The sequence below is a fragment of the Maribacter aquivivus genome, from assembly GCF_900142175.1.
Taxonomy (GTDB): Bacteria; Bacteroidota; Bacteroidia; order Flavobacteriales; family Flavobacteriaceae; genus Maribacter; species Maribacter aquivivus.
In genome coordinates, this window is sequence record NZ_FQZX01000001.1 from 1,959,569 (window position 1) to 2,074,911 (window position 115,343).

Annotated in this window: 87 protein-coding genes (2 of these 87 running past the window's edge); 30 read left to right on the forward strand and 57 right to left on the reverse strand. The window is 33.8% G+C overall.

Going from position 1 to position 115,343, the window contains the following annotated elements:
* The 6 genes from BUC31_RS08280 to BUC31_RS08300 form a co-directional block, all read right to left on the reverse strand.
* Positions 1-24: the 5' end (the start) of a family 16 glycosylhydrolase gene (locus BUC31_RS08280; protein ID WP_073242957.1), read on the reverse strand. Its footprint begins 867 nt before the window's first position; the window shows 24 of its 891 coding nt (coding positions 1-24); the start codon lies at positions 22-24; its stop codon lies off the left edge, out of view.
* A gap of 31 nt (positions 25-55) precedes the next feature.
* Entirely contained in the window at positions 56-1,894 is a 1,839-nt protein-coding gene (locus BUC31_RS08285) for a sulfatase family protein (RefSeq protein ID WP_073242959.1), read from the reverse strand.
* A 2-nt stretch (positions 1,895-1,896) separates the two neighbouring features.
* Positions 1,897-2,433, reverse strand: coding sequence for a glycoside hydrolase family protein (locus BUC31_RS20515; protein ID WP_244534020.1), 537 nt, complete (start codon positions 2,431-2,433; stop codon positions 1,897-1,899).
* Positions 2,430-3,284: a glycoside hydrolase family 28 protein gene (locus BUC31_RS20520; RefSeq protein WP_244534021.1), complete on the reverse strand. Its 855-nt coding sequence runs from the start codon at positions 3,282-3,284 to the stop codon at positions 2,430-2,432. Before BUC31_RS20520 ends, BUC31_RS20515 begins: the two co-directional genes overlap by 4 nt.
* Before the next feature lies 1 nt (position 3,285).
* Entirely contained in the window at positions 3,286-4,590 is a 1,305-nt protein-coding gene (locus tag BUC31_RS08295; RefSeq protein WP_073242961.1) for a sulfatase-like hydrolase/transferase, read from the reverse strand.
* Between the two features lie 213 nt (positions 4,591-4,803).
* Positions 4,804-5,814, reverse strand: coding sequence for a LacI family DNA-binding transcriptional regulator (locus BUC31_RS08300; protein ID WP_073242963.1), 1,011 nt, complete (start codon positions 5,812-5,814; stop codon positions 4,804-4,806).
* Positions 5,815-6,057: 243 nt separating this feature from the next.
* Here BUC31_RS08300 and BUC31_RS08305 point away from each other — a divergent pair, with 243 nt between their 5' ends.
* The 6 genes from BUC31_RS08305 to BUC31_RS08330 are packed head-to-tail and all read left to right on the forward strand — an operon-like array spanning position 6,058 to position 17,114.
* Positions 6,058-7,623: a sodium:solute symporter family protein gene (locus tag BUC31_RS08305; protein WP_244534022.1), complete on the forward strand. Its 1,566-nt coding sequence runs from the start codon at positions 6,058-6,060 to the stop codon at positions 7,621-7,623.
* 3 nt (positions 7,624-7,626) lie between these two features.
* Positions 7,627-9,906 (forward strand): FAD-dependent oxidoreductase, encoded by a 2,280-nt coding sequence (locus BUC31_RS08310; protein WP_073242967.1) that lies wholly within the window; start codon positions 7,627-7,629, stop codon positions 9,904-9,906.
* 2 nt (positions 9,907-9,908) lie between these two features.
* A complete protein-coding gene (locus BUC31_RS08315) occupies positions 9,909-12,908 on the forward strand; it encodes a glycoside hydrolase family 2 TIM barrel-domain containing protein (RefSeq protein ID WP_170861936.1) in 3,000 nt (999 codons plus the stop codon).
* 7 nt (positions 12,909-12,915) lie between these two features.
* Positions 12,916-14,028 carry a glycoside hydrolase family protein gene (locus BUC31_RS08320; RefSeq protein WP_073242969.1) on the forward strand — a complete coding sequence of 371 codons (1,113 nt, stop codon included), beginning with the start codon at positions 12,916-12,918 and terminating at the stop codon, positions 14,026-14,028.
* A gap of 3 nt (positions 14,029-14,031) precedes the next feature.
* Complete coding sequence (locus tag BUC31_RS08325) at positions 14,032-15,768, forward strand: glycoside hydrolase family 2 protein (RefSeq protein WP_073242971.1); 1,737 nt, start codon at positions 14,032-14,034, stop codon at positions 15,766-15,768.
* A 38-nt stretch (positions 15,769-15,806) separates the two neighbouring features.
* Positions 15,807-17,114, forward strand: a complete 1,308-nt coding sequence (locus BUC31_RS08330; RefSeq protein WP_073242973.1) for a glycoside hydrolase family 117 protein — start codon at positions 15,807-15,809, stop codon at positions 17,112-17,114.
* Positions 17,115-17,773: 659 nt separating this feature from the next.
* Here BUC31_RS08330 and BUC31_RS08335 read toward each other — a convergent pair.
* The 13 genes from BUC31_RS08335 to BUC31_RS08395 all read right to left on the reverse strand — a co-directional run bounded on the left by BUC31_RS08335 (position 17,774) and on the right by BUC31_RS08395 (position 40,226).
* The gene (locus tag BUC31_RS08335; RefSeq protein WP_139251911.1) at positions 17,774-19,417 is read right to left on the reverse strand and encodes a sulfatase-like hydrolase/transferase; all 1,644 of its coding nucleotides are present in this window, start codon (positions 19,415-19,417) and stop codon (positions 17,774-17,776) included.
* Between the two features lie 87 nt (positions 19,418-19,504).
* Positions 19,505-20,224: a 3-ketoacyl-ACP reductase gene (locus BUC31_RS08340; protein WP_073242977.1), complete on the reverse strand. Its 720-nt coding sequence runs from the start codon at positions 20,222-20,224 to the stop codon at positions 19,505-19,507.
* Between the two features lie 13 nt (positions 20,225-20,237).
* Positions 20,238-21,764, reverse strand: a complete 1,527-nt coding sequence (locus BUC31_RS08345) for a Dabb family protein (RefSeq protein WP_073242979.1) — start codon at positions 21,762-21,764, stop codon at positions 20,238-20,240.
* 4 nt (positions 21,765-21,768) lie between these two features.
* Positions 21,769-22,269 carry a GlcG/HbpS family heme-binding protein gene (locus tag BUC31_RS08350; RefSeq protein ID WP_073242981.1) on the reverse strand — a complete coding sequence of 167 codons (501 nt, stop codon included), beginning with the start codon at positions 22,267-22,269 and terminating at the stop codon, positions 21,769-21,771.
* An 88-nt stretch (positions 22,270-22,357) separates the two neighbouring features.
* Entirely contained in the window at positions 22,358-22,930 is a 573-nt protein-coding gene (locus BUC31_RS08355; protein WP_073242983.1) for a Crp/Fnr family transcriptional regulator, read from the reverse strand.
* 42 nt (positions 22,931-22,972) lie between these two features.
* The gene (locus tag BUC31_RS08360) at positions 22,973-24,802 is read right to left on the reverse strand and encodes an arylsulfatase (protein WP_073242985.1); all 1,830 of its coding nucleotides are present in this window, start codon (positions 24,800-24,802) and stop codon (positions 22,973-22,975) included.
* 22 nt (positions 24,803-24,824) lie between these two features.
* The gene (locus tag BUC31_RS08365) at positions 24,825-27,698 is read right to left on the reverse strand and encodes a glycoside hydrolase family 2 protein (protein ID WP_073243831.1); all 2,874 of its coding nucleotides are present in this window, start codon (positions 27,696-27,698) and stop codon (positions 24,825-24,827) included.
* Between the two features lie 11 nt (positions 27,699-27,709).
* Positions 27,710-28,573 (reverse strand): family 16 glycosylhydrolase, encoded by an 864-nt coding sequence (locus BUC31_RS08370; RefSeq protein WP_073242987.1) that lies wholly within the window; start codon positions 28,571-28,573, stop codon positions 27,710-27,712.
* A gap of 215 nt (positions 28,574-28,788) precedes the next feature.
* Entirely contained in the window at positions 28,789-30,378 is a 1,590-nt protein-coding gene (locus tag BUC31_RS08375) for a sulfatase family protein (RefSeq protein WP_073242989.1), read from the reverse strand.
* A gap of 12 nt (positions 30,379-30,390) precedes the next feature.
* Complete coding sequence (locus BUC31_RS08380) at positions 30,391-31,779, reverse strand: sulfatase-like hydrolase/transferase (RefSeq protein WP_073242991.1); 1,389 nt, start codon at positions 31,777-31,779, stop codon at positions 30,391-30,393.
* Complete coding sequence (locus tag BUC31_RS08385) at positions 31,779-34,277, reverse strand: glycoside hydrolase family 2 TIM barrel-domain containing protein (RefSeq protein ID WP_073242993.1); 2,499 nt, start codon at positions 34,275-34,277, stop codon at positions 31,779-31,781. Before BUC31_RS08385 ends, BUC31_RS08380 begins: the two co-directional genes overlap by 1 nt.
* A 17-nt stretch (positions 34,278-34,294) precedes the next feature.
* Entirely contained in the window at positions 34,295-35,815 is a 1,521-nt protein-coding gene (locus tag BUC31_RS08390; RefSeq protein WP_073242995.1) for a sulfatase family protein, read from the reverse strand.
* Positions 35,816-35,969: 154 nt separating this feature from the next.
* Positions 35,970-40,226, reverse strand: coding sequence for a two-component regulator propeller domain-containing protein (locus BUC31_RS08395; RefSeq protein WP_244534023.1), 4,257 nt, complete (start codon positions 40,224-40,226; stop codon positions 35,970-35,972).
* Positions 40,227-40,528: 302 nt separating this feature from the next.
* Between BUC31_RS08395 and BUC31_RS08400 the strand changes: the two genes are divergently transcribed.
* The 7 genes from BUC31_RS08400 (at position 40,529) to BUC31_RS08430 (ending at position 48,099) form a co-directional block, all read left to right on the forward strand.
* A complete protein-coding gene (locus tag BUC31_RS08400) occupies positions 40,529-41,539 on the forward strand; it encodes a zinc-binding alcohol dehydrogenase family protein (RefSeq protein WP_073242999.1) in 1,011 nt (336 codons plus the stop codon).
* A 4-nt stretch (positions 41,540-41,543) separates the two neighbouring features.
* Complete coding sequence (locus BUC31_RS08405; RefSeq protein WP_073243001.1) at positions 41,544-43,190, forward strand: UxaA family hydrolase; 1,647 nt, start codon at positions 41,544-41,546, stop codon at positions 43,188-43,190.
* A 32-nt stretch (positions 43,191-43,222) separates the two neighbouring features.
* Positions 43,223-44,701, forward strand: a complete 1,479-nt coding sequence (locus BUC31_RS08410; protein ID WP_073243003.1) for a tagaturonate reductase — start codon at positions 43,223-43,225, stop codon at positions 44,699-44,701.
* A gap of 8 nt (positions 44,702-44,709) precedes the next feature.
* On the forward strand, positions 44,710-45,537 hold the full coding sequence (locus BUC31_RS08415; RefSeq protein WP_073243833.1) for an amidohydrolase family protein: 828 nt from the start codon (positions 44,710-44,712) through the stop codon (positions 45,535-45,537).
* Between the two features lie 10 nt (positions 45,538-45,547).
* Positions 45,548-46,339, forward strand: coding sequence for an SDR family oxidoreductase (locus BUC31_RS08420; RefSeq protein ID WP_073243005.1), 792 nt, complete (start codon positions 45,548-45,550; stop codon positions 46,337-46,339).
* A gap of 81 nt (positions 46,340-46,420) precedes the next feature.
* Positions 46,421-47,740: an L-fucose:H+ symporter permease gene (gene fucP, locus BUC31_RS08425; protein WP_073243835.1), complete on the forward strand. Its 1,320-nt coding sequence runs from the start codon at positions 46,421-46,423 to the stop codon at positions 47,738-47,740.
* Positions 47,741-47,757: 17 nt separating this feature from the next.
* Entirely contained in the window at positions 47,758-48,099 is a 342-nt protein-coding gene (locus BUC31_RS08430; protein ID WP_139251912.1) for an L-rhamnose mutarotase, read from the forward strand.
* Positions 48,100-48,332: 233 nt separating this feature from the next.
* On the opposite strand, the gene BUC31_RS08435 is transcribed toward BUC31_RS08430, so the two are convergent.
* Positions 48,333-50,864, reverse strand: coding sequence for a glycoside hydrolase family 2 TIM barrel-domain containing protein (locus BUC31_RS08435; protein WP_073243009.1), 2,532 nt, complete (start codon positions 50,862-50,864; stop codon positions 48,333-48,335).
* Positions 50,865-51,282: 418 nt separating this feature from the next.
* Here BUC31_RS08435 and BUC31_RS08440 point away from each other — a divergent pair, with 418 nt between their 5' ends.
* From BUC31_RS08440 to BUC31_RS08460, 5 genes are all read left to right on the forward strand, one after another.
* Entirely contained in the window at positions 51,283-52,914 is a 1,632-nt protein-coding gene (locus BUC31_RS08440; RefSeq protein ID WP_139251913.1) for a transcriptional regulator, read from the forward strand.
* A gap of 395 nt (positions 52,915-53,309) precedes the next feature.
* A complete protein-coding gene (locus tag BUC31_RS08445; protein ID WP_244534024.1) occupies positions 53,310-56,339 on the forward strand; it encodes a SusC/RagA family TonB-linked outer membrane protein in 3,030 nt (1,009 codons plus the stop codon).
* 18 nt (positions 56,340-56,357) lie between these two features.
* Positions 56,358-58,097: a RagB/SusD family nutrient uptake outer membrane protein gene (locus tag BUC31_RS08450; protein ID WP_073243014.1), complete on the forward strand. Its 1,740-nt coding sequence runs from the start codon at positions 56,358-56,360 to the stop codon at positions 58,095-58,097.
* A 10-nt stretch (positions 58,098-58,107) separates the two neighbouring features.
* A complete protein-coding gene (locus tag BUC31_RS08455) occupies positions 58,108-59,670 on the forward strand; it encodes a hypothetical protein (protein ID WP_073243016.1) in 1,563 nt (520 codons plus the stop codon).
* Positions 59,671-59,940: 270 nt separating this feature from the next.
* On the forward strand, positions 59,941-60,885 hold the full coding sequence (locus BUC31_RS08460) for a family 16 glycosylhydrolase (protein WP_073243018.1): 945 nt from the start codon (positions 59,941-59,943) through the stop codon (positions 60,883-60,885).
* Between the two features lie 64 nt (positions 60,886-60,949).
* Here BUC31_RS08460 and BUC31_RS08465 read toward each other — a convergent pair whose 3' ends face one another.
* From BUC31_RS08465 to BUC31_RS08540, 16 genes are all read right to left on the reverse strand, one after another.
* Positions 60,950-61,963 carry an L-rhamnose/proton symporter RhaT gene (locus tag BUC31_RS08465; protein ID WP_073243020.1) on the reverse strand — a complete coding sequence of 338 codons (1,014 nt, stop codon included), beginning with the start codon at positions 61,961-61,963 and terminating at the stop codon, positions 60,950-60,952.
* A 32-nt stretch (positions 61,964-61,995) separates the two neighbouring features.
* Positions 61,996-63,039 (reverse strand): aldose epimerase family protein, encoded by a 1,044-nt coding sequence (locus BUC31_RS08470; protein ID WP_073243022.1) that lies wholly within the window; start codon positions 63,037-63,039, stop codon positions 61,996-61,998.
* Between the two features lie 9 nt (positions 63,040-63,048).
* A complete protein-coding gene (locus BUC31_RS08475) occupies positions 63,049-64,140 on the reverse strand; it encodes a mandelate racemase/muconate lactonizing enzyme family protein (protein WP_073243023.1) in 1,092 nt (363 codons plus the stop codon).
* A 42-nt stretch (positions 64,141-64,182) separates the two neighbouring features.
* Entirely contained in the window at positions 64,183-65,637 is a 1,455-nt protein-coding gene (aldA, locus tag BUC31_RS08480; RefSeq protein ID WP_073243025.1) for an aldehyde dehydrogenase, read from the reverse strand.
* 11 nt (positions 65,638-65,648) lie between these two features.
* Positions 65,649-67,052 carry a sulfatase gene (locus tag BUC31_RS08485; protein WP_073243027.1) on the reverse strand — a complete coding sequence of 468 codons (1,404 nt, stop codon included), beginning with the start codon at positions 67,050-67,052 and terminating at the stop codon, positions 65,649-65,651.
* Between the two features lie 23 nt (positions 67,053-67,075).
* Complete coding sequence (locus BUC31_RS08490) at positions 67,076-67,840, reverse strand: SDR family NAD(P)-dependent oxidoreductase (protein ID WP_170861951.1); 765 nt, start codon at positions 67,838-67,840, stop codon at positions 67,076-67,078.
* An 18-nt stretch (positions 67,841-67,858) separates the two neighbouring features.
* Positions 67,859-68,875 carry a zinc-dependent alcohol dehydrogenase gene (locus tag BUC31_RS08495; RefSeq protein WP_073243031.1) on the reverse strand — a complete coding sequence of 339 codons (1,017 nt, stop codon included), beginning with the start codon at positions 68,873-68,875 and terminating at the stop codon, positions 67,859-67,861.
* Positions 68,876-69,070: 195 nt separating this feature from the next.
* Complete coding sequence (locus BUC31_RS08500; RefSeq protein WP_073243033.1) at positions 69,071-69,862, reverse strand: IclR family transcriptional regulator; 792 nt, start codon at positions 69,860-69,862, stop codon at positions 69,071-69,073.
* A gap of 107 nt (positions 69,863-69,969) precedes the next feature.
* Complete coding sequence (locus tag BUC31_RS08505; protein WP_073243035.1) at positions 69,970-71,196, reverse strand: glycoside hydrolase family 117 protein; 1,227 nt, start codon at positions 71,194-71,196, stop codon at positions 69,970-69,972.
* 110 nt (positions 71,197-71,306) lie between these two features.
* Positions 71,307-72,455, reverse strand: a complete 1,149-nt coding sequence (galK, locus tag BUC31_RS08510) for a galactokinase (RefSeq protein ID WP_073243037.1) — start codon at positions 72,453-72,455, stop codon at positions 71,307-71,309.
* On the reverse strand, positions 72,456-73,472 hold the full coding sequence (locus BUC31_RS08515) for a UDP-glucose--hexose-1-phosphate uridylyltransferase (RefSeq protein WP_073243039.1): 1,017 nt from the start codon (positions 73,470-73,472) through the stop codon (positions 72,456-72,458).
* 174 nt (positions 73,473-73,646) lie between these two features.
* Positions 73,647-74,444, reverse strand: a complete 798-nt coding sequence (locus tag BUC31_RS08520) for an alpha/beta hydrolase (protein ID WP_073243041.1) — start codon at positions 74,442-74,444, stop codon at positions 73,647-73,649.
* Positions 74,445-74,450: 6 nt separating this feature from the next.
* A complete protein-coding gene (locus BUC31_RS08525) occupies positions 74,451-75,566 on the reverse strand; it encodes a Zn-dependent alcohol dehydrogenase (RefSeq protein ID WP_073243043.1) in 1,116 nt (371 codons plus the stop codon).
* 22 nt (positions 75,567-75,588) lie between these two features.
* Positions 75,589-76,833, reverse strand: coding sequence for an NAD(P)/FAD-dependent oxidoreductase (locus BUC31_RS08530; protein ID WP_170861937.1), 1,245 nt, complete (start codon positions 76,831-76,833; stop codon positions 75,589-75,591).
* Entirely contained in the window at positions 76,833-77,141 is a 309-nt protein-coding gene (locus BUC31_RS08535; RefSeq protein WP_073243047.1) for a 2Fe-2S iron-sulfur cluster-binding protein, read from the reverse strand. Before BUC31_RS08535 ends, BUC31_RS08530 begins: the two co-directional genes overlap by 1 nt.
* A 22-nt stretch (positions 77,142-77,163) precedes the next feature.
* A complete protein-coding gene (locus BUC31_RS08540) occupies positions 77,164-78,318 on the reverse strand; it encodes a cytochrome P450 (protein WP_073243049.1) in 1,155 nt (384 codons plus the stop codon).
* Positions 78,319-78,476: 158 nt separating this feature from the next.
* Between BUC31_RS08540 and BUC31_RS08545 the strand changes: the two genes are divergently transcribed.
* The 5 genes from BUC31_RS08545 (at position 78,477) to BUC31_RS08565 (ending at position 90,244) form a co-directional block, all read left to right on the forward strand.
* On the forward strand, positions 78,477-79,334 hold the full coding sequence (locus tag BUC31_RS08545) for an AraC family transcriptional regulator (protein WP_073243051.1): 858 nt from the start codon (positions 78,477-78,479) through the stop codon (positions 79,332-79,334).
* Positions 79,335-79,484: 150 nt separating this feature from the next.
* The gene (locus tag BUC31_RS08550) at positions 79,485-81,119 is read left to right on the forward strand and encodes a hypothetical protein (protein WP_073243053.1); all 1,635 of its coding nucleotides are present in this window, start codon (positions 79,485-79,487) and stop codon (positions 81,117-81,119) included.
* A gap of 1,097 nt (positions 81,120-82,216) precedes the next feature.
* Positions 82,217-85,225: a SusC/RagA family TonB-linked outer membrane protein gene (locus tag BUC31_RS08555; RefSeq protein ID WP_073243055.1), complete on the forward strand. Its 3,009-nt coding sequence runs from the start codon at positions 82,217-82,219 to the stop codon at positions 85,223-85,225.
* An 11-nt stretch (positions 85,226-85,236) separates the two neighbouring features.
* Positions 85,237-86,754, forward strand: a complete 1,518-nt coding sequence (locus tag BUC31_RS08560; RefSeq protein ID WP_073243057.1) for a RagB/SusD family nutrient uptake outer membrane protein — start codon at positions 85,237-85,239, stop codon at positions 86,752-86,754.
* 154 nt (positions 86,755-86,908) lie between these two features.
* Positions 86,909-90,244, forward strand: coding sequence for a VCBS repeat-containing protein (locus BUC31_RS08565; protein ID WP_073243059.1), 3,336 nt, complete (start codon positions 86,909-86,911; stop codon positions 90,242-90,244).
* Positions 90,245-90,490: 246 nt separating this feature from the next.
* Here BUC31_RS08565 and BUC31_RS08570 read toward each other — a convergent pair whose 3' ends face one another.
* Positions 90,491-91,561, reverse strand: coding sequence for a LamG domain-containing protein (locus BUC31_RS08570; RefSeq protein ID WP_073243061.1), 1,071 nt, complete (start codon positions 91,559-91,561; stop codon positions 90,491-90,493).
* A gap of 482 nt (positions 91,562-92,043) precedes the next feature.
* Here BUC31_RS08570 and BUC31_RS08575 point away from each other — a divergent pair, with 482 nt between their 5' ends.
* Positions 92,044-93,228 (forward strand): glycoside hydrolase family 88 protein, encoded by a 1,185-nt coding sequence (locus tag BUC31_RS08575; protein ID WP_073243063.1) that lies wholly within the window; start codon positions 92,044-92,046, stop codon positions 93,226-93,228.
* Positions 93,229-93,546: 318 nt separating this feature from the next.
* Here BUC31_RS08575 and BUC31_RS08580 read toward each other — a convergent pair whose 3' ends face one another.
* From BUC31_RS08580 to BUC31_RS08635, 12 genes are all read right to left on the reverse strand, one after another.
* Positions 93,547-94,554, reverse strand: coding sequence for a 2-hydroxyacid dehydrogenase (locus BUC31_RS08580; RefSeq protein WP_073243065.1), 1,008 nt, complete (start codon positions 94,552-94,554; stop codon positions 93,547-93,549).
* Positions 94,555-94,691: 137 nt separating this feature from the next.
* The gene (locus BUC31_RS08585) at positions 94,692-95,135 is read right to left on the reverse strand and encodes a hypothetical protein (RefSeq protein ID WP_073243067.1); all 444 of its coding nucleotides are present in this window, start codon (positions 95,133-95,135) and stop codon (positions 94,692-94,694) included.
* A 98-nt stretch (positions 95,136-95,233) separates the two neighbouring features.
* Positions 95,234-95,644 (reverse strand): hypothetical protein, encoded by a 411-nt coding sequence (locus BUC31_RS08590; protein WP_073243069.1) that lies wholly within the window; start codon positions 95,642-95,644, stop codon positions 95,234-95,236.
* Positions 95,645-95,752: 108 nt separating this feature from the next.
* The gene (locus BUC31_RS08595) at positions 95,753-96,604 is read right to left on the reverse strand and encodes an ATPase (RefSeq protein ID WP_073243071.1); all 852 of its coding nucleotides are present in this window, start codon (positions 96,602-96,604) and stop codon (positions 95,753-95,755) included.
* Between the two features lie 148 nt (positions 96,605-96,752).
* Entirely contained in the window at positions 96,753-97,592 is an 840-nt protein-coding gene (locus tag BUC31_RS08600) for a universal stress protein (RefSeq protein WP_073243073.1), read from the reverse strand.
* 62 nt (positions 97,593-97,654) lie between these two features.
* Positions 97,655-98,503 (reverse strand): universal stress protein, encoded by an 849-nt coding sequence (locus tag BUC31_RS08605; protein ID WP_073243074.1) that lies wholly within the window; start codon positions 98,501-98,503, stop codon positions 97,655-97,657.
* 4 nt (positions 98,504-98,507) lie between these two features.
* Positions 98,508-99,344 (reverse strand): universal stress protein, encoded by an 837-nt coding sequence (locus BUC31_RS08610; RefSeq protein ID WP_073243075.1) that lies wholly within the window; start codon positions 99,342-99,344, stop codon positions 98,508-98,510.
* Positions 99,345-99,614: 270 nt separating this feature from the next.
* On the reverse strand, positions 99,615-100,454 hold the full coding sequence (locus tag BUC31_RS08615; RefSeq protein WP_073243076.1) for a universal stress protein: 840 nt from the start codon (positions 100,452-100,454) through the stop codon (positions 99,615-99,617).
* A 55-nt stretch (positions 100,455-100,509) separates the two neighbouring features.
* Positions 100,510-101,481 (reverse strand): ROK family protein, encoded by a 972-nt coding sequence (locus BUC31_RS08620; RefSeq protein ID WP_073243078.1) that lies wholly within the window; start codon positions 101,479-101,481, stop codon positions 100,510-100,512.
* A gap of 79 nt (positions 101,482-101,560) precedes the next feature.
* A complete protein-coding gene (locus BUC31_RS08625) occupies positions 101,561-102,451 on the reverse strand; it encodes a universal stress protein (RefSeq protein ID WP_073243080.1) in 891 nt (296 codons plus the stop codon).
* Positions 102,452-102,468: 17 nt separating this feature from the next.
* Positions 102,469-103,314: a universal stress protein gene (locus tag BUC31_RS08630; protein WP_073243082.1), complete on the reverse strand. Its 846-nt coding sequence runs from the start codon at positions 103,312-103,314 to the stop codon at positions 102,469-102,471.
* 92 nt (positions 103,315-103,406) lie between these two features.
* The gene (locus tag BUC31_RS08635; RefSeq protein ID WP_073243084.1) at positions 103,407-104,258 is read right to left on the reverse strand and encodes a universal stress protein; all 852 of its coding nucleotides are present in this window, start codon (positions 104,256-104,258) and stop codon (positions 103,407-103,409) included.
* Between the two features lie 127 nt (positions 104,259-104,385).
* Here BUC31_RS08635 and BUC31_RS08640 point away from each other — a divergent pair, with 127 nt between their 5' ends.
* A complete protein-coding gene (locus BUC31_RS08640) occupies positions 104,386-104,787 on the forward strand; it encodes a hypothetical protein (RefSeq protein WP_073243086.1) in 402 nt (133 codons plus the stop codon).
* 42 nt (positions 104,788-104,829) lie between these two features.
* Here the strand turns inward: BUC31_RS08640 and BUC31_RS08645 are convergent, their stop codons facing one another.
* Positions 104,830-105,663: a universal stress protein gene (locus BUC31_RS08645; protein WP_073243088.1), complete on the reverse strand. Its 834-nt coding sequence runs from the start codon at positions 105,661-105,663 to the stop codon at positions 104,830-104,832.
* Between the two features lies 1 nt (position 105,664).
* Positions 105,665-105,976 carry an HPF/RaiA family ribosome-associated protein gene (locus BUC31_RS08650; protein WP_073243090.1) on the reverse strand — a complete coding sequence of 104 codons (312 nt, stop codon included), beginning with the start codon at positions 105,974-105,976 and terminating at the stop codon, positions 105,665-105,667.
* A gap of 121 nt (positions 105,977-106,097) precedes the next feature.
* Between BUC31_RS08650 and BUC31_RS08655 the strand changes: the two genes are divergently transcribed.
* Complete coding sequence (locus BUC31_RS08655) at positions 106,098-106,550, forward strand: DUF2267 domain-containing protein (RefSeq protein WP_073243092.1); 453 nt, start codon at positions 106,098-106,100, stop codon at positions 106,548-106,550.
* A 182-nt stretch (positions 106,551-106,732) separates the two neighbouring features.
* On the opposite strand, the gene BUC31_RS08660 is transcribed toward BUC31_RS08655, so the two are convergent.
* Positions 106,733-107,359 (reverse strand): hypothetical protein, encoded by a 627-nt coding sequence (locus BUC31_RS08660; RefSeq protein WP_073243094.1) that lies wholly within the window; start codon positions 107,357-107,359, stop codon positions 106,733-106,735.
* Positions 107,360-107,541: 182 nt separating this feature from the next.
* Between BUC31_RS08660 and BUC31_RS08665 the strand changes: the two genes are divergently transcribed.
* Positions 107,542-108,180, forward strand: a complete 639-nt coding sequence (locus tag BUC31_RS08665) for a WG repeat-containing protein (protein ID WP_073243096.1) — start codon at positions 107,542-107,544, stop codon at positions 108,178-108,180.
* A gap of 109 nt (positions 108,181-108,289) precedes the next feature.
* Entirely contained in the window at positions 108,290-108,961 is a 672-nt protein-coding gene (locus BUC31_RS08670; RefSeq protein ID WP_170861938.1) for an FMN-binding protein, read from the forward strand.
* A 110-nt stretch (positions 108,962-109,071) separates the two neighbouring features.
* Here the strand turns inward: BUC31_RS08670 and BUC31_RS08675 are convergent, their stop codons facing one another.
* The 5 genes from BUC31_RS08675 to BUC31_RS08695 form a co-directional block, all read right to left on the reverse strand.
* Positions 109,072-109,350: a zinc ribbon domain-containing protein gene (locus tag BUC31_RS08675; protein WP_084134973.1), complete on the reverse strand. Its 279-nt coding sequence runs from the start codon at positions 109,348-109,350 to the stop codon at positions 109,072-109,074.
* An 82-nt stretch (positions 109,351-109,432) separates the two neighbouring features.
* Positions 109,433-110,077, reverse strand: a complete 645-nt coding sequence (locus BUC31_RS08680; RefSeq protein ID WP_073243100.1) for an acyloxyacyl hydrolase — start codon at positions 110,075-110,077, stop codon at positions 109,433-109,435.
* Complete coding sequence (locus tag BUC31_RS08685; protein ID WP_073243102.1) at positions 110,068-111,780, reverse strand: adenosylcobalamin-dependent ribonucleoside-diphosphate reductase; 1,713 nt, start codon at positions 111,778-111,780, stop codon at positions 110,068-110,070. Before BUC31_RS08685 ends, BUC31_RS08680 begins: the two co-directional genes overlap by 10 nt.
* A complete protein-coding gene (locus BUC31_RS08690) occupies positions 111,777-112,172 on the reverse strand; it encodes a DUF302 domain-containing protein (protein ID WP_073243839.1) in 396 nt (131 codons plus the stop codon). Before BUC31_RS08690 ends, BUC31_RS08685 begins: the two co-directional genes overlap by 4 nt.
* A gap of 28 nt (positions 112,173-112,200) precedes the next feature.
* Positions 112,201-113,166 (reverse strand): 1-phosphofructokinase family hexose kinase, encoded by a 966-nt coding sequence (locus tag BUC31_RS08695; protein ID WP_073243104.1) that lies wholly within the window; start codon positions 113,164-113,166, stop codon positions 112,201-112,203.
* Between the two features lie 117 nt (positions 113,167-113,283).
* On the opposite strand from BUC31_RS08695, the gene BUC31_RS08700 reads away from it, so the two are divergent.
* Positions 113,284-114,363, forward strand: a complete 1,080-nt coding sequence (locus BUC31_RS08700; RefSeq protein ID WP_073243106.1) for a site-2 protease family protein — start codon at positions 113,284-113,286, stop codon at positions 114,361-114,363.
* A 314-nt stretch (positions 114,364-114,677) separates the two neighbouring features.
* Positions 114,678-115,343 carry the beginning of an MBL fold metallo-hydrolase gene (locus tag BUC31_RS08705; protein ID WP_073243108.1) on the forward strand. 756 nt of this gene lie beyond the right edge of the window, so 666 of the gene's 1,422 nt are visible here — the first part of the coding sequence; its start codon is at positions 114,678-114,680; the stop codon falls past the right edge of the window.

Below are 115,343 nucleotides of genomic sequence, written 5' to 3' on the forward strand. Positions count from 1 at the left end.
TAATGTGATATATTTTGATTTCATTCGTATAGGTTTTAAAGGTTTTTATAAGGGTCTAATTGTTTAAATAGGTGATTCTTTCTTGAATAAGTTCGTTTTCAAATACAGCCTGATCTAATTTTTTGCTATCAATATTGAATTCGTATTTCTGATAATAATCTTTTAGTAGCACAATGGTATTTAGAATTAATAGCGCCTGTTTTTTATTAGTAGATGCATACAAAATATCTTTTAAATAATTCGAGCTATCTAATGCCCCGGTAATGCCTAAAAATTCTGCAGCGCGCATTCTATTGATCAACAAAGGGTCAGATTTCATTATTTGCTGTATTTGATTCGAAAATGCACCTGCTTGTGTACCAAAACTAGAACAGGTTATCAATGCCCAATAGCGATCTAATTCATCTGTAGATTTTAAATACTTTTTCAATTTAGGTAGAGCTTTATGAAAAGGTATTACCTGTAGATTAGCAATCTTCAAGTATCTTGAAATTTCTGTTTTATGTGCTTGTCCAAATTCAATAGGATTATTGAAAGCCTTATCAATAATATAATTTTCAGGATATAGTGACAGGTCGGGCATAGATGTCATCCAAGAATTCAGATTGTTTCTAAGCTGTTTTAAGCTTTTTTGATATTCAGGATTGTTCGCAAGATTGATTGTTTCATATGGATCATTTTCAACATCATATAATTCTTCTGGAGTTTTAGGTTTAAAAAATTGTGATTGTATTTCGTTCAGTTTTCCATTGTCGAAAAGGTTTTTCCATTCCTTGTACGCCAATTGTCTATATCTATATTCATTCATTAAGGCATTTACAGTAAAAGGTTGAAAATTCCGTATGTATTTTAAGTTGTCTATACGCAGGCTTCTAACCATATCATACTTTTCGTCAAACCTATCTGCATAGCCATAGGTTTCATTATTCTGGAGGGTAGATTTTGAGATATTTGCACCTAAAAAAGGAGTTCCATCTATAGTTTTAGGAATATTTATACCAGCTAAGTGTAATACGGTAGCACTAAAATCGATAAAACTAACAAAAGTGTTTGTTGAGGTTCCGGCACTAAAAGGAGATAAATTTTTGAACTTTTTCGGAACATACACTACTAGGGGAACATGTAGTCCTGTTTCTTTTAAATACCCTTTACTATTTGGTAAAACTCCACCGTGATCTCCATAATAGAAAATAACGGTGTTCTCTAGCAGATGATCATTTTTTAATTGGCTGATGAGTTCACCAACTTGCCCATCCATTTTTACGATTAGATCACGATAAAAGGCATTGGTGTATTTAAAGATTTTTGTTTGAGGATGATTGGGCTGTACAAAGACTGTCTCTACATCGGTTTCCGTTTTAATAGAATTTATATCCATTTCAGAAAAATGTAGTTGTCCTTCATGTGTAGTTCCTATGTTGTATACATGAAAAAATGGTTGTCCATTTTTACGATTTCGCCAACTTGCCTTATTAGAAGAATCATCCCATACATTATCATTTTTTATGATATTGTAATCTTCCTTCGCATTGTTGGTGGTGTAATATCCGGCATCACGTAGATATTCAGGGAACATTTTTATATTTTTAGGTAGCGATATTTTTTGCTCCGATCTATGGTAATGTGTTGCTAGTTTCGGACCAAAAACACCTGTAATAATACTAGACCTTGCAGCACTGCAAACAGCGGCATTTGAAAATGCTCTGTTAAATTGAACCCCTTTTTCAGCTAGTTTTTCGATGTTGGGTGTTGGTACACCGTTTTCATCAAAAAGCTTCATGTAGTGTTTGGAGTTATCTTCTGATACGATCCAAACTATATTGGGTTTTTCTTGAGCTTTTAAATATGTGGAAAGTCCAATAATTATGATTAAAACAATAGATTTAAACTTCATAACTAGTGCTGTATTATTTTGGTTGAGGTAATTTCTTTTTTATTTAGAAATGTAGATTTTTGATTAAAATGTAAAACATCATCTAAAACTATTGGTTTGCGTTTATCACTAGAAATAGTGGTAAGTTGAAAGTTGTTGATATATAAACCATCAATATGTCTGGCATAAATACCTGAAGCGGGCAATGTGCCTACCTTACTAAATTCGGGCCACCAACCATCAAGCGTCTTTAAAGTGTATTCTTTAATGTTTTTGTTATCTGAATTTTCTTGGGTACCGCCACCTGCTACTGTCATTTGAATATTGTTCAATTGAATATCTGTTATATAGTGTTCTGGCATTCCTGTTAAAAAGATGACTGAATTTTCATCTAGTTCACGATTGTCTATAATCATATTGTTAAATGAAAAACCATGCATTGCTTTCATAGGTAGCATTTCTATGGGCGAATCTACGCCCGCGCGTTGTTGACAAAAGGTCATGAAAATAGGTCTAGGTACATTCTTCATAATGATATTGGAGAAAATCATATTTTTCATTTCCCACCTTCATTCATCTGTATTTTTAAACCCGAATCTTGAATGTCATGAAAGGTGCAATTACTGACCGTTATCGACTCAAAATCTCCTCTAGATGCCAAGCCAATACGCATGGCAGCCCATTTACTGGTAAATACACAGTTGGTTATAACAATATCTTTACACGGTCTGTCTGGTCTTGATGTTTGTAGGCATATAGAGTCATCACTAGTATCAAATGAAGAATTGGAAACACGTACATTGGTACATCCATCAAAATCTAATCCATCTCCGTTATGGTTGACACGGCTAGTTATTTTAATACCGTCTACAACAATTTCATTGCAATACAACCAAGCAGAGGTCCATGCCGCAGGATTTATCAAAGTAATATCTTTCAAATGAATGTCATTGCAATTAAGAAAGCGCATCATCATAGGTCTTCCTCCTTTTGCTTTGGTAAAGTTTTCTTGGTGACCGTTAGCATCGATTGTTCCTTTCCCTTCGATAGAGAATGACTTTGCATCGTTTGCGAAAATTAAACAACGATCCATATGTGGTTCGTTTTTATAGGTGTTTTTGTGGGTGTCGGTGGTATAATCTTCGTAGTTAGGGCTTCCTAATAAAATAGCTCCATTTTCAATATAAAGTGTTACGAAGTCTTTCAGATAAATGGTGCCGATCAATACTGTTTTACCAGAAGGTATAATTACTTTTCCGCCACCTTCTTTAGTACATAGGTCGATAGCTTTTTGTACCGCCTTGGTATCTAAAGTTATACCATCAGCCTTTGCTCCATAGTCTAAAACATTATAGTCCTTGGCATTTATGGTAATGGTAAAAAATAATAATAGCAGTAATATGTGTTTCATTCTATATGCTGAATTTTAAATAGATGTCGCTTAAATCTGTTTTGTCTAAAGTTTTCAATTGCCATTCTTTAAGTTGAGTCAAAAGATAGGTTATGGTAGATTTTGATATCTTTTTAGTACTTAAGTTCTTTGTTTCCCAAGGATCATCGGTCAAATCATATAATTCTAGATTTCCTGTTTTTGGATAAACAATCAGTTTTTTATTTTTTGAAATGATGCCTCGTTGATCATCGAACATCGCCAAATAAATAGATGATCTGGTTTCTTTATCTTCAGCTAAGAGTGGAACTAAACTTTCAAAATCTATAGTGTCGGTTGTTTCTAAATCAATTAAATCAAATAGGGTAGGTACTACATCTTGTAAATACACACGAGATGTAATTTTGGTGTTTGGCTTTGCCGAGGGAGCTTTAATAATTAATGGAGCGGTAACACTGGGTTCATAGAGACAAACCTTACCTGCGACTCCGTTTTCGCCAAAATTAATACCGTGGTCAGAAGTAAAAACAATAATCGTATTGTCATAAATGTTTTTATCTTTTAGGGCCTGTATAATGTCGCCAATGTGTGCATCCATATGTGTTACCATTGCATTGTTTTGCTGTACACGTTGCTGCATTTTTTTAATTCTTAACGGGTCTGGCGCATATTGGTATTTTACATTTTTGTTTAGAGGCATTTTATCAGAAAAACTAGCTGGTAATTTTATGTTATCTGCAGGATACAAATCATAATATTTTTGCTTGGTCTGTCTTGGTACATGTGGTGCATTAAAAGCTACATAAGCAAAAAATGGCTTGTCGTTCTTGTAAGTCTTCACAAAGGAAACTGCTTCACTTGCCGTAATATCGGTAATGTGACCTGCAGGCGAATTATAGGTTTTTAACTGACCAGGCTGTATGCTTCCGGTTTCATCGAAAATTTCTTTTACATTTTTTCCCATGGCATGCCACTTACCTGTCATAAAAGTATAATAGCCACTATCATGTAATTTCTCTGGCAATGACTTTGGGGCATTTTGCTTATTTATTTCTTGAGATTCCCATAGATATTTGCCGTAGATAAGCATTGTTCTACTTGGAATACAAACTGCAGGAGACCAGCACCCCATGTTGTATGCAGCCGTAAATGACGAACCTTCTTTTGCCAGTCTATCAATATTAGGCGTGATCATTGCTGGGTTACCATACGCACCTAAGGCTTGATTGCTCTGATCATCAGATTCTATGAACAGAATATTCATTTGCGCATAGGAGCTTATTGTAAAACCAAAAAAAAGTATAGTAAGAAGAAATGTTTTTTTCATTTATCGTATTCTTTTAACCGACCAAAAACATATAGTTCTCAAAACATGTAATTGGCTATTCTTTAAAAAAATAAATATATCAATTGATAAATGGGAAGAGGGTAATGGATTAGTAGAATACTACCATATATGATTTATTTTTAAATTCTGAGGAATTTGGTTTGAATGTAAGTAATTGAAAATCAGAACGTAACTAGAAGTGTTATGATTTTTCTATTTTATGATAACTGAAGATTCTCTAATATTCAATCGTCCATTAAGTATGATAGTTTGTGGTACAAATATTCCTTTATTATTAATTTGATCTAATAATAATTTAGCTGCTGTTTGCCCAATATCATGTGTAGGCTGCTCAACAGATGTTAATGAAGGTGCTGTATGCTTTGCAAGAGATGATTCTGTAAAACCAACAATGGCAATATCATTGGGAATTTGATAACCATGCTTTTTAAAAACTGTCATGGCGCCAATAGCACAAGAATCATTTGCTGCAAAAATAGCCCTAGGTATGGTATTATTATCAATCATTTTTTGAGCTATTCGTTCACCATCTTCCATTTTAAAACCACATGAAATTATTTTACCTACTGGGCGTTTGTGTTTTTTATGGGCATCTTCAAAACCTCTTTGTCTGTTTTTTGTTAGGGTCAAATTTATGGTGCCCGTTAAGTGAACAATATCATTGTACCCTTGTACAATTAAATGCTCGGTAGCAAAAAGTGCCCATTTATAATCATCAAAAAGCACTTTTGATGCTTTGATTTCGTCCACAGCTCTATTAAAGAAAACAATAGGTATATCAGATTTTAATAAACTGGTGTAGTATTCATTATTATCTATTTCTGATGTTAACGAAACAATTAGTCCATCGACCATGTTATCTACCAAAGTTTCAACATTTTTTCTCTCAATTTCCCATGAATAGTTAGACTGCATTATCAGTACTTGATACCCCTTTTCGTGCAATATTTGTTGGGCTCCGAGCATTACTTCAGGAAAAAAATTGGTACTAAATTCAGGTACAACAATACCAATATTGAAAGAACGCTGCTGACTTAATTTTCTAGCGATTGGGTTTGGTCTGTAGCCTAATTCTTTTGCGGTTTTGAGAATTAATTTTTTGGTTTCTTCATTAATATCGTACTTATCGTTGAAAGCTCTGGATACTGTAGAAATAGAAACGTTTAATTTTTTTGCGACGTCTTTTATGGTAACGTGTTTCATGTGGTAATGTTACCAAAATATTAATGTTTCGGCAAATTTCGGAAACGTTTCCGGAAATAAAATGTGTTTCGGTAACGTTTCCGAAGGCTTATTTCTCAAGATGGATTAAAAAATATAAAGTTTTAATCTACTTTAACAATCAATCTATTTCTAGTTATGGGGAATATCGATATTTCGGTAATATTAATTTTTGTTGCTCTTATTTTTGTCTGCGGAATCAGTTTTTCCAAATCAGGTAAGAACATGAAGTCTTATTTTTCTGCCGGGGGCGCATTGCCTTGGTGGATGAGCGGACTGTCATTATTCATGAGTTTCTTCTCTGCCGGTACTTTCGTGGTCTGGGGAGCAATTGCCTACCAAAGTGGGTGGGTGGCAATATCCATTCAATGGACCATGTGCATATCTGGAATTATTATTGGTTTTGTTATTGCACCAAAATGGCAAAAAACAAAAGCCATGACGGCTGCTGAGTTTATAACAGATCGGCTTGGGTATAAAACACAAAGAAACTATACCTACCTATTTTTGTTGATTTCTATTTTCACCATGGGAGCATTTTTATATCCTGTGGCAAAAATTGTAGAGGTTTCTACTTCAATACCTATTACAACAAGTATAATTGGTTTGGGTATTTTAATTCTTATCTATACTTCTGTAGGCGGCTTATGGGCTGTTATAGTTACAGATGTGCTTCAATTTGTTGTTTTAACCGCTGTGGTATTAATTGTAGTACCCCTTTCTTTTGATAAAATTGGAGGTATCGATAATTTCATTGACAAAGCTCCAGATAATTTTTTTCAGTTCGTAAATGAAGAGTATTCGCCTTTGTTTTTAGTTGCTTTCGGCTTGTATAATTTATTTTTCATAGCAGGTAATTGGGCTTATGTACAACGTTACACTAGTGTAGCTACACCAAAAGATGCCAAAAAAGTAGGATGGCTTTTTGCTGCCCTGTATGCGGTTAGCCCTTTAGTTTGGATGTTACCACCAATGATATATCGCATTCTAAATCCGGAATTAAGTGGCTTAGCCAATGAGGGTGCTTATCTATTAATGTGCAAAGAGGTATTGCCTGTTGGTATGCTGGGCTTAATGCTTGGGGGAATGATTTTTGCAACATCAAGTTCTGTAAATACCACTTTGAATATTTCTGCAGGCGTTTTGGCTAATGATGTTTACAAACATTTTAGACCTAAAACAAGTGATGAAAGTTTGGTGAAGGTAGGTAAACTGGCAACTATTATACTAGGTGTTATTACCATTCTCATTGCTTTAATGGTACCTTATTTTGGGGGAATAGTAGAGGTGGTGATGACATTGGCCGCACTTACTGGTGGTGCTATGTTCTTGCCACCAATTTGGGCATTGTTCTCTCAAAAACAAACTGGTGCAAGTATACTTTCTGTTACCCTGATTTCTCTTTCTATTAATGCGTTTTTTAAATTTTTAAGTCCGGCGGTATTTTATTTAAAATTAGATAGAGCTACTGAAATGGGTCTTGGGGTTGGTGTACCTATAGTTTTACTGGTCATTTTTGAACTCTATTTTTCTTATCAACAAAAAGGCAATAATCAGTACACGGTTTACTTAGAGAAAATGAAGCATAAGTCTGGTGTCGTTATTGACGATACTAGTGAAGACAATAAAAAAGGTGCCCGTGTTATTGGCATTGGAGTAGCAGCTACAGGATTAATAATATTGGTGCTTTCGTTCATTGCAGAATCAGGTGCGCTATTGGTAGGTTCAATGGGTTTACTTGTGAGTATTCTTGGTTGTTTTATTATTTATAAAAGTTTAAATAATCGGTAGTAAATGTTAGTAGAAAAATACAGCACTAAAGAAAGAAGAAATAAGACCCTTGAAATTTCTACTGATTTTGTCATCATTGGTGGTGGAATAGCGGGAGTATGTGCGGCAATAACTGCTGCGAGAGAAGGCATAAAAACGGTACTTATTCAAGATCGACCAGTATTGGGGGGTAATGCTTCTTCTGAAGTTAGACTATGGATTTTAGGCGCTACTTCGCATATGGGCAACAATAATCGTTGGGCTCGTGAAGGAGGCGTTATTGATGAAATTCTAGTTGAGAATATGTATCGTAATAAAGAAGGTAACGCGGTAATTTTTGATACGGTTTTATTAGAAAAAATTTTGAACGAAACCAACATCACATTATTACTTAACACTAGTGTCTATGATGTTGAGAAATCTAATGATAGCAACATCAAATCTGTAACAGCATTTAATTCTCAAAATTCAACTACCTATATTGTTAATGCACCCTTATTTTGTGATGCTTCTGGCGATGGTATTGTTGCTTTTAAAGCAGGTGCGTCTTTTAGAATGGGTGCTGAAACTAAAGAAGAATTTGGCGAGTTATTTGCTCCAGATACAGCATATGGAGAGTTACTTGGGCACTCTATGTACTTTTATAGTAAACGAGAGAATCATCCTGTAACCTATAGACCTCCTGCTTTTGCACTTAAAGATATTACCGAAATACCAAGGTATAAATCAATTGGTAAAGATGATAAAGGGTGTAGGTTTTGGTGGTTTGAATATGGAGGTAGAAAAGATACCATTCACGATTCCGAAGAAATAAAATATGAACTGTGGAAAGTCATATATGGTGTATGGGATTATATTAAAAATTCTGGTGAATTTGATGATGTAGATAACCATACACTTGAATGGGTAGGTACAGTACCGGGCAAACGTGAAAGTAGGCGTTTTGATGGGTTGTATATGATAAAGCAACAAGATGTAATTGAACAAAAAACGTTTTATGATGCCATTGCTTTTGGGGGCTGGGCAATAGATTTACACCCTGCAGATGGTGTTTATAGTAAGCTTTCTGGGTGTACGCAATGGCACTCTAAAGGCATTTATCAAATTCCGTATCGTTCTTTTGTAAGTAAGGATATTGATAATCTTTTTTATGCAGGTAGAATTATTAGCGCAACACATGTAGCATTTGGCTCTACCAGAGTAATGGCTACAACGGGTTTCTGTGCGCAGGCAGTAGGTATGGCCGCAGCTGTATGTTCCAAAAACAATATACTACCAAAAGAGGTTCTTGATGAAAAGTATTTAGAATTATTACAGAATAAGTTGAATATTAACGGACAGAGTATTCCTGATATTCCCATTAAATTATCATCAAATTTGATTACTTCTGGTGCCGTTTCTGCATCTTCAGAGTTGAATTTAAGTAAAATCCCGTTTGACGGTGGGTGGACAAATTTAGGCACTGCCGCTGCTCAATTGCTCCCGTTAACAGCACATACAAAATATGAATTTACCGTATGTGTCAATGCTGATGAAGATACCAATTTAGATGTGCAGCTACGAAGCTCAGCAAATGCTAAAAGTTATACACCAGATGTACTTTTAGAAACTTCGATGATTAAATTAAAAAAAGGAGAACAACATGTTTCTTTTTCATTTAATGAAAGTGTGAATGAAATGCAGTATGCTTTTGTAACCTTTTTGAAAAATGAAAAGATAAATTTAAAGAATTCTACCAAGCGCTATTCCGGGGTGCTATCCGTTTTTAATGGGGTGAATAAGGCAGTTTCTAATAACGGAAAACAAACTCCGCCTGAAGGTTTAGGAGTTGACACTTTTGAGTTTTGGATACCCCAGCGTAGACCAGAAGGGCATAATATTGCTATGGAAATTTCCCCTGCAATAGCAGCATTTGACGCTGCCAATATTGGTAATGGGTATGTACGACCTTGGGGAGCAACAAATGCTTGGGTTGCAGATTTGGAAGATGAAAACCCGAAGCTTACCATATCTTGGAAAGAGGAAGTAGCACTGCAAGAAATTAAAATTTTCTTTGATACGGATTATGATCATCCTATGGAATCTACGTTAATGGGACATCCAGAAGATGTTACTCCGTTTTGTGTACGCAATTATACTATAAAGGATAGTCACGGGAATGTATTGGCAGAAAAAGAAGATAACTATCAAACTATCAATTCTTACAGATTTGATACTCCTATTAAAACAAAGGAATTGGTTATAGAAGTATCTCATCCATCTAAAAATGTACCTGCTTCCATATTTGAAATTTTATGTGTGTAATTATGAAAAACAGCTATCTATTATTGTTTTTTCTTGTTGGTGTATTTGGCTATGCACAGAAAAATACAGGCTTGAAAGCTGGGGAAGAAAGACTGGATTTAAATGGCAATTGGAAATTTAATGCTATTTATGGCGATGGATCAAACTACAATAATATCAAGGCTGAGGAAGAAGACATAGTTATTGATAATACTGATAAAAATCAAATTGAAATTAAAGGAGATTGGGTTGTTTCTACAGTAGGAGAGAGGGAGTCTCGGTTTTATGGAGCATCATATTTAAAACATCACTTTAGTAGTTTACAAGATGATGCCAGTGTATCATATGTACCCAAATTGCCTGCATCCGGATATTATGAGGCTTTTGTGCGGTTTCCTTTTGCTATAAATTTAAATACAAAAATAAATATACATCATACTGATGGAACAGATGTACAGTTTTTTAATCAGCGTACACGTTGCGACGAATGGTTGAGTTTAGGCATTTTTACTTTTGAAAAAGATAAACGCTCTGCTATAGAAATTACTTCAGATATAGCCGGTGTGGGTGTATCTGCGGATGCTGTATTATTTAGACCTGTATCCAACGAAAAGATAGCGCAAGCTAATTTGGAGAAAAAGACTATTTTTTTAAGTGATTTTGATGATTCGCAATGGGATAACTTGAAAGTTCCTGGGCATTACGGAATGATTAATGAATTCTCTAATTACACTGGTAAGGCATGGTATAGAAGAACATTTGAAACTCCTGCAGCTTGGCAAACTTCTCCTCAAAAAAGAATTCGATTAAAATTTGATGGCGTTTGCCATATAGCTAAAGTGTATTTAAATGGAGCGTTTGTCGGCACACATCAAGGCGGGTTTACGCCTTTCGAAATAGATGTTACGGAAAATATAAGTTTAGACAACCATAACGTATTGGCTGTTGAAACTGACAATAATGCTTTGGTAGGTGCTACGTGGAATTGGGGTGGTATTATTAGAGATGTTAACCTTGTAAGAAATAATCAGGTACGCATTAAGCATCAATACATACATGCAGATCCAGATTTAAAAACAGGTACAGCAGGGTTACATTTAAAAATTAAGATAGAGAATAGTGGTACTACGGCTAGAACATTAACGGTGAGTAGTCAAATTTTAAATGAAACTAAGGTAAAACAGTTTATTCAAAAAGTAACAGTACCAGCAAATTCTATGAGTGAAGTTGTTTTCACTGGTGAGTTGTCTTCAGCTGATGTTGAGCTTTGGCATTTTGATAATCCGCACTTATACCAAATAGCAAGTACTATTTCAGAAAACGAGAAAGTAGTACATGAATTGAAAGATAGATTCGGGATTAGGAAAGTAACATTGACCAAAGATAATTTGATTTTAAATGGTGAGCCCGTTCGGTTGTCAGGCTATAATAGAGTTAGTGATCACCGTTATTGGGGGTCTTCAGAGCCCCCAGAGCTTATTGATCAAGATGTAGATTTAATGAAAAATGCAGGAGCAAACTTTATGCGTATCATGCATGGAACTCAGAATAAAAAATTGATTGAGCGTTGCGACGAAAAGGGAATTTTACTGTTTGAAGAAGTCAATGTTCGCGATTTGGATAATGCAGAATTTACAGCTCCAGAATATCCTTTGATAAAATCATGGATTAAAGGAATGGTAGAAAGAGATAGCAATAGCCCTAGTATTATTGGGTGGAGCGTTGGTAATGAATTGGATGACCATTATGACTATGCTACAATGATGATGGATTATGTGAGAGTCTTAGATCCTCATAGGTTAGTGACTTGTGTAAGCAATACTGGTGGGCGTGAAGATGCAACAAGAACTACAGATCCAAATTCTAATGTAGATATCATAATGCATAATTTGTATCCGTTTCAAGGAACACCACAAGAAGTAATTTCTAGTATTAGAAACAAATGGCCTAACAAACCTGTTTTTATTTCAGAATATGGCGTAAAGTTAAATGGGATTACATTAGATGAGGACAGAGAAGAAAATTCTACTTGGAACGAAAACTTTAGGGGACAGAATGATTTTGTTATTGGAACTTCATTATGGACGTTTAATGATTACAGAAGTGCATACATAGGAACCAATGTGGAAGAAAATAGAACATGGGGAATTGTAAATGCATGGAGGCAAAAACGAAAGTTTTATTCTCGATTACAAAAAGAAACCAGTCCTGTAAAAGGGATTGATGTTGTCTTTCATAAAAGGAAAGCGACAATAACGATTCCTATAAGAGCAAGAAATGACTTTCCTAGTTTTACCATGAAAGACTATCAAATGGTTTGGGAATTTATAAATGATGAAGGAGAAATAAGTGTTAGACAAACGCAAGATTTACCTGTGTTATTTCCTGAAGATGGTGTGTGGATAGGAGATATTCCTATAACTGTAAAAAACAAAAAAGCTGTAGCCATGCATATTGCTTTATTAAGCCCGAATGGGTACACACGGTTTAAAAAAAATATTGACCTAAAAAAACCTGTAGCTCCTAAAGTTACAGCAATAGTTGGGGGTAAAAATTCAGCCAGGGTATATTTTGAAGAAATGGCAGGGGCAAAGGAATATTTTATACAATACCAAAACTTAAAAGGCGAAACGGTTACAACTGCTAAAACGATATCCAATTATATTACTGTTGATAGTCTACCCAACTCTTCTGTAAAAGCAGACCTAATAGCAGTAAATGGTAAGGGATCTGAGTCTGTCATGGTCAACTTAACAAGGAGTGAGCAAGAATTACCACCTGTTATTTGGGATGCTTTTATACGAGATAATCGTATTGTGGTTGGCTATTCTGGAGAATTAAATGATGAAGCGTATACCGTACGTTACGGAACTTCGCCATTAAACTTAAATCAGGAAATTACAACGTACACTAAAGGGATGATGACCATCCCCATTAAAGAAAGTGGTACATACTACCTGCAAATACAAAAAAAGGATAGTAACGGATTGAGCAATTGGTCTCCTGTTAAAAAAATAAATTAATCCTTAAATGAAAAATAAAGTTTCCATAGTATTATTCATTGTCTTGTTTGGGTCTTGTGCTCAAAAACCAAAACAGAAAGCATCAGAAAAGGTAGAAAATTATAAGATTGTATTAGGGAAAGTATCTAAATCTTCTGTCTTTGAAGAAGCAGGAAAAAGTGTTTGGGGAGGTACATTAACCAAAGGTGAAGACGGCTTATACCATATGTTCTACTCTAGATGGCCAAAAGAGATTGGTTGGGAATGGGTTAATTATTCTGAAATAGCGCATGCTACGGCTACTAGTCCATTTGGACCGTTTTCTTTTCAAGATGTGGCTTTGGGTGATAGGGGTAAAGAATACTGGGACGGAGCTACTACGCATAACCCTACCATTCTTAAAATTAAAGGCAAGTACTACTTATATTATATGGGTAACACTGGAAATAAAGAAATTGTAAGTACTCCCGGAAACCCTAAATTAAATTGGGAACATAGAAACAATCAAAGAATAGGAGTTGCTGTTGCTGATAGTCCTAACGGGCCTTGGAAAAGATTTGACACACCTGTTTTAGATATTACACATGGAGATGATAAGGCATATGATGCCTTGATGACTTCGAACCCATCTGTATGTGAAATGCCAGATGGCAAAATATTAATGGTATACAAGGCGGTAGGGAAAGCATTTAAATTACCTGCTGGTGGTCCTGTAGTACATATGGTGGCTATTGCAGATTCGCCAACCGGACCTTTTAAAAAGTATCCTGATCCAATATTTGTGTTTGAAGGAGAAACATTTCCTGCGGAAGACCCTTACATCTGGTACCAAGATGGTAAATATCGCGCTATAGTAAAACGAATGAAGCATGAAGGAAATAAGCGTTTATTCTCATTAGTCCATTATGAATCTGAAGATGGAATTAAATGGGACAAAGCAAAATATTTTGAAGTTTCAGATAGAACGGTTACTTGGGAAGATGGTACCCGTACCAAGTTTAATCATTTAGAGCGTCCACAAGTTTTTATGGAAAATGGAGCTCCTGTTGCTTTGTTATGTGCAGCAGATACTATTGATGTGAATAATGTGAGACACTCCTTCAATATTCAAATTCCATTACAGATCACTAAAGAAAAATAAAGTATGCATAAGAAGCTCTTTTTACTGTTTTCTATTATTGTTTTATGGGGTGTTTCCTGTAAAAAAGTAAGCCCCCTAAACGATTTTAATACCTATGAGAAGAATAAATCTTTAGATGGTACTTGGCAATTTTTAGCATCAAATACTATAGCAGAAATAGCAGTGTTGTCGCAAACAGACCAGCAATGGGATACCATTACTGTTCCTGGCAATTGGGATACTAGAGAAAAATACGGCACTTATGTGGGCAAAGGTTATTATAAGAAAAGCTTCACGCTTCCTGAAAATTGGGAAGACAAGCACATTAGATTAAAATTTGGGGCAGTATATCAAACGGCAAAGGTTTGGTTAAATGGAAATTTATTAGGAACCAACGTTGGAGGCTATTTACCTTTTGATTATGATATAACACCTTATATACATAAAACTGGAACAAATGATGTGGTAGTAATGGCAGATAACACCATTAAACGAGGTGCATGGTGGGCTTGGGGCGGTATAAGTAGAGCAGTGGTTTTAGAAGCTAATGAACCTGTAAGGTTGGTTTACCAGCATATTAGTTCGGTACCCGATTTTGAGAATGAAGTTGTGAATTTCAGCATCAAGTATAAAATCGAAAACAATGAAGAATCTTCTGTAAATGTTACCATTAATTCAACAATTAAAGAAAAAGAAAAGCTGCCTAAAACTGCATTAACCTTAGATGCCGGAGAAGTAGAAGAAGTAACCGTAACATTTAAGAGAAAGTTATCTGACTTTGATTTATGGCATTTTAATTCGCCTAATTTATATCAATTAGCTACAGATGTAGAAGTAGATGGTAAGTTGCAGGATCAAACAGTTGATAATTTTGGGATTAGAAAATTTGAGGTTAGAGGAGAACAGTTTTATTTAAATAATAGTGCTGTACGAATGAACGGTGTCAATCGTGTACACGATCATCCTAACTACGGTAATACAGAACCAGATCAGTTAATAGAACAAGATATCTTGGATATAAAGTCTTTGGGGTGTAATTTTTCAAGACTAATGCATGCCCCTTTATCTAAAAATCTGTTAGATTTTTGTGACAAGAACGGATTCTTATTAGTGGAAGAAATTCCGGTTTGGGGAGATGAAGACCCTAATTCTTTTCCAAATAATCCACTAACAAAACAATGGTTGAATACCATGATTGAAAGAGATTTTAATCATCCTTCTGTAGTAGCCTGGAGTGTAGGTAATGAACTAAGAAATCCAGATGGTGATTGGGATGATAAGGCGCTAACTAAAGAACAATATGGTTACGTAGATTCTATGTTAGATTATGTAGCAACATTAGATAGCACACGGTTAAAAACTTATGTTAGTATTACTGCTTATAGAAAAGGAGAAATAGGAACGGAACCTTATGATAAAGTAGATTTTATATCAATGAACAGCTACGGAAATGCACCTGTTTTGGCAGAAAAAACACATGAGAAATTTCCAGGAAAACCCATTTTTATTTCTGAAATAGGAATAGGTCAAATAGGTCCTGCACCAGAAGGTGCTTTGAGCGATGAATTGGTGGGCTATTTAAATGAATTGAAAAAGTACCCTTGGGTAACAGGCGTTTCTATTTGGAGTTATAATGATTACAGAAGTAATTATAAAGGTACACCCGCTTCGGGTTTTAGAGAATGGGGCATAGTTGATGAACATCGAAATAAAAAGAAAGCCTACCATCAATTAAAAGAAATTTACAAAGAGTGGGAATAATTTAAAATTGTAAAATTCACATCAAACAACATATAACTATGAAGTTTTCACATAACTTGAAGATAAGTACTCTTTTACTGGTAGTGCTCTCGGCAATATCTTGTACTCAGAAAGAAGCTAAGGTTGTAGACAATGTCATAATCGATACTTTACAGATTTTTCCTTTTAAAATGCCTATTGAAAAGCCAAATATTCCGCTTAGTGCTTCTTCAGAGCGAATGTTTAATTACCCAACACCAAGAGTTCAAGACAACGAACTTTTCTCGCAATTTAAGTATACGCGTTTAAATGGTTTTGATTATAATAATGGTGATGGTACTATTTCTAGAAGAGATCCTTCTAGACCAATCTTGGTAAATGATACTTATTATGTTTGGTACACTAAAAGGCATACAGTAGTACCTCCTATTGGTTGGAATCGTGCGGCAGAGGCTACCGATGTAATACCTTCTACCGATTGGGATTTATGTGATATTTGGTATGCAACTAGTAAAGACGGAGTTACTTGGGAAGAAAAAGGGGTGGCTATTTCACGTCCTGAAAAGCTAAAGTCAGGATGGCGTTCTGTGGCTACGCCCGATATTCTTGTTTGGAAGAATAAATACTATCTGTACTACCAAGCTTTTGATGAACCTAGTGGGTTAAAAGGCGATTTATGCCCTGTCTCTATTTCATATGCCGACTCGCCCGATGGTCCTTGGATTCATGGAGGCGATAAGGTAATTCCGTTTGGTAAAGAGGGAGAGTGGGATTACAAAGCTACACATGACCCGCAACCTATAGTTCATGATGGAAAAATTTATGTATACTATAAAGCAGCCTATAATAAATGGCCAGATAATAGAACTAACTATGCAGTAGGGCATGGTTTGGCAATAGCAGAAGATCCTTTAGGACCTTATAAAAAACACTATTTAAATCCGGTTATGCAATCAGGTCATGAGACCACATATTGGCCCTATAAAGGAGGTGTAGCCACCTTGGCAATCAAAGATGGAAATGAACGTGAAACCATACAGTATGCTGAAGACGGAGTAAATTTTAAAATAGCATCGAGTGTTTCTTTAACTCCATCAGCGGCCGCACCTTTTGTTGCAGATGCATTTACAGACACTAAAGATGGTAGAGGTTTTACTTGGGGTCTATCTCATTTCATAAATGCGGGTACACCAGGAAAAGGATATTCAATTTTAGGGAGATTTGATTGCGATTTGAGTTTGGATTATGATGAGCCAGCTTTTAAGAATACCGGTGTTTGGCATAAGCCGGAAGTTTATTTTGCACAAGGTATGGGTTCTATTAACAAACACCCGGAGGGTAGAGCTGTAAAGAAAAATAATGATTGATTTTATACGGGATTTTAAAATGAATTTGGAAGTGAATTGCAGTATTTACTAAATGTACTAGTACAAAGTTTAATAGAGCGACGACCAATGCAACTACTATTAGTGATTAGATATAATATGTTTTTGAGTTTACTATATATCTTCAAGCTTCCAAACTCTGATCCAATCAAATTTAGTGTAGCGATTTTCTAAAGGCTGTTCAAACCCCATTTTCTGTGATGAGGTCTCTTCTATCCAATCATTTGTTAGCATCTAACCCGTTACAATCAAATTCATCAGATAGTCCATCAACACTTACCCATTTTTCACCACTAGGATTAGGATCTTGATTTGCTAAAAAAATATAGGTTTCGGGTTAGAATCTGGTTCGTTTTCATTAACAGGAGTTTCAATTTGGTTTCCTTCTGGTGACACATCCATAATGCTATTACTAGAATTACTGCAGGAAAATACGGCAATCAATAAAATGAGCTATACTGCTTTAACTGTTTTGATCATTAGTTTTAATTTTTAATAAGGCTAATTCCTATTGAATTTAGTCAATGCGTTAAATGTTTAGAAGTATAACACGTATAGTTTTAAAGATATTCTAGTGCTGTTATAAGGTATTTTAATAGTAGCTATATTACATTTATCAATTGACTGATAAATTATTAATCTCAATGTTTAGCTTTTGGAAAAGCATCATTGGTATATCTTAAAACCTGTGCTTTTCCTGTTCCTCTGGCTGCTGTTATTTCTACTTTCCATTGCGTTCTCAAATCCTCTAAAACTGTAGCATATTTAAGATTTTCAGCTAAATTATTAAGCTCGGCTGAATCTTCTTTGAGGTTGTACAATTCTTCATAAACTGGTTGTTCTCCATGTAAAGGTGAGTCTATATAATCACGATATGTTGCGATTTGAGGGTCATGCATACTATATAACATTTCATTAATCGGAATGCCAATTTGCTTTGCATATTTAATTTCTTTAGTGGCAGAAAAGTTATTGTTCTTATAATATCTTATGTATTTCCATTCTTTATCCTGAACAGACTCACATCTAGGATTCCCAAAATGGGTAGACCATAAATTTTCGGTATATACATAGTCTCTTACTTCGGTATTTGAGCCTTCAATTAAATCTGATATATCTTTACCTTGAAAGGTATCTGGAACTTTAATATCAGCATACGCTAGCATTGTTGGGGCAATATCTATAGTCTGTACCAAGGCATCACTTTTTAAACCTTTTTGCTTCTTATGCGCATTGGGATTATAAACAATGATAGGCACATGGGTAGTCTGCTCATAACAAAGTGCTTTGCCGCCTAAACCTTGTTGACCACCAAAGAGACCATGGTCAGAGGTGAAAATGATAATGGTGTTTTTATCTAATTTTAAATCTTTGAGTTTTTTTCGAAGATTACCTACCAAGCGGTCAATGCCTGTCATTGCTTCTAACTCTCTTATGTAGCGTTCTTTTAATGATTCTGGGGTGTCTACATAATTATAACCTACTTGTCTATCTTCTACTTTAAGTAAATCTGCAGGTAATTTTGGGGAAGTTATATCTGCCTTGGCAATATAATTTTCAGGTAGCGAAAGGTCTACATCACGATACATGTTTTTATAAATCGCATCGTCTGTTTCTTTTAATTTCATTGAGCTGGTTCCTGCTCCATGTGGTAAATTAAAATTAATGGATAGCATAAAAGGTTTGTCTTTAGGCCTGTTCTCTAAAAAGTGTAATGCTCCCGTTAATTTTCTAGCATTCGGGTCTAAAAAATCATCGACACCTTCGTTAATGATTTCTGGTTGCGTAAAGGCAATAGCGTCATTAAAAATACTATGATTGTCTTTCAGGTAAAAGCCTAAATGGCCATGACCTGCATACCAATAATCAAAACTTTGTTCCATTAAGCCACTATTGTAACCACCTTTACCAACTGGAGCATGGTTCTTGCCAACCCAACCCGTATAATAACCGTTATTACGCATAATTACCGGATAAGAGTTTGCCCATGCAGTATCTGAAACACTAGTGCCAGAATTAAAGTTGACACCGTGTTTACGCTCATACTGACTTAATAAAATAGATATTCTACTAGGGGTACAAATGGCGCTGGTAACATGTGCGTTGGTAAAAAGAATACCTTGCTTAGCTATCTCGTCTATATTCGGAGTTTGAACAATTGGGTTGCCTGTGCAGCCTAATAGATCATATGATTGGTCATCGGTTAAAATAAAAACAATATTTGGGCGGTCTTGTGCCTTAACTATGGTGGCTAAAAGGAAAAGGAATAGAAACGTTTTTTTCATTTTCATTCTTTTGTTGGATGATTATTATATAAGAAATTGGTTAAGTAATTGTCAAAATTATTTAACCAATACTATGTTGCAATTATTTTAAGGATTCGTAGACCATAAAGCAGCACTTTTCAGCATTGCCCTTCTAGGAAGTTTTAAACCGGCAAGAATCAATTCCGCAAAATCTTCGGGTTGTAACACGCTATCTGCAGAACCCTTTTCTGCAATACCTGCTTCAATTGACATATCAGACTCTATAGTGCTTGGGGTCAATGTAACAACCCTAATATTGTTTTTACGAACTTCCTTCATCAAGGATTCAGACATGCCAATAACTGCAAATTTTGACGCTGAATATGCCGATGTAGTTGCATTTCCATTTAATCCTGCTGTAGAAGAGACATTAATAATATCACCTTCATTTTTAGCAATTAAATATGGCAAAACTTCTTTAGTCACATGATATATACCCATAAGATTGGTTTGTATAATTTGAGTCCATTGTTCAACCGGCATGTCATTAAATGAACCAAAGCTTCCTATACCCGCATTATTAACTAAAATATCTATTCCGCCAAGTGTATCGATAATAGCTTTTATACTGTTTTTAACCTCTTCATAATTACCTACATCAAAAACAGCATAGATAGCTTTTATGCCTAAGTTTTCAAGTTCGGTAACTGTTTCTTTTAAAATATTTTCATTTCTGCCGGTAATGGCAACATCGATACCTTCTTTAGCAAATGCTATTGCAGTGGCTTTACCAAGACCTCTGCCACCGCCTGTAATGATTGCTTTTTTGTTTTTTAAATTTTCCATTTCTCTTTCAAAATTAATTTATAGTTGTCCAATAGTCCATTACAAAAACATCACCAATAATCGGTCCTACCTTTTTAACTAAGTCTAAATGGGCTTTATGAAATAGATATATTTCTCTAGCATGTTCATCTTTAAAGGTGATTGTAAACGTATGAGTGAAACCTTTACTGGCACCTTCTGTACTATCGTTCTCTCCCCATTCAATGTTGGTAATTTCTGGAATTTCATTTTTAAGATTCACAAAAGTTTTAACAGCTTCATTTACTTGATCCTCAGTAGCATTATCTTTATATTTCAGATTTACGATATGCCTTAACACTTTACCTTCTCTGTTAATTTTTGGCGCAATTTTATAGGTTGCTATCTTTCCTAAATCAAAACGAAAAGAACCAGCAATTAAGAAATTGTCTTCTCCAATTTTATGAGATCGTAGCCCATAATATATAGAATATCCTGTTTCTAAATAATTGATAGGACTTAGAATACCATTTTCATTTAGTTTTAATAGTTGTATACTGGCATCATCTCTTGTGCCAACTGCTAAAACAGCTTCATTACTATCTACTGAAACTATTTCAATTCGAGTTTGACCTTGTAATTTGGTGCTTTCATCATCTTTAAGAACAAAATGTGGTACTAAAGCTCCTTTTTTATTCACTTTAAATACGCTTACACCATCACCATGATATTCAAAGTCTGTTTTTTTAATAAAGCCATTTCGTTCGTAATATTTGTGATGTCTATGACCTACAATTACATATTTGTTTTCCCCTAAAGTTACTCCTGTTACTGGGTAAGCTCCTGTTAAATATCTATCTGTATTGTTATCGCTAATATTATTTATGTTCTTGAAAGTTCCGTCATCATAGACTCTGAAACTACTTACACCATTGTCTTGAAAACCGCCAGTGTATAAATAGGTCTTTCCTTTAATGTTATGCACAAACATGCCTATAATACCATCTGTATGAATAGTTTGGTCGTCTTTCATAGACTGCACATGGGTTAGCTTCCCATCATTATGTATTTTAAAACTACTTAACCCAGGAGTTTCTTCTAAACCGCCTATGAAAAGGTACGATGCTTTTTTCATGTGAACGACCTGTAACGTAATAGCTGTTCCTAAATATGTTTTATCGGTGTCTTCTACTAAAGCAACACGTTCTAAAGATCCGTTGGTTAAAATTTTAAATGTTTCAATGACATTGCCGTGCTTGTTAGCCACAAAAAGAAAATCTGTTCCATTAATACGGTCTGCAACCATACCTCGAGCAGGTCCTTTTTTCATATGAAGTTCATGATTGCTTATTGGGGTTAGAATACCTTCTTTATCTAAACTATAGACATCAATATTACCTACGCCACCTGCAAATACATAATGAGAGCCGTCTTTCTCGTAACTGGTTACAGAAACTGTGTTTTTTCCAGATATACTTTTGAAGTCTTTTCTGTAAAGCATTGCGTCATCAGAAACTTGCGAGAAGCTTATTTGCGATAAAACTAAAAAGCATAAAAGGAGTATGTTTTTTAAAAGATTCATGTTTTTAGTTTTTTAATTGATTTAAAATAGCATTTGCTCCTGCAATGGCAATATCACGATCTTGTTCTATAGTGCCACCACTAACACCAATGGCTCCAATAATATTTTTATTTTGATTTATTATAGGGATCCCTCCGGGGAATGTAATTAAGCCACCATTAGAATGTTCAATGTTATAAATAATTCCTCCTGGTTGACTAAGCTTTCCTAAATCGCCTGTAGCTATATTGAAGTAGCGTGATGTTTTTGCTTTTTTTATAGCAATGTCAATACTACCAAGAAACGATTCGTCCATTCTTATAAACGATTTTAGGTTTGCGCCAGCATCAACTATTGCAATGTTTACAACAACATTTAATTCTTCTGCTTTTTGTTTTGCTGTTAAAAGCGCTTTTAAGGCATCATTATGTGTAATATCATTTGATATTTGGGCATTTGCCAAACTTGATGTTAATGAGACCATAATTAGAATGACACAAATTTTAAAATGTTTTAATGAATTCATTTTTCTGATTTTTTATGAATTACAAAAATTAGAAACCATTAAGAGAAAACAGTTGAACTAGTTCAACTCGTAAAAAAATATTATTAAATTATGATTGCCTTTTTATTTTACTTAAAAATTCGTGCCGAATACCAAGGTAACCTGCTATTTGTTTATCAGTTAGTTTTGAGGCAATGTCTGGATACTTTTCAATAAAATGGAAATATCTCTCTTTTGCTGTGAATGAATGATTATTTATTAATCGCCTTTGCCATGAAACCAAAGCTTTTTGAGACATAATTCTAAAAAGTTTTTCAACCTTCGGAAACCTATCGTATAGCGCTATTTTATCTTGCTTATTAATTAAAAGTACCTTACTATCTTCTAAAGCTTGCATATTTAAGTTAGAAGGAATTTGGTTCATAAAACTATCAATATCCATTAGCCACCAATCTTTAGCGGCAAAGTATAAAGTGTTCTCATTACCTTTTTTATCGATAATGAATATTCTGAAACAACCTTCTAAAACAAAACCTTCAAATTTGCATATTTCACCTTGGGTTAACAAGAATTCCTTTTTTTTAATGGATTTGGAGTGAAATAGTTCGGTGAATTCTTCTAATTCTGTTTTAGAAAAAGCTACATTTTTAGTTATATTTTTTATTAATAAATCGTTTGTCATTAAAAGCGTAGTTCTAAATTTTTATATCACTATGTATTCATGTTATATTTTTTTGATGTACGCATAGTATACTGTGTTATTTTGTTCTGCGTCATCTAAAAAATTAGCTGTAAACTTAGTTTTTCCTGCTTTTAATGAAACGGTGAATGTGGTTGATAGATCAGTTTCATTCACAACCTTTTCTAATTTAAGTTGATTTTCAAACTCAATGGTAGCTTTTACAAAACTCAAGTTTTTTCCTTCCGGAATATCGTTTTCCAAACCAGGTAGGTTTTCTTTTGTTATAGCAGGTGTTGTTGCATTTATAGCTAAATTTGATTCTATAGGATAACGTCTTAAAGACACCTCGTAATTACCGCTTTCTAAAATATCTACACTCCAGTACCCATTACCAATTACACCTTCTCTAATATAAATTTGGTTCCAAGGATAAGCGCCCGATTCTGCATGAATATCATGCGCAGTAAGTGTTATTGGGTTTTCATGTTCTGAACCTAGTTTAAAGTAAACATCTTTATCAAAATCTTTAGAAACTTGCGTCCACCAGTTTTCATAGAAGGCTTTCATTTCATTCACTTTTTCAGGACGTTCTACTGCAATATCATTTTGCTGTCCTTGATCTTTAGAAATGTTATACAGTTCTTTTCCGTTTATCAATCTCCAGTTTTCTTGCATAACGGCAGAGTTTTTCCATTTTTTAGGATGTTGAATACGTTGTGAATCTGTTACTAGCATTCTATTTTTCAAGGTATCCTTTCCTCTTAAAAGCGGCACTAAACTTTGTCCGTCTAAAGGCTGATGGTTTTTTGGCAAATCAATGCCACACAAATCTGCTAAAGTGGGCATGATATCTATCTGTGCTGTTAGAGTATTAATGTCTGTGGCTGTACTAATTTTTCCGTCTTTCCAATAGATAAAAAACGGAACTCTATGGCCACCTTCATATTCGCTTCCTTTGGTACCACGCATACCAGCATTAAAGCCTGTAATCTTGCCTTTTTTATTATAGTAACCCGCAGATGTACCATTATCGGTCATGAAAATTAGAATGGTATTATCGGCTACATTTAATTCTTTCAGTTTGTTTCTTAGTTTACCAAAATTGTCATCGATATTCGTAATCATTCCGTAGAAACGTTTTTGGGTATCTGCCAAAACATCTTTACCTAAATCTTTATATAAATTGTAATATTCCATGGGTACATTGTATGGACCATGAGGAGCATTGGGCGCTATATAGCAGAAAAAAGGATTGTCTTTATTAGTCTGTATAAATTTTATAGCTTCATTAAAAAAGACATCTGTACAATACCCTTCGTATTTCTCTGGTTTTCCGTTATGAAAATAAGTGTCGTTAAAATAGGTGTTGTTCCAATAATCTGGTGTTTGTTGTACGCCACCACCACCGTGCATTACGGTTTCTTGAAACCCACGGTCCTCTGGTCTAAACGGATAATTATCACCTAAGTGCCATTTTCCAAATCCACCAGTTTTGTAACCGGCCTCAGAAAACATATTGGCTAAAGTTTTCTCATTTTCTCGTAATAAAGACCAGCCGCCAACGGTATGCCAAACACCAGTGCTGTTTGCATATCTGCCGGTCATTAAACCAGCTCGTGTTGGTGCGCAAGTTGGTCCTACATGAAAATTGGTTAAATGTGTACTTTCTGTGTAAAAAGCATCCATATTAGGTGTTTTGATTATTGAATTACCATGTGCACCTACATCACCATATCCCTGGTCATCTGTAATAACTAAGATTACGTTTGGCTTAATAATTTCACCAATATTGCTTTTATTTTCCTGTTTGCCAACACAGGCTATTAACAGAATAAAACTTAAAAATAAATGGAGTTTTGAGTTAGTAGACATTTTTTTTTAAAGTTAAATTGAGTTATTTAATCTGTTTTAAAATCAAGCCATTTAACCAAAGGCTGCCTTTTTCGTTTTTACTTTTAAATTTTAAAGTTACAGGATTGGAACCATCGGATATTATCATTGATTTTATTGAAATTGGTCTGCGTTCACCACTACTACTATTGTCATAGTAATTAACAATATGGTCGTCAGAAGTTCTAGTAAATTTACCGTCAGCATCTTCAACAGTTACTTCTATATCGTTTGTTAATTTAATATCTGTTTTTCGTGCATGATGAAAAGTTTCTAAAGTATACTTACCTGCATTTAAATTTGTCAATTTCATTTGAACTTCACCTTTTTCAACAAATACACCATCTGTGCCTACAAAACTTAAATCGCCTAACATGCTAGTACCATCACCTAACCAATTAATTTTTTGGCTACTACTTATTGCTATGTTTGTATTTGTTTCTTTGATAGAATAACTTAATTGCTGATCAGAATTTCCTGTCCATTCTTCCCATTCAAATTGTACTAATTGCTTCTCTCCTCCAATATCGACCCTAGTAATCGGATAATCGTAAATGGGTGTCGCATTATTGGCAATTTCATTAGTGTTAAATTTTACGGTTTTAATAGATGCTTTTCCAGATTTGATGCCTGCTGCTTTTGCAGTAACGGTTATTGATCCAAAATCAGAAGTACCTTTTACGTAAATAGCTGCTACGCCATTATATGCTAATGCAGGATTAGCATAAATTTTTCCATTGTCTATTAATTCACCTGCGCCAGAAACTGAAAACTGAATTTCTTTTTTAGCAGCGGTAACTACTTCGTTGTTTTCGTCTAAAATAGAGGCGTAAACTAATCTTATATCTGACCCACCTGCATAAAAAGGTTGATCGGTTATATTATATTCTACATGTAAATGATGTGGTTTTCCTTCTTTCTCTCTGATAAATTCTATGACTTTTTCTCCATTGGAATACCCTATGGCCTTTAAAGTGCCTTCTTTCCAATTGTGCTTAAATGTAAAAGAAGGATGATTTAAATTGAGTTTGGTAAGTTCATTATCTGGTAATTGTCTCGCGATTAATTCGTTGTTATAGTATAAGGCGACTTCTTGGCAATTACTGAAAACACGAACTTTTCCATCTTTAGATACCGTTTCATCAGCAATGTGAACAATAGGCTTTTCAACCAATTCTGATTGATACCAATAATACACAGGTTTAGGTACTCTATAAGGTGATAAAACACCGTACGTGGTCATAAAATCTCGTGACCATTGGTCATCCACAATATCGGGTTGTAAATGGTTGTAATCAGCACCTAGCCATGTAATGGCGGCAAAATTATTTTTATTACCCTTGTACCTGGATATATGAAATTGATTTACTTCTGAATTTGGAGAACTACCATGTTCCATAACCATGGTAAAAGCACTCTCTGGAAATTCTGTTCTTCTATAATCCATAGTTGCATGTACATCTGTAATGCCTTCATTTTTTGGTCCGTCCCATGGGGCAGAGGCAGAGGCGGTTAATCTAAAAGGATCTTCTTCTTTTGCCACGGTTTGCATTCTAGGAACAGGACCTCTATGGTTAATACCAGCTCCCCAAACAATTATTGATGGGTGATTTCTATGATTACGGATCATTGTTCTAGTAGCTTTTTCCAAATTTGAAAACCAATTGTCATCTCCCCATTCTATCCATGTAGAAGGTTCTTCATAAATAAAGATCCCTAGTTCATCACAAGCTTTAATAAACGCATCATCTTGTGTGTAGTGCGAAAGCCTAATGATATTCATACCCGCATTTTTGTATTGTAATGCCTCATTATAATGAAATGAGTTTGGTACGGCATCACCAATGTTAGGGTAACTTTGATGGCGATTGGCACCGACCAAGAACAAAGGCTCACCGTTTAAAACGAAACCTTTTCCTTTTTCTAAAGAAAATTTTCTGAAACCAAACGTGTTCTCTACAAAATCAACGGGTGTTTCGTTAGTATAAATGACTGAATTTACACGGTACAAATAAGGAGAGTCTGGCGACCATAAATGGTAATCATCTTCTATGGTTGCAGATTGTCTAAAGGTGTGTGTAGTATTGGCAGCAATGCTTATTTCAGAAACTAATTTTTTAATAACGTAGCCATCTCTATTGATTATGTGGGTTACAATATTAGTTTTCTTAGCTGTATCGTTTTCATTTTTTACCGTTGTTTTTATCGTTACGGTACCGTTGTGTTTATTTACGGTTGGTGTTGTTATATGCACACCTGCATCAAAATCTTCCCAGTTATAATTTACATGTAGTTTATTAGTAGTTACTAAATAGACATCTCTATATAATCCGCCATATTTTACGTAATCGGTTCTGTGGGGATCGGGAGCAATAACTTGACTATACGAATTGTCTGCTTTTATAGCAATGCTGTTTTCTTTACCCAATTGTACATAATCAGTAATGTCAAAATGAAAAGGAACATATCCGTTCACCGCATAGTTACCTACTAGCTCACCATTCACCCATAATTCTGTAGCATTATGTACTGCTTCAAATTCCAAGAATACCTTATCAGAAGTATTGGCATTAATAGTTACTTTTTTTCGATACCAACTAATATCACGCAAATACTTCTCTTGTACCCAAGTTTCTTTAATACTATCCATTTCATAAGAAACTAGCTGCGGTGTATGTGGAACGGATACATTTTGCCAGGTACTATCGTCAAAATCTATTGCGGTAGGTGAATTTGTTACATCGCCTAAATGAAATTTCCATCCAATATTTAAATTCGTTTTTGTTCTGTCGCCAGCATTAAACCCCTCTGGTAATTGTTGTGCCTTTACATGTGAAGACAATAAAAGAGCGATTATGATTATTTGTAATTTTTTCATTTTCATTATTTCTATTTCCAAACTCTAAAATATTTTACGTGATATTCACCATTTAGCTTATTGTTATCCGGTAGGGCACCGAACCATTTGTTAGATTCACAATTAAAATTGACTTCTAAAGGTTGATGCCAATGTGTGTTCTTCGCCTCTCTAAATAGTATGCCATCTATATAGAAACGGATATATTCCTTGGTCCATTCTAGCCCCCAAACGTGATAATCTTTTTGTAGTTCTTCTGGGAAAAAATATTTTTTGGTTCTAGAGAAATGCTTTTTAACATCTCCATGTTCTTTTGGAGATTTAAATACATGAATATTTGAATTTAAATCATGGCGATTGTTTTCTACGCCAGGTGCGTTTTCACAGATATCAATTTCAGTCCACCAATCTTTATCTACGTTTGTCATCCAAAAACCAGAAACCCATGGCGTATCCATTAATTTAGCTTCAGCTTCAAAATAGCCATATAAAAATTTAGTTTTACTTTTTATAAAGCCTGTTGAATGCGTAAACTCATTAGGTAATTTTTCAGCTCCGTGTTGGTTTACCTTAATTACTAACTCCCCATTTTTTAGGCTCACATTTGATTCATGAAAATAAGTTGGTGGTCTACCTTTCCATTTTGGATTATTGGGATACCATCTACTGTAATTCAAATTATTACCCTCAAATTCATCAGAATATTTTTTTATTAGTTTCCAACTTTTAGAATTTTGTTGGTCGGATAGGGGATAAGCAGAATTTACCCTTTCAATACTATTTTTAAGTTCAATAGAGTCTATATACTTTTTTGGAGGAATAGTCAGGTCTTGGGCAATAATTTTTGATGCTATAAAGAACAAAACCATAACATGTTGGATTTTTACAAACCTCATTTACTTCGTTATTTAAATTTGAAATAAAATTATTCTATAAGAGCAACTTGTTAAATTATAGATGGCCGGAAAACTAACACATATGGTTAATTACAACAATAGTTATCAATAAATGAAATTTACTCACCTACTTAATGTTGTTTTACTTGAAAGAATGAGATAAAAAAAGGCTTTGAATAAAAATTCAAAGCCTTAATGGTATGGGTTGATATAAATTATTTTAATTCTAATTCTTTAATTTTCGTTTTTTCGGTACCCCTTAATTTTTCATAGGTTGTTATCATTTCTTTCAGTTTTTCAGTATTGGTTTCTGCGAGGTTATTATCTTGTGCTCTATCTTCTTTTATATTGTAAAGTTGATATGCTTCAGAAACACCTAATTCAATTTTAACCTGGTCATTGAAAGAACTGCCTTCATATGGCGGAATCAGTATCCAATCTCCGCTTCTTAATGCAGTTTTTTGGCTGGCTTCCAAAATAAGATCGGTTCTGCCACTCTTTGTTTTACCCAATAAGGCATCTATTATATCTTTACTGTCATCTGTTTTTTGAGTGCTACCTGTTAAACTGGCCAAAGAGTTTAATAAGTCTATTTGACAAACTAACGCTTCTGAAACTGTTGGTTTTATTGTTCCTTTCCAATATGTTATAAAAGGCACATGAGTGCCGGCATCGAATAGACTATATTTCCCACCTCTTAATCCGCCTGCCGGGGTATGCTTTCCTAATTTCTCTACGGCATCATCATAATAACCATCATTTAGCACCGGACCATTATCACTGGTGAAAACAATTAAGGTATTTTCTAAAATACCCTCATTTTCTAATGTTTTCATAAATTCACCAATAACCCAATCTGCCTCAAGAATAACATCGCCACGTGGTCCCATACCAGATTTGCCAACAAAACGTGGATGAGGTGTTCTTGGTACATGTGGTTGTTGAAGTGCATAGTAAAGAAAGAAGGGTTCTTTTTTATGATCTTTGACATATGCCTGAGCTTTTTCTAAAAAGTGATCGGCCATATCTACATCGCTCCATTTGGCATCTTCCCCACCTTTCATAAAACCAATTCTAGGAATACCGTTAACAATACTGTTATTATGACCGTGATGCCATTTCATATTCAGTAATTCAGGATTGTCCTTTCCTGTAGGTTGATTGTCATAATTTTTAGAATAATCTATTTCTATAGGGTCATTTGGGTCTAAACCATCTACATGACCATCTTTTATATACACTGTGGGTACACGATCTTGTGTCGCTGCCATGATATAAGAATAATCAAAACCAACTTCATTAGGACCTGGTGATACTCTCTCATTCCAGTTTACATGTCCGGTGCCGAGACCTAAATGCCATTTACCCACAATACCGGTTGCATAACCTTGTTCTTTTAACATTTTAGGAACGGTCATTTGGTTTGTACTAATAATTAATGGTGCGGTACCCGGTAATATTTGTGCATCTTTATTTCTCCATGGGTATACTCCGGTTAAAATACCATAACGACTGGGAGTACAAGTTGCTGAAGTAGCATAACCATTAGTGAAACGGACACCGCCATTTGCCAAATTATCAATGTTTGGTGTGTTAATTTCTGTGGCACCGTTGGCACTTATATCGCCGTAACCTAAATCATCTAGATAAATAACTACAATATTTGGTTGTACAATAGTATCTGCTTCTTTAGAAATATCGTTTTGGATATTTTTATTAGTCTCTTTGCAACTAAATGCAAATAATATTAAGAGCGACAGATAAAACTTGTGGATAATAAATTTTGTTTTAATAATCTGGTTCATTGGTTTGTTATTTTAATTCTTTTTTAATGAGTTATTTCTGTCTTGTTCCAATTTGTTTTCTTCTTTGATAACATTTTTTGCGTGAGGGTCTAACCAACCTGGTGCTATATTCTTTGCATCCCATTTTTTATATTCATTTTCTAAATCTAGGCAAATTTCTGAATTTGTAGATGCAATATCATTTCGCTCTAGTTGATCATTTTCTAAATCGAATAATAGTGTTTTATTCTTATAGGCACTTTTGTACAACTTGTATTTTCCTTTTCTAACGGCATACTCAAAATTGCCAGATGATCGCCAAAATAACGTCTCATGCGGATTTTCTTTATTTACATTTAAAATGTAGGGTAGTAAGTCAACACCATCTAATTGACTTTCATCAACTGAATCGCCACCTGCAGCATTTAAAAGTGTTGGAAATAAATCTAAAGAGGATATGGGTTTGCTGAAAATTTGATTTGCTTTTATTTTATTAGACCATGTTATAAAGAATGGAACTTTTAATCCTCCTTCAAACAACATGCCTTTATGCCCTCGGTTAGGTCTGTTATCTGCATGTTGAATTCTACCTCCATTATCACTTAAAAATACCAGGATAGTGTTCTCTTTTATACCATTAGCTACCAATGTAGAATCTATTTTACCAACATTGGTATCAACTGCATTTACCATTGCTGCATAAATACTTCTACCGGCATATTCTATATGTTTGGTTTTTTCTAAATACTCTTTAGTTGCATGGTCAGGTGAGTGGGGTGCGTTATATGCTAAATAGATAAAAAATGGTTTATCATCCTTTTTATTGATAAAGTCTATGGTCTCGTTTGTAAAATCATCGGTTAAATATGATAATTCATTTTCAGGTACTGTTTTTCTATTTCTGTAAATAGTCTGAATTTCATTTTTTGACTCCCCCCAATAGTTCATTCCACCGCCAGGAAAACCAAACCAATGATCGAAACCTTGAGCAGGTGGATACAAATCTGGATGATCTCCTAAGTGCCATTTTCCTATAGCACTTGTTCTATAGCCTTGCTCTTTTAAAGCTTCAGAAATCATTTTTTCTGATAAGGGTGTACCAATACTTGCATCATTTTCTCCATCATAGGGCATATTACAATCATGACCAAAACGAGCTTGGTAACGACCGGTTAACAAACCAGCTCTTGACGGACTACAATAGGGATGAGACACATACCCGTTTGAAAAAGTGACACCTTCGCTTGCAAGCCTGTCTAAATTTGGAGTGGGAATATCTGTGGCACCATTAAAGCCAACATCTGCCCAACCTTGATCATCTGTCAGAATTACGATAATGTTTGGTTGCTCTTGGCTAAAGACGGTAGTATAGCTAGAAAAAATTAAAAGAAGTATAGAAGGTAGTAAAGTGTATTTATTCATTATTTTGTTTTTATGGTAATGGTAGTTGAATTTAGATTGTCTGAACTTGCCGTAATTTTAATTTCGCCCGGTGTTTCTGTAGATTTTAAAATTGCCAAACTTTTTCCGTAAAACGATTTAATATGTTTTTCTTTGAACGATTCTAAAGAGGCAGAGTTCCCATTACCTACGGCTTCTAAAACTCCATTACCGGTAACTTCAAAATTCACCAAATTATCAGCGTTTGGACATAAATTACCTTCTTCGTCTTCAACTCTAACCGTTATAAAAGAGAGGTCTTTGCCATCTGAATCTATAGTGCTTCTATCTGCTAGTAAAGATATTTTAGCAGGTTTACCAGCTGTTTTTATTTCTTTTGTTGCTACTTGCTTTCCATCTTTATATGCTACTACTTTTAAACTGCCCGGTTGATAAGGTACATTCCAAGATAATCTGTATTTAGATTTGTAAATACCTCTTTTGAAGCCATAACCTGAATCTAAAAAACCTCTATATTCGGTAAAAACATCAGTTAAATCTTTGCCTTTTACTTTTTTTCCAAATGATTTACCGTTAACGAAAAGTTCTACTTCATCTGCATTGGTGTAAGCGTATACAGGGATAGTTTCTCCTTCTTTTCCTTCCCAGTTCCAGTGTGGTAATACGTGTACCATAGGTTCTGTTGTCCATTGACTTTGGTATAGATAGAAACGATCTTTAGCGAAACCGCATAAATCAACAGGGGCAAAGTAAGAAGCATGAGAAGGCCAATCGTCGTTCCAGTATCCATTGGTAGAATTATCTCTACCACCATAAGGCGTTGGCTCCCCTAAATAATCAAATCCTGTCCAAATGAATTCACCTAAAGAATGCGGATTAGCTTCTTGTGCAGCAAATTCTATATCTGGCGCATATGCCCAAGATGGACCAACGGTAACATCATAACTAGAAACCTGGTTGGTCTCTTTATTGACAGTGTAGGCCTGGGGAATTTCGTAAAATCCTCTTGTGCTTGTTTGTGATGAGGTTTCTGAACCGTAAAAAATCATGTCAGGGTTTTGCTCCCTTATTTCACCATAATAAGCGGGTTTGTAATTTACCCCTACCACATCTATCTGTTGCGCCAATTTATTTGTAAAAGATGCAGGATAATAGTTGAAGCCCGCAGTTGTGGGTCTTGTATTATCTTCATCATGGCAAATGTCATTTAACATTTTAGCTATTTTCCACCCATCGGCTTTAGATTGCTCTAAAATTTCGTTACCGATACTCCACATAATTACAGATGGGTGGTTGCGGTCTCTTTTTATCATATCCCGCAAATCAATTTCAGCCCATTCATCAAAATAATTACTATATCCGTTAGGTACTTTAGGCAATTTCCATTCATCAAAAGCTTCGTCAATGACTACAATGCCTAGCCTATCGCATACTTGTAACATTTCTGGCGACGGCGGGTTGTGACTTGTACGTAAAGCATTTGCGCCCATTTCTTGCATAATTTGCATTTGGCGTTCTGTAGCTCTGTAATTAACAGCAGCGCCTAATGGACCTAAATCATGGTGCATACAAACCCCATTGAGTTCTACGGCATTTCCGTTCAAGTAGAAACCTTCTTTTTTAAATTCGATAGTTCTTATGCCAAACTCTGTTTCGTATTCATCAACAAGCTGACCATCAATTTTAACCCTACTTATGGCTTTATATAAATTGGGCATACCAATAGCCCATAACTTTGGGTTATTTATTTCAATCTCTTGAATTTGCTTGTTCTCAGATTTTTTTAAAAGTGATATGGTTGATGTACTTTCGGCAACATTGTTATTTTCAGTATCTAAAATGGTGGTTTCTAAAGTTACTTCTGAAACATTTTCTGAAGTATTTTTAATTTTGGTTTCAACTTTAATCAATGCTTTCTCTGAAGTGGCAATTGGAGTAGTGATGTAAGTTCCCCATTGCGGAATATGTATTGCATTATTTATTTTTAAGCGTACGTTTCTGTAAATACCTGCACCAGGATACCAGCGTTCAGATAATAGTTCTGGTGCTAATTGTACGGCAATAACATTTTCTTCGCCGAACTTAATGTATGGTGTTAGATAATATTCAAAACCACTGTAGCCATAGTGTCTTTTACCCACAAATTTTCCATTAATGAAAACTTTAGAATTATCCATAACACCATCAAATTCTATAGATATTTGTTTGTCTTCATTCTCTTTACCTATTGTAAAATGCTTTCGGTACCAAGCAATACCATCAATGGTTAAACCACCGTTTCTAGCATTATTGATACTGTCAAAGGGCATTTCTATAGCCCAATCATGAGGCACGCTTACTTTTTGCCATTGGCTATCATCTAGCTTAATTTTTCCGCCATTTTCGATTGTGTCTTTTACAAATAACCAGTCTTTGTTAAAATCTATATCAACAATTACCGCTTCTTCTTTTGGTTGACAAGAGGTAACCAAAAGTGTCATTAATACTATTTTGAAAACTGCGATTTTATAAAGCTTCATTCTTTAAATTTCTATAATTAATTTTTCTGGTTGATTGAATAGCAATCGGTAATATCTAATGGGTCACCCATATCTTTTTGGAGTTGTTGTAGGTCAAGAAAAAGTGATTTAATTCTCTCTTGCTCTTCTGGTAATCTAGAAAGATCATTCATTTCTTCAGGGTCGTCATTTAAATTGAAGAGAAGCAATTTTTTTATGTTTGGGAACACCATTAATTTATACCCGTCTTTTCGAATCATTCTTTGAACATCTAGATAAGCACCGTAAATAGCGTCATATTTACTTTTATTCTCTTTCTTTTTTGCGATGTCTAAAAAACTGTTGAATTCTATATAAGTTGGTTTTTCAATATCAGCAATAGCTAATGAAGTTGCCATGACATCTTGCAAATACACATCTACATTGTTCTTTTTGTTTTTTGGAATATCCGGACCTATTAGTATCATAGGTGGCCTTATACTATGATCGAATAAACTTTGCTTACCCAGTAAACCATGTTGACCCATTGCTAAACCGTGATCTGCCGTAAAGATGATGTACGTATTGCTCATCTTACCGGAAGATTTAAGTGCGTCTATTATTTTGCCAATTTGAGCATCTACATGTGTGATACTGGCGTAGTACTCTTTTGTATGGGTTTTAATGGCAAGTTCAGTTCTAGGGAATGGTGCTAGAGCTTCATCTCTTAGGTTATCCCCGTTGGCAATATCATGTCTAAACGTATATTCAGGCATGTAGCTTTTAGGTAATGATATATCATCTATAGCATACATATCTTGGTATTCTTGCGGTGCCTGCCTGGGGTCATGTGGTGCATTAAAAGCTAGATACATGAAAAAAGGTTTTTCGCTAGATTTTGCGGAGTTTATAAAACCAATGGCGTCGTCTTTTAAAACTTCGCTCCAATGTTTGCCCCCTTGCCAGAATCCACCTTTAGAGGTATCTGTAGGCAACCATGTAGTATCATTTAAAGAAAGCGGACGATTATAACCATTTGGCATAATACTTTCGGACTTTGCATTTTTAAGTTTTGAAAGTGAATCGAATTTGGCAACCATTGTTTCGTGATCCCAAGCATCTCTAGGCATACCAGGACGAATATGAGTGGTGTGATTAAAAACTTTTTCGGCAGGCGCATCTACATGCCATTTTCCAGTCATATAAGTCTCATACCCGTTATTTTCCAATAGCTTGCCCCAGGTCTTGTCAATGGAATCATTATTGATCCAATTTTGTCTAAAAGAATTCGCTCTCCATACCGAGCGACCAGATATAAGCATTGCTCTAGATGCGGCACATACAGCTCCGCTCCATGAACCCATGTTATATGCATTTGTAAACGTAGTACCCTCATGAACCATGGCATCCATGTTAGGGGTGATAATTTCGGAGTTACCTAAAGCATGTATTGAAGAATAAGTTTGGTCATCGGTAAATATGAAAACAATGTTGGGCTTTGAATTTTCTTTTTTTGTTTTAGACTTTCTATCACAAGAAATGAATATAGATAAAAGTAGAAGGGGAAGAATTGACTTCATTTTCAGATTGATGGTTTTAAAAAAAAAATGCTCACTTCAATTGAAGTGAGCATCACAAATAACTCAAATAATATAATGCTAACACTTATTACAAATGTGACTTTTATTAGTTCAACTAGGGATCACAGATGGTTTTTAGATAATAACATATGTTTTATTCTTCTAATTCTTCATCTGAAATTTCATCGGTATTGTTTAACCTTATGTACTTGCTTGGTATAACCCCAAACTGTTTTTTGAAACATTTAGAGAAGTAGGAAGCGGTGTTGAAACCCGTCATATACATGATTTCTTTTACCGATAGGTCACTTTTTTCTAAAAGCTGAACAGCTCGTTTTAATCTAATATTTCTAATAAATTCACTTGATGAAAGGCCAGTCAATTCTTTAATCTTTAAATACAGGTTACTTCTACTCATATTCATTTCTTTCACCAACATTTCAACACTAAATTCAGAATTCATCATGTGTTTTTCTACAATTTCAATAGCATTTTGTAAAAACGTTTCATCTGATGAGGTTACGGTAACCTCATTTGGTTGTAATGTTATTTCGCGATTGAATCTTTTTCGTAGTTCTTCACGGTCTTTTAGGATATTAGCAAGTTTTAATTCTAACATCTCTAAATCAAAGGGTTTTCTAATGTAGGCATCTGCACCTGTTTTTAATCCTTCTATTTCTTTTTCTTGAGATGTTTTTGCAGTTAGCATTACTACAGGAATATGGCTTGTTTCTTGTGCGTTTTTTAGATTATTACACAGTTCTATACCATCCATTACCGGCATTACCAAATCTGTAATTACAATATTGGGCATGAACTTATTTGCTAATTCTAATCCTTTTTTACCATTTTCTGCTTCGTAGATATAATAGCTTTCTCCCAGTCCCTTTTTTATAAAAGATCTAATATCTGGGTTATCGTCTACAATTAGTAGTAACGGCAGTTTAGACCTGGACCTTGTCATGTTTTGGTCAATGATATCATCCATAAAGCTGATGGCATGCGAGTCTGCATCATCTTTACTTATGAAGGTGTTGGCCTCAAAAACTTCATGAAAGTTGATTTCTTTTTTTTCTTCAAAGGTTTCTTTTTCTTTTGGTAACCAAACATAAAACGTAGTACCACTTTCAGAATCGCTCTTAACTTTTATAATACCTTGGTGTAGCTCTACCAGATTTTTGGTAAAAGAAAGCCCAATACCTGTACCCTTAGTATTTACATGTGTTGTAAGTCCTATTTCAGTATAAAAGCGTTCGAATATGTGCTGTAATCTATGAGCTGGTATACCAGGACCAGAATCTTTTACTTGAATAACAATGTACTTAGATTGGTCTACTTTAAGCTCAATATCCTTTGGTTTATTAAAATCATTACCATCAAAAATTTCAAGAAGAATATTACCTTCTTCAGGTGTAAACTTAAAGGCGTTTGAAAGTAGGTTGTTACAAATTTTCTCAACGGCATCTGGATCAAACCATGATAGAATTGATTCTTTCGAAGATTTTATTTCGAATTCAATATTCTTTTTTCGGCTTAGAAATTGAAAAGGTTCACCTACTTCTTTTAAAAACTCGGCAATATTACTTTTACTTAGATTAAGATTCATTTTACCATGATCCATCTTTCTGAAATCTAGTAATTGATTTACTAATCGTAATAGGTAATCGGTGTTTTTTCTCATTAACCCATATTGATCTTTGGTTTCCTTGGGGCTAATTTTTTCTCCTTTTTTAATTAAATAGTCTAATGGACCTTTTATAAGTGTTAGCGGGGTTCTAAACTCATGAGATATATTGGTAAAAAACTCAAGTTTTAGACGGTGAATTTCTTCGTTCTTATCTTTTTCTAAATTTCTAAGTTCTAATTGGTGCTTCTCAGCAGATCTTATCATAGTAAACCTTCTAAAAGCATATAACAATGCTATTGCCAATAGTAAATATGCAAATTTGGCAAGGTTGGTTCGCCACCACGGAGGTGTTACGGTAATTTTAATTTCAACAGGTGTTTCGTCCCAAATGTTATCGTTGTTAGAAGCTTTTACTCGCAAGACATAAGAACCTGGCTCAAGATTGGTATAGGTTGCAAACCTATTATCGGCAGATGTGTAAATCCAATCTTTATCAAATCCATCTAGTTTATAGGCATATTTATTTTTACTTGAGGCTGCATAATGTAATGCTGCAAACTCAAAAGAAAAACTGTTTTCATTATGTTTTAATTCAATTTCGTCAATAGAATTTATAGATTTATCAAGTATAATGCGCCCGTTCATTTCAGCACCTATAGCTAAAGGTTTGTTGAAGATGGAAAAGTTGGTTAAAACTGTTTCCGCTTTTATTTTGTTACTTATAATATCTTCAGGATAGAAAGCGGTAAAGCCGTTGACTCCACCAAAAAGCATTAATCCATCTTTGGTTTTAAAAGCAGCTAGTTCACTGAATTCATTGCTTTGTAAGCCGTCGTTAACATCGTAATTTTGAAAATTTTCCTGATCAATATCAAACTTTGATAACCCTTTATTAGTCGATAACCATAGATTGCCCTGATCATCATCTAGAATACCTTTAATTACATTATTAGGTAAACCCTCTTTTTCGCAATAGGTTTTAAAATGTTCTGGTTTGCCGTCTTTTGCAGGTATAAGTTTATTTAATCCGCCGCCAAAAGTACCTACCCATATATCTCCTGACTGGCTTTCGAAAACTGTTAAAATGTAGTTGTGACTAATAGTAGTTTCATCGTTAGGTATATTCTTATAATTAACGAATTTGGGATTTTTAGAAGTAATTTGATTATATGGTAATTTAGCTAACCCATCACCTGTTGCAAACCAAATATTGTTCTTAGTATCTTGATAAATATCTCTAATAATATTATTGGGTATACCAGTTTCATTAGTAGGGTTATATCTAAAATTATTTTTGGTAAAAGTGTCTCCATCCTCATTTATAAGCCAACGCTGTATTCCACCATTGTAGAAGCCTATCCAAACATTACGGTCTTTATCCTGTAAAATTGAAAATACACTACTAGGTACCTGGGTTATTGGTTTTAAATCATCTTCACCAATTCTTTTATTTGTGTCAAGATCAATTTCAAATAATCCAGGAGAATTTTCTCCGCCAGTAAATAATTTGGTGCTAGATTTTAAGTTTATTTCTTCAATGGCAAATACTTTATTTATTTTTGTAAAGTGCTGAAATTGAGTAAAGTCGTTTTCTTTATCCGTCTTTCCCAGTAAGTTTAAGCCACCACCTTCAGTACCTACCCATAAGTTCCCCTTGCTGTCTTCATGTATGGCTCTGATCTTATCATTACTTAAACTGCCTAATTCTAAGTTTTTCTTTATATGTGAAAATTGTTTTCTTTGAGGGTCAAATTTATTGACTCCGCCACCATTAACACCAACCCATATGATACCGGTGTGATCAATATATAAAGATTTAACTGCATTTTTGCTTAAGCTATTAGTAGGATTTTCAGGATCATATTTATAAAGCCCTACTAGCTCAGGTAATTTTGTTTCGGATAGGTTAGAAAATTCTATAAGACCATCATCGGTGCCTGCCCAAATATGATAGTTATTTATTGAAATGGTGTTAAAGTTGCCACTATAAATAAATTGTAATTGATTCTCTGTTTTATTTGAAGCGTATCGATATAAACCATTACTAGTAGCTAAAATTAAATTACCATAAGTATCTTCAATTATTGATTTCACTTGCGTGTTTGGTAAGTTAATTTGTTCGTTTACTTCTTGAAAATACATGTCTCCATTACTATCTCTAGATAATTTAGAAAGACCAGTTATACCGCCAATCCAAATTTGGTGCATACTGTCTTCGTAAAAGGTATTTACATTGTTACTATTTCTAGTAGGAGAATCACTATTTTGATATAAGTTATAATGTTCAAATTTTAATGAATCTGTTGGCTTTGAAAGATCTGCCATGTCAATGCCTTTGGTGGTGCCCACCCAGAGCCTGTTATCACTATCAATAAATACCAAGGTGATATAATCGCTTGATATAGAAAATTCATTGTTGGCATCACTTTTAAATTGCTTGAATTTTTCGGTTTTTTTGTTAAAATAATTTAAACCTCCGCCAGTTGTTCCAATCCACAGATTTCCTTTTTCATCATCAATTATTTTCCATATTAAGTTACTGCTGATACTATACTGATTTTTAGGATTTGGTTTAAAAAGTGTAAAGTTATACCCATCATATCTATTTAATCCATCATGGGTTCCAAACCACATGAACCCATTATCATCTTGAAAAATTGCATTTACATCACTTTGCGATAATCCATTTTCGGTATTCAAATGCTCAAATTTTAAAGAATTTTGAGCATAACTGGTATGCGCTAATCCAAAGAACAGCATTAAGATTAAATATAGCGAACTCATAGTTGAGCTCATTTTAAACAGGAGATTGGTCATACTAACAAATATATCAATTAAGCTAAGAAAATATATGATGGGTTTTTGGTGTACTACGTATGAGTAATATGGTTAATTTTTATAAGTAATTGATTATCAGTATTTTTTTGATTGTTGCTATGTGAATTTAAATCTATTATACATCATATGTTCTAGCTTTTAAATCATTTGCTATAATCCAAAATGGCTTTATGAACGAACTTTACGCACTATTAGTAGAAGATATATTCTAGTTTAATAAAATTTCAATCGTTACAAATACCTCATTAATGAAATATATAGTTTGTGAAAAACCAGGTGAATTTGTTTTAAAAGAAAAAGAAACACCTGTAAGAAAGAAAGATGAAGCCTTGTTGAGAATTAAAAAGGTAGGTATCTGTGGTACAGATTTACACGCCTATGGTGGTAATCAAGCATTTTTTACATACCCTAGAATATTAGGTCATGAGTTAGCTTCTGAGGTGGTTGAGATTGGAGAAAACGATAAAGGAATCAAAGCTGGCGATAAGGTGGTTGTAATGCCTTATATAAGCTGTGGAGAATGTGTTGCATGCAGAAACGGAAAAACAAATTGTTGTACGAATATTAGAGTTTTAGGTGTGCATACAGATGGTGGAATGCAAGAGTATATTACCGTACCAACAAATATCTTATTGCTTGCCAATAATTTGACCGATGATGAAATGGCTATTGTAGAACCATTGGCAATTGGTGCTCATGCCGTTAGAAGAGCCAATATTGTACCTGGCGAAACGGTTGCCGTAGTTGGTTGTGGTCCAATAGGAATAGGAATTATGAAATTAGCACAGATTGCAGGGGCAAAGGTGATTGCTTTGGATATGAATGAGGAACGTCTGCAATATGCAAAAGATAAAATTGGGGTAGATTATATTATTAATGTTGGTGAAGATCCAGTAAAACAAATTTCTGAAATTACGAACGGTGATTTATGTACTGCCGTATTTGATGCTTCTGGCCACAAGGGAGCACTAGAAACATGCCCTTCATACATGTCTCATGGTGGTAGATTTGTATTGGTGGGACTTTCAAAAGGGGAGCTTACCTATACACACCCGGCAATACATGCGAAAGAAATGACTTTAATGTGCAGTAGAAATGCTACTACTGAAGATTTTGAACATGTAATTAGCGTGTTAGATCAATTTCCAACAACGTCTTTTATAACCCATCAAGTTCCATTTACCGAAATGATAGAAAATTTTGATAGTTGGTTAAAACCAGAGACAGGGGTAATAAAGGCAACAGTTAATTTTAGTTGATCAAATGCAAAAAAGTTACGTTCAAATAGATTCAAAAGATAATATTATCGTTGCCATCACTAATTTAGAGAAGGGTACAGTTGTTACTATAGCAGGTAAAGATGTTACTTTAAAAGAGCATATAAAACAGAAACATAAATTTGCCCTTGTCGATTTTAAATCAGGGGATGAAGTATTTATGTATGGCGTTTTAATCGGTAAAGCAATGACCAATATAGCTGCTGGTTGTGCTATTACCATAGAAAATGTAAAACATGCTTCTGCAGAATTTAATGAAACTAAAACTGAATTTAATTGGCAGGCGCCAGATGTTTCAAAATTTGAGAATAGGACCTTTAATGGTTACCATAGAGATAATGGACAAGTAGGTACTGCCAATTATTGGTTGGTTATACCGCTTACATTTTGTGAAAACAGAAATTTAGATGTAATTGAAGCTGCACTATCAGAAAAATTGGGATACCAAACTTTAAAAGATTTTTCTGTAGATACAGATGCTTTAATTCAACAGTATAAACTTGGCAGTTCTAGAGATAAAATATTAAATACACCTATACTTACTACCCATGAAGAAATGACAAAGAATAGGGTGTTTCCAAATGTAGATGGGATTAAGTTTTTAAAGCACGATGGTGGTTGTGGTGGCATTAGGCAAGATTCTGAAACCTTATGCAAACTGTTAGCAGGCTACATCGCCAACCCAAATGTAGCTGGTGCAACCATACTGAGTTTAGGTTGCCAAAATGCACAGATTACAATGCTTCAAAATGCGTTGAAAGCGATTAATAGTGATAAGCCCGTACATTATTTAGAACAACAACAAAGTCTGAGTGAACGTCACTTTATTGAAGAGGCTGTGAAAGTAACTTTCTTAGGGTTAATCGATGCTAATGAAATCTTTAGAAAACCGGCACCACTTAGTAAGTTGGTTCTAGGTTTAGAATGTGGCGGGTCAGATGGTTTTTCAGGTATATCTGCTAATCCTGCGTTAGGGTATGCATCTGATTTATTGGTTGCCTTAGGGGCTAGTCCTGTATTATCAGAATTTCCAGAGTTGAACGGGGTAGAGCAAGAAATTATTAATAGATGTATTACAGATGAAGACTCTAAAAAGTTTTATGCCCTAATGCGGGCATATTCCGCTGCTGCAGTTGCAGTGGGCTCGGGTTTTGAAAATAACCCATCTCCTGGTAATATTAAGGATGGTCTCATAACAGATGCTATGAAATCTGCAGGTGCGGCTAAAAAAGGAGGTACTTCACCCATAGTAGAGGTTTTAGATTATACAGAACAGGTGACCAAACCAGGGTTGAATTTATTATGTACGCCTGGTAACGATGTAGAATCAACCACGGGTCTTGTTGGTTCGGGCTGCAATGTGGTTGTTTTTACCACTGGTTTAGGTACGCCAACAGGTAACCCTGTAGCTCCCGTTTTAAAAATGTCAAGCAATACAGCTTTATACGAGCGTATGAATGATATTATTGATATAAATGCCGGTACAGTTATCAGTGGAGAAGATTCTATAGAAACTATGGGCGAGAAAATATTGGAACATATTATTCAAGTAGCCAGTGGAACACTTGCTTCAAAAGCGGTGGCACACGGCAATAATGACTTTATTCCTTGGAAAAGAGGAGTATCCTTATAAAATTTTTCAATTTTAATATTAGTAGCGGAAGAATGACGATAGATCAAAAATCAACAGAACTAAAAATTTTAAACCGAAGAACGGCGAATAAACCAGTACATTACCCTTTACGTGTTATGCAATTTGGAGGGGGGAATTTTTTGCGGGCATTTTGCGATTGGATGTTCGATGTGCTGAATAAAACAACAGATTTTAATGGTAGTGTGGTTGTCATAAAACCAACCGAGAGAGGCGATTATACTGAACTTAAAAATCAAGAAGGGTTGTTCCATGTAGCATTAGATGGTATACGGAATGGTAAATTAGTTTCAGAGATTACGTTGGTAGAATCGGTTAGTAAAGTAATTCAGCCTTACACAGAATGGAATGATTACTTGGCCTTGGCTGAGCAACCTGAAATGAGATTTGTTGTTTCTAACACTACCGAAGCAGGTATTAAGTTCTCGTCTAGCGATAAGCAAACTGATTGCCCTCCTCACGAATTTCCAGGAAAGTTGACCTTATGGCTATATCACCGTTTTAATTATTTTAAAGGTGCAACTGATAAAGGTTGTATTGTGCTACCATGTGAATTAATTGAAGATAATGGCGATGCTTTGCAGAAGACGGTTGTACAATATGCTGAACATTGGGATTTAGAACCAGAATTTATCACTTGGATTATAAACTGTAATTATTTCTGCAGCACCTTAGTTGATCGTATTGTATCTGGTTTCCCTACCGATAGAAAGGTTGCAATTGAGCAGCAAACCGGTTACAAAGACGATTTATTAGTAGCTGGTGAGGTCTATCATAGTTGGGTTATTAAAGCACCACCAATTGTTCAGAAAGAGTTGCCTTTTTCTAAGACTGATTTGAATGTTGTATTTGTTGATGATTTAAAGGATTATCGAGAAATGAAGGTTCGTATTTTAAATGGAGCCCATACATCTTTGGTTCCTGTAGGTTATTTGGCAGGTATAAGAACAGTTAAGGAAAGTATGGAAGATGATTTGGTTAGCAACCACATTTTGCAAGTACTATCGAAAGAAATTAAACCTACCCTAACTAATTTTCCAGAAAAGGATATTGACACTTTTATAAATGCAGTTCTTGATCGATTTAAGAATCCGACCCTCAAACATTTTTTAATATCCATATCATTAAATAGCACTTCTAAATTTCAGGCTCGCTTACTACCGGCATTTAAGGAGTACACACAAACTAATGGGCATTTTCCAAAGAGAATAGCATTTTCTTTAGCCTGTTTAATTCGCTTTTATAAAGGAGAATTTGGCGGCGAAAATATCCCTGTAAATGATGATGCCAGCATATTAGAATTTTTTAAGGATGAATGGGGTCAGGTAACAGAGCAACATCAAACTTTAGAAGATTTAGTTACAAACGTATTGTCCAATACTGAAATCGTTGGCGAAAATTTAGCTACATATAATGGATTGGTTCAATTTATTACAAACAGTATCAACAGCATAGATGAAGTAGGGGTAAAAGAATGTTTAAAAGCGCTATAAATAAGCATATGAAAATAGATTCTCATCAACATTTTTGGAAATATGAACCGGTAAAGCATAGCTGGATAGATGATGAAATGGCGGTTATCAGAAAAGATTTTATGCCGGTTGATCTAAAGCAAGTATACCTTGAAAATGATATTGATGGGTGCATTGCTGTACAAGCAGATCAAACAACTGCAGAAACTGACTTTTTAATTGAATTGGCTTCAGAGAATAGTTTTGTAAAAGGAATTGTAGGTTGGGTAGATTTTAGAGGTAATGATATTGATGAGGTTTTGGAACATTACAGTAAATTCAAAATTGTTAAAGGTTTTAGACATGTAGTACAAGGCGAAGCCGATCACAATTTTTTATTACGTCCAGATTTTCTGACAGGTATTTCAAAATTAGCACCCTACAATTTTACCTATGATATTTTGGTGTTTCCGCATCAACTAGGAGCAGTTCTAGAACTTATAAAAAAATTCCCAAACCAAAAATTTGTAATAGATCACATAGCCAAACCTTATATAAAAGATGGTTTTTATAACGGTTGGGCTGTCTTAATGAATGAAATTGGCAAGCAAAAAAATGTGTATTGCAAGTTATCAGGGATGATTACCGAAGCCGATTATAAAAAATGGAACGTTGAGCAAATAACACCTTATATGACCTTGGTTTTAAAAGCATTTGGTGCAGATAGAATAATGTTCGGTTCTGATTGGCCAGTATGTTTAGTGGCCGGAAATTACAAAACCGTAAAAAAATTAGTTACAGATTTCATTTCGCAACTCAATAGCGAAGAGCAGGCTAAAATAATGGGTTTGAATGCAATGAAATTTTATAATTTATAATAGGAACAATATGGATTTAAAATTAAAAGATAAAGTAGTTGTCGTTACAGGTGCTGCGGGATTAAAAGGAAGTATTGGTGAAACTATAGTTCAACATTTGGCAGCTGAAGGCGCTATACCGGTCATTGTTTGTAGAAATGATAGAGGGTTTGGTTATGAGAAAGAATTACAGGACAAAGGTATTGACGCTTTGTTCGTAAAAACAGATTTATCAGACCATGTACAAATAGAAAAGGCTGTGCGTGAAATTGAAGAGAAGTATGGTGAAATACATGCCTTAATAAATAATGTGGGTGTTAACGATGGTGCAGGTTTAGATGCTTCTTTAGACGATTTTATGTATTCGTTAAAACTGAATATGGTCAGTTATTTTGCCATGGCCAAGTATTGCTTGCCAATGCTCAAAAAAACTAGGGGAAATATTTTAAATATAGGCTCTAAAGTAGCACTAACAGGGCAAGGCGGTACTTCTGGTTATGCAGCTTCAAAAGGTGGGGTATTTGGTCTAACAAGAGAATGGGCGGTAGATTTAATAAAGTTTGGCATCCGCTCCAATGCCATTGTTATTGCCGAAAGTTGGACACCTGCATACGATGCTTGGATTAAAACTTTAGACAACGGAGAAGAAAAACTTGAGGCTATCGTTAAAAAAATTCCTTTAGAAAATAGAATGACAATGCCTGCAGAAATAGCGGACCAATGTTTATTTACTATTTCAGAAAAATCATCTCATACAACTGGTCAGTTTATTACTGTAGACGGCGGTTATGTTCATTTAGATAGGTCATTATTGACTGAATAATACTAGACTATTAATACAAAAAAACTCTAATTATAATCCAATTAGCTTTTTATTTTAACCATGAAAGTAATTCAATTAAATATGAATCAACCAAAAAAAATACCTGTAGTAAGTAAAGAGTTATTGATACCTTTTATCATTATAACATCACTTTTTGCTTTATGGGGCTTTGCTAATGATGTCACTAACCCTATGGTGACAGCATTTAAAAAGGTAATGCCAGAATTAAGTTGGACGCAAGCATATTTAGTACAATTTGCATTTTATTTCGGATATGGTTGTATGGCTATTCCTGCAGCATTGTTTATTAAAAAATATACCTACAAGAAAGGTATCATTCTAGGATTGTCACTTTATGCCCTTGGAGCATTTTTGTTTTATCCGGCATCTGCTTACGAAGAGTATTCATATTTTTTAATCTCATTATATGTCATTACATGTGGTTTAGCCTTATTAGAAACAACATCAAACCCTTTGATTTTATCTCTGGGAGCTAAGGAAACTGCTACACAGCGGTTAAATTTGGCGCAATCTTTTAATCCAATAGGGTCTATTTCAGGAATGATGATAGCTCAATTTGTAGTTTTAAGTCAGATAAAATCAGCGACCTATAATGATGAGACATATGCAGCTTTAGACGTAGCAAGTAAAGCCGCAATTAAAACAGAAGATTTAAATATAATTAGCTACCCCTATTTAGGTATTGGGGTTATTGTTTTGGTTATTTTAATATTAATTGTGTTTACTAAAATTCCCACTGTTCAAGAACATACGAGTTTAAGCTTCAAAGAATCCGTAAGCAAAATATTTTCTAAAAAAACTTTTTTGCCAGGGGTTATTGCTCAAATGTTCTACGTAGGAGCACAAATTATGTGTTGGACGGCCATTTTTCAATATGTACAGTATTTAAATGAGTCTACAAATAGTGACATAAACGCCACCTATATGAATATGATCGCTATGGGTATTTTTCTTGGCGGTCGTTTCTTAGGTACCGCTTTATTAAGTGTTTTTTCAGCGCCAAAATTACTTTATATTTTTGCAGCATGTGCCGTATTATGTTGTGCAGGGGCTATCATTATACCTGGAATGCCCGGGTTAATTTCTTTAGTATCTATTTCTTTATTTATGTCAATTATGTTCCCTACAATTTATGGTATAGCCTTAAAAGATATGGGAGATGAAGCAAAGGTAGGATCTGCTTTTTTAGTAATGGCAATTGTTGGCGGAGCTATTTTTCCTTTAATGCAAGGTGCTATAATTGACATAGGCGGAGATAATTTAGCAGATACCTTGATTTTAGGAGTTCCTGAAGTTAAGTTTTCTTTTATTATGCCAATGATATGTATAGCAGTAGTTGGCTTGTATGGCTTATATGCCGCTAAACTAGAAAATGCTTAACTATTTAAAAAATTAGAATCATGACAAAAAGATATTGTTACGCCTGTGATTTAAAAGACGACTCTAAATTAATTGCTGAATATAAAGCATATCATGCAGAGGGAAAAGCATGGCCAGAAATCACAAAGAGTATTAAGGATGCGGGTATAGTAGATATGCAAATCTATTTAACAGGAAATAGAATGTTCATGATTATGGAAGTTGATCAAACGTTTGATTCAGCCAAAAAAGCTGAAATGGATGCTAATAACCCCAAAGTACAAGAATGGGAGAATCTGATGTGGAACTATCAACAGGAGCTACCTTGGGCTAAAGATGGTGAGAAGTGGATTGAATTAGACCAGATATTTCAATTATAACCTAGTAAAAGTAATAGAAACACAGAAGCCAGATCTTTAAATCTGGCTTCTGTGTTTTAAGTAATTAATATACTTACTTGATTTAAGTTAGACTACGGTAATTGGCAACAATTACAATCTCTTAGAATAAACCATTTAAAATCCAAATCTTGAGCCCATTGCAAATCCCATATTATGCTTTCTTAATGAGTCTATGTTGATCATACCTAATTTATCTGTTAGTTCTTCTGTAGCTACTGTTTTTTCTTATTTGGTATGATTGTTATTTCTATTTCGTTGCTTGTTAATGTATTTGAGCTTGCTTTTATACGTATTGGTGTTAAGCTATCTTTTGTTGATTGAACAATAAGTAAAGCACGCCCTTTATCTGTTATTAGCTCTTGTGAATTAAAGTCTTGCGTATTAGTGATGCTGCCATTGTCTACGCCTAACACTTTTGCATCTCCTGTCACAGTAAATAGTACTTTTTGATTTTCGGTTTTAACAGGGTTACCATCATTATCTATAATTTGTAGTACAATATGAACTGTGTCATACCCGTCTGCTAGTACGCTTTTAGTATCAGTAGATATTTGTAAGGCTTTTGGTTTAGTACTAGTTTTTATGAGTGATTCAACTTTTTTTCCATTTTTCAATCCAACGGCTTTTAAAGTGCCTGCTTCAAAAGGAACTGCCCATTTATAAATATGATCTTCAAAATCTGCTAGCTTTTTAGTACCCAATGATTTTTCGTTTAAGAAAAGTTCTACTGTATCAGAATTTGAATATACTTCTACTATTGTTATTTGATTACTATCGTAGTTCCAATGTTCATTCACATCTTGCCAAAACCAGAGGGCTTTTTGCCAAGCTCCTTCTTTTTTCTCAATAACTTTACCATTATTGTCAATTTTATATTTTGATTTTTCAGCCGTTTGTGTCGTAATATATATACTAGGTGACTTGCTCCATAAAGATTTAAACATATAGAAAGAAGGCTTTTTAAATCCAGCCAAATCTAATAATCCGCTTGGAGTTCCTTTTTTAGGCCATCCTCCGTTAGATTCTCCCAGATAGTCAATACCGGTCCATAAGAATGTTCCTGAAATAAAAGGTCTTTCCATGACAGCCTTCCATTCATGCCATTGCCCTAAATTTTCAGTACCCATAAGTGGCTTGTTAGGGTAGTTTTCATGACCATAATCGTAAAGAACTCGTCTATAGCTAAAACCAATTATATCTAGAGCGTCTGCATAACCAGATTCATAACTAGAAGAAGGTAAAATGCAATTAGCGATCACATATCTTGTTGTGTCTAATTCTTTGGTCCATTTAGCTAGTTTCTGAGCAGTTTTACCAATATCATATGTAGCTTGTGGTAATGTGACTAGCTTCTTTTTTATCTGTTCTATACTATTTGGTGGTGTAGACCAAAAGTAATTGCCACTCCAGTCCATATTATTGAAGAAACCGGTAGCTTCAGCATTACGTGGGTATGTCCATTCAATTTCATTACCAATACTCCATTGAAATATTGATGGGTGATTTCTATGTGATAAGATGGTGTTTTTTAGGTCTCTTTCTGCCCAATCTTGAAAATGTTCAGTGTAAGCTCTGGTAATATAGTCAACACCTTTTTCATTCATATTCTTTCTTTTATCTTTAGGGTTGTCCCATTCATCAAAGAATTCATCTTGAACCAAAAAGCCCATTTCATCGCATAAATCTAAAAACTCATTGGAAGCAGGGTTGTGCGATATTCGTATAGCATTACAACCCGCATCTTTTAGTTTTTCTAAACGTCTTCTCCAAACACTTTTAGGTACGGCTGCACCAACTAAGCCAGCGTCATGGTGTAAACAAACACCTTTTATTTTACGGTTTTTCCCATTAAGATAGAATCCTGTATTGGCATCAAACTTAATACTGCGAATTCCAAAAATAGTTTCTTCAGTATCTACTACTTGATTATTTTCAATAATTTGAGTAATGGCTTTATAAAGAGTAGGTTTATCTACATCCCATAAATCAGGATTTTTAATAGCTACGGTAGTTGTATAATTTTCTGTAGCCCCTGGATAAATCGTTTGTTCTTTAGTTGTTGAACCAACCTTTAAATTCTCATTATTGAAAATTTTTGTAATGATTTTTACTCTTTTATCTTCTGAATACCCGTTTTTAAGTTGAGTTTCTATTTTAACAGTGGCTTTATTTTGCTCTACTTGTGGTGTGCTAATAAATGTTCCCCAAACAGGAATGTGAAGTTTGTTTTTTGTAATTAGGTTTACGTTTCTATAGATGCCAGATCCTGTATACCATCTACTGTCTGCATATCTTGTTCTATCTACAGTTACATTTATAGTATTTGTGTTTTTCTGCAATTGTTCTGTAATCTCATAATAGAAAGGAGAGTAGCCATAAGGGTGTTTTCCTAATTCTTGATTATTTAAGCTTATAGTAGCATTATTATATACACCATCAAAAACTAAATACGTAACCTGATCATCGTTCAATTTTAGGGTAAAGTCTTTTTTATAATATCCGGTGCCTCCTAATAAATAGCCTGTAGCCCCTTCGCCTTTTATTGAGTCGAAAGGTGTTTTGATACTCCAATCATGTGGCAGGTTTATTTTTCCCCAAGTTGTATCGAACCGATTAGATGTGGAGTCTTCTAACTTAAATTCCCAATTAAAATTAAAATCGGTGTTATTGGTCAAATATTCTTTTGTAGAACAACTAAAAAGTGTGATTGCAATTAGGGGAATAAGTAAAATTTTATATTTCATTCTGTTCGTTTAAAAATATTTTTCACGGTGTATTTTTTATGTTGTACCGCACTAGAAAAAACTAAACATTTTATTTAATTAATTTTAACCAACTATTTTTCTAATATACTTTAGCTGAACTTTTTGCGATATAGAAACAACGTTTGTTGATTGTAAGTATCTACAGTTAAATGCACTATAAGTATTGAAACTGCATTTAATTTTCAATTAATTCAAAATATTGCAATATTATATAGTAATAACTGCAGTATTCTTAGCTTTACAAATATGTGTTTATTAAAGGGTTTAATGTTATTCATAAACTAGACAAAAACTCAACATAACCCAATTAGTATTGGTTTTTAAAGAAAATGAACTAGACATTGTATATATTGATTTCTCAATTAAACTTTAAAAGAACGAGGAGAATTTTTTTAATATGAATTATACAATACAGACTATTAGAGGGTATTTAGTTATCTTTTTAACCTTGGTTTTTCTCGTATGCCTAAGTGGTATGTTGTCTGCACAAAATATTAAAAAAACCGATCAATATTTCCAAAAAGCAGAGTCTCTAAAAGCAACGAATATTGATAGTGCTATTAATTTCTACAAGAAAAGTATTCACTTACATAAAGAGCAAAAAGATACCGCTAACTTGGTAAATAGTTTATATGAGCTTTCTAATTTATATGCCCATAATTTAGATTATGGAAATTCATATGATGGTTACTGGGAGGCCTTGTTTCTTGCTGATAGTTCAAAAAACGATGTAGCAAGAGCAAAGTTATATCAAGCATTGGGTTGGCTTTATTTATTTTATAGGCGAGACAACGAAGCTAATAATTACTTTAACCTTTCTCTGAGATTAAAGGATAAAATGATTGATGAAAAGGTTATGAATTCTAGTTATTTATTAACCGATTACTATGCGTTAACTACTATGTTCAGAACCAATGGAAATGATAAAATGGTTCGTAAATATTTAGACAGTAGTAATATTATTCGAAATCAATATAAGATAAAATCTAACTATTTAGATGCAGAAGAGGGCTATCAAGACGCAAGGGACGGTGATTTTGAAATGGCTTTGCTTAAGTTAAATAAATCTAGAGATGAGTTCGAGATTGAAAACCCTTCATACCTAATTATAATAGATTATTTAATTGGTCAGGTTTATTATATGAAGGGTGATTTAGAGGAGAGTAGAAAGTTTTTTGAAAAATCATTGGCTTATACTACGGTGTATAGTAATCACTCAAATTATAAGTTAATGGTGCAAGAAGCCTTGGCACTTTTAGATAAACAGGCTAAAGATTTTGAAAGTGCTTTTCTTCATTTAGAGGCTGCAAATGAATTGAATGAATCAATTTTTGGTAGAAAGAGTAAGAATAATCAACATTTGTTTGAGATTAATGATAAGTATCGGCTGCAGAAAGAGAAAGAAAAGGAATTAATAAAAGAACAGCGCCTGGCTAATTTAGAAAATGAAGAAAAATTATGGGTTTTGAAGTTTTCATTGATGTTTGTTGTTGTGGCTTCCTTACTAATTCTTGGATTTTTATTCATTCGTAATATTAGACGTAAACATAAGTTAGAAAAAAAATCACTTGAAGAAAAGAGAGTTGTTGAGTTGCAGAAAACTAATGAAATATTAGAGTTGAAGAATAATGAACTAACGTCTTCTGCATTGCAACTGATAGAGAAAGAAGAGTTTATTAGAAAAATGAAAGATACTATTGGTAAGAGTAAAGAAAATTTAGATGTTTCAGCTCTCAATAGAATAATTAGTGCTGCACAAGGCAGCCCTAGTGGTAATTGGAAAGAATTTGAGGCTAGGTTTACGGCTATAAATCAAAGTTTTTATAAAAATCTAAAAGAATCTTACCCGTCTTTAAGTCAAACAGATTTAAAACTTTGTGCATTGGTAAAGCTTAATTTTTCTAGTAAGGAAATGGCATCACTTTTAGGTATTTCAATTGAGAGTATGCATACATCTCGTTATCGTTTAAGAAAAAAGTTGAAACTTGAACGTAATGATAACCTGACAGAGTTTATAGCAAACCACTGATTTAGAATTTTTATACTTCCAAAAGCTCAGTTGTTTTTAATTTCATAGAATTATTTCTGCTCATTTAGTTGAATATTAATCAACTGTTTCTAATAACACCATCAAAATTACTGTCTAGTTGTGTTTAGTATTGCTTAAAACACTGACAAATAAGCCTTTTTTTTATTATTTGTTCAGTTTTTGTTGAGTGCTATTTCTAAATAAAACAATATCAAATTAATAATTTAGACCATATAAATTTATTATTTGTTTAAAATTTAAGAATCCAAATAAGAATTTGTTAAAAATAACTCACCACAACTTAATTATTAATTAACTCAATTTTATTTATGAAGGAAAAGGACAAATTATGGAAGAGGATGCTTTCAGTGTTTTCTCTATTTGTAATCTAGGCAATGCAACAAGGCCATGCGCAAGATGTAATTAATGGATCCGTAAGTGATGAACAAGGTACGCCGATACCAGGTGCAACCATTCTTATTGAAGGAACAACTAAAGGAGCTGTTGCCGATTTTGATGGAATTTTTTCTATTAATTCAGCATCCGGAGATGTTTTAGTGATTTCATCAATTGGTTTTAAAACTAAAAAAGTAAGCGTAGGTGCAAGTAAGAATTTAAAAGTTGTACTTGTAGAAGACCTTGCTCTTTTAGACGAAGTTGTTGTTGTAGGTTACGGTACACAGAAGAAGAAAGAAGTAACTGGTGCTGTAGTACAGGTAAAGTCTGATATTATTAGTATAGCTCCTGTGTCTGATGTTAGTGAGTCTCTGCAAGGTCGGGTAGCAGGTGTAAATATACAGGCTGCAAGTGGACGCCCAGGTGAAGCTGCCAACATTCAGATAAGAGGTGTAGGATCTTTACTTGGTAGTTTAGAGCCATTGTATGTGGTAGATGGGGTTCCTTATGAATCTAACCCTAACATTGCTCCTGATCAAGTAGAAACTATAGACATTTTAAAAGATGGTGCTGCAGCTTCTATTTATGGGGTAAGAGCTTCTAACGGGGTTATTTTAATTACGACTAAATCAGGTAAAGAAGGGAAGTTAGATGTTAACTTTTCTACATACACGGGTATTCAGAATATAACTTCAGGAACACCTTTAATGAATACACAACAACAATTGTTTGCTGATTTTTCTGTAGATAATGTTTTAAATGCTGGTAATCTTCCAGGATACTTTATTACCTCTCCAGAATTATTGGATTTTGACAGTGACTTTGTTGGAGATGTGCAAAATAATAATGCTCTATTTAGAAACTATGAATTGGGTATTAGTGGCGGTTCTAAAGATTTGAATTTAGGTTTCAGTACCAGTTATAACGATCAAGAAGGTGTGCTGATCAAATCTGGTTTTGATAGATTGAGTTCTAGATTGACAGCTAATTTTACAAAAGGAAAATTTAAAGCATTTGCTACAGTTGCTTATACTGAAGAAAATAGAGAGCAAGAACCTTTTGCCTATTATGAATATAGTATAGGTCAAAACCCATGGCAGCTACCTCTAGGAGAGTTAGATATTAGTGAAGATAATGTAGTAACAATACCAGTAGATAATACTATTTATTTTGGCTTTTTAGCAAAACAACTATTGAATATTGATGATAGAAAAACAACTTCTACGAATGTTGCTTTCAATATGCAGTATGAATTAGCAAAAGGGTTGACTTACAAGTTAAGTTTAAGTAATAATAAATTTGACTATAATCGAAAATTCTTTAGACCTACATTTTTAATTTATGGTAGAGATGGCGTATTAAATGCAACGGCTTCTACGCTTGAGGCACAACTTCAAAAAGATTTTACTATGTCTACTAGAAGGGTGCTTGAAAATATGATAAACTATGATGTAAAATTCGGTGGTCATAAAGTAAACACAACCTTGGTATCTTCTTATGAAGATTATTCGTCAGAACAACTTACCATAGGTGGTATTGGTTTCCCAACAAATAGTACACAAGAAATTGGGCAAGCTTTTTCTGCAACTACACCAACTAGTTTCGTAAATAATTATTCACTTTCTGGTTTGCTAGGTAGAGTTCAATATAGTTATGATGAACGCTACCTATTGTCAGCAAGTATTCGTAGAGATGGTTCTTCTAAATTCGGACCGGATAATAGATATGGTACTTTTGGAGGTGTTTCTATAGGATGGAATATTGCCGAAGAAAATTTCTTTAAAAATTCATTTTTGGGTGATGCGGTCAATAGCTTAAAGTTTAGAGCTAGTTATGCAGAATTGGGTAACCAAGATGTTCAGCCTTATGCAGCATCTACTCAAATAGAAACTGGTGTAAATTATTTATTCGGACCTAATGAAGCTATAGCTTCAGGATTGATCCAAAGAAGAAATGCAAATCCTGATTTGAAATGGGAAACGAGTGTTTCTAAAAACATTGGGTTTGATTTAGCTATGTTTCAAAATAGATTGACCTTGACTGCTGATTTTTATAGCAATGATAAGCAAGATATGTTGTTGCCGTTTCAAACACCGCCTTCTTTAGGTACATCTGCGCCGGGTGCAGAAACCGTGTATAACCCAATATTTATCAATGCTGGTAAAATGACCAATGAAGGTATTGAAATAGCATTAGGGTTTAAAAGTGAATTAAAAAACGGACTAAAATATAATATCTCTTCTACGTTCACGAAAAATACCAATGAGATCATAGATCTAAACGGAATAGAGCGTGGTTACTCTAATGGTAGACCAACATTTTCTTTAGGTAATAGTATAGATGAAACTACATTTTTTGCCGTAGGTCATGAAGCAGGAGCATTCTTTTTGCTAAGAAATGAAGGTGTTATTAAAACTGATGCTGAATTAGCAGAATACCAGCAAATAAATCCATCTGCAGCAAAAGGCGATATGCGTTATGCTGATGTAAATGGCGATAATGCAATTGATGATAATGATCGTGTTTATGCTGGTTCTGGTCAAGCAGAATGGGAAGCGGGTTTAAATGTTGATTTAAACTATAAAAACTTTGATCTATCGGTTCAGACTTACATGTCGTACGGTGCCGAGTTATTTAACGGTGCACGATTTTTTGCCTACACTCAAGGTAGACACTTAGATCAATATTATCAATGGTCTCCACAAAACCCTACTTCTGATATTCCTAGTTATAGAAATAGTGAGGCTACAGAAAGCATCAGAGCAAGATCAGATTATTGGATAGAAGATGGTACTTATTTAAGAATTCGAAATATTACTTTGGGTTATTCTTTACCTCAAGATTTATTAGATAAAACCAAAATTGGTAGCATAAGATTATATGTAACAGGATTTAACCCTTTTACAGTGACTAATTATACCGGTTATGATCCAGAAGTTGGTGGTAACGGTATAAGCACAAGAGGTGTTGATAGGGGTAATTATCCTGTAGCTAGAAGATTTGTTCTAGGGGCTAAAGTTAAATTTTAATAACTAATTAAGAAAAAAATGATACAAGTTATATTAAAACACAAAGTGTGGTCCATTGCAATAGTGGCATGCTGTATATTATCTCTAGCTAGTTGTTCAGAGGATGAATTTTTAACAGTAGATAACCCAAACTCTATTACAGATGCAACGTTTTGGAATACACCAACTCAGTTCAATACTGCCTTAACGACAGTTTATGGCGCAATGCAGTTTCAAGCAGTAAGTGGTTCTGGATTGTCACAAGAAATAATTAGGGCTGATATTGCAGATACCTATTCTTTTTTTGGAAGATGGAACATTTTTAGACAACTGAGCTATACAGATAATAGTGAGCAAATAGTAAATAAGTGGAATCAATTATATATTGGCATTTTTAGAGCTAATCAGATAATAAATAATATAGAACTTGCCGATGAAACTGTTTTTGCAACAGGGGAAAAAGAAGCTATTATAGGTCAAGCAAGATTATTAAGGGCTTTCTTTTATTTTCAATTGGTTCATACTTATGGTAAAGCGGTAATACGTACAGAGGTTTCTACAACAGAATTGAGTAAAGCACTTAGTTCAATTGAAGAAGTTACACAGCAAGTAATACTTCCAGATTTAAATTATGCAAAAGATAACCTGCCATTAGCTTGGGACGATAGTTCAGATTTAGGCAGAGTAACATCTGGTACAGCAACATCTTTAAGAGGCAAAGTTTATTTGTTTGCTGAAAACTGGCAACTTGCTGCCGATGACTTTAAAGAAGTTATAGATTCTGGTGTATATGCGTTGGTTCCAAATTCTTTAGACAATTTTACAGATCAGAACGAATATAATTCTGAATCAATTTTAGAAGTAGCGTACAGTTCTACAGCTAATCCTGGCGCAAATGGAAATAACGTAGATGATACTCCTGGTAATTCAGGTGCTGAAGCTAGTGCTGTCTCTAGTAATTATGCTTCTATTGGTGGCTTTGGCGGATTTAATACCGTAGTAGCAAATTTGTATCTACATGAATTATTTACGAATGATGAAATAGATCCTAGTAATCCAGTCAATGCAGGCGGTAATTTACATTCTCAACGTTTAACGGCATCTATTTGCCCAAAAGACTTTGAAGGGACCTATTATGGTGTAGATAATACAGATACAAACGTACATTCATATAGAGGACTAGGCTTAACAGCTTTGGTGAAAAAGCATACAAATTGGTTTCAAGGTACAGCTGAAATAGCTTTAAATAGAAGTGGAATTAATTTTAGGCATATTCGTTTGGCAGATGTTTACTTAATGTATGCAGAGGCGGTTTTAAATGCAAGCGGAGATGTAGATGAAGCTATTAAGTACATTGACATGGTTCGTTCAAGAGCTGGTGTTATAACAATACAACAGTACCTAGCTGATAACGGAAATACTTTTCCGCAATTACACATTAGTAAGCAAAGGTATGGTAGCCAGCCATTTGTTAATGCAACAGCTGATAATTTAATGACACACCTTCAGATGGTAGAAAGACCACTTGAACTTTGTTTTGAAGGGCAAAGATGGGCTGATTTAGTTCGCTGGGGTATCGTTGATGATGTGTTTGCAACAATGGCCAACGACTTAAACTGGAGAAATGATAATTTAGAGTCTATCACAGGACAAGCACCTCTTTTTATTGAAGGATCAATCAATTTACTTTCGTTAGGCGGTATAGATAGATATAGTTCAAGTCAACATGATTATCTCCCTATTCCTGCAGGAGAAGTACAAAGTAATAATGATTTATAATATTTAAGATATGAAAACAAAATTTAAAATATTAACAGCGTTTGTAGCGGTTCTATCAGGTCTGTATTCTTGTGAAGATATTTACGATGATATAGAGCTAAATGAAGCTAATAGTAGAATTATTGCTACATCTCAAATGAATTTTACCAATACAATAAGAATTGGTAATAGCATTACTTTAGGAGATTTATCTTCTGGAGTAGCGTCACGATTATGGACTTTACCTACTGGTGTCGCAGATATTGTTGGGTCTGATAATGACGAAACATCCACAGAGCAAAATGTTAAGGCAATTTTTAATGTTGAAGGTGAGCACGATGTGTTTTTAACCCAGGTGTTTAAAGGCGAAGCGTATGATTTGGCAGGAAATATAATTGGCAAAGAAATAGATACCACTATTGTTGTTACAGTACTTCCTCAAATAAAAACCGTCCTTAAAGCATTCAAATTAAACGAGGATGGATCACAGGGAGATGAATTAAGTCTTACAAGTGGAGCAAATAATGAAGTTACTGCAGGTAAGGCGGTTCGTTTTATAGTAGACGAATCAACTCAAGGTAGTCCTGATAGTTTTGTGTGGACTGCAGAAGGCGGTACAAGAGTTAGCCTATCTGAAGACAAGAGAATTTACGATGTGCGTTATAAAAAAACGGGTTCCTTTGGCTTAGAGCTTATATCTTCATTGGCAAGACCAGTTGGGGAAGAAATCATCACGCTAACAAGTTTAATTAATGTAATACCTTCTACTGAGCCAGTTCAGTTGGATGGAATAGAGGCAGTAGGGACTAGTATATTCTTGAATTTTAGTAGAGATATGGATGAAACTACAGGTGTTCCTTCAGATTTTGTTGTATCGATCGATAATGGTGGAATATCTAATCCAGCAATCACTTCGATTACGGTAAATCCTGATACGGCAAACTTTGTAGAGTTAAAGTTAGATATACCTCAGTTTTATTCTGATGATATGATTAGTCTTTCTTACACAAAAGGAAGTTTGTCAACTTTAGATGGGGTTATAGCTGATTCATTTACGGATGAAGAAGCAGTACTAATCGAACAAAATCTTTTAATTGGAACTAGCTATGATTATAGTATGGAGACTGGCGGTGCTGATTGGAAAGATGTTGGATGGGGTGGCGTTTGGGGTCAGTTTACAGCAGTGGTTAACGACGCAAGAGCTAAAACGGGTACAATGGCTGCTCAAGCTGCAATAGAAGCAAACGGTGGTATGATATACGCTTATAAACCAGAGGCTATTGATAATGCTAAGTTTACTTTTGAGGCAGGTAAAAATTATAAACTAGGAGCTTGGGTTTATATAACAACTCCGGTGACAGGTACAGCAGATCTTAGATTTTATGTAGTTCCTCCTTTTAAAGAAGTTTTTATAGCAGAACTTAATGCATCAACACCTCTAGACAAATGGGTTTACATTAGTTCTGATGAATTTAACTTCTTAAGTGATACAACCAGTGAAATCTTAATTAGAGGTAATAATCAAAATAATGGTGCAGAGTTACTATTTACTATTGATGATATTACAATTACTGAAGTTGTAAATAAACCTTAACTGTGCTTAATGAAAGGTAAATAAGGAAAAGTTGTTGAGTTAGTAATTTGTTAGAAAAGGGGGGAAGCATAGCACTGTTTTCCCTCTTTTAATTTTTATCAAATAGCAACAGTTGAGTCTCATATTCATGCTGTAAAAATTATAACGACATTTTACGTAACGAAGATTATTATGTTTCAATTTAATTAAATGCAAGATGATATTGAATATGCCTTAAATAGCATGATGAATTTTTAAAAATCTTAAATAATTATTTACAAAATTAAAAATATGAAGAAAGCCCTTGTCTTAATAGTATTATTTGAAAGCTTGTTTCTAGGTAGTTGTTCTAGTCAAAATATTGATTCTATAAAAGAGGAACCCATTTCGAAGGAAATTATAGATGAAGAAATCGTTGATAAAGAAGAAGGTGAGAATGATGTATCCTTTTTGCCTGGTCCGAAGGTGGAAGGTACGGTATGGACTATTCAACCTGATGTTTCCAGTGAGTTTAATTACGAAAACGGGAAATCTTCAACTGATTTTTTGAACAATTGGAACGATAGTTTTTTCAACGGATGGACTGGACCAGGAATAACTAGATATACCCCTGAACAATCTTCTATAGATGCTGGTGAGCTTGTTTTTAAAGCTAATATTGTTGATGGTAAAATATTGACTGGTTGCATTACTTCTAAAGCAAAAACAACATATCCCATGTATATGGAGGTTAGAGTAAAGCTCAGTGAGTCTGTGCTATCATCTGCCGTATGGATGCTAAGTGATGATTCTACGGAAGAGATTGATAATTTAGAGGCATTCGGAGCAAAAAGTAACGACTATTTTTCAAGGCGATTACATTTGAGTCATCATGTTTTTATTCGAGAACCATTTCAAGATTATCAACCAACTGGTCAGGAAACTTGGTATGCTGATGGTAATGGAACAATATGGTCAGAAGATTATCATAACTACGGTGTTCTTTGGGAAGATCCTTGGAGTTTGTCGTATTATGTAGATGGTGAATTAGTTCGCACAACTCCAGTTGACGAAATAGATCCTGAAAACTATACTAGCGGTAATGGTTTAACAAAACCAATGCATCTAATTATTAGTGCTGCTGCCCAATCTTGGAGAACAACTCAAGGCATAGATTTTTTAAATGACCCAACGGTCACAAATGAGGAAAACACAATGATGCATGTAGATTGGATACGGGTGTATAAACCAGAATAAATAAAAAACAGAAGCCAGATCTTAAGATCTGGCTTCTGTTTTTTATACCTTACTTTTTAGTAGTCTAAGAAAGACTATTGCTATAGGCAACAATGATAATCCCTATAACCATAAAGCTTAAGCCCATGTACAAGAACTTACGAGCCTTTGGTGAAGCGTTGACCCATTCTTTAGTAATAATACCACTTATTATAGCCGTTACTACACAAGCTGTATTAAATATGGCGTACCCTACCGTATTACCTGATGCACCCAATTTGTATGCTGCAAAAGCAAATAGGGCAGACGCAGCATAATGAAAGAATGCCATAACTAATATTAGTATAAAGTTTTTGCCGAATGCAGGTGTTTTAAAATCTCCCCATGCCTTTTTAGTGCTTAATTGCCAAAGAAAATAAGCGGTCATTACTATACCGCCACTAATAAAAATTGGAAACATTACAGCCACGGCGGTGATCCATTCTGCATTCCCGGCAGCTTGGCTAGCTTCGTGTAGATAAGGTCTACCGGCTGCATTTGCATAACTAAAGCCAGTTGCAAGTAGGCCGCCAATAACTGCGATTAAAATACCTGTTGCCATCGAGCCTTTTTGTTCGCTGTTCTCATCATTTGCCTTTTCAACTTTTTCACGAATAAAACCAGCTTTACCGTTCGCAAAAATTCCTATTAATACAACGAACAATCCTAGTAGAATGGTTGTTAATTTGTTTGTAGGTGGTAAGCCATCTTCAATAAATGGTAATACCGATCCCACTAAAATAATAGTACCTATAAAAAGTGAAAAACCTAATGATAGACCAATATGGTTTATCGCCTTACTCCACATCATAACCCCAACGCCCCAAAGAAAACTGGTAAGCCCCATTTTAATCCAAATATCTGTTGGCATATTGCCGAAAATATCTGCAAAGCCATTGATTAAGGTAACCGATGCTATAATGGGTACAACGAACATGGTTAATAAAAAGAATAAACTCCAGGTATTTTCGTACTTAAAATCTTTCGTAAATTTTTCGGGTAGGGCATAAAGCCCCAACATTAGTCCGGCAAAAATAGCCAGTAAAACTCCTTCTGTCATAATTGGTTGTTTTGTGAGTTGATTAGTTGATGTTAAAATGAAAATTTAAACACGGTCTCGCTTTTAAAATTTTCACCTGCTTTTGTAATCGATTTGGGTGAACCTTCAATGTTTGGACCGTTAGGGTATCTATGTGTTTCACAGCAAAATCCTTTGTATTTTCCGTATTGAATTCCATTTTCCCTTTTTAAATCATCTGAGGTGTATTTACCAGTATACAACAGCATACACGGTTCTGTAGAAAAGACATCTAAACGTATTTGTTCTTTTTCACTAGAAATAGAAGCAACTTGATTTAAATCTGCTTTTTCATTATCGAAAACATAAAAATGTTCAAACCCGTCATTTATGGCTTCATGAACATCTCCAATTCGTTTTGAAACTCTTAAATCGTCAGCCTGATTTTCAATATTGACGATTTTTCCAGTAGCAGCTCCAGTATCATCAAGCTCCAAACGTTTATTGGTATGTACTTGAGCCTTATGGTTTTCTATAGTTTCAGAAAATCCCTCTAAATTAAAATAGGTATGGTTTGTAATGGATAGGGGAGTATCTGCATCGGTCGTTGCATTATAGTCCATTTTTAACTCATTATCATCTGTCAAAGTAAAAGACACATTTACCTGTACATTACCAGGAAATCCCTCTTCCATATCTTTACTTAATAAAGACATTTTAATGGTTGACTGATCATTGTCTTCAAAAGTGGTATCCCATATTCTTTTGTCAAAACCAACAACGCCACCATGTAAATTATTTGGTCCACAATTACTTGCCAAATCATATGTTTTACCATTTAGGCTGAATTTAGCATCTTTAATTTGAGAACAATACCTGCCCACTGTTGAACCAAAATAAGGTGAATTTGCTTTATAGTCATCAGAAAAATAACCTTCTATCGTATCAAAACCACAAGCAATTTCTTTCAATTTTCCATTGGAATCAGGAATCTGTATCGATGTAATAGTAGCACCGTAGTTAGTAATTTTTACCACCATACCGTTGGCGTTTTTCAAGGTATATAAATCTACTTTTTCTCCTGCTAAATTTCCGAAATCATTTTTTATGGGTTTCATACGTTTTTTTTACTGTTGATAAGGGGCTAATTTCTTCCAATCGAATACTACTCCTGTTCCTGGCTCATCAGAAGCTACAGCTCTGCAATTTTCAACAACTAAAGGTCTTGTAGTATACTGATCAATGGGGAAACTGTGTACTTCTAACCATCCAGAATTAGGTTGGGCAGAAACTAAACTAACATGTAATTCTTGCATACCGTGAGAGCAAGCAGGTATACCGTGCTTGTCTGCTAAACGGGCAGCTTTAAGCCAACCGGTTACACCACCACAGTTAGAGGCATCTGGTTGTATAAAGGATAGTTTAGCTTGGTCAAAAGCATATTCAAATTCATGAATGGTATGTAAATTTTCTCCCATAGCTAAAGGGAATCCTGTTTTTTCTACTATTTCAGCAAAGCCTTTATAATCATCTGGTATTATGGGTTCTTCAAACCAAGTGATGTCATATTTTTTAAATCCTTCAATTGCTTTAATTGCTTTTTCTATGGACATAGAATAATTGGCATCTACCATAAAGGTTACATCTGGGCCAATAAATTCCCTAACCGCTTTAATACGTTCTAAATCTTCTTCTAAATTTTCTCTTCCTATTTTGATTTTCACGGCATTGAATCCGTTATCTAAATAGGTTTTCATATTGTTTAAAAGCTTTTCTATAGGGAATTGTAAATCTATACCGCCACAATATGCTTTACAGGTATTGCCCTCACCACCTGCCATTTTCCATAAAGGTTGTCCGGCTTTTTTGCATTTTATATCCCATAAGGCAATATCGATGGTTGATATCGCAAATGATGCTATACCACCACGACCTACATAATGTATATGCCACTCCATAAAATCGTAAATACCATCTATATCTGTACCGTCTTTACCCACCAGAACGTTGGCAAAATCATGATCAATCATGGCTTTTATTGAAAAACCTCCTTTTCCGCCTGTATAAGTATACCCGGTACCTTCACTACCGTCTTCTAAAGTTATGGTAGTGGTTACTAATTCGAAATGTGTGTGATCTCCATGTTTTGCATCGTTCATTACTTCAGGTAAAGGGACTTTAAAAAGTTTGGCGATTACGCTCTTAATTTTTGTACTCATCTTAATTAAATAAAAGGTGCTATTAATTACACTTATTACTACTTATGCTTTATGTCTAATATAAAAGGTTTTCTTTTCCATGTATTGTTCAAAACCATACTTGCCATCTTCACCACCAGAACCAGATAATTTGTAACCATTATGGAAACCTTGATGTTGTTCTCCATGACCACGGTTTACATATATTTCGCCGTATTCCAATTCATCATTACATTTCATGATGGTGTTCATGTCATTGGTAAAAACCATAGCGGCTAATCCATATTCACAGTCATTTGCATAGCCAATTACTTCATCAAAAGTTTTAAATTTTAAAACGGGTAAAATTGGACCAAAAGATTCTTCATGAACAATAGTCATATCTTGGGTTACATTGGTTAAAACAGTAGGTTCAAACCAAAATCCTTTTTCAAATTCAGCACCTGTAGGTCTTTTTCCTCCGGTAGCAACAGTTGCTCCTTCTTCAATACTGACAGCTACTAAATGCTCCATATGCTTTAATTCTGATGCATTTACTTTGGGACCCATATCCGTATCTTCTAGCATTGGATCCCCAACTTTTAATGCCTTGGTTTTAGCAATGAATTTTTCCATAAACGTATCATAAATACCTTCGTGTAAATACATTCTTTCGTTACAGGTACATACCTGACCACAATTGTCAAAACGAGAATGCAAGGCGGCATCTACTGCGGCATCAATATCTGCATCTTCAAATACAATAAATGGGGCTTTACCACCTAATTCTAATTGAACGTGTGTTAGGTTTTGAGCTGCATTTCTTGCTATTTGCTGACCAACAGGTGTAGAACCTGTCATAGTCACCATTTTGCAAATAGGACTTTCAACTAATGCATTACCCATTGCTCTACCCGGACCAGTTAAAATATTGATTACCCCTGCAGGAATACCTACTTTGTTTGCTAAATTTCCAAGTTCTAAAGTTGCCAAGGGTGTTTCAGAAGTAGGCTTAATTACAATAGAATTACCTGCAACTAGTGCCGGTCCTAATTTACGACCCGCCAACGCCAACGGAAAATTCCATGCTGTAATGGCAACAACGACACCACGAGGAACTTTTTGAATCCAAATTTGTTCGTTCGGATTGTCTGAAGGAATAATATCCCCCTCTATTCTACGTGCACCTTCACAAGCATACCTAATGAATGATGCAGTAACAGCAACTTCAAAACGAGCAACCTTTAAAAGTTTACCTTGTTCTTTGGTCAATAATTCAGCTAAATATTCTGTATTTGCATCAATCTCATCGGCTAACTTATATAATAAATCTGCTCTGGTTCTGGCAGGTAGTTTTTTCCATTCTTTTTGAGCTTTATCGGCAAACTTTAATGTTTCTATGGCTTCTTCGGCAGTACCGTTTTGTACACGTGCTACAATTTCTCCATTAGAAGGACTAATAATATCAATTGTTTCACCTGAAGTTGATGTTCTCCATTCTCCGTTTATAAAAAGCTTGTATTCCTTAATTGATGACATAGTATATTGTATTATTTTTTTGTATTCGTTTTTCTGTAAGCATCCATTCTATCGGCTGCTTTTCCTTCAAATTCTCGTCTTAATTGCCAAAGTGGTCTTTCTAGTGCAAGCTCCCAAGTGAATAATTTCTTGTAGAGTTCTTTTACTTTTTCAGGATGTTGTGCAGCTAAATCATTGGTTTCAGATTCATCTTCGTTAATATTGTACAATTCGGCCGGGCGATCAGGAAAACGTATTAGTTTCCAATCTTGATTTCTAATGGCGCCTCTGTTTTCTTTTTTCCAGTATAGAAACTCATGAGGTGCTGCTGTTTTTTCACCTTTTAAATAGGGTAGAAGGTTTACGCCGTCTAATCCTTCAATTTCAGAACTATTTCCGCCTGCCGCGGATAAAAAGGTTGGGAATAAGTCTAAGGTGCTAATTGGGTAATTGTAGGTCTTGTTATTATTAAATTTGTTAGCCCAAGACATGAGAAAGGGTACTCTAATACCACCTTCTAAATGATTTGCTTTTGTACCGCTTAACGGACTATTATCAGATTCATTAGCGTCTGAAGGTCCACCGTTATCATTGGTATAAACAATTAAAGTATTATCTGTTAACCCTTGTTTTTTAAGTTCTTTTAATACCTTTCCGATTGCTCTATCCATGGCTAAGGTCATTGCTGCCAATGTTTTTCTTTTTCCTTTGAGATTTGGAAATTCAGCTAAATCTTCAGCTGTGGCTTCCATGGGTGTATGTACTGCATTGAAAGACAGGTAGATGAAAAACGGATTTTCTTTATTTCTATCAATAAAAGAAATTGCTTCGTTGGCTAGTTCATCAGTGAGATAGCCTTTGTGTTCTGAGAAATTACCAAAGCCTTGTTCTAATTTGTCTTCGTTTCTAGTGAGCAGATTGTTTTTATCAAAAGGCAAATAACTACGGGCGCCGCCTCTAAACCCGTAAAATTCATCAAATCCACGTTTAGTTGGGTGAAAACGGTCCGCATTGCCTAGGTGCCATTTTCCAAAAAGTGCAGTTTTATATCCTTGTTTTCTTAAATGATCAGCTATTGTTGTTTGATCTAATGGTAATCCCATATCATCATCTGCCAAACAAGATATACTCATGTACCCAGGTACATTATTCTCTTCAAAGCCAAACCTTTGTTGGTATTTTCCGGTTAACATTCCTGCTCTTGATGGTCCGCAAACTGCAGCACTTACATAGGCTTGCGTAAATTTTATACTTTTATTCGCAAGCTTGTCTAATTTTGGGGTTTTAAATTCTTTACTTCCTTGAAACCCAAAATCAGCATAACCAGCATCATCGGATAGTATAAAAACAATATTTGGTTGCTGTTGGGCAATTAAAAAACTCACCTTAAAAAAGCCTAACAGTAGAAATATTAATATTACGCGCCAATGATGCATTGTATACTTTTTTTGAATTTATATTATCTTCCCATCCAACCCCCGTCAACAAGGGTAATAGATCCATGCATGTAGTCTGATGCTTTTGAGCATAGGAATACAATTGGACCAGCAAAATCTTTAGGCTCACCCCATCTACCTGCCGGTATTCGAGATAAAATAGAAGTTGCTCTATCTGGATCATTACGTAATGCTTCAGTATTATCAGTAGCAATATATCCTGGAGCAATACCATTGACATTTACCCCTTTTCCAGCCCATTCGTTAGCAAAAGCCATAATCATTTGACCAATTGCACCTTTACTAGCCGCATAACCAGGAACAGTTATTCCTCCTTGGTATGTTAATAATGATGCAGTAAATACTATTTTTCCAGAACCACGTGCAATCATGTCTTTTCCAATCTCACGGGTTAGAATAAATTGTGCGTTCTGGTTTACTTCTATAACTTTATCCCACATATCATCTGGGTGTTCTGCTGCCGGTGTTCTTAGAATAGTACCCGCATTGTTTACCAGAATATCTATTATAGCATGGTTAGCTTTCACCTTCTCTATAAATTTGTAAAGCGCTTTTCTATCTGAAAAATCACATTGGTATGCAGTGAATTTTCTGCCAAGTGCAGTGACTTCTTTTTCTACAGCACTACCTGTTGCTTCTAAAGATGCCGATACACCTATAATATCTGCACCGGCTTCTGCTAATGCCAAAGCCATACCTTTTCCAATTCCTCTTTTACAGCCAGTTACAATGGCTACTTTACCTTTTAAACTGAAACTATCTAATATGCTCATTTCTATTTTATTTTATAATTGACAATCCATTAAGACTTTTAGTCCGTCTGGATTATTATCTATGTTTTCAAAAACTTGTTGAATGTTTGTTAATGGCTGAACATCTGTAATCATTTGTTCAAAAGGCAGTTCATTTTCTGTAATCAGATTAATGGCTTTTTCATAATCTTCTTTTTCGTAAACCCGTGCGCCAATTAGGCTTAACTCTTTCCAGAAAAACTTGAATAAATCAACCGGTTTTTTCTCACCGTGAATTGCTACCATTAATATTCTCCCTCTAATGCCTGCTACTTCGCACATTACATCTAGTGCAGGTTGTACGCCAGCTACTTCAAAAACAACATCTGCACGGCGATTCTCGGTTTTGCTTTTTACGTATTCTACTAAGTCTAATTCAATAGGGTTAACTGCGTCAAAGCCTAATTCTTTTGCCTTTGCAATACGTTTTGGGTTTACTTCTGAGATAATTACTTGAGCACCTACTTCTTTAGCCACCATTGCAACTAATAAGCCAATTGGTCCGCCCCCTAAAACAATCGCTGTTTCACCTTTTACCAAACCACTTCTACGTACATCATGTGTAGCTACTGATAATGGTTCTATTAAAGCGGCTAGTTTTAAATCTGTTTCTGGTTTCAATTTATGAAGAACAAATGCTGGAACATTCCAATATTGTTGCATGGACCCAGGACTGTCAATTCCTATAAATTTCAACTCTTCACAAATGTGGTTAAAACCTTTGTCAGAAGCTTTTACTTTTCTGTCATCTAATGGGCGAACAACTACTTTTTCTCCCACAACATAGCCTTCAACACCTTCGCCAATGGCATCAATGGTACCAGACATTTCATGCCCAATGGTTTGTGGCATAGCCACACGCTTGTCCATCATACCATGATAGATGTGAACATCGGTGCCACAAACACCTGAATAAGCTACTTTAATTCGGACTTCACCTGTTTTGGGTTGATCAATTTCTTTGTCTATAACAGTGAAGGTTTTATTGCCTTCGTAAATGGTTGCTTTCATTTTATATTAGTTTCAAATAGTAAACTAGTTTCATATTTGAAATAAATATACAATTATTTATAAAACAAAGCACTTTTTACTAATGATATACTGAAGTTTAATTGTTAAATATTGGAAAAGGAGATATTTAGATATAAAAAAAGCCCTTAAAAAGAGCTTGGTTTATTTGAGAAATCATATTTATTAGTAAAAAAACTATTGTGAGATATAGCCTAATTTTATTGAGATGTCAAGCGCATATTGTGCTATGATTTTTCCTTTGGCATCGAATTCTTCATGAGGTAGTCTACCATGGGGTGCTGTGATCCAAAGCGCTGCCACCGGATACCCTGATTCATTAAAAATAGGTGCTCCTATACAATGAATACCTTGTATGTCTTCGCCGTTATCAATCGCAAATCCATTTTTTTTAACCTCTTTAAGGGTGTTTCTAAAATCTTTTTTAGAAGTAATGGTGTTTTTTGTGAATTTAGTAAGAGTAATTTTTTTTAAAATTTCATCAGACTCTTCTTTTGGTAAATATGATAGTATGCATTTACCACCTACAGAGCTATGTAAACTGAATTGGGTACCCTGTTCTACAAATAATTTTACTGGATAAGAAGAAGATACTTGTTCTAAAATAGTGCCTTTATCTCCTAATAAAATACCCAACATAACAGATTCTTTCAATTCATCTCTTAAGGCACGCATAACATCAATAGACATTTCTACGATGCTTTGCTCTGTCATGGAAGATATGCCTAAAGAAAGCATTTTTCTAGATAGTGTTATCTTTTTGGTAGTTTCGTTTTTTTGTAAGTAGTTCTTGAAAATTAACGTGCTAACGACCCTAAATGCCGAAGTTTTTGTTAAAGATAAAGTTTCGGTAATTTCAGCTAAAGTGAGTCCGCTTTTTTTTGTAGCCAATAACTCAATAACCAATAGACCTCTTTCAAGATTTGGTACATTATACTCTGATTTTAAATTTGGCTTAGTCTTGTTCATTAAAAAAACATTGTACCGTAAAATTACTATTATTTAACTTACCAACATGTGGATAAAAAAAGAGGAGCACTTTCTAATGCTCCTCTTTCTACTAATATGAAGTCTATTTATTTTGCTTTTTCTCCTTTTGCGGCATGCGTAGTTTTTCTTTCAGATGTAAAGCTCATAATGCTTTGGTAATCGCCATTATTATAAATATGTGAAAGACCCCAACGTAAAATTTCGGTTGGCTCTTTTTCATTGTCAGCTGATCTATCTAAGCCTATAGCGTGTGCAGAAACTCCAGGAATTACAGACATTATCTCAAAATTAATACCATCTGGAGACCATTGAATTGTGTTTTTTTCAGGACCATCAGTAGTAATTAAAGCTGCAATACCATCATTATAAGGCCATACACAAATTTCGTGTCCGCTATTACTAATTGGGTTGTAAGGTGATTTTACATAAGGACCCAATGGGTTATCTGCAATGGCAACTCCGTGACGAATTTGTCTACCACCAAAAGTGATTTTTTCCCCCATTTGTTCTCCTTTGTAATACAAATAGAATTTACCTTTGTAAGGTATTATGCATGGGTCATGTACTTTATGACTATCAAAGTCTCCTTTTTTCTCGACTAGAAATCTGTTTTGTTCTTCTCCTTTCCAAACACCATTGTCTGCCGGACTTAGTATTGGTTCTTCGCTTTTGGTCCATGGTCCGTTTGGAGAATTAGACCAAGCCAATCCTACTTGATTTTTGACTCTAACATTATACGGGGATTTTACTGTTTGGTAGCATAAATAATATTTGTCTTCAAATTTCATGATTTCTACTGTAAACACGGAGCGATCATCATAAGTTCCCTTTTCGCCTCTTGCTACCGCTAACCCTTCTTCTTTCCAGGTTTCACCATCTTCAGAAGTTGCATACCAAATATCGCAGCGATCCCATGGGAAAACTTTTTCATTTTCAATGTCACCACCAAAACCTTGAGATGGTCCCACACTTTTGCTATACCAAACGTAATATTTGCCATTTTCTTTAATAACGGCACTAGGGTCTCTACGTACAACGCCTTCTTCGTAAGCAAGGTCACCCTTTAAAGGTTTAAGATCAGAAAATTGAATAAACCATTCATTTCCTAAATCTTGAGGCCATTGTAACGCCCTCTTTGAAGCTGCACTTAATGAGTCTCGGTTGGTAATACCTAATTCATCTATCAGCTCATCTGTAATGACTATTTTTTGTTCTACCGTCGCTGTTTCTTTTTCGGTTTTTATAGTTTCGGAACATGCCGTAAAGATGAACAAACACATTATTGATAATAATCTTATGATATTTTTTTTCATTTTTATTTGTTGTTTGGTATTAAAATAATTGGTTTACAAATTAAAGTTAAGTGTGTTGAAAATTTATCATATTGAGCTAAATTTCCTTTTAATTGATTGATTAGTCCATGTTAATATAAATTGTTGGTATTGATACTAGTACCTTCACTAGGCATTGCTTCGAAAGCGGTCAATTTAATATTGAATTTATTATAATATGCATTGGTGGCTTCTTCAATAAAATGGTCTACCGCATCTTCATGTATTAGATTTATGGTGCAACCACCAAAACCACCACCCATCATTCTAGATCCAATTACATTATCATAACATTTAGAGAAATCTACTAAATAATTAAGTTCTGGGCAGCTTACATCATAAAGGTGTTGTAGACCGTGGTGCGTCTCAAACATTAATTTTCCTAATTGGTGAAGGGATGATTCTTTTAAGGCTTTAACTGATTTTAAAACGCGTTCTTTTTCTTCAATGATATAGGTACAGCGATTAAAAACATCTTCAGAAAGTTCATTTTTAAATTCAGATAAAATGGTTATAGAAACATCACGTAAAGAGCTTACGGTATTATATTTTTCTCGAATAATAGCTACTGCTTCTTCGCACTGACTGCGACGAACATTATACTCGCTAGAAGCTAAATTGTGTGAAACATTGGTATTCAATAAAAGAATTCTATAAGGAGCGATGGTTATGGGAACGTATTCATAATCAAGAGATTTACAATCTAACAAGATTACATGTCCTAATTTGCTCATTACTGAGCTGAATTGATCCATGATACCACATTTTGTACCCACGTAATTATGTTCTGCACGTTGAGATAATGCTACGATTTCTTGTTTTGTGAGTTTCAATTCGAAGAGTTCGTTGAGTCCGTATGCAATTCCACATTCTAAAGCGGCCGAAGAGCTAATGCCAGATCCTACCGGTATGTCACTATCTAAAATACAATCGAAACCTTTCAGCTTATTGGTCAACTGCTGTAGTTCGTATATAACACCCAGTACATAGTTTTCCCATTGGTTTTCGCTTACGCTAATATTATCAAGTTCAAAAGTTAGATTTGCATTAAAATTGCGGCTATGAATATTGCACGTAGTAGCACTATTATTTTTATTGAATTTGAGTTGAATTTTTTTATCAATAGCTGTAGGTAGTACAAAGCCATTATTGTAATCAGTGTGCTCGCCAATAATATTTATTCTACCGGGAGAGTCGATAATTAAATCCCATTTTTTTGAGTTAAATTCTATTTCTTTCATTTATAGGGATTTTAGTTTTTCTGCAGCCATTTCTGGTGTAATATCACGCTGTGCCATGGCAAACATTTCATAACCTACCATAAATTTTTTTACAGTTGCAGATCGTAATAATGGTGGGTAAAAACTCATATGCCAATGCCATTCTTCGTAATTATCACCATTGGTTGGCGCTTGGTGTATGCCTGACGAATAAGGAAAAGAACAGTTAAACAATGCGTCGTATTTTTGAGTCAATGTTTTTAATTGTTGGGCAAAGTCTTCTCTTTCAGTGGCATTTAAACTTGCTATATTAGCCATTTGCCTTTTTGGAATAATCATAGCTTCATAAGGCCAAACTGCCCAAAAGGGTACAAGTGTAACAAAGCTTTTATTTTCTGATATAATACGAGTACCAATACTTAGTTCTTGATCAATGTATTTACTTAGTAAGCTGGTACTTTCTTTTTTATAGAAGTTTTTTTGTGTTGTCGTCTTTTTTTCAATTTCTGTGGGTATTGAATGTTGCGCCCAAATTTGACCGTGGGGGTGGGGGTTACTACAACCCATGATCGCCCCTTTATTTTCGAAAATCTGTACGTAATTAATATGCTTTAAATTGCCCAGTTCAGTAAATTCGTTTTGCCATGTCTCTACTACTTTAATAATATCATTAACCTCCATATCAGGAATTGTTAAAGAATGGTTGGGCGAGAAGCAAATAACCTTGCAAATACCACTCTCACCTTCAGCGTGTAGTAAGCCATCAGTATAATTGAACAATGGCGTATCGTTTAGAAGAGCACCGAAATCATTTTTAAAAACTAATGTGTTCTTGTAATTGGGGTTAGGTTCACCATTCATTCGGGCATTAGTAGGGCATAGAAAACATTCAGAATCGTAATTGATTTTTTCCCTTTTTTCAGAAGATTCTATTTTGCCTTGCCATGGTCTTTTGGTTCTATGTGGTGATACCAAGATCCACTCACCAGTAAGTATATTAAGTCTTCTATGTGGAGCGTTCTCTAATTCAGATTTCATTTATGAGCTAAAAGTTTTGAGGTTTTAAATAATTATGAAGCCTCTGATTTTTTATTCTTTTTCTTGAAACCTAATGTACAGGTATTGCGTTGGAAACGTGGATAATTAGACTTGACAAAAACTGAACAAAATATATTTTTGGTATAATTAACTCTAAATCAGTAATAAACGAGCTTACTTTATTTCGTTAAAGAAAACCAAGGTCTTTTCTATATGTTCTTGCCAATAAGACCACTCGTGTTTACCTTCAAATTCTTGGTAGGTATGATTAATATCTGAGTTGTCAAGTTTTGTATGAAGTGCTCTATTGTACTCAATTAGTAAATCATCTTTACCACAATCAAAACGAAAAGGAGGTAGCTCTTTCTTATTTTGTTGCATCAACTTAAAAACATCTTCGTTTAACTCTTCGGTTTGACTATAGTTGGTTTCCTTTTCTTCTACGAATAAATGCATCTGGTTAATGTTCGTTAAAGAAGAATGCCCTGAAAAACCTTTATATTTTTTAGGATATTTGGCTGCGAGACGCAAAGCACCATAACCACCCATTGATAGACCAGAGATAAATAAATTTGATGATGAACTTGTAGCATTAATATTTTCAATAACTGCATTGATTACATCTTCAACAATCCATTTTTCAAAATCAAGATTATTATGAGGTAGATATGCCGAGCCATCTCCCCATAATCCGTCAGAAGGCATTGCAACAACCATAGGCTTGATAAGCCCTTCAGTCATCATACGTAAAACGGTAAAGTGCACGCCTGCCTTGTGTGCCCAAATCCAAGCACTACCGTACACGCCGTGAAGAAGCGTAACTATAGGTAAGTCTTTTAGATTTTCACCTGGGGGGACAAATACACAAATGTCTCCACGACCTTTAAGATTAGGAGTCTTTACAGTAATAAATCTAAGATGATTACTTTCAAATTCAGGATTTGATATTTCTGTTGTTCTAAATATTGACATATTTGTTTATTCGAAAACGATTACACCTTTAGCATTTTTACCTGCCAGCATATCATCAAAAGCTTGTTGTAGATTTTCAATAGGGTATGTTCTGGTAATCATTTCATCTAACATCAAATCTCCTTTATCATACAAGCTTACCAATTTTGGAAAATCTATCTGCGGACGACATTTACCGTAAAGGGGATTAATGTAAATTTTATCCCATTCAAATAAGTTCATATCTATAGAAATGGTTTCTTCAATACCACTAACTTGTACAGCTGTACCTGCATTTCTAATCATTGCTAAGGGTGCTGCACCTAATGCCGGAACGGCTGTACACTCAAAAGCATAATCTGCACCTCTACTTTCTGTTAGTGTTTTTACTTTTTCTGATGCCTGTAGTAAACCTTCATCATTTTTATCTGCTAGAATAGTATGGGTTGCCCCAAACTGTTTTGCCATTTCAAGACGCTCTTCATTAATGTCAATAGCTATAATTTTTGATGCTCCAGAAATTCTAGCACCTTGTATAACATTTAAGCCAACTCCTCCAGTACCAATAATTACGGCAGAACTTCCTGCGGTTACTTTTGCCGTATTCACAGCAGAACCATAACCCGTCATAACCCCACAACTAATAATACTTGCAGAGGGCATAGGTAGATTACCATTAAATTTGACGCATGCAGATTCTTTCACTAAAGCATACTCAGAAATAGTACCAATATTAAAAGAACGCTCAATAGGGGTATCATTCCATTTTGTTCCTTCTAAATGAGCGTGACCAGGAGTAAAACCATTTCCGCCAGCGGTTACAGGCGAATTATTTTCGCAAATATGCTGATTGCCTTCTTGACACTGAAAACATTTCATACAAGGAGTAGCCCAATTTAAAATTACCTTATCACCAACCTTAAAATCTGTAATGGCGCTGCCTATTTGTTCTACAATGCCTGCGCCTTCATGACCTATAACAATTGGTTTGCCCCATGTTAGAGAATCATGATCGGTATGGCAAAGTCCGGCAGCTTTTATTTTAACGATTATTTCATCTGCTTTAGGTTCTGCTATAGTAACTGTATCTATGATAAATTTACCATCACCTGTTGCTATTGCACATTTTGATTGTATTGACATTTTTTTCTTTTTTGTACTGATTTTAGATAAAACTAGTAGGGGTTATGGCTATTGAAACATCTGAAAGTTTAAGCTTGTCAATTTTTTGATTTTTTTGAATAAATCTAGTACCTAACATATAAGCTTTTGCATTATTTATGGCATCAACAGCAAGTAATTCATCATCCTTAAAATACCAAACAGATTGGCAGTTATCTCTATCTGTTTCTATTCTCTTAATAGTTTGATTATAACCCTGTGATAAACCCACCATTTGTAATTTTACATCATATTGATCAGACCAAAACCAAGGTATGGAGTCATATGCTACAGCTTCGCCACAAATAGATTTTGCAGCAATTTTTGCTTGGTCTACAGCGTTTTGTACAGATTCTAATCTAATATATTTTTTGTAATGTGGATTAAAATGAAAAGTACAATCACCTAAAGCATATATGTTTGGGTCATTGGTTTTGCAGTTGGCATCAACTTTAATTCCGTTTTCAATTTCTAAACCAGCTTCTTCGGCTAATTCAGTATTTACTTTAATGCCTACGCCAACAATGATGATATCTGCTTTATAGCTAGAGTTATCATCGCATTGAACTTCATTGATGCCATTGTTAAAATCAACAGATGTTACATTTTTATTTGATAAAACCGATACGCCATGTTTATGATGTAACTCTTTAAAATAGGTAGACATTTCTGGAGCGGTAACACGAGAAAGAACACGTTCTTCGCGTTCCAATACCGTTACCGAAGCATCTAGTTTACTTAAAGCAGCAGCAGTTTCTAGACCAATGTACCCACCACCTATAATAATTACTTTGTTGCGGTCTTTGTTGAGAGATTTTCTAATATTAAGAGCATCTTCTGCCGTTCGCATTGCAAAAACATTTTTTGCGCTGTTCAGTCCTTTTATTGGTGGTATAAAGGGGCGTGCTCCTGTAGAGAGAACTAATTTGTCATACTTCTGAACCAAACCATCAGAAACAGTGATGCTTTTTTCTTTACGGTTAATTGAGCTGATGGTTTTACCTAATTTAAGGGTAATCTTATCAGTCTCATAATTTTGTTTCGGAAAGAGCAAATCTTGCTGAGTACCTTCTTCACTTGTTAAGTATGCTTTAGATAAAGGCGGTCTGTGATATGGAAATTCTGGGTCGCGATCAAATAAAATAATATCACCTTCCCAACCTTCTTTTCGTAAGGCGAAAGCAAAATTTACTCCAGCGTGACTTGCACCGATTACGACACAAATTTTATTTGATGTTTTGGTAGACATTATTTGGCAACATTTAAAACCACCCCATCAATTGCATCTGAAACATCTATTTGGCAACAAAGGCGACTGTATTCGCTAACATTATCATCAAATTCTAGCATGTCACTTTCTAATTGGCTAGGTGCTCCAACTTTGTCCCAAAACGCAGGTTCAACATGAACATGGCAAGTTGCACAAGAGCATACTCCTCCACAATCACCATCAATTCCTTTAACCTTATTCTGTACTGCAAGTTCCATTACACTACCTGTAGTAGCCTCCGTAATAATGGTTTCGTTATCGCTTGTTACAAATGTTATTTTTGCCATATTAACTATATTAGTGTTTTTATTAAGAGTTGAATTTAACGTGTAAACTGTCAAAGCCTACTTTACGTTTAAAGTGACCTAAATCTTCAATATTTTCTTTGTAATCTAGGATATCTATTGATTTGACTTCATCTAATAAAGTTGAAATCAAAATTTTTAGTATTTGTCTAGCATGTGTTGCTCCTAAGCAGTTATGCGTGCCAAAGCCAAATGCTACATGCGGATTTATTTTTCTGTCGATAACAATTTCATTTGCATTCTCGAACACATTGGCATCACGATTGGCAGAAGCCCAACAAAGCGATATTTTACTATCTGCTTTAAGTGCATGTTCACAAACGGTAGTATCTTCGGTTGTAATTCTTCCCATTTGTGTTAGCGGCGAAAAATATCTAATTAATTCTTCTATAGTGTTATTCAATATTTCAGGCTCATTGCGCAACCTTTCTAATGATTCTGGATGTTCGGAAAAATAAGAAATGGAATTTGTAACGGCATTTATAACGGTATCTCTACCGCCAGCAAAAGTTAGAATAATAACACCTTTAACTTCTTCTTTAGTCAGCTTTTTACCATTAGCCTCAGATGCCAGTAACACAGAATACAAATCGTCTGTTGGGGCAGCACTTGCTCTTTCAATTTCCTTGTCAATATAATCATACAAAATGTTAGCCTTGTCAGCATCTAAAGCAGAGCCTTCACTTCTAAAAACATGTGTGCCCCATGAGATCCATGTTTCAGCTTGTGCGTATGGTGTGTTTAATAAAAGGGTTAATGCTCGTGATTGTAATGGTAAAGCAAATTCACTAACAATATCTAAAGAGTCCCTTTTTAAAACCTCTTTGACTAAAGATTGAATTTGATTCTTAAGCTTTGTGGTATATTCTTCCTCTAAAGGTCGTTTAAACCACGGGTCTAAAATATCTCTAAACCCTTTGTGTAATGGAGGGTCTACTTCAAACGGAATCTGACGTATATCTCTTATATTTTCTTCGGATGGAATAACGATTCGCCCAGGTGCAGCTCCAGATTGATAGGTTTTTGCATTATGTGCACACTTTCTAACATCTTTATGACCTAATACCATGGTGACTTCTTCACCCTGATCGTCCATCTTGCCAAATCCTTTTTCAATTCTTTCCTTTTCAAAAGGGTCTAGAAACTTGCTCTTATCCATGGTGTTGACTATTATTTATTTTTAAAAAGTATACTCGCAAATATGAATAAACTATTGGTGCGTTAATTAATCTTTATTAGCCTATATAGTGCTTATTTTGACATTTTAATAGGTATATTGATGTTTTATACATCATAATAGATTATAATTGCTATTATATGAAAGCACAATTTGAAAAGATAAATTCTAAGCAAAGTGCATTATATGCGTTTGTTTATGAGGATGTTGAGTTTGATGCGCCTTGGCATTTTCACCCAGAATATGAACTAACTTACATTGTAAAAGGGAAAGGGATGAGGTACGTAGGTAACAGCATTCAAAACTTCGAAGAAGGTGATTTTGTTTTAATAGGTGCAAATTTGCCGCATTGCTGGAAAAACACAGATTTACATATTGGGAATGTGAAGTCGGTTGTTTTTCAATGGAATGATTTGTTTTTAGGGGAGAATTGGTTTCAAAAAGAAGAGTTTTATCAAATTAATTTATTGTTGAAAAAGGCTGCGAAAGGAATATTGTTTCATTCGTATTCCTCAAAAAAAACAGCAAAGAGATTAATGGCTATTATAGAGAAAAAACCCTTAGACAGATTATTGAGTTTTTTACAATTACTAGAAGAATTGGCATTGGTAAATTCAATCGAGTTATTAACGACTACCAGTTTCTCGCCAAATCTTAATTTAAAAGCGAACAATAGAATTGATGTAGTGTACGATTATGTGGAGAAGAACTATCATTCTAAAATAAAATTAGATGATGTATCTACTTTGGTATCTATGAGTAATGAAGCGTTTTGCCGTTTTTTTAAAAAATCGCTTAACAAGTCATTTTTTACCTTTATAAATGAATACCGTATTAACCTTGCCAGTAAAATGCTAATTGAAACAAACAAACAAGTAAGCCAAATTGCTTACGATTGTGGATATGAAAGTCTGCCTTTTTTTTACAGACAATTTCAAAAATATATGAATTGTTCACCAAAGGTTTTTAAAAATCAATATTTGAAAATGAATTCATAATTTATTTGATTTGTACTTTTAATTCTATTAGGTTTCAAGATTAAAAGTAGTATTGGCAGAATATTTCTTGAATTTTTTTATAGAGAAAAATATATTTTAGCTAGAGTGTAATTGAATTATTAATTAAATTTTTTCTTTGAGAATATACTTATGAAAAGAATACTGTCTGTATTTTGCTTGCTTATCATTACCATAGGTTATGCTCAAAATAACTTAAAAGATATTAGTGCTAAACAAGCCTTTGAAAGAGCATTAGAACTGAGATTTCAAAATCCTGATAGTGCTGTTGCCTTGTTAGATTACAGCAGTAAAAGTTATTTAAAATTAAATGATACCGTTAGTGCAACATATAGTTTGTTAGAGAAAGCTTATGTATTTGAAAATACGGCTAGATATGCAAGCTCTTATGATGCATTATGGACTGCACTAATTTTAAACGATAGAAGAGATGATGATAAATTAAAATCTATAATATTTGTTAGGTTAGGAAGAATATATAGCTATAACAAGCGTGTAGATGCGTCTTTAAAATATTTAAAATCTTCTTTAGAACTACAAAAGAAGCGTGTAAAGAAGTTACATTTAGAAAAGTCTGAATTAGTACCTTATTATTACTCTTTGGCTAAAACAAATAGAGAGTTAGAAAGAAGTGGTCGTGCTCAAATTTATTTGGATAGCTGTTATCTCTACTTTTCTAATGAGATAGATATTCAACCTTTGGCACATCTAGAATATAGAAGTAAAGAATACCTAGATTTTGAAAAAGCTATACTATTAGGGAGAAAAGGTGAAAATGAACAAGCCATTGAAATTATGGAAGGTTTACTGCCTTATTTTCAAGATAACGAACCTACCTATCTAGTATTGATTTATAAGTTTTTAGGAGATATAAATCTTAACTTATCTAACTTGAATAAAGCAGAGGAACTCTATGTAAAATCTTTGAAATATTCTGATGACTATAAAAGTCATGTAGATTTTACGCCGTTAGTGTATGAGAAACTCACCGAGTTATATCTTCTGAAAAACGATTATAAAAATGCTTTTAATAGTGTTAAAAAAGCCAAGGAGCTAGATGCTAAATTTTTTGATGGTAGAAGTTCTATAAACCAATCTTTATTAGAAATAAAAGATAACTATCGAATAGAGAAAGATCGACAAGAAAAACAAATTCAAGAACAATATTTAAAGCAACTTGAGCAAGAAGAAGAGATTAGCAAACTTCAATTGATTATTCTAATAGGGTCTATTTTCTTTTTACTAATTATAGGCTATGGTTATTTTAATTATTTAAGAACAAAACATACAAATGAAAAAATATTTATAGAAAAAAATAAGGAGTTAGAAATAAAAAAGCAACAGGCTCTTATTGATATAAAGAATAAAGAATTAGCATCTTCGGCATTACAGCTTATAGAAAAAGATGAATTTTTGAAAGAGATAAAATCTAAGGTACGCGTAGGTACCGATAAGATTAAAATTCACGAAATAAATAAGGTGCTAAGGTCAATTTCTACTAATAATAATAACAATTGGGATGAGTTTAAGCATCGATTTATCTCAGTAAATAAGGAGTTTTACAATAAAATTTTTGAGAAGTTTCCTAACTTAAGTCAAAGTGATCAAAAAATTTGTGCTTTAATTAAATTAAACATGTCCAGTAAAGATATGGCGCGTTTGTTAGGTATATCAGTAGAATCTGTACATACATCAAGACATCGTATTCGTAAAAAAATGGACCTACCTAGAAATGTAAATTTAGAAGATTATATAAATTCTATTTAAACCTTATTTGCCTTATAAATATGTACTGATTTATCGATTTGTAAAGTTTATGTCTAGTTGATAAAACTAATGATTCTTTCTTATTAGGCTACTTTCGTGAACTATTTAATGCTATTCTTATTTAACAATTAAAGAGAAAGATGCTGTGTTTGTAAAGTCAGCAGATAATTGGACAAGAACCTGGAATGAAAGCAACAAGACTTTTAAAATATTTTCTAAAAAAAATAGGCTAGCCTTCAGAATTTGAGGTGAAAAGGGATATAAGTATTTGTCTTCAAATACCGGGTATGATGAATGTTTAGGTATTGGAGTCATTAATTTTTAAAAAGGAGATAAGGTTGTTGTTTGCACTTTAGACAATAGATTAGTAAAACCTTCAATTAAAGAATTCAATTATATTTTTGAAGAATTAACATGTGTAGGTATAAATAGAGCAGGGATTAAGCAAGAATATTGTGCGTACCGGCATTCACACTTCACAAATTAAAATTAGACACTTATTTACTATTAACTGTATTTATAGCCCAACCTTTGGTTGCGAAACCATATTTATAGTTTAATTATAAATGAATAGGCTACAAGATTTTCTTTGGTTTAAAATTTTAGCGCAGTAGCACATAATTATTCCGGTGTCGGGATAGTTATGAATCAAGAAAATTTAATTCATTGAAAACAGGAATAAACTTGAATCGGTTAGTAAAGAAAAGTACAATTGAACAAGTGATTTTTTAAATAATACCCAAATTTATATTCTAATTATGGAGAAAATTAAGCTATCAAAATTAATATTAGAGAGGAGTTAGTAAAGAATTAATCTCGATTTATAAGTATAAAAAAGATTGTCTGTAAGGACAGTCTTTTTTTTTGTTAAAAATTTCAACTTCAACACATGAAAATATGTGAAAACCTTTAAAAATCGACCTTTTAGGGTTTGTGTCAAGTTCTTGTGCAGTTGTAATATGGCAAAAAAAATAGATTTATAATTAGTTTTATTCAATCATAAGTGAAGAAATTAAGAATACTAAAAAAATTTAACAATAGTCTTAATTCAACTCTAAGTACAATAACTCAAGCAAATTTTATTTAAACCAATGATTATGAAAAAACAATTTTTTGAATTTTTAAAGAAATGCTTTCTGGCAGGACTGTTCTTTGCCCTATTAAGCATGAACAGCGCAATTGGTCAAGAGACCATTTCAGGAACAGTAACAGATAATTTAGGACCTGTAGTTGGTGCCAATGTTTTAGTAAAGGGATCAACTAACGGTTCACAGACAGATTTTGACGGTAATTTTTCTATTCAGGCATCTCCAAATGACGTTTTGGTTATTTCATATATAGGATATGCCTCACAGTCTATAAAGGTTGGAAATCAAAAAACAATTAATGTAGTATTAGCCGAAGATGCAAGTTTGTTAGATGAGGTAGTAGTAATAGGATATGGTACCTCTAAAAAGAGTGATCTTACTGGTGCCGTTTCTCAAGTAACAGCTAAATCATTTGAAAACCAACCATTAACTCGTGTAGAAGATGCCTTGCAAGGTAGAGCTGCAGGGGTATCGGTTTCAGGATCTGGTGCACCAGGTGCGGGTATCAAAGTAAGGGTAAGAGGGGTAAACTCTATTACAGGTAACAATGACCCGCTAGTTGTAGTTGATGGTGTTTTTGGAGGAGATTTAAGAACAATTAACCCAAATGATATTGCCTCTATTGAGGTATTAAAAGATGCTTCTTCATTAGCAATTTATGGCTCTAGAGCTTCGAATGGGGTAATTTTAGTCACCACTAAGAAAGGGGCGGGAAAACCGAAAATAAGTTTTGATCATTTTGTTTCTATAAGTAGTCAGGCAAGAAGTATTGAAACTTTGGGTTCTGGTGATTTTGCTAGACAAAAAAATGCAGGTTTAATTGCAAACGGTGCCGATCCAGCATATACAGAGCAACAAATATCTGCACTTGATGCGAACCCAATTAATTACGAAGATCAATTATTTCAAACAGGTATTGGTACTAATACTCAGTTGGCAGTAAGCGGTGGCAAGGATAATTTAAGATACTTTGTTTCTGGTAACTATGTAAACCAAACTGGTACCGTTATCGGTAATGAATATGAGCGATTCTCTTTACGTTCTAATATTAATCTTGACGTAACAGAAAAATTATCGGTAGGTGTAAATTTATACGGCAGTAGAGAATCAGAAGTAAATAACCCAGATGATTTTAACCGTTTTAAAGGTAGTAGTATATTAAAGACGCTTACATGGGATCCAACATTACCTGTACAAGACAGTGATGGTAATTTTATTACAAGTTCTAATTTTGCAAATAACGGTTTTAATCCAATTGGTACACTATTAAGAAGTAATAGAGACCGTGCAGCTGATCGTTTAAATACCACAATTAATGTTGGTTATAAATTTACGGATCATTTTAAATATAGTCTTGTAGTAGGTGCGTCAACAATAAATCAAAATATTGAATCTTTTATACGAGACGATAATCCTTCCGATGCTAATCCTAATCATACACGTGTTGCATATACCAATTTTAGAAACACAAGTCACCAGGTAAGTAATATTCTTAATTATAACAATAGTTTTAATAAGCATAATCTTGATGTTACAGGGGTATATGAATTTCAAGGAGACCGTAATACGTTTAATGGTTACGACACATTTGCTATTGCAACCGGTAGTATTTATTTAGCGGATAATGAGGATCAATCAAGAGAGAATTTCACTAACGATGGTAACCAAAATGCAATACAATCTTATTTAGGTCGTGTGCAATACAATTATAACAACTCACTTTATTTAACGGGCTCTATGCGTATAGATGAATCGTCAAGGTTTGCAAAAGGTAATAGAACAGGGTATTTTCCTTCTGGTGCAATTGCTTATAGTTTCAATAATATGCCATTCATTGAAAATGGTAAAACATTAAGTAGTTTAAAGTTCAGAGCTGGCTGGGGCCAGGTAGGTAATCAGAATATAAACTCTACAGCACGTTTTTCATTAACTAACGATGCCGGTAATTATCCTTTTGACGGTTCTACCTTGGTATCTGGTTCAACCCTAATACAAGTTGGAAATCCAAATTTAACCTGGGAAACAACATCACAAACAAACATTGGTGTAGATATGGGATTCTTTAGCGGTAGACTTAATGCTTCGGTAGATTATTTTAGTAAGACAACAGAAGACCTTTTGTTGAGAACAATAATTCCGGGTACATCTTTTGCAAAATTTGAAAATGCAGGGGTCGTTGAAAATCAAGGTATAGATTTGACATTGTCTGGTACAATTGTTCAGAATGACAATTTCACTTGGGATTCATCTTTTAACCTTTCACACGTCAAGAACGAAGTAACTGAATTGGTAAATGATGTTGATCAAATATTAGGAAATATTAGACCGGTAGATGGTACAGAAAATTCTATTAACGTAATTGAGCTTGGTCAACCATTAGGTCAATTTTATGGTCTTACCTTTTTAGGTACTTGGAAATCAACTGATGACTTACCAGATGGTATACAAGCAGGTGACGCAAAATACTTAACTGATGACGAAGGTAACTCTGTTTTCTCTACCATTGGTAATGGGTTACCAACCTTAACATGGGGTTTTAATAACACATTTAACTATAAAAATTTGAGCTTGAACGTCTTCATAAACGCAGCGCATAATTTTGATGTTTATAATCAAGTTGCAGCGGCTATTAATGGAGGTGCTGGTGATTTTAGAGATGACCTTTCTCCCTTAAGTGTAAATAAATGGACTCCGCAAAATGAAACAGAATTACCACGTAGAGGATCACTAAATGTTTTGAATTCTTCACGATATGTCGAAGATGGCAGTTTTGTTCGATTAAGTAATTTAAAACTAGGCTACACATTTGATGATGTGATAAAAAATGTTGAAAGCTTACAAATTTATGTAAGCGGTCAAAACTTGGTATTACTTACAGATTACAGTGGTTATGACCCAGAGGTTTCATCTACACCGGTTAATCAAGATTTGAATAATACAGATGCTGGTGCTGGTATTGACATAGGTGCGTATCCAAATCCAAGAACATTTACATTAGGTCTTAAACTTCAGTTTTAAAAAAAAAGAATATGAAAAATTATAATAACAAAAAAAGTATAGTGAAAAAGCTGGGTTATGCTGGTTTGTTCTTAGCTATTTCTGCAACCGTTTTACAAGGTTGTGCAAATTTAGATCCAGACCCAATAGAGTTTAATTTGCCACCAGAATCTTTTGCAAGTTTAACTGATTTCGATAAAGGTATTACTGGTATTTACAGTACGTTGTTGAGTGCAGCACAATGGACAACTTTTTATGCTGCTTCTTGGGCTGGTGATGATATTACTACCCATTTTGCAAGTAATAAAGCAGATTTTAGACAGTTTGATCAACGTGTGGTACAGTCTACAAACGGACGTTTATTAAACAATTGGAATGCAATCTATAATATAGTGAATACTGCAAATTCTCTTTTAGAGAGATCGCAGGGCATGGAGAATTTAGATGTTGATCAAGATCGTTTAAATATTTTAATCGGTGAAGTTTACTTTTTAAGAGGTATGGCTCTTTTTCATGCAACACGTGTTCATGGTAAAATTCCTATACCGCTGACAGCTATACCAGATCCTAATATTGGTTTATCTGAGCAGACAGATGTTTATCTTCAAATAGAATCTGATTTTATGGAAGCTGAATTGAGATTGCCAGATGTTTACCCAGGGCAGGAAGCTGGAGCTCCTAGACCTAATAAGGGATCTGCAAAATCATTATTGGCTAGACTGTATTTAGATTGGGCAGGATTTCCTGTAAAAGATGCTAGTAAATATACTAGTGCGGCAACAAAAGCTAAAGAGGTTATTGATAATGCAGCACTTTATCAATTTGAGCTATCAGATAATTTAGAAGATTTATGGAGGGTTGCTAACCGATTTAATAACGAAAGTGTATTTACTATTTCATATTGTGGGTCATGTGGTTTCAGCACGGCAAATTTAAAAGATGGAATATTAGGTCTTCCTAGTGATTTTGGAGGTTGGCAAGAGACTTTTGCCGAAATTAAATATTTTGAAGATTTCCCTGAAGGAGCACGTAAAGAAGCTACTTATAGAACTGATTTGGATTACACCACTTTTAGTGATCAAAAAAGTCCGATTTTCAAAAAAATTGCAGGACCTGTAGATGACTTACCTGCAGCTGCATTCATTACAGATAGAAATGATTTTTACATGCGTTACGCTGAGGTATTATTAATATATGCCGAAGCTTCTGGTAGATCAGGTGCATCAAGCTCAGATGCTTGGGAGGCTTTAAATATGATTAGAAGAAGAGCTGAAGGTTTGCCATATGCAACTGCAGATGCAAGCATAGATGTAACTAGTGGCGATTTAGCAGATTTGGCTTTTACCGAAAGAAAATGGGAGTTCGCTGGTGAATACCTTAGATGGTTTGATCTTGTTAGAATGGAAAAAGTAGAAGAAGCATTAATAGCGAGAGATTCGCCAGGTACTATTCAAGAACATAATGAAATACAAGGTAGCCTAGGTACCAATAATTATTTTTCACCTGTACCACAGGCAATAATTGATTTAAACTCAAACTTGGGTAATTAAAATTGTTGAGTTAGTTTTAGTTTAATAACGGTGAACGAATTAAAGTTCACCGTTATTTTTTATACCCACTGCATTCTTTCCAAAATAGGAATAGTTATTATATACACGTATTTTAAAGACTTTATTAAAAGCTATGCAAGTCAAATACTTAAAGATGAATAATTCATTTATAAAACCTTGTTTTTATGTGTTAGCATTTTTTTCTTTTTCATGTAATTCGGTTTCAGACGATAAAAAGGAAACAGTTACCACTTCTTCACCTAAATTATTTACAGAAATTAATTCTTCCAGTTCTGGAGTTTATTTCAATAATACACTTACAGAAACTGTAGATTCTAATTATTATCAATATATGTATACTTATATCGGGGCCGGGGTAGCTGCCGGTGATATAAACAATGACGGTTTAGTTGATCTTTACTTTACGGCAAATTCAGCACCAGACAAGCTGTATCTTAATTTAGGAAATTTAAAATTTAAAGATATTACAGAAGAAGCCGGTATATTAAATATCCCAGGTTTTAATACAGGTGTAACCATGGCAGATATTAATGGCGATGGTTTATTAGATATTTATGTATCTCGTGGTGGTTGGTTAGATCAAAATGGTCAATTCGATAATTTGGTGTACCTAAACAATGGAGATTTAACATTTCAAGAAAAAGCTAAAGAAATTGGTCTGGCAGATGGTAATAGAACAATACAAGCGACATTCTTTGATTTTGATAGGGATAATGATTTAGATGTGTATGTCTTAAATACACCAGACATAACAAGTAGAACCAAAATAGTAGATTTAAGTAAAGTGCATAGCAATCCAAAAACTATGGAGCTTAAAGGTAGTGATCGGCTTTACGAAAATGATGGTACTGGTCATTTTACAGATATTTCATTAAAAGCAGGATTATATTATGATATTGGTTTTGGCTTAAACCCACAAGTAGGTGATCTAAACAATGATGGTTGGCTAGATATCTATGTTTGTAATGATTTTAATTATCCTGATTTAGCATATGTTAATAATGGAGATGGTACATTTCAAGAATTAAGTAAAAGCATGTTCAAACACATGTCATTCAATAGTATGGGCAGTGATTTGGCTGACATGAATAACGATGGTCAACTTGATTTAATGACTCTTGACATGAGCCCCGAAGATTATAAAAGGGCTAAATTAAACATGGGTATGATGCCAATTAGTCAATTTGAAATGATGGTAGATCAAGGGTACCATCATCAGTATGTTCATAATATGCTGCAAATGAATAATGGTAACGGTTCTTTTAGTGAAATATCTAAAATGGCTGGTGTTGCAGATACAGACTGGTCTTGGGCAGTTTTGGCAGCCGATTTTAATTTAGATGGTCTTAATGATATTTTTATAACTAATGGTATTTACAGAGATGTAATGAATCGTGATATTATAGAGTCTACAATGGACATACTTCGTTCAAGAGGGAGAAAGCCTACCGACGAAGATTTTTTAGAATTCACCAAAATGTTACCACAACAAAAATTAAAAAACTATTTATTTCAAAATAGTGGGAATAATACTTTTTTGAATGCTTCTGATAAATGGGCAACTATGACCCCATCACTTTCTAATGGAGCAACTTATGCCGATTTGGACAATGACGGGGACCTTGAAATTATTGTAAATAATATCAATCAAGAAGCTACAATTTTAAAAAATAATACGATAGAACAAAATCAAGGCAGTTTCTTAAAAATAGATTTACAGGGTGTCGATAAAAACAAATATGGCGTAGGGGCGAAAGTCACTTTAATTTTTGATGATAAATCAATACAAACCAAAGAATTAACAAATACTAGAGGCTTTTTATCTTCGGTTTCGAATACACTACATTTTGGACTGCCAAAAAACAAAAAACCTAGCAAAATAATAGTTCAATGGTCAGATAATAGTACTAAAGAGTACACAACATTTAAAATTAATCAAACAAATAAAATAGATTATATAGAAGGTGTCTCTGCTAAAATAAGCATAGAAGTAAAGAAACCCATATTTGAAAAGCAACCTTATGTTTTTGAACATAAAGAAGAGTATTTCAATGATTTTGATTTACAGCTTTTACTACCACATAAAATATCTCAGTCAGGACCAGGTTTGGCTGTAGGCGATATTAATGGAGATGGAAATGAAGAAGTGTATATTGGAGGAGGAAAAAACCAAGCAGGTCAGTTAATTGCTATTGGTGAAACTAAAGAAAGCCTCTTATCAATTAAAACTTTTGAGTCAGATAAAAATTATGAAGATCAAGGTGCTTGTTTTTTTGATGCCGATGGTGATGGTGATTTAGACTTATATGTAGTTAGCGGTAGTTATGAAAATTATAGAAACACTAGGTATGCACAAGATCGATTATACTTAAATAATGGCAAAGGTGATTTTACAAGGTCACTTACATCATTACCGGAAATTGCGTCAACTGGTTCTGTGGTTGTTTCTGGTGATATTGATTTAGATGGAGATTTAGATTTATTCATAGGTGGCAGAGTAATACCAGGGCAATACCCCTTTACACCATCAAGTTATATTTTACAAAATAATGAAGGCAAATTTACTCGTGTAGAACATAAATTAGCTCCTGAATTGGAAAAAATAGGTATGGTAACCGATGCCCAATGGGTAGATATCAATAATGACCAGTTGTTAGATCTGGTAGTTACCGGAGAGTGGATGGGTATTGAGATATTCATTAATGAATCGGGTACGTTTAAAAAGAGCGATGCATATAAAACCTTGTCTAAATCTATAGGGTGGTGGAATAAAATTGAAGTTCAAGATATTGATAATGATGGGGATTTAGATATCATAGCGGGTAACGTAGGTTTAAATCATAAACTAAAAGCAAGTTATGAAGACCCATTATCGATTTTTGCTAATGACTATGATCGCAATGGTTCTGTTGATATTGTTCTTGCCAAAGTAATTGAAGGCAAAAATGTACCGGTTAGAGGAAAAGTAGATTTAGCTAAACAAATGCCCTATTTGGTAAACCGTATAGATACACATGAACAATTTGCAAAACTAGATTTAGATGCTATTCTTGGAGGAGAAGTAGGTGAGCCTTTATATGCAGCAACAGAATTTAGGTCTGGAATATTTATTAATGAGGCAAATAATAAATTTACATTTCAACCTTTTGAAAATAAAGTACAACAGGCTCCTGTAAATAGTATTCTCTATCAAGATTTTGATGGTGATGGTATACAAGATTTACTTCTTGCAGGAAACAATTACCAAACAGAAGTTGAAACTACCCGTGGTGATGCAGGTATTGGCTCCTTTCTAAAAGGTGATGAAAAAGGTGCTTTCAGAGTGATTTCACATTTAGAATCAGGCTTTTTCGCTGATAAAGACGTAAGAAATATGGGGTTTTTAAAATCGAAGAAAAAAGCTACCGTAGTAGTAGCTAATAATAATGGTGAGCATGATTTTTTTACGCTACTATCTAAAAGTAACTAGAGACTTTTTATAAATATTTAAAATAATTAATACTCCACACGAACCGAAGAGCTCTGTATAACTGAGATTTTATGTAAGCAAAAATAAGGGTTGATTCTTTATTTTTAAAAATGATAGCTAAGCTTAATTAAGCCAGAAGAAATATTAGCTTGCTAATTGAGAACTAGTCTTGTAGTATGTTTGAGAAAAATTAAGTCCCATCCAATGAATACATTTGATGAGACTTAATTTTGAAATCAATTTTAACTAGTTTTGAACGGGTTTAAAAATTCTGATCCAATCAATAGTAAAGTCATTATCGGGAATTGATAATTCGGCATCGGTAGGTATTACAGCCTTACCATTTATAGTTCGCCACCCTTGTTCTTCAACACTGAATATAATGTCCATTTCTTTAGATAAGCCAGTTCTGGTGTCATTAGTAGTATCACCTGGGTTAATTGAATTAGTGAGATATAAAGGGTCTATCTCATCCTTTCCTTCCCTTTTGGTTACTTGTACTCCATCAATGTAGTAGTATAAATTAAATGGATCTTTCCAGTAAACACCATATCTATGAAAAGAGTCTTTCCAAAGTATATTACCGGCACCGTCATTTCGAGTTATCCATGTTGGGTTGGGTGCGGGGTTACCATTACCGTTAACTAGCTCGCTAGGTTGCCAATCTTGAAAAGGATCTCTAATAAAAACATGATGACTAACATGCATTCTTTCTCCATACCATGAAATATCATCATTAGCGCTACCTGAAAAAACAGCTCCGTAGCCTTCCATAAAATCTATTTCTTGAGTATCGTCTGGACTTAATAACCAAGCGCCATTTGCCAATACCGAATTCATTATTTTAATATTAGCTTCTATATATACTGGGTATTGAACAGTTTGGTTAGAATGAATAATCCCTGCATTGACCCTGTCTGTTTCAAAACGTGATGCAGTTAATTTCAACGTGCCATTTTCTACAGATGAATGATCCCTTGACCAAGTTGTAGAACCTGGTCCCGACCAAGCATTATGATACCAATCGTCCCATTTGTCTAAAAAAATAGCGCCTTTATTAGAGGGCTGAGCTTCATATTCAAAATCATCAGAAATGCTTTCTTGAAACTCCCATTTCATATCAAATCCGGCATCTGCAGGTACGGGTATAGAAATCCAAGTTTCTGTTACCACTTCTTCTTCAACTTCCTCTTCTTTATCAACTACTACTTCTTCCTTTACATCTTTTTGTTCTGTGGTAGTTTTACCTGAGCTAGATTTTGAACAGCCAGTAATCACAAAACTCGCAATAACTAATAACAATACTATTTTTTTCATTTGTAGAATTTTTACACTTTATTTAAAGATAAAAAGATGTTATTTTTTTCTTTGATATTCAACTGTACTAAAACTCAACAAATCATAGAAATAACAATTTAAAATTACGAGATGTATCCGTTTTAATGTGGATAGGGATTCCTCCCTTCTTTTTACTGCTCGTTGTAGTTCATTGTCTCTGATATAAAATCTGATTTAATTATAAGAGTAGTACTTGTTGGTTTAACGTTTTACATACTAACAACCTTTATTTTTAAGGTCGATATTCATTTCGTTCATATTTGGGGAATAGAATTTGAATTGAACCTAATGGTAATGTTTTTGGTTTCTTACTTCTATCCAAACCATAAAGCAACCATTAAAGAGGGTGATGATTATGTAGAAATGAAGTAATGGAAGTATACTAAGCCAATGGCAATAATATTGTGTATAATTACAGTTGTAATATATGTGCTGCTCGGTACTAATTAAAACTGTTATCTATGGTAAGAAATGCAATTAAAGTGTTGGTTATTTTAATTTCTTTTACCGCTAGTTCTTGTAAAGATGTACCAAATAAATCTACTGGTATTGATGAAATTTCTGTAGACTCCCTTTTGAATATTCGCTTTCAAAAGTATTTGGATTATGATGTAGATTCACTAGCGTTTCCGAGAAGTTATAATTCTACAACAAAAAAAATATTTAAAGTTGCTTCTAAAGATTGGACAAGCGGATTCTACCCTGGTAATCTTTGGCAATTGTATAATTTAACAGGTGATGAAGCATTTAAAACAAAAGCAATAGAATGGACCACCTTTATGGAAAAAGAAAAAACCAATGGAGGTACGCATGATATGGGTTTTAAAATGTATTGCAGTTTTGGTGAAGGGTATGAGGTTACCGGTAATGAAAAGTATAAAGAAGTAATTATAGAAAGCGCTACTACACTAGCTACACGATTTAATGAGAAAGTTGGTAGTCTAAGGTCGTGGGATTTTAATAGCGATATTTGGGAGTTTCCCGTTATTATTGATAACATGATGAATCTAGAGCTTTTGTTTGAGGCTACTAGGATATCAGGTGATAGTACATTTCATAAAATTGCAATAAAACATGCAAATACGACCTTAAAGAATCATTTTAGGGAAGACAATAGTAGTGTGCATGTTGTTGTGTATGATTCTATTTCTGGCACGGTAAAAGACAAAGTTACCCATCAAGGTTTTAATGATGATTCTGCTTGGGCTAGGGGACAGGCATGGGGTATATATGGTTTTACTATGTGCTATAGGTATACTAAGAACCCTCTTTTTTTAGAACAAGCAGTAAAATCGGCTGCTTTTTATTTAAATAATTGTAATCTACCGGATGACGGAATCCCTTATTGGGATTTTAATGACCCGGAAATACCTAATGTGGTTAAAGATGTTTCTGCAGCTACAATAACTGCGTCTGCCTTGGTAGAATTATCTTCATACACCAATGACAATAGCTATGAAGATTATGCAGATAAAGTATTCAAAACTTTAAAAAGTGAAGAGTATATACTATCCTCGGAAATAGAAGCTCCTTTTATCTTGAATCATAGTACAGGAAATTGGCCTAAAAAAGATGAAATGGATGTACCTATTGTGTACGGAGATTATTACTTCTTGGAATTGATGCTTAGAAATAAAAAAATATAATGCTAAACGCCATTATTGAGTATAAAAAAACCCCATATAATATGGGGTTTTTTGTGACCTCGACAGGATTCAAACCTATTGTTTAAAATGCCTGAATGCAGAGGGTTCTGCAAAATTTTATTTTTACTGTTGTCGATTTGTTATCGACAATCATTATTAAAAAGTTAAATGACTAATGTCATACATTCAAGATAAAGAATCTAAAATAGAAATTTGTAGTTCTTGACTGTGTTAATCTTCATTTTTAATTCTCACTTACATTTTATGATTCCAAAGTTTCTAGCATCACATCTAAAAAATGAGTAGAAGTAGAGATTGTCATGAATTAATTAATTCCATACCTAATTCATGTTTACTAATATTGCCTTGAGACCAATTGTGTAAATTTTCAAATGTTATGTCGGCAATATTTTTTAAAGCTTCTTTGGTAATAAAAGCTTGGTGGGGTGTTAGCAACACATTGGGGTAGGTTAACAATTTCCATAAACGTTTATCCTTAATACCATTTTTAGAATGGTCATTAAAGAAAACACCTTGTTCTTTTTCATAAACATCAGTTGCATATCCTGCGATAAGTTTTGCTTCTAAAGCTTCAATTATAGCATTGGTGTCTACAAGTTCACCTCTTGCGGTATTTACTAGTATTACATCATTCTTCATTTGTATAAGTCTTTCCTTGTTAATGAAATGATAGTTTTCATAATTCATTGGTATGTGAAGAGTAATAATATCAGAATCATTATATAGAACATCTAAATGGGTATAAGTTACATTACAAAGCTCTATTAGGTCGTGGTCAGGGACAAGGTCGTATGCAAGAATTTTGCATCCAAAACCATTCATGATTTTTGCCATAATACTGCCAATTCTTCCAGTACCAATGATACCCACAGTTTTACCATGTAAATTATATCCCATTAAAGCATTTTGAGAGAAATTATAATTATGGACCTGATTATCTGCCAAAACTATTTTTCTATTTAGTGCCAATAAAATGGCGGTAGCATGTTCGGCAATAGCATGGGGAGAATAGTCTGCTGCATTGGCAACATAAAATCCTAAACGCTTTGCAGTTTTTAGATTGAGGTTGTTGTGTCCACTTGAGCGTAAAGTAATATAGCGTACACCAATACTCCATAATTTTTCAAGTACTATGGCTGATGCATCGTCTCCTGAAAAAATTGAAATTGCTTTATAGCCAATGGCATTTAATGCTGTTTCACTGTTTAATGCATTTTTTGTATAGGTAACCTCAAAACGATTGTTATTAGCTTTTTTTAGAAAAGGAATTTCAAATTCTTTTGCACTATATACCAGTAGTTTCATATTTCTTTTAAATTTAATTATGAGCTGATTTCTTCTTGATAGTAGAAATAGTTTGTATTAAAGGCCTCATTTATAAATTGATTGTTTAATGAAGTACTAGTATTTTCAAAACTACACTTCATTTAAAAAAGTTTGAGCTATTCATTGTTGTTTGACGGTTTTGTTGTTTTCATTATCGATGTTAATTTTGCCAAACCTCTTTCTTTTACTGTTCTATAATCCAACAGATATTTGTTCATACTCTTAAATAATTCTTTATGGGTTTTCTTATAGCCATGTTCCATTTCTAACTGATTTACGCCGTCAACCAGAATTTTTAATTGGTTCATATGTTTTTTTACCTGTGAGATTTTGCTATGCAACATAATCTCGTTTTCATTAATTGAATTTTTAAAATCTTCTAATTGAGCTAGTTGATTTTTACTGATTCTTTTTGTTGAAAAAGATTGAATTAGGTTGAGCAGAAACTGTTGCTCATCTTTAATGAATAAAAGTTCGGACAACCATTTTTTAGAGTGTTCGTTTAGTTCATCTGCACTATACCATTCTGTATAATTATATTTTATTTTCTCGGATTTCATCCTAAATCTTTTATTAATATAATATCTAAGTTATGATAACCAATATTTGATGTAAATGATTTAAATCAGGTAACAGACGTATTTTGTTTCTACTATTTTTAGGTGATAAGAATGGTACCGGTATAATTGAAAATTTCACATTTTAGAATTTGAAATTTTTTGAAACAATCGCTCATATTAGATTTGAGTTGATTATGGGCTTGATAATAATATTGATTGTTATTGTTTTCAGGAACATCAAACATTTCGCCTAAAGAATTCTCATGAACAGATATAGAATTGCGAATAGTTTTTATATTATATTTCAGTTCTTCTATTTTTGTTTTATAACCTTCTAAACGCTCAAAAAGATTTGGAGTATTAGATTTAAAAGCAGAACTGTTCAGCAAACGTTCTAAAAAAAGAATTTCATCATCTATTACCTGAAATTGAATTTTCCACTGCTGAATTTTCCAATGCAGCTCTTTTAATTTTTCGTTTTGCTTTGATGTAATCTGTTGTTTTGCCATTGCATACCTTTGTGTTTTTACAAACTACAACCCTATAAATTCGCGTACAATGATATAAATCAGATGCAGTACAATAATAGTTTAATGACCTAGTTATTTAAATGAATTCTATTGTTTCATGGAACAAAGTTGATTGACATCATCTAATATTCTTTCTTTTCTTGAAGTAGAAATACCAAGGTGGTCTAAAAAGAATTTGTCTTTCCAAAGCTGTCTGTATAAAACTATATCTCTACTTAGTAAAAACTGCTTTTCTCTATTAGTTAATAATGTCGACGCGGTTACGGGATATAAACCCAATTTGTCTATTCTATCTTTTAGACCATTTTTATGCGGATAATCCCAACTTAATAAATATAGTTCTGCACATTTTCCATATTTAATGGCATGTTCGGTAAAACGTGTGTTATTTACAACCCACCCTTTATTTAACTTGTTATTTTTAGATTGTTTTTTATTCCATAGCGTATGAACGTCTTTAAACCTTGAGTGTATATACAGTGGTGTTTCTACAGTACAATTTAAACCTTCTTCGCCATGAAACTTACATTCAATAATTGTTGTTTCTCCGTTTTTTTCTGCAACCACATCTATTTCATGTGTTACGCAAACACCCTCCATAATTACGTTGCATTTAGTAGAATAATCAGAATATCTTAATAATGAACTAATAAAACGCCCAAAAGGAAAACCGGTTAGACCAAGTTCATATATGGCCTTTTTTAATTTGTATCTTGATGCAAATACTGATTTTTTATTTTTTAATAATGCAAATGCCCTATTGTAGATTTCATTAGTAGTTATACCATCATAAATTTCTCCACCAACCTTACCTACAATTTCTTCAATCATTACATAATCCGCACCACTATGTTTTAAGGAATTTCGGAGTTTGTTAAAAGAGAATTTCACTTGTATTCCTGAAGATTTTATGATGTCAATTTCTACTTTATTTTCCATTTTTTTAATTTAATCTACTTCTTAAGTAAAAAGTACTCACCGCCTAAGCCTTAGTATGGTTTGGTTCATGCTATCTTTCTTTTTCTGATATGTAGGTTTTTAGCATTATGAGCTTTATTTTTTATTCCTATTGAATTTCTAAATAGCTTTAGTGCAATGCCAAAATAGGTATGGTAGCCTTATATCCAATTTCTTTGACTAATGGCTTAGAAAATATATTATTAAAGAAAATGTGCTTTTTATTTATAAAGGCGATCATATCGCTATTTCTACTTTCTACAAATGTTGTAATACCATCTGCTACATTTTTTTTGGATAGCGTATGAAAACTATAATTTACTTCACTTAAAATTGCTTCAAGTAATCTCTGATTATTTATTTGTTTTTCATTCAATTCAGAATTTTTAGCGATATATAAAATTCTAATGTTTACGTTGTGTATTTTAGAGATTTCAATTAAGTATTTTAATTCTTTGCGTTTGAATGCTGTCGTATAATCTGTTGGAAATACGATTTCTTTTAGTGAGGAAAAACGAATAGTTTCAGGAATAGCCAAAACGGGGCATTCCCTTATTTTTTCCATAGTTTGTACAGTATTGGTTCCAAAAATGACACCGGTAGCACCAGTAGTACCTTGAGTACCCATGACCACCAAATCAATATCTTTTTCTGCGATTGTTTGCCTTATGGCTTCTGATAAAAAGTTATAAGTAGAAATAGTGTGATACGTATGTTTAGAATTGTCATGGTGTAATTCTAAAATATCTAACAGTTTAATAAATTCTTCTTCTGAATTTTTCTTTGCAGCTTCATATTCACCACTACCAGGTTCAGGAATAAATAGACTATCGGTGTTGTAACTATATAACCTGAAAACGTTTAAAAAGTAAAATTCACATTTAATTTCTTTATAAAGATTAAGCGCATACCTAATTGCATTTAGCGCATTTTTAGAAAAATCGGTAGGTATTAAAATTCTCTTGTCCATTGCTTATTTTTTAAGGATTTTTAATAAATATTTTTTTATAAATGGTTTTATTATGATTCTAATCAGTCTTGCGATGGTAGAATTAAAAAAGGAGTTTTAGCATACATACTAACATCTTTTATAACTGGTTCATGAGTTAGTTTTTCGAAAATATTATGAGAGCGGTTAACCATTGCGTATAGGTCTATGTTTAATTTTTCTATAAATTCATGAATAACTTTTGCCTTATCGTCAAATAATTGCCTCCAATAAAAAGTATGGTCAATATCTTTCAAACAGATATCTAATAATTTTCTGTTAGACTCTTGTTGAGTATTTAAAATTTCTTCTTCTGTAATATGCAATACCCTAATCTGTGCACTTGTAATTGAGGCTATAGATAACAATGGTTCTATCGTATTTTTTGTACAACCTTTTTTGAAATCTGTAATGAAAGCAATTTCATTCGGTTCTTTGTATTCCATTTCCCCTGGAATGGCAAGTATGGGGCATTTATTAATTTTGTTGGCAACCTGAATAGTATTGCTGCCAAAGAAAACATCAGCAGATTCATTAAGACCCTTATTGCCCATTACAATCAGATCAATATGGTTTGTATCAAGGGTTTTTAAAATGATTTTTGTTAAAATTCCTTTTTTTGATAGGGTATGAAACTGATGTTGCGGGTTTTCATTGGCCAAAACAATTTTATGCATTGTGCTGGTTAAATTCTCTTCAGATGCTATTTGTAATTTTTTTAAAAGCTTTTTGCCAACCAGTAATTTTGTTTTTTTTCGTTGTAAAGGTGTCATTTCGTTAAACACATTTAGTAGATAGAAAGTACATGGCTCTGAAGCCAATAGTTTGGTAGCATAGAAAAGTGCACAATATGAGTTGTTTGAAAAATCTGTGGCAACCAGTATATTCTTCATAATTTTAATTTTGTGGGAGTACCATAAAGGGAACATTAATATGTAATCCTATTTTTTTTATTATCGGTTCAATAAATAATCGCTCTAAAAATGTGTGTTTATTCTTGACCATTACAAGCAGGTTTATTTTATACTTAATCTGAAATTCATTAATTGCCTCTATAATACCATTGTCTGGTAATTCATGTGACAATGCATATTTTCCTAATATTTTTTCAAGCACTACTTTGTTCTTTTGCTGAATTTCAGTGAGGTCATAGCCTGTTCGTACATGCATTACATTTATTCTTGATTTGTGTTGGGTGGCTATTGCCAACAAACTTTTCATATTTTCTTTTTTATATTCAATTTCATAATCAGTAGGAAACAATATTTCTAAAGGAGCTTCATATTCAAAATTTGGCGGAACGGCAATTACGGGGCAATTTGCTTTTCTTATTACGTGAACCGTATGTGTGCCAAATAAAATATCATTGGCACCGGTAACGCCTTTTGTTCCCATTATTATAACATCAATATTTTCTGCGGTCACAGTTTCTAAAACTTCACTTATTAGTGTGTTAAAAGCAGAATGAACAATAAAAGTATGGTTAGGGTTTTGATATTGATGTTCTAGTAAATCTTTTAATTTCTCTAATTGTGTCATGCTATTTTCTTGAAAAACATCACCTAAACCAATTTGACCCGGACTGCCAATAATGTATTCTGTTTGATAAATAGGGGGAGTGTAGGTATGGAGTAAATAGAAGGTTGCTTTTATATTCTTATAGATATTTAACGCGTAACGAATTGCTTCAATTGAATTTTGGGAAAAATCAGTTGGTAAAAGAATTCGTGACATGTCTATACAATTTATGATTAGACATAAAATTAGAGTAGAGGTATTTCTTTGACCATGATCTTGGTCAGTTCAATTAAATTTGTATTTAATTATTTAATTAAAAAGATTAAATATCCTTAAAATCATAGAACTTATTTCATTGGTAATGTAAACATTTTGAGTATAATTTGCTATATAGGGTTTGTTTATGACAATTGAACTATATGAACATATTTGCATAATTAAAAATAGATTTTCAACAGAGTGAAAAGTGATTTTTAGGTGGATATTCTACTCATGAATTACCAAAAACGGAACAGTAGTATGGTAACTGATTTTTTCAACTTTTGGTCTAATAAGAATACGTTGTATAAAATTTAAGTTTTTTGCGACCATTACAATCATATCCAAATTGCAGCTTTCAACAAAATGCTGAACGGCAATGTCTAATTTTTTTTCTTTTAGAATATGAAATGAATAGGCAATATTTTTAAAATATTCTTTTAAAAATTCTCGATTTTTTAATTGGTCTAAACTTAGTCCGTTACCTTTTGATGCGACGTATAAAAACCGAATGGCAGAATGATGAAGTAAGATAATATCTTTAATTTTTTTCATAATTTCGGCATCATAGCCCAAAAGAAAATCTGTAGGGAAACCTATTTCCTTTGGGTAGTGATATTTTGTTTTTTCTGGTATTGCCAGCACGGCACATGGCACTTTTGTAATTACATTACCTGTATTGCTCCCAATAGAAATGGCTTTTGTACCAGAAGCTCCTTTTGTACCCATTATAATAAGTTCAATTTTGTTATTCAATACTTCTTTCTTTATAGAATCGGTAAAAAAGCCATAAACAGCTTTTGTTTGAAATGTATGCTTATTATTTGAGGGTAATTTTTGAATCTTTTCAAGTAATGATTTTAGCTTTTTTCTACTTTGGGTTAAAATACTCTCTTCAAGTATTTCTGGAGGTATGAACATGGTGGGTTCATTACCTGAATAGGGTTTAATAGCATTTACATGAATCAAGTAAAATGTACACTTAACTTTATTAAATAACGATACTCCATAAATAAGGGCATTCCATGCATTTTCAGAGAAATCTGTTGGTATTAGTATGTTTTTCATAGAGTGCAGTTATTTATATCTGGTTGTAATTGAATCATTTATTTTATTATCAATATTATGCATGAGTCAAATGGTCTAATTCTAACCATGCTAGAGCTGCTGGTCCTAAAACAGCTTCGGCACTGGTTGCATTCGATAATAGTACCTCTATTTTACCTTTATATGCATTAAATAAACGTTTCTGCATATGTCTTTTTATCGGCTTTAGAAGAATATCTCCAGCTTTGCTCAACCCTCCAGACAGTATAAAAGCCTCTGGGTCTAAATGGGCAACGGTATCGGCCATTTTGCTTCCTAGAATTTCACCCGTTTTTTCAAAAGCTGTCAATGCAATTACATCTCCCTTTAGTGCAGCATCAGAAATATCGGTTCCCGTCATTTCCTCAAAATTTATTTTTCTTAAAGGTGAATCTTCACACCTATCTGCCATTAATTCAAAAACGGTTCTTTTAATACCGGTTACCGATGCATACGTTTCTAAACAACCTTGTAATCCACAATTACACATCCTTCCGGCAGGGTCAACATTTACGTGGCCTATTTCACCTGCAGTACCATGTTCTCCAATCAATAGTTTACCGTCTACTATAATTCCGCTTCCAAGACCAGTACCTAATGTTAGCGCTACAAAATTTTTCATTCCTTTTGCAGTTCCATAAAGCATTTCTCCAAGAGCCGCTGCATTTGCATCATTAGCTAATGAAACTGGTAGATCGAATGTTTGCTCAATAATTTTTTTTATAGGTGTAATACCACCCCATTTTAAGTTTGGTGGATTTTCGATTTGCCCCGTGTATGAATTGGCATTTGGGGCCCCAACACCTATAGAAAGTATGTGTATAACATCTATCCATTTAATTATCAATGTTTCTACTTCTAATTTTAATTTGTCCATAAAATTTGAAAACTGATGTTGAGCATCGGTCTTAAATACAATTTTATCCAGAACCTTACCTTCTCTATTTACAAGACCTACCTTTGTTAGTGTTCCACCTATATCAATGCTCAATACTACCTCTTTTGACATTTTATTATGATTTTATGATTCTTTTCTATCGCTATATTCAGTGAGACCCATTAGTTTTTACATGTTTATATTTTAAAAGTTATACCGTTACAGAATTTCTTTCTTTATCTATTTTTTTAACGGGCACTTGCTGACTTTCGGGTATTGTCATAAAAGGAATTGCAATATGTAACCCTATTGCGTCTACATTTGATTTTTCTCTAAGCCTTTCCAAAAAAGAATGTTTTCTATTCATCATTACCAATAGATCAGGTTTGTTTTCTTCAATATATTCATGAATTGCTTGTGGCATTAATTTTCCTCTTTCCTCGACAAAACTTGGCTCAAGCTTTTTAAAATGATCTGCAAGAACTTTTATATTCATCTTCTGTTCATCGTTCAAATCATACTCTTCTTTAATATGTAATATGGTTAATTGAGCTTTAAGCGTATTTGCAAGGGTATATAAGATGTGTAAATTTTTCTTTTGATATGATTGTCTATAATCTGTTGGAAAAACAATACATTTAATTTTTTTAAACTCATATCCAGAAGGAACTGCCAACACAGGAATTGTAGATTTTCTAATAATATGTATGGTATTTGTCCCCAGAAAAATTTCTTTTGCACCGGTTGCGCCTTGTGTACCCATAACTATAAAATCAAATTTTTTAGTCTCGGTAAGTTCTTTAACCTCGTTGGTAAGAGTATTAAAGGTAGATCTGATCTTAAAAATATGTTTAGCGTTTTTATATTTAAGTTTTATATCTACTAGTGTCTTATCTAAGCCTGCTTGAGCAATGTCTACACCCTTATCTGGGACAGCGCTAAAAGTTGGCCCTCCAATTATATAATCTATTCGGTAGAAAATAGGGGTATAGGTATGAAGTATATGAAATTCGCATTTCTCATTTTTAAAAAATTCTAGGGCATAGCAAATTGCGTTCCACGCGTTATTGGAGAAGTCGGTAGGCAAGAGAATCTTTTTCATAAGTGTGTATTTAAATTTTATCTTGGTAGGTTCTGCATGACCAAGAATGGAATTTTAGGGTTTAATCCAATATCTTCTACTGTTGATTTATAGAGCATATCTTCAAGAAATGAGTGTCTTGCATTGACCATTACCAATAAATTAATGTCATTTTTTAGAATGAATTCCATAATGGCCTCTCCTTTGTTTTTAACGGGCGAACGCTCATGAAATATAAAGGCATCGGGTAAAGATTCTTGTAAAAACAACTTGTTGTCAGCTTGTCTATGACTTAGGTCTTCAAAATCTGAAATATAAAGACAATGTACTTTCGATTTAAATTCTGCAGCTAACGTATTTAAGAGTTTAAGCTCTCTTCGTTTATATGGAAGCATATAATCTGTAGGAAATAGAATTCTTTTAGGTTGTTGATATTCATAGTTTTCTGGAATGGCCAGAACAGGACATGAAACGTACTTAAATACTTGTACGGTATTGCTGCCAAATGTTATTTTTTTATTTGCGGTTTTACCCTGGGTACCCATAATAGTTATATCAACATTAATTTCGTTGACAGCATTATTTATGGCATCTACTAATGCTTCAAAAGATGATATAAATTCAAAATGGTGTTTTGGGTTGTGGTAAGTATTGGTGAGATCCGTTACTAATTTTTTCAATGTTTCATGTACATAAGTACGGGTTATATTTTTTTGCTCTTCTATTGAATTACCTCCGTTGTTTTTAAATGGACCGTAGACCTCGTCTGCATATGCATGTAAAAAATAGAAGTTGGTACGCTCACATTTGTACAGTTCAAGTGCATATTTTATGGCATGCATTGCATTAACAGAAAAATCGGTCGGAATTAAAACTGTGGTCATAATTTTTTTAATTATTATTTAAAAATATTTCTCTCGTAACTTCATTGCAATGACATAGGTCATTAGAAATATGTAAGAAAATATGGAATGTTTCACCCTTGAAGCGAAAGAAGAGGAATGCTTGTTTTAAAACTTACTTCTTCTACGGTGGTATCGAGAAATATTTTTTGTAATAAATTATAATCTTTTGAAATCATTATGATCAAATCTGCATTTATGCTTTTTGAAAATGATTGAATTCCATGTTCTATCTTTTTAGACACTACCCTGTGAAAGCTGACATTATTCGGTATTTTTAAAGAGAGACGCTTTGCAAATTGTTTTTGAAGTACTTCAATTTCCTCTAAAAGTGGAATTTTCGATTTGGTAACATATAATAAATTGATATGTGTACTCTTAGAAGTTATATAGTTTGAAATTTTAAATAAGGTGGTATCGTCATAGGTAATTTCAAAATCAATTGGTAATACTACTTGTTCAAAGTCTTTGAACTTTGTATTTTCTGGAACTACTAGTGCATCACATTCTACATTTGTAATTACATCGCCAGAACGGCTACCAATGAAAAACTCTTTAATTTCAGAAGCGCCTTTAGTACCCATTATTATGAGCTCTATTTTCTTTTCTTCAATATGTCGTTGAACCGAAGATAAAAAATAGCCTTGTTCGCAAATTGATGTAAAATGATGATGTTCTTTTTTTGAGGAAACCGCCATTATAAACTTTTCTAAGTTTTTTAATTTTTTATTTATGGCTTTCGGCTCTAATTCAACTAGAATATTTGTGCCAAACTCATAAATAGGCTTTTCTGTAAATTTTGAACCCTCAATGTTGACGTATAGTAAATAAAACTGGCAGGGAGTTTCTTTAAAAAAATCAAGTGCATAACGTATGGCATTTTTTGAATTTTTTGAAAAATCTGTTGGAATCAAAATTTTTTTCATAGGTCTTATTTTTTCATTTCATTCCATGAAAAATACTTTTGATAATAGACAATAACAATGATTTTAATCATTGATGTTTTAGCAAGTACATTCTATATTTAAAATTTTCAATTGTGATTTACTGAAAATGGAAAATACATATCAAATTAAGAGTGAGCTTTATAAAAGCCTAGGCAAATTATTTTACGCGGTTGCCATATGTGATGGCAGTGTTTATTTAAAAGAATGGGATAAAGTTGAAGAAATGGTAAAAAAGTATTGGCGTAAGGTTGATGATTTTAAAGATAATAGCGGTACTGCTTTAGCAGATCAAATTGAAGTTGTATTCGATTGGCTTTTAGAATATGAAAAGACTAGCGATGAGTGTTTTGAAGAATTTAGAGAATTCTATGAAAAAAATCCACAGGTCTTTACTAAAAAAATCAAATCATTGATTAAGAAAACCACTAAAGCAATTGCCAATTCATTGTTGAAGAAAAATAAATCGGAAAAAAAGATTTTAAAAAGAATTGATTTGTTATTAAAATAGTACGTGGGTTTAGCGAATATGTTACTTGATATTGTTCTTCAGCTATTTAGATTTCAAGGTCAATACAGGTAAATTTGCATGGTTGGCTATATCTTCTCCAATGCTTCTACTACCTAAAAGAAAATGGGTAAAAGGTTTTCTACCTCTTGTTGGTATGGCCAGAATATCGAAATTACCCTTTTTAGAATAGTTCATTAGGCCATGTTCTACGCTATAATCATTGTAGATAGCAACCTCTTGCTCAATAGTGTTAGACTTATAAAAGAATTTTGATATTCGCTCTGCTATTTCGGTATTACTGTTAAAATCGTAATATGGCGTATTAATGTAGATTAGATTTAGTTTGGCAGAAAAACTCGCTGCAAACTCCCTTACATTTTTATAGGCTAAAATGGAACTTTCTTTGAAGTCGCATGCGAATAATATGTTTTCAACTTTAAAATCAGAATTTGGTGTTTTAACGACAAGAACAGGTACTTCTGATGATCTAACTACTTTTTCAGTGTTGGATCCAACAAAAACATCGCCTAGACCACTGGTACCATGTGAGCCCATTACAATAAGGTTAATATGCTGTTCTTGGGCCACGGTATTCAACTCTTTAAAATCTTTATAATTTTGAATAATTTCTCTGACTTTTATATGTTTTAGATAGGTTTGGTTTAAAAAGGGCTTAAAACGTTTTCTGGCAAGGTCCATGTAATATTTTGCTTCTTCATATTCTTGGGCTTCATCTTTTGCAAGAATTGCTTCAGAAATACCCATCATATGCAATACAATAATTTCTGCCTGTACTTGTTTGGCGATTTTCGCTGCAATATGTAAAGCATATTCAGAATGCTTGGAAAAATCTACTGGGACTAATATTTTTTTCATGTTATATAGCTTTTTTACGCTGTTGAAATTTTTCTTTACGCTTTCTCAATTGACGGTCAAGATCCCTTAAAGTATTGGCGGCAGATTTTTCAAAGTTGTTTTCGTTAGATTTTGCAAATATTCTTGGTCCTGGAGCACTAAGTTGTATTTCACAGATTTTATCATTGCCATCTGTACTGTTTCCCAATTTGAAAAAAACCTCGGCACGAATGATAAACTGATATTTGTGTTGAAGTTTTTGAAGATTACGGGTTACTATTTCACTTAGCGAGTTGCTTTCAGGCATATGAAGGTATTGGAAATTAACGGTCATAAATTAAATTTTTGGTTCTGTTCAAAAATATTAATGTCGTTCTTTTCTTAAAATGACTTGTGTCATTTCAGTACCTGATTATAATTTTCAAATTTATGGCTCATTATAAAAACAAACTACTATGGCACTTAATTTTAATAAATATGCAGCAGAGGGTAATACTTTTTTAAAAGACTATGCCAAAGAAATGAACATGGCAAATGATACAGATAAAGCAGGTAGAATTTTTACAGCAATTATGCATGCGCTTAGAGATATAATACCAATGGAAGAGTCATTACAGTTTATATCTCAATTACCAATGTTTGTAAAAGCCGTCTATGTGAATGGGTGGGCGGTTAAGAAGAATAAACCCAAAATAAAAAAGATGGAAGATTTCTTAGATTTGGTTCGTTCTCATGATTATCCGGCAGCAACTAATGATTTTGAATACAACAACGATGTAGCTGAACGCTATGTAGACACAACCTTTATTTATCTTAGAAAATATATTTCTTTGGGTGAAATGGAAGATTTGAGAGACAATTTGCCTAAGGATTTAAAAAGTATGATCTACTTAAATATGATGTTTTAAAAGTAATATCAAATTGGCAGTAAATAATAAATTAGAGACCTGTCTAAATTAGTAGTAAACTAAAAAAATAAGATATTAGCATACTATTAATGCGTACTAATTTACTGCTACTGCCAAATGAAGCATAAGATATTTTAATAATCAATGAATGCTATTTATTGGAAATAGAATAGGGCAATTAATTACTTTATAACACCTTCTTTTTCCAATTGTAGTATTATTCTTTTAACGTAGTCTTCAATAGTAGAAGTTATGTTATTTGGATCAACAATATCAAATGTACCCACCCAAACTAATGATTCGTCATCACTGGTCTTTAAATTGTAAATGGAAGTTTCTATATGAAAAATTTTATAGTTTGAGTAATACTCAGGTGTGTAGTATACATTTTGAAAACGATAATAGTAACGACCAAATCGATACCAATTATTACCAATAGTATAATAACCAGAGTTATAATCTTGTTTATCATCTATACCAACTACTGCGGTAATTGCAATAGCGTCAAAGCCCTTGTTCAGTAACTCTTTTTTAAGGACATCTATTTCTGATTCATTTTTTTTTGAATCGGTAAATGTCATGCTGATTTCTTCACTACTTTCAATAGCATTTATACCTCTAAGGTAAAGGGCATTTTTCATTTTCTCCTCAAAAATTTTACGAGCCGTTAAGTTATTCGTCATACCAATAACCAACATTTTTTCAGGTTTGAAGACCGTAATTTCGTTGTTTTTCCAACTATCTATAAACCTTGTTGAAGAGCAAGAGGTCAATAGAACAACCAGTATTATATAGCCTGCTGTTTTCATCTTTTTAGTTTAAAATTTGTAGATAAAACTAGTATGTTAATTAGCATATTAAAATGATGTAAGTCATACTATACTCAATTACATTGGTACAATTGAAGACAAAAACGATGTTCACATGACCAGCATCATTTTTAAATACACTGTAGCGGAATATTTTTGTAAAATCATAAAACCCAATTATCATGAAATATTTAATAATAACATTTTTTATAGTAGTTTTTTTCTTACCGGTTACCATAGGCGCACAAGATTTAAAGGATATTGATGAAATTGCACCTTTTAGTGAAGGTTTTGCAGCTATAAGAAGGGGAGAAGAGTGGGGCTTTATAAATGAAAAGGGAGATTTGGTAATACCTTTTAGAGATGATATTTATTGGGATAAAAATGCGGATACATCTAAATTAGATTTATCCGGTGTACGATATCCTATGTTTAAGGAAGGTAGATGTTTAATAAGTGAAATTGTAGAGGACGGTATTACAATTGTTGGTTTCATTGACACAGATGGAAAAGTTGTTATAGAACCACAATTTTTAAATATTTATCCATTTAAAGATGGTTACAGCACAGGTGTCTTATTTGATAAGGCATATAAGGGTGAGAATGAATTTAAACTAAAGATTTATGATTTAAAATTCTTTGATGTATTGGTGGATACTTCTGGTCATATTGAAGAATATTTTGAAAGACGACATAATATTCAAATGACCAAAAGAAGATACAAATTACCACCCATTATGGCAAAGCGATTAGTGGGTAATCTTGTTGCATTACGTAGCGAAGGTGATGGATGGGAAATTCGTAAAATAGAATACAAGTAAATATGAATATATTGACCACCGTACATTTGAAATTATATCATCAGTAATTATTTGAATGCATGTGAATAATTTCCGACCGATAGAAGATAACAATGATAAGTTGAGACATATGAGAACTAAAATAATTATGCTTTTGCTTGGCTTTCTGTTGCTTAATTGTAAAGATCAAACATCGGCTATAAAACAAATAGACAATACTAGTGTAACACAAGAAAAAGTAATTACGCCTATTCCTTCCGTAATAAATGATTTGGGTGAATTTATTGGTATTGCTTTTTCAGACTCCTTAACAGTTGATGATGTTTTTAATTTTAAAAAGATAGATTTAAATAATGTTGTTACCAGTATTGATATGACACAATCGGTACTACTTTATAAGAAAATGACTAAGCGAGAAAAGGCAAGCTCTTTTCCAATTTTTGAAGTTAAGAACACTAATAATGTAATTTTGCCTGTACAAGGTTTAGGTTTTGGTGGTCCAATCTGGGCAATAGTTTTATTAGATACAAATACATTGGAAATTAAAAATATAGCATTTAACCATTTTGCTGAAAGCGATGGGTATGGGGCAGCAATGACTCATTCTACTTTTGAAGATGAGTTTATTGGTACAGTTATAAATTTAGAAGATGATACGTTTATGATGCAAAAAAACTTGGATAGTAGAATTGATGACGGTGTAATTATTGACGGAATATCTGGAGCTACCATGACCAGTGCTGCAGCAATTCAAATGGTGAACGAAGGATTGAAGCGGTATAAAGAATACCTAAGACCCTAGAAGTTGTAAAATAGAATAGAATCTTAATTGAAACTATAAATTATAGGTTATCGATTTATTGTTCACCTATAACGATGTAAAAGATAAAAAATAGTACCGTTATATTCTCACTATTCAACAGGTTTAAGACCTTTCCATCTTCTTAGATTTGGTAATGTGCTGTGTGCCAAAATAGTGGCATCTTCTCTTCGCATTCCTCTTTTTTCTTCAAATGCGATATTCTGTTCTATTTTTTGATCAAGTGTAATACCATGATCTACAAATTTGCCTTTTACAAAACAAAATCGGCAGTAGTCCGTGTTAACAGTGCTATCTTTATTAGTGCCGAAATCAATTAAATGATGCATAGGCATTCCACAACTTTGACAAATATTAATTGATGGTTTCATTTCTTTATTTTTACGTTATTACTTTAATAACCAATAAGTTAGTTTCATTAAATAGTTTATTAAATGATTTTGGTCAGGCAGGTTATTTTTTTCTTATAACTATCGAGGCGAATAACCCTAAGCCATCAAAAGCTGGGTTACTTGGGTGATTATAACCGAGACCATTAGACAAATGAAATCTGTTTATTCCGAAAACTATTTGTTTATTATCGTTAAAATGCATTGCTATACCTACACCTGGTCTTGCTGTAAAATTAAGTTTGGTACCCTGGTAAGGAAATCTTTCAAACGTATAGAGTATACCACCGCCCACATCAATGAATACTTTCATTTTTCCCAAATGTAAAGGATACCATCTTAGTAGAAAGGAAGTGCCAAGGCCAAAGTTTTCTTGTCTAATTTTTGCTGAATTTTCAAAAGTTCTTACTACTTGAAAACCATTGGTTATAGAGAGGTCTAAAAAACTAGAAATAGTCAAATTTTTTAATAGCATTGAACCGTAACCGGCCCGTAGAGAATAACATTCTAAAGAAGTATTAAAACCAGATACGTGTTCAAGCCCTAATGAGAAAATTTTTCCGCCTTTTTCATTAAATTCACTGCTGAAATTATGTTGAGCATTTATTACATGAAAGGATATTAGAAAAGTTATTACCAAAAGAAATTGTTTCGGTATTTTTTGAATAGTATCACGCTCGTTCTTGGGTATTGCTTTATTTAACTGCATACATCTTCCTTATTGAATCCGCATAATTGTAAAATTTGATTGTCTCTGCTACCGTTACGGTAAATAGTAATTCCTTTCAATTTATACTTCCAAGCAGTTTTGTAGATTTCAGATACTTCTTCAAACGTGGTAGTATTCGGTAAGTTTATCGTTTTTGATACAGCATTATCGGTATATCTTTGAAAAGCTCTTTGATGTAATAAATGATACTTCCATGAAATTTCTAGACTTGTTTTAAAAAGGTTTTTTAGGTGAGTTGGTATATTTTTCACATGTTGAATACTACCCTTTTCAATAATTTCAGAATGCAGTTGTTCTGACCATAACCCCAAAGATTTCATTTTATCAACGAATGTTGCATTTATCTCCATTTGGGTGGTATTCTCAAGTATACCAGTTCTTTTGTATGCCAGAGCATAAAGCGGTTCAATAGCGTAAGAGGTGTCTGCTATTATTGAGATACTACCTGTTGGGGCTATACTATTGCACGTGGCATTGCGCAAAAGCATATGAGGGGAAAAACTACTTTGTTTCCATGAAGGAAAACAGCCTCTTTTCTTTGCTAATAATTGTGAGGCATTATAACTTTTTTCATGAATAAACTTCATAACAGTTTCGGCAAGTTCTACTGCTTTATTAGAAGCATAAGGTATCTCGAGCATAATCAAAAGTTCTGCCCACCCCATAACGCCCAACCCTATTTTTCTATTAGAGAGCGTTATTTCTTGAATCTGTGGTAATACAAAGTAATTACAACTTATGACGTTGTCTAAAAACCGAATAGCAATGGTAATGGTTCTTTCAAGCTTTTTCCAATCTATTTCAATATTGGTTGAATTCTGTACTACCATTTTTTTTAAGTTGATAGAGCCAAGATTGCAACTCTCGTAATTGAATAACGGAACTTCTCCACAGGGGTTGGTACTTTGTATTTTACCTAGTTTATTTAGTGGATTGTTTTGATTAATCGTATCTAAAAAAATAAGTCCTGGATCGCCTGTCTTTAAAACTTGTTCTATTATTGAGTCCCAGAGTTTTTTGGCACTCAAGGTTTTTGAAACCTTATTTGTGCGTGGGTTGACCAATTGCCAATCTTTGTCTTTTTCAAGGGCGTACATAAAATCATTGGTTATACCTACTGAAATATTGAAGTTCTGTAAACTATGTAAATCAGATTTGGAGGAAATAAATTCTTCAATATCAGAATGGTTTATATTTAAGATGCCCATATTTGCGCCACGTCGTTTACCTGCTTGTTTAACATATTCCGTTGCAGTATCATATATTTTCATAAAAGAAACAGGACCGGCGGAAGAGCCTTCTGATGAAGAAATTAAATCATCTTTAGGTCTAATTTTTGAAAAATTATAGCCTGTGCCACCACCATTATGATGAATTAAAGCAGCATTTTTAAGTGTGGTGAAAATGGCATTAAGATTATCTTCAATTGGTAATACAAAACAGGCACTAAGCTGACCATTTGGTAAACCTGCGTTCATAAGTGTAGGACTATTAGGTAGAAATTCAAGATTACGCATTACCTTATAGAATCTATCAAACCATAAATTTTTGTTCACATTTTCTACGGTTGCTATATGTTTAGCAACTCTTTTGAAAAGATCTTCTGGGGTTTCTATTCTATCTGTTTGGCGTAAATAACGAGCTTTTAGTATCTGTCGAGCATTTGAACTTAGATCAATCATACAGAAATATTCTCTATTACTGTTCTTAGTTTTTCGCGTACGGTTTCGGCTATTTTTATTAAAGCTTCGTTATTTACGGCTTTCATAGACGCCGCTGGGTCTACTGCGGCAATCTCTATAAAGTTCTGCTCTTTTTCTTGTAAAATAACATTACAAGGTAGCATGGTTCCAATTTTATCTTCTGCCTTTAATGCCTCATAAGCCAAAGAAGGGTTACATGCCCCTAATATTTTATAATTATGAAAGTCTACATCTAATTTATTTTTAAGTGTGGCTTTCATATCTATTTCAGTAAGCACACCGAAACCTTCTCTTTGCAGAGCATCTTTAGTTTTTAGTAGTGCATTGGCAAATGATGAATTCTTTAGTTGCGTTAAAAAATAATAATCCATAATATAATATTTCAAAGGTTTTGTAGTCTTAAGCATTTACGCTCAAATCTTTCTTTGTAGTTGTATTCGCCATGATCCATGAATTCAATTCTTCCACATCATTTTTTTTGCACAGTTGTGTACCTTCTGTCATTGTAGCGGCTGTGCCACAGGCTACACCGAATTTTACCACTTCGGTAAAAGGTTTGCCTTGTGCCAGAGCATAGACCATACCTGCAACCATACTATCTCCTGCACCAATGGTACTTTTTTGATGCACTATAGGGGCCGCAATATATTCCACTTCTTCATTGGTGACCATAATAGCACCTTGCGAGCCTAATGAGATTACCAATATCTCACAAGTATTATTTCTGATAAATTCTTTGGCGACCTCTTCTACATCTAAAAAAGAAATACTCTTTACGCCGCAAAGCGTTGCCAGTTCCCCTAAATTGGGCTTTAATAAATAAGTGCCTGCTTGCGCACCATTTATAAGCGCTTCACCTGAGGTGTCAAGAATAAATTTTGCTTTTTCATTTTGGGCTATTTTTGAGACTTGGGCAAAATAATCTTTTGGCATACCTGGGCAAAGACTACCGCTGGCGATCAAAAAATCACCAGGCGCAAGTATCGACTCTACTTGCCTTAATGAATTTTTCCATTCGTACTCGTTCACAAAAGGACCGGGCATGCCAAATCTAAACTGTTGGTTGTTCGTTGTATCTGTTACTGATAGATTTTCACGCAACCAACCTGCAATTGGTATTACCTGTTGTTCAATTTCTAAATCAACTAGTAATTCATGCATTTGGGTTCCTGTTGGTCCACCTGCCATATACATACAGAACGATGTACCTCCTAGTTCGTTTATAACACGAGAGATATTAATGCCACCACCACCAGCTTCAAAAATAGGTGCGGCACAGCGCAATTTACTATTCGGCTTTATACCTGCCACTGTAGTACTTTTATCAATGGCGGGATTGACGGTAAGGGTAATTATCTTTTTCATATTTAGTCCTTTTATTGCTATGATAGAACCAAATGTAATAGTTAGATAAAATTTTGCAAATGACTAAAGTCATTGTTAAACAAATGCTTACGAAATAAATTCATTTAAATTTTTTGTATGAAGGGGTTCTTGGAATTAGGTAAGATTTTAGGTATAAAAATTGAGATACATTGGACGTTCGCCTTGTTGCTCATATGGATTGGATTGGTAGAGTTTGAAAATAGCGGCAACCTTGAAAAAGTTATTATAAGTCAAGGTTTAATTTTGGTCCTTATGGCTTGTGTAGTGCTCCATGAACTAGGTCATGCCTTTATGGCCAGAAAATTTAATATAAAAACAAATTCTATTATTTTATTACCTATAGGTGGTGTGGCAACCTTAGATGAAATACCAAAAAAACCTAAACAAGAGTTGTTAATTGCCTTAGCAGGACCAACTGTTAACATAATCATTACTCTCATATTGGCTCTGGTAATTCCTTTACGAAGCTACTTTAACTTTGATACTGTTCTAATTGATGAACAGCTTTATGAACCTACGTTTCAAAATTTATTGTTTTACCTATTCATTGCAAACCTAATGTTGGTAATCTTTAATTTAATACCTGCTTTTCCAATGGATGGCGGTCGCGTACTCAGAGCACTTTTATCTTTTAGATTAAGTCGTGTAGAAGCTACTAATATAGCTTCGGGTATTGCACAGGGGTTGGCCATTTTATTTTTTATTGTTGGGTTATTATTTAATCCGTTTTTAGTATTGATTGCTTTTTTTATTTTTTTCGGGGCCTACGGTGAAAATCAAATGGTAAAGCAGTATTCTATTTTAGAGGGGCATATTGCAAAAGAAGCTACGCTGACCAATATTACTTTATTGAATTTAACTACAAAACTCGAAGAGGTCATAGAGCTGGTTTTAACTAGTTCTGAAAAGGATTTTGTGGTTTTCGATAATCAACAAGTAGAAGGTGTACTATATCAGAAAAAAATTATAGAAAATGCACAATCAAGATCTCTTTTAGTGGGCGATATTCTAGATAAGTCAGTTGGTTTTATTGACGCAGACACCCCAATTACGGAGGTTTTGGAACGTATGCAAAAAGAAAAGAATAATTTCTTTCCAGTTACCGAAAATGGTGAAATCATTGGTGCTATAGACAGGTCTAATATTAGCGAGTTTATTCTTTTAAAAAGTACTTAAAATTAATAGATTACTTCAGATTATAGTTTTCGTCTTCTTTCTATTATTCAGATTTTGGGTTAGTGTAATTCGAAAATTCCAATACTTATTGCATCTATTAATCGTGTTAAGAAACCTCTTCTAAAAGCATCTCTATGATAATTTTTACAACGGAATACTAGAATTTTCAACCACACCATTTTTCTTGATTTTGGTATTACTGACGTAGGTCATTTCGTTTTAAAATACTGTTTTTCAGCTTTGTATTCTAGAATTTTTTAGGGTTTACAAGTTTTTTAAACTCTATTTAATGTTAACTAAAACTACTATAAATCATGAAAGTAGAACAAATTTATACAGGCTGTTTAGCGCAAGGTGCATATTATATAGAAAGTAACGGCGAAGCTGCAATTATAGACCCATTACGTGAAGTTGAGCCATATATAAAATTGGCAAAAGAGCGCAACGCAAAAATTAAATATGTTTTTGAAACTCACTTTCACGCAGATTTTGTTTCAGGTCATATTGATTTGGCAAAGAAAACAGGTGCAGATATCGTTTATGGCCCAACAAGTATGAAAACGACTTATAATATTATTGTTGGTAAAGATGGGGAAGAATTTAAATTGGGTAATTCAAAAATTAGATTAATACATACTCCTGGTCATACTATGGAGAGTAGTTGTTATTTGTTAATTGATGAAAACGGCAAAGAAACATCTCTTTTTACCGGAGACACGTTGTTCATTGGTGATGTAGGTAGACCAGATTTAGCGCAAAAGGTCATAGCTGAGCTGACCCAAGAAAAATTGGCAGGGCACTTGTACAATTCATTGCGTACTAAAATTATGCCCTTACCAGATGATATAATCGTATATCCTGGCCATGGTGCCGGTAGTGCTTGTGGTAAAATGATGAGCAATGAAACTACTGATACTTTAGGTCATCAAAAAAAGACCAATTATGCGTTAAGAGAAGATATGAGTAAAGAAGATTTTATT

Bases quoted from the DNA above. Each gene is read 5' to 3' on its own strand.
- BUC31_RS08285 (WP_073242959.1), bottom strand. From the start codon at position 1,894: ATGAAGTTTAAATCTATTGTTTTAATCATAATTATTGGACTTTCCACA.
- BUC31_RS20515 (WP_244534020.1), bottom strand. From the start codon at position 2,433: ATGAAAAATATGATTTTCTCCAATATCATTATGAAGAATGTACCTAGA.
- BUC31_RS20520 (WP_244534021.1), bottom strand. From the start codon at position 3,284: ATGAAACACATATTACTGCTATTATTATTTTTTACCATTACCATAAAT.
- BUC31_RS08295 (WP_073242961.1), bottom strand. From the start codon at position 4,590: ATGAAAAAAACATTTCTTCTTACTATACTTTTTTTTGGTTTTACAATA.
- BUC31_RS08300 (WP_073242963.1), bottom strand. From the start codon at position 5,814: ATGAAACACGTTACCATAAAAGACGTCGCAAAAAAATTAAACGTTTCT.
- BUC31_RS08305 (WP_244534022.1), top strand. From the start codon at position 6,058: ATGAAGTCTTATTTTTCTGCCGGGGGCGCATTGCCTTGGTGGATGAGC.
- BUC31_RS08310 (WP_073242967.1), top strand. From the start codon at position 7,627: ATGTTAGTAGAAAAATACAGCACTAAAGAAAGAAGAAATAAGACCCTT.
- BUC31_RS08315 (WP_170861936.1), top strand. From the start codon at position 9,909: ATGAAAAACAGCTATCTATTATTGTTTTTTCTTGTTGGTGTATTTGGC.
- BUC31_RS08320 (WP_073242969.1), top strand. From the start codon at position 12,916: ATGAAAAATAAAGTTTCCATAGTATTATTCATTGTCTTGTTTGGGTCT.
- BUC31_RS08325 (WP_073242971.1), top strand. From the start codon at position 14,032: ATGCATAAGAAGCTCTTTTTACTGTTTTCTATTATTGTTTTATGGGGT.
- BUC31_RS08330 (WP_073242973.1), top strand. From the start codon at position 15,807: ATGAAGTTTTCACATAACTTGAAGATAAGTACTCTTTTACTGGTAGTG.
- BUC31_RS08335 (WP_139251911.1), bottom strand. From the start codon at position 19,417: ATGAAAAAAACGTTTCTATTCCTTTTCCTTTTAGCCACCATAGTTAAG.
- BUC31_RS08340 (WP_073242977.1), bottom strand. From the start codon at position 20,224: ATGGAAAATTTAAAAAACAAAAAAGCAATCATTACAGGCGGTGGCAGA.
- BUC31_RS08345 (WP_073242979.1), bottom strand. From the start codon at position 21,764: ATGAATCTTTTAAAAAACATACTCCTTTTATGCTTTTTAGTTTTATCG.
- BUC31_RS08350 (WP_073242981.1), bottom strand. From the start codon at position 22,269: ATGAATTCATTAAAACATTTTAAAATTTGTGTCATTCTAATTATGGTC.
- BUC31_RS08355 (WP_073242983.1), bottom strand. From the start codon at position 22,930: ATGACAAACGATTTATTAATAAAAAATATAACTAAAAATGTAGCTTTT.
- BUC31_RS08360 (WP_073242985.1), bottom strand. From the start codon at position 24,802: ATGTCTACTAACTCAAAACTCCATTTATTTTTAAGTTTTATTCTGTTA.
- BUC31_RS08365 (WP_073243831.1), bottom strand. From the start codon at position 27,698: ATGAAAAAATTACAAATAATCATAATCGCTCTTTTATTGTCTTCACAT.
- BUC31_RS08370 (WP_073242987.1), bottom strand. From the start codon at position 28,573: ATGAGGTTTGTAAAAATCCAACATGTTATGGTTTTGTTCTTTATAGCA.
- BUC31_RS08375 (WP_073242989.1), bottom strand. From the start codon at position 30,378: ATGAACCAGATTATTAAAACAAAATTTATTATCCACAAGTTTTATCTG.
- BUC31_RS08380 (WP_073242991.1), bottom strand. From the start codon at position 31,779: ATGAATAAATACACTTTACTACCTTCTATACTTCTTTTAATTTTTTCT.
- BUC31_RS08385 (WP_073242993.1), bottom strand. From the start codon at position 34,277: ATGAAGCTTTATAAAATCGCAGTTTTCAAAATAGTATTAATGACACTT.
- BUC31_RS08390 (WP_073242995.1), bottom strand. From the start codon at position 35,815: ATGAAGTCAATTCTTCCCCTTCTACTTTTATCTATATTCATTTCTTGT.
- BUC31_RS08395 (WP_244534023.1), bottom strand. From the start codon at position 40,226: ATGAGTTCGCTATATTTAATCTTAATGCTGTTCTTTGGATTAGCGCAT.
- BUC31_RS08400 (WP_073242999.1), top strand. From the start codon at position 40,529: ATGAAATATATAGTTTGTGAAAAACCAGGTGAATTTGTTTTAAAAGAA.
- BUC31_RS08405 (WP_073243001.1), top strand. From the start codon at position 41,544: ATGCAAAAAAGTTACGTTCAAATAGATTCAAAAGATAATATTATCGTT.
- BUC31_RS08410 (WP_073243003.1), top strand. From the start codon at position 43,223: ATGACGATAGATCAAAAATCAACAGAACTAAAAATTTTAAACCGAAGA.
- BUC31_RS08415 (WP_073243833.1), top strand. From the start codon at position 44,710: ATGAAAATAGATTCTCATCAACATTTTTGGAAATATGAACCGGTAAAG.
- BUC31_RS08420 (WP_073243005.1), top strand. From the start codon at position 45,548: ATGGATTTAAAATTAAAAGATAAAGTAGTTGTCGTTACAGGTGCTGCG.
- fucP (WP_073243835.1), top strand. From the start codon at position 46,421: ATGAATCAACCAAAAAAAATACCTGTAGTAAGTAAAGAGTTATTGATA.
- BUC31_RS08435 (WP_073243009.1), bottom strand. From the start codon at position 50,864: ATGAAATATAAAATTTTACTTATTCCCCTAATTGCAATCACACTTTTT.
- BUC31_RS08440 (WP_139251913.1), top strand. From the start codon at position 51,283: ATGAATTATACAATACAGACTATTAGAGGGTATTTAGTTATCTTTTTA.
- BUC31_RS08445 (WP_244534024.1), top strand. From the start codon at position 53,310: ATGCAACAAGGCCATGCGCAAGATGTAATTAATGGATCCGTAAGTGAT.
- BUC31_RS08450 (WP_073243014.1), top strand. From the start codon at position 56,358: ATGATACAAGTTATATTAAAACACAAAGTGTGGTCCATTGCAATAGTG.
- BUC31_RS08455 (WP_073243016.1), top strand. From the start codon at position 58,108: ATGAAAACAAAATTTAAAATATTAACAGCGTTTGTAGCGGTTCTATCA.
- BUC31_RS08460 (WP_073243018.1), top strand. From the start codon at position 59,941: ATGAAGAAAGCCCTTGTCTTAATAGTATTATTTGAAAGCTTGTTTCTA.
- BUC31_RS08465 (WP_073243020.1), bottom strand. From the start codon at position 61,963: ATGACAGAAGGAGTTTTACTGGCTATTTTTGCCGGACTAATGTTGGGG.
- BUC31_RS08470 (WP_073243022.1), bottom strand. From the start codon at position 63,039: ATGAAACCCATAAAAAATGATTTCGGAAATTTAGCAGGAGAAAAAGTA.
- BUC31_RS08475 (WP_073243023.1), bottom strand. From the start codon at position 64,140: ATGAGTACAAAAATTAAGAGCGTAATCGCCAAACTTTTTAAAGTCCCT.
- aldA (WP_073243025.1), bottom strand. From the start codon at position 65,637: ATGTCATCAATTAAGGAATACAAGCTTTTTATAAACGGAGAATGGAGA.
- BUC31_RS08485 (WP_073243027.1), bottom strand. From the start codon at position 67,052: ATGCATCATTGGCGCGTAATATTAATATTTCTACTGTTAGGCTTTTTT.
- BUC31_RS08495 (WP_073243031.1), bottom strand. From the start codon at position 68,875: ATGAAAGCAACCATTTACGAAGGCAATAAAACCTTCACTGTTATAGAC.
- BUC31_RS08500 (WP_073243033.1), bottom strand. From the start codon at position 69,862: ATGAACAAGACTAAGCCAAATTTAAAATCAGAGTATAATGTACCAAAT.
- BUC31_RS08505 (WP_073243035.1), bottom strand. From the start codon at position 71,196: ATGAAAAAAAATATCATAAGATTATTATCAATAATGTGTTTGTTCATC.
- galK (WP_073243037.1), bottom strand. From the start codon at position 72,455: ATGAAAGAAATAGAATTTAACTCAAAAAAATGGGATTTAATTATCGAC.
- BUC31_RS08515 (WP_073243039.1), bottom strand. From the start codon at position 73,472: ATGAAATCTGAATTAGAGAACGCTCCACATAGAAGACTTAATATACTT.
- BUC31_RS08520 (WP_073243041.1), bottom strand. From the start codon at position 74,444: ATGTCAATATTTAGAACAACAGAAATATCAAATCCTGAATTTGAAAGT.
- BUC31_RS08525 (WP_073243043.1), bottom strand. From the start codon at position 75,566: ATGTCAATACAATCAAAATGTGCAATAGCAACAGGTGATGGTAAATTT.
- BUC31_RS08530 (WP_170861937.1), bottom strand. From the start codon at position 76,833: ATGTCTACCAAAACATCAAATAAAATTTGTGTCGTAATCGGTGCAAGT.
- BUC31_RS08535 (WP_073243047.1), bottom strand. From the start codon at position 77,141: ATGGCAAAAATAACATTTGTAACAAGCGATAACGAAACCATTATTACG.
- BUC31_RS08540 (WP_073243049.1), bottom strand. From the start codon at position 78,318: ATGGATAAGAGCAAGTTTCTAGACCCTTTTGAAAAGGAAAGAATTGAA.
- BUC31_RS08545 (WP_073243051.1), top strand. From the start codon at position 78,477: ATGAAAGCACAATTTGAAAAGATAAATTCTAAGCAAAGTGCATTATAT.
- BUC31_RS08550 (WP_073243053.1), top strand. From the start codon at position 79,485: ATGAAAAGAATACTGTCTGTATTTTGCTTGCTTATCATTACCATAGGT.
- BUC31_RS08555 (WP_073243055.1), top strand. From the start codon at position 82,217: ATGAAAAAACAATTTTTTGAATTTTTAAAGAAATGCTTTCTGGCAGGA.
- BUC31_RS08560 (WP_073243057.1), top strand. From the start codon at position 85,237: ATGAAAAATTATAATAACAAAAAAAGTATAGTGAAAAAGCTGGGTTAT.
- BUC31_RS08565 (WP_073243059.1), top strand. From the start codon at position 86,909: ATGAATAATTCATTTATAAAACCTTGTTTTTATGTGTTAGCATTTTTT.
- BUC31_RS08570 (WP_073243061.1), bottom strand. From the start codon at position 91,561: ATGAAAAAAATAGTATTGTTATTAGTTATTGCGAGTTTTGTGATTACT.
- BUC31_RS08575 (WP_073243063.1), top strand. From the start codon at position 92,044: ATGGTAAGAAATGCAATTAAAGTGTTGGTTATTTTAATTTCTTTTACC.
- BUC31_RS08580 (WP_073243065.1), bottom strand. From the start codon at position 94,554: ATGAAACTACTGGTATATAGTGCAAAAGAATTTGAAATTCCTTTTCTA.
- BUC31_RS08585 (WP_073243067.1), bottom strand. From the start codon at position 95,135: ATGAAATCCGAGAAAATAAAATATAATTATACAGAATGGTATAGTGCA.
- BUC31_RS08590 (WP_073243069.1), bottom strand. From the start codon at position 95,644: ATGGCAAAACAACAGATTACATCAAAGCAAAACGAAAAATTAAAAGAG.
- BUC31_RS08595 (WP_073243071.1), bottom strand. From the start codon at position 96,604: ATGGAAAATAAAGTAGAAATTGACATCATAAAATCTTCAGGAATACAA.
- BUC31_RS08600 (WP_073243073.1), bottom strand. From the start codon at position 97,592: ATGGACAAGAGAATTTTAATACCTACCGATTTTTCTAAAAATGCGCTA.
- BUC31_RS08605 (WP_073243074.1), bottom strand. From the start codon at position 98,503: ATGAAGAATATACTGGTTGCCACAGATTTTTCAAACAACTCATATTGT.
- BUC31_RS08610 (WP_073243075.1), bottom strand. From the start codon at position 99,344: ATGTCACGAATTCTTTTACCAACTGATTTTTCCCAAAATTCAATTGAA.
- BUC31_RS08615 (WP_073243076.1), bottom strand. From the start codon at position 100,454: ATGAAAAACATACTAATACCAACAGATTTCTCTGAAAATGCATGGAAT.
- BUC31_RS08620 (WP_073243078.1), bottom strand. From the start codon at position 101,481: ATGTCAAAAGAGGTAGTATTGAGCATTGATATAGGTGGAACACTAACA.
- BUC31_RS08625 (WP_073243080.1), bottom strand. From the start codon at position 102,451: ATGAAAAAGATTCTCTTGCCTACCGACTTCTCCAATAACGCGTGGAAC.
- BUC31_RS08630 (WP_073243082.1), bottom strand. From the start codon at position 103,314: ATGACCACAGTTTTAATTCCGACCGATTTTTCTGTTAATGCAATGCAT.
- BUC31_RS08635 (WP_073243084.1), bottom strand. From the start codon at position 104,258: ATGAAAAAAATTTTGATTCCAACAGATTTTTCAAAAAATTCAAAAAAT.
- BUC31_RS08640 (WP_073243086.1), top strand. From the start codon at position 104,386: ATGGAAAATACATATCAAATTAAGAGTGAGCTTTATAAAAGCCTAGGC.
- BUC31_RS08645 (WP_073243088.1), bottom strand. From the start codon at position 105,663: ATGAAAAAAATATTAGTCCCAGTAGATTTTTCCAAGCATTCTGAATAT.
- BUC31_RS08650 (WP_073243090.1), bottom strand. From the start codon at position 105,976: ATGACCGTTAATTTCCAATACCTTCATATGCCTGAAAGCAACTCGCTA.
- BUC31_RS08655 (WP_073243092.1), top strand. From the start codon at position 106,098: ATGGCACTTAATTTTAATAAATATGCAGCAGAGGGTAATACTTTTTTA.
- BUC31_RS08660 (WP_073243094.1), bottom strand. From the start codon at position 107,359: ATGAAAACAGCAGGCTATATAATACTGGTTGTTCTATTGACCTCTTGC.
- BUC31_RS08665 (WP_073243096.1), top strand. From the start codon at position 107,542: ATGAAATATTTAATAATAACATTTTTTATAGTAGTTTTTTTCTTACCG.
- BUC31_RS08670 (WP_170861938.1), top strand. From the start codon at position 108,290: ATGAGAACTAAAATAATTATGCTTTTGCTTGGCTTTCTGTTGCTTAAT.
- BUC31_RS08675 (WP_084134973.1), bottom strand. From the start codon at position 109,350: ATGAAACCATCAATTAATATTTGTCAAAGTTGTGGAATGCCTATGCAT.
- BUC31_RS08680 (WP_073243100.1), bottom strand. From the start codon at position 110,077: ATGCAGTTAAATAAAGCAATACCCAAGAACGAGCGTGATACTATTCAA.
- BUC31_RS08685 (WP_073243102.1), bottom strand. From the start codon at position 111,780: ATGATTGATCTAAGTTCAAATGCTCGACAGATACTAAAAGCTCGTTAT.
- BUC31_RS08690 (WP_073243839.1), bottom strand. From the start codon at position 112,172: ATGGATTATTATTTTTTAACGCAACTAAAGAATTCATCATTTGCCAAT.
- BUC31_RS08695 (WP_073243104.1), bottom strand. From the start codon at position 113,166: ATGAAAAAGATAATTACCCTTACCGTCAATCCCGCCATTGATAAAAGT.
- BUC31_RS08700 (WP_073243106.1), top strand. From the start codon at position 113,284: ATGAAGGGGTTCTTGGAATTAGGTAAGATTTTAGGTATAAAAATTGAG.